This window comes from Bdellovibrio sp. BCCA (assembly GCF_037996825.1).
Classification (GTDB): Bacteria; Bdellovibrionota; Bdellovibrionia; order Bdellovibrionales; family Bdellovibrionaceae; genus Bdellovibrio.
In genome coordinates this window covers 286,112-398,750 of record NZ_JBBNAC010000001.1, presented here as the reverse complement: position 1 = coordinate 398,750, position 112,639 = coordinate 286,112, and the positions used below count along the sequence as shown (strand labels likewise).

Here is a 112,639-nt window from a genome sequence, read left to right as displayed (position 1 = left end):
TTGTCACTTTTTCTGGTTCCGTGATTTTTAAATGCGGTTCTTTTTCACGCAACTTCTCAACCGCTTCCTTAATTGATTTCGCTTCCGGATGTTGCGCTAAAATAAATTCTTCTGTCAGTCCCAATTTCAAAACATTCACCGTGATATTGTGTTCAGCAACTTGTTTTGCCAAAGACTGGGCAAAAGGAACCAAGGCTCCTCGGGCGCCCGCCAAAATAGGATCAGGATAGTTTTCATTCAAAAGATAAAGAATGCGACCGCGCTTGCGATTCTTTAAAAAATTTAAAACCGCATGGGTGAGCATCACAGAGCTTTTAAAGTTGTGCTGAACTTCTTCATCCAAATGGCTTAAAGCCTCGCCGATTTTATAACGATTCGGCTTATTGTAAACTTGCGCGTCGATAAACAAATCTACACTGCCAAAAGACTGCGCCGCAGATCCCACAGCGTCTTTGATATCTTCAGGAGTTTTCATCGGAGATTTAATACTGATCGCACGGCCAAACTTAGGATTTATTTCACGAGAGTCATTGATCTGATTGCAAAAACGTTGGCTTGCAGAATTATCAAAATCCAACAACACACAATCAGAGCCCATTTGCGTGAGTCCCATCATCAGACTTTGTACCGTCGTCGTAAAAGGACCTACAATCAAAGCAGTTCGTTCTCTTAAATTAAATCCGTTTTCCATTTAACTCCAATATTGTGCATCGCAATTCAAATCTGTTGATTAGCCCTCCTTCGGAGGGACACGGCGTTCCTTTTAGATTTTTTCGATGATTATTGCGATACCTTGACCACCGCCAATACAAGCAGAACCTAAAGCGTACTTTGCATTTCTGCGGTGAAGTTCATAAACCAAGTGATTCATGATGCGTGTGCCAGAAGCTCCCAAAGGATGTCCAACAGCAATCGCGCCACCGTTTACGTTTGTTTTTGCTGGATCTAATTTCAATTCTTTTTCTACTGCTAAGTACTGAGCGGCAAAAGCTTCGTTCACTTCCACCAAGTCCATTTGCTCAAGTTTCATATTGGCTCTTTGCAAAGCCAAACGTGCCGCTCCCGCAGGACCAATACCCATGATCGTTGGGTCGCAGCCGACAGAGGCGTAACTTACGATGCGAGCCATTGGTTTCATTCCCAATTCTTTGGCTTTTGATTCACTCATCAAAAGAGAGCAAGCAGCTCCGTCGACAATTCCCGATGCGGACGCCGCAGTCACAAGTCCGTCTTTTTTAAAGAGCGATTTCAATGTCGAAAGTTTTTCTAAAGTCGAATCTGGTTTAGGATGTTCGTCTTTTTCAACAACCACCGCTCCTTTACGACCTTCCACTGTCACTGGAGTTATTTCTTGTGCGAAGTAACCTTTATCGAAAGCCGCTTTGTAACGAGTTTGTGATTGAATCGCATACTTATCACACTGTTCACGAGTGATGCCGTATTTTTCGCCTAAGTTTTCCGCTGTGATAGCCATCGGCATTTTTGCGTAAGCATCCGTCAAAGCAGACGTCATCAAATCTTCCAACTCGAAATTTCCCATGCGCATTCCATCGAAGCGCACTTTGCGAGCGACGTAAGGAATCAAAGACATTTGCTCCACACCACCAGCAAGAACTGCCGAAGCTTCCCCGCATTGGATCATTTGCAAAGCGTTCACCCAAGATTGGAAACCACTTCCGCAAAGTCTGTTCACGGCAAAAGCGCCGACATTCACAGGCACACCTGTTTTTAGTCCAATGTGACGAGGCAAATAAGCGGCGTCGGCACCTGATTGCACCACGTTTCCGAAAATGACGTGATCAATTTTTTCAGGTGAAAGACCGGCTTGTTCCAGAGTGGCCTTGGCGGCAACCACACCCAGATCTGTTGCAGAGACATCCTTAAGAGATCCACCAAATGCTCCAAAGGGAGTTCTTTTTCCAGAGATAAATACGATTTTTTCCATACGTTGAGGTTAACGTATGTCGAGGGATTTTCAATCAATAACAATGTCAGGAATGGTTACCAAGACCAAGCAAGACCGACCATAGAAAGGCCCTGCTCTTTTGTCGCCTTGTGACTGACGACGAGATCCTTATTCGAGAATACTTTTTCTTTTACGAAGATATCCGTTTCGGCTGCCTTGGCGTCATAATTAATCGCCGCTTTCATCCAGCCTGTGTACTCCACTTTTGCCAAAGCTTGGAAAGCCTCGACCTTAAAGGAAAACTTATGACTCACACCTTTGGACGTGCTCGCAGGGACAACAACATCTGTTTTTAGTTTTTCTTGAGCTGTTTCAGCAATGCGACCAATCGTTGTCGCCTTCATCGCCGCTGAATTAAACCAAAGTGAGAAACCTCTATCCGCAATGCGAGTAAGAACGGTGCCTTCACTGTCTCCTTGTTTTAAATCAAGAGGAACGACTTTCGCGACATCGGCTTGAGTGATCTTTGGAGTGACTTTATCTTCAGGAATAATAAGTCTTTTTGTGGACTTCAAATCCACCTTTGCCATGCATGGGCATGTGAAACCTATTAAAAAGAGAAAAGACATGATCAATCTCATACCTATACCCTCTTCAAAGAGCGTTCCATCCAATGGACGCAAAGTCCGCTTAAATTAAAGATAATAAGCAATTAACAATGTATTGCCGTGTTCGAGGTCAAAAAGCGTCTATAGAAACTTCGGCTGACAATATTTTGTGACACGACCTTAGACTGTTTTCAGGGTTTGTTTCAAAACGAATCATCCTAGCATCACCCTTGCACTTTGCAGCGATCGAACAGTCGTGTTGTGAAAAGGTGTTTTAACAGAGCAGTGTGATTCCGAGAACTTAGGATCACTCAAGCGATGAGGAGTGCCTCAAAATGACACGCAAAAAAAGTTACTTGGCGAAAAGTTAAACAAATGGAGACCCTATGAACTTCAAGAACGTTAAGCGAAGTACAATGATCTTTGCCTTGGCAGCAAGTTTCATCCTTCCGCACTCCCCTCATATGGTATGGGCGAAGACAGGAACGGCTTCTTTTCCACTGGATTTATTTCCTGAGGATAACAGCGATGACGATACGGGTTTAAGCCCCACAAATCCAACGATGCCATCGACAGGGTCTTCAAACAATAACAACAATAATAATACGCGCCCGAACAATGGCAACAACGGTTCGACTCGATCCACATCTACTGCTCCGGCAACTCGCCCTCAAGCGGGAACGAAGATGAACGCAGCAAGAGTTCCTGAAGCTTATAGCTGTCCTCTTTTTGACAACCGCCCTCATTCAGAATTGATTGCGGCGATTGATGCTTTAAATAAAGAAGTGAAGGCGTCTCCGGAGTGTTCAGGAACTCCGTCAGCGAAATCTTTGGAAGACAACGGAAATGCGATCAAGGAAAGCATCGGTGTTTTGCAAAAGATCATGGACACACAAGATCCAAACGCTGTGAACACAAATCAAATCGATCAATCCATGACAGCGGCTTTGCAAGCCGTGGGTAACTTGGGTGACATCGTTAATAACAATTCGTTCCTAAATTCAAAGTGCGGTCGTCAAACTATGTCGACAGGTAAAGTTCTTTTGGCTTTGAATGACGTGATCAACGGTATGGCGCCTTATGCTCTTTTCGCGGTTTCGATGAGTGCGGCTTTGGCTCCAGCTCTTCCGTTTGTTCTTGGTGGTGCGATTGCAACAAGCGGTATTTCTGCCGTTGCGAAAATGATCGATCAAAATACTTTGGACATGACAAATCCTGAACACCGTAAAGCGGTTCTTCAAAATACATGTCAGTTCACGAAAGTGGCTAAGAAAGTGCGCTTCATGCAATTGGCTCAAAGTGGTAAGATCGACAAGATTACACAAGAGCTTGAACAAAGCGTAGATCTTTACAACGCAAAATTCGCAAACCCTTCTCGTGAGTTGTCGGCTCTTTTGAAATACAGAGACACAGCGACAAAAGTTTCTGAAGCGGTTGAGAACCAATTGGCAAGTGACCGTGCGGACCTTGCGACAGTGGAACAACAAATCGGTCAAAACAACGACGACGTGATGGTTTGTACTCTATCTAACGAGCTTGTGAACTGGGCAAGAGACGGCAAAACATTCCCAGCATCAGCTTTCTTGAACCTTCAAGCGGCTACAGCTCAAGGTGACCGCGCGCAAAAACTTCAATCCGTAACAATGGCGACATTGCATGCGACTTCGATGAAGAAAATCGCTGATTACGCGGCGAAATCCTCTGAAGATGAAAACGCTTTGAAACTTTGTGCTCAAGCGGGTCGCTCTTGGTTGTCAGGCGTTCGTCAGTCTATTTCAATGACGGGTGCTGTTGTTAACAAATCAAAATCAGATCTTGAAACAGAACTTTCAAGAAGCGCTGAATACCGTCAATGGAAAATTCAATTCAACCGTATTGAAGTTGAGAAAGTAACCATCAAACGTGTTGAAAAAGCGATGCAAGAACTTGCAAAGGATAATTCAATTATCGACCGCTCTGAACTTGCGCAACGTATGGTCAACTTGAAATCCGGTCTTTTCGGTTCTCGCAGTGCTTGGTCTTGGGGCACTCCACCAGTGTTGGCGTGGATCAACCACACAAAATCAATGCATGACCAAGCTGTTTCAGCTTTCATCACTGGCATGAGAGAAGTGCGCAACGACTCTTACAGTTTGACAGATGCAGGCCGTGGAAAACACATCAAATACACTGTCGGTGGAACTCCATACACGGATCCAAAAGCGCAAGTTGAAGCCAATAAAATTTCTCAAGTTCTTGGTAACATCAACTTGACAGAGCTTCCAGTTGGCTCACGCGAGCAAGAGCTTGTTTGTCAAAAACTTGAATCTGCTTGGTTGGATTGGTCTGCAGCGATTGATCACTTGGGCGCAGTTCAATTCTTCTGTGACATGATTGACCCTGTATTGGATGTAAAAATGGATTCTTCAGTTGTCATTGCTTGCCGTGGTTACGGCCAATTGAACGGAACGACTTACAGAGAATCTATCGTAAACCAGGCCAAAGCCACTTTGGTAAGAAAAGGCTATCAAGCTGACGCAACTCTTGTGAGCAAAAAGCTCAAAGAATTGCAATGTCCAATGCCTGCTGTTTCTGTGATGAATCAGTAATATCCAGAACTTCAAATTTTGAATAAAAAAGGCTCTCATCCGAGAGCCTTTTTTATTTTTAGGGCATGATCGTCACCATCTCAGAATTCACCTGCGCCACATCGATAATATCAGCACGCGAAAGGCCCGACTGGGAGGTTCGTATCACCACCTGCACCCCTGCCGTCACATAGTCCCGCAAATCGACTCGGGATACCGCAGAATTCACATTAAGAATAAACGGCTTGGCCGCCGCGATCGCCAGCAAATCTGCTTTTGAAAGTCCCGACGTCGCCGTCATGACAACCAACTGCACATTCGCTTGCGCCAACGCGATCAAATTATCGCGAGTCAGACGACCGCTATCGACATAAAGCACATAGCTTCCGGAAGACGCCAAATCCATCAAATCCAGCTGTGAATAAGTGGTTTTGCTTAAAGAAATACCGACTTGAATATTCGGACTTCGAAGCAGATCCATCGTTTCTGTTTTTCCGACGATACCCACCTGGTTCTGACAATAAGTCACTCGGGAAAGCAAAGAGATGGCTTTTAAATCGGTCACCGTCATAACGGTGCCGCTATTTTCGCGCAAACACTCTGAAAACTGTGGAGGTAAAGCGGCGTTTGCCGACACAATCACAAATAGAAAACTCAAAAGAAAAATCAAAGTTTTCATTGGAACCTCGAATATACTTTATTGTACTCCCAATAAAGCGACAGAGGTTCTGGTATTTAACAAAGAACTTTATTCATCGAGGATATAGTTGATAGGATCAACAGCCGTTCCATTAATACGAACTTCATAGTGAAGATGCGGACCCGTCGAACGACCTGTATTTCCGACAGCCCCCACAACATCCCACTTATTCACTCGCTGACCGACTTGCACATAAATTTGTGACAAGTGACCAAAACGAGTCGTCACACCATAACCATAGTCAATCGTGATCAGTTTTCCATAAGACTCATCGTAACTTGCAAACACGACAACCCCATCAGCTGGCGCATACACTGGAGATCCGGGAGCCGCGGCGATATCAAGACCGGCATGCAGTGCTGTTTTTCCCGAGAATGGAGAAACACGATATCCAAAACGAGACGTAATCCAACCTTTTGCCGGTTTCATGTTAGGAGTCGAGTTCAACAAACTTTGACGTTCTGATAAACTCTCCCACAAGTCGATCACACTTTGCTCTTTAAGCTGAGTCTCTTTGACGGCCTTATCAATACGCACCACCAAAGAGGCATAATCTTTATCCGCGTTTTCGTTAGCCAATTCACCGACTTGATCATTAAGAGGTTTTTTATTCGCAAAAACCTGATCCTGAGCCGCCAGTTCTTCATTTTCCTGACGTTGTTCCATCGGTTCATACTCTTCAACTTGTTGTCCTGCCGCTGGTTTGGGTCCCATCGTCAGTTTCGTGATACGGTCTTCCGCATCGACGTTCGTGATCAATTTCAATTTTGTCGTGAATGTTTTTACGCGCTCCAAAGAATTTTCCAAGGCACTCACTTTACTTTCAACGACTTGGAATTGTTTGATGAGTTGCGCATTTTCCGCTTTGAGACGTTTATTTTCCATGGCTTGCAAAAGCAAACCGAAATAATCCACAAGACCCGCGGCAAAAATAATGATGATAACAGCAGAAATAAAAGAGATGGCTTTAAGCCAGGCAGCCGAGAGCACAATCTTACGGGTTTTTCCCGTCTGATTGCTCACAATAAACAGCGTCACCTTCTTTTTATCCAACTCCGAGACTCCTCAACATAAAACTAAAAAAATTCTATTCATGAAAATGCAGTAGCATGACTGTAACGTTGTCGTCGCCGCCATTGGCTAGAGCTTGTTCTACACACGCTTTAACTATTTTGTCAGGTGTATTTTGATTCAAAATTTCAGAAATTCTTTTATCGTCAACCAAACCTGAAAGTCCGTCTGAACACATCAAGAACATTTCCCCAGGGAAAATCTCTCTTTCGATGATATCTGGATAGACATCGCGCTCATATCCCACACTGCGTGTGATGACGTTTCGTCCCACGAATTGGCGCACTTGTTCTTCGCTCATCACGCCCGCGCGCAGTTGTTCATTCAATAACGAATGATCTTCAGTGATCTGCCAAAGATGGGGACGCTTAAATAAATAACAACGAGAATCCCCGACATTTCCCACATACAAATGCTTGCCGCGAATGTACGACATCACCATCGTCGTTCCCATGCCCGCAAGCTCAGGACGTTCATTCGCCGCTTTATCGAAAATTCTTTTCGACGCTTCTTCGTAGGCGAGCAAAATCATTTCGCGCGGAGATTTTTTTACGGCATCCGGCTGAAGCATGATTTCTTCCACCGTCTCCACAGCCATACTGGAAGCGACTTCGCCGCCTGAATGACCGCCCATTCCATCTGCCACGATAAAGAGCCCCAGCTCTCTATTGATAAGACAAGAATCCTGATTTGAATCGCGTCGTAGCCCTTTATCTGTCAGATACCAAGAGTCAAATTTCATAGATGTTTCATTTTCACCCAAAGGCGACAAAGGAGTCAAAGTCTGGTCCTGGACTTGGGTCGCATTCTTCGCGTCTGGTTCACCATCAGCTTAATTTAAAGTGTCATACTACCGATAGAAAGGGGTGAGGTCGTATGATGAAGTCACCGTCTTTCAGAATGTATGTGCTACTTTCGATAGTCTTCCACATCTTGGTGGTTGGGACACTGCTTGTAGTGGACCGACTCTCTCCTGAAGCTCCGAAAAAGACTGAAACAGTGAGCATCAATTTTCTGAGCCCGGAAGACCTGCAAAAAATGGCGCAAGTGGAAGAGTTAGCTAAGAAAAAAGCACTTCTTCCTGCCAATCAAATCGTAGAACAAAACGAGACTTCAACCAACGAAGAGGCTCCGGAAAACGCACGCTTTTTGAGCGCCAAAAACCAAAAAGTGCAAAAGCAAACGGTCGCCAAAGTTCATGGCCAATTTCAAAACGTGAAGAAGGCAGCTCCAGAAAAAACTGGACCTAAAGGCGATGGCAAACATAAGAATGTCGTCAAAGAAGAAGAATCTAAAAAGCACATCGCCAAAGATCTTTTCAAAGGTTTTGATGCCAGCGAAGCGTTGGAAAGACAAAAAGTCGCCGACAAACAGGCCGGTCTAGGCGAAGGTCGAGGCAACGGTGATCAAAACACCGGTACGGGTGCCGAGACAAGCCAAACGAATGACTATATCAAAGACGTCGAAGCAGGCCTTGAAACGGTTTTGAACACGCGTGAATTTAAATATTATTCTTACTACAACCGCATTCGCCGCCAACTTTCTCAACACTGGGAAGGCCGCGTGCGCGAAAAACTTTCGAAGCTCTTTAAAGAAGGCCGCGCTCCTGCAGCAACAAATCAGGATCGCATCACGAAATTGATGATCGTATTAAATGACAAAGGCACTCTTGTGCGCGTGCAAGTCTTAAGTGACTCGGGCGTGCGCGATTTAGATGATGCCGCCATCGAAGCCTTCCGCGCAGCTGCTCCCTTCCCGAATCCTCCCAAAGGAATCATCGAGGGTGACGGCACTGTAAAAATCCGCTGGGATTTTGTTCTCGAAACTTAATCTACATTCTGCGCAATGACTACCTGGATCTCCTCTGTTGAAATCAACTCAGCAAGGAGATTCCATGGAAGTAAACGAAATTCATCGTGGCCGTTTGATTGATCATATTCAACTTGTCGTACGTGACCTTGAAGCCAGTAAAAAATTTTATTTTTCTGTTTTTGAAGCTTTGCAAGTTCCTTTAGGCGGTCAAGGCGAAGATTATTTCTGGATTGACGAACTCTTTATTTCCTCCAAAGAAAGCCGAGCATCGGCAGGCGCTCTGACCGGCCGCACTCATTTGGCTTTTCAAGCCAAAGATGAAAATATGGTGAAGGCTTTTTATGAAGCTGCGTTAAAAGCCGGCGGAAAAGACAATGGCGCTCCTGGCAATCGACCTTATCATCCTGGCTACTATGCCGCTTTTGTGATTGATCCCGATGGCAACAATATTGAAGCTGTCTTTCACGGGCCTGCAAAACGCTCTGCCGACTCCGTAAAACTCACTTGGTAGAAGAGATTTCGACGCAAAAAGTGAAGGCACAAGCCTTCACTTTAATTCCAATTTTCAATTTTTAAATAAAGCGCAAGATCTCGCTGAGAGATTTCATCATTTTGCTATAGCCCTGGCGCTTATCTACAAAGCCCACAAATTCAAACTTCTGCACAAAGGGACGATCTACTTCGGACTCTTTGTGAGCCGAGTAAATCACGACAGGAATTTGTGAACGCAGTTTTCTAACTTTTCTATCCACCAGAAGACGATCAATCAGTTCCAGTGTTTCTTTGCCACCCATGTCTGGCATACGCCAATCCAGCACGACCAAGTCGAATTCACGATTCATCAATAGCGGAACCGCATCCTGACCGTCATAGGCCACCGTAATATCACAATTGTAGTGATCTAAAATGTGTGACATCAAAATGACGGAGTCCGAGCTATCATCAATCACCAAAACTTTCAGGCGTCTTTTTTCAAGCATGGGTTTGATTGACTTGATATCGGCAACCTTCACGTCCCTGCGATTATCAGTTATTTCCATCTCCATGGCTTCTCCTTTTCAAAATTCTGCCCTCAGTGTAGAGAATGTAGATGAAAGAAAATTCTAGATTTACATTAATGACAGGAGTTTAATGTTTTCAGGCACACCCCTGCGTTATTTCAGCTCATCTCGCTTCTATTGAGTAATAAATCCGATCCAAAGTAGAGACACAAGACTGTCTATTCACAGTCTCTATTAAAATTAGTTTGCAGCCGTTTGCGACCACCCTAAAATTGATAGGGAGACTATGATGAAAAATCAAACCGAACTTTCTGTAAAAGAAAATCCGCGTTTCACCTCTCCCCTCTTCAACCAACGCATTTTAGTCATTGATGACTCCGAAGATACGTTGGCTTTACTTCAACATCGTTTAAAAAAATTCGGAGCTCAGGTCACGAGCTGCCTTGATCCCAAAGAGGCTTTAAAGACAGCCCAAGAAAAAGATTTTGATGTGATTATTTCTGATATAGGAATGCCTGATCTTAATGGTTACGATTTGATGAAAATTTATCGTGCTTGGGAAAAGCGTCACGATAAAAATAAAACACCGGCTATCGCTCTTACCGCTTACACCACGGAAGAAGATGCCCGCAAAGCACTTGAAGCGGGTTTTCAAGTGCACATGACAAAACCCATGAATATAAAAGTTTTAGAAAAAGAAATTGAAACGCTGATTGGCGAAGGCAAGTAATTAACGAAGTGTTCCCCAGAACTCGCGGATATTGTTCTTTACGGTCTTATCTGACTTTTTAGAAAGGCGGAAAACGAGACCCACAGGTTTTGCGTTTACAAATCCCAAAACAACTCTTCGTTCAGGAATTTTTCCGGCTTTATCCGGATCATCCACTTGTGCTTCGCACGTTTTTCCAGTGTGGGACGTGAAAATCTCTGCCTCATGATATTTTAACGAGCTCTCTTTGAGAGGACCAAAGATGCGTGCCAAAAGCTTTTCGCAAAGCTCTTTATCCATCGACAAGTTCTCAATGCCTTTAAAAGTATAAAGATCCACTGTGCGCAGGTCTTTGGAGCTTTCTCCAGTGCGCGTGATAATACCGGCAAAATCATCCACCTTGCCGATGTCCAACATCGTTTGATCGCTTTTAGATAAAAAATCAATGGCCTCTTTGGATTTAATCGGAGAAGGCGTTGGCGTTTTCTCTGGCTTCTCGGCCATAGAGGAAGACAACATTGCAAAGCTGCCGATCATGAAGAATGAAATCACTTTTTTCATAGCCTACCTATTTAACGCCTGAAGCATCACCAGCTGTTTTTGTCGAGCCGCCCTGAGCTTTTCTGATTTTTTGTACGATCCCCGCGAATTCAGCATCGCTGGATTTTTTAAATGTCTGTCCTTGAATGGAAACGGAACGACTTCCCTTAACTTCGGCACTATAAGTTTTGCCGTTTTCTAAAGTGACTTTGAAGTTGCTGCCATCAAAACAAACTTTTTTAAGATATCCGTCATCGGTATAAATATCGCCGGGCTTCCAGATGTAGCCCTCCATTTTTAGCTTTGATCCTACCGTACGAATTTTAAGTCCTGCCGTCACAAACATCGTGTCGGCAGTCAGCATCACCGGAAGCTGTTGGACGATCGCAGGAAAGTCGCTTTTTTTAGCTTCAAAATCTGTCGCCGACGTGACGCACGTCTCGGCCGCGACACTCATTTGTGAAAACAAAGAGGTCAGAAAAAAGCCGAACGTCAAAAGATGATACCTAAGTTTCATGTGCATCCTTTTGTTTTGATTTATCACTCTTATGGTATCGGCTTTCCGAGCGAAATTCTGAATTGCAAATAAGGTAGGAACCCTACTTATGAGTTCGCCAAGGCATCTCGGATTGAGACAAAGGTCTTGTAGCACCGATCTGACCGCCTTGCTTTCCTAAGACGGTTTTTCATTCTAAAGGGACCTAATTTTTAACTTATTTACCTAGGGGCTCTGCGGTATCTGGCCTCTAAGTCTAAAATAGAGCCAGAACTCTTGCTGCGGGGCTTAAAGCCATGGACTCCTCCTCGGTACAGTGCTAGTTTGCCAGACGCTAGAAAAGTACAAAATCCGAAGGAGAATCACTTGGATAACTCTACTCTAAAAAACGTCAAACCTGAGGTTCTAGATTCTATCGCAAGACGTGCGCATTACTTGGCCACGCAGATGATCTGGCAGGCCAATCATCGTCCGGATAAAGAAAAAGGCGACCCAAAAATTGGTGGTCACCCGGCAGCTTCCGCAAGTTCATTGCACATTATGGGTGCTCTTCACTTGCTCGTAAAATCTGGATTCGATCATATCGCGAATAAGCCCCATGCTTCTCCGACAGATCACTCTTACAATTACCTTCTTGATCTTCTTTTGAAGAACGATTTGTCAAAGTTGACTCAAGAACAAGCCGACCAAGCGATGAACGGTCTTCGTAAATTCACTGACGGCAGTGAATTCGTATTCCAATCTTACCACTCTGCTTACGATCCTGATCAACACAACTTCTTCCCTTCTGGAACTGTGGGTATTCCACCTGTAGAGGCGGGTTACTTGGCATTGGCTTACCGCTACGCTCGTGAACACGGTTATGAAGTTCCAGATGCTCACTTCTGGGCTGTTTGCGGGGACTCTGAGTTCCGTGAAGGTTCCATGTATGAAGCCGTTCCTGACTTTGCGGAGCGTGAGTTGGGTTCTTTGACTTGGATCTTGGACTACAACCGTCAATCCTTGGACGGTCACCGTATCACGAACAAAGAAATCATGAACGGAACTGATGCGGACCGTGTTGAACGCACCATGGCTGCCAACGGTTGGGAAGTCATCCAAGTTCGTCACGGTTCTAAACGCCAAGCTTTGTTCAAAAAGAAAGACGGCGACACTTTCAAAAACTTCCTAGAAAAAGAATTGGAAGATTACGAGCTTCAAGCGCTTCTTCTTGTTCAAGATATGAAGGCTTTGAAAAAAGGCATCGCAAAAGAACATCCAAACATGAAGAAGTTCTTGGATAGCATCTCTGACGAAGAGTTGTTCGATGCGATCCGCGACTTCGGTGGTCACGACATGGTGGCTTTGGCTGAAGCGATGGAGAAATCAAAAAAATCCACTCGTAAACCAACAATCATCATCGCCCACACTTTGAAAGGTTGGGGGCTGAAAGCAGCGGCTCAACCGGGCAACCACTCTTCTCTGCCACAAGAAGAGGAAGTGATCGCACTTAAAGAAAAGCAAGGCATTAAAGGCGAAAAGCTTTATGAACGTTTTGCTGCAAACTCTGTTGAAGGCAAATTCTTGGCTTCTCGCGGAGAAAAACTTTACTCTGAAATCAAAGCGCAACACGCTTTGAAAGCAAAGAACCAAGATTTCTTCTTGAAGAAATTAACTGAGTTCGGTGACATCCCTCAATCTTTGGACATCAACACAAAAATGACTAGCTACCCTCACACGCAGTGGATGCTAGGTCAGTTGACAGCGAAGTTGACTCGTATCGCGAATACACCGCTTGATGAGTCTCAACTTTCTGAAAAACAAAAGCCTCTTACGGCTCTTGAAAAACCATTCAAGCTTCCGGGAGAGTTGTTCATCTCTATGGCTCCGGATGTAGGAACTTCTACGAACTTGAACCCTGCGATGGACGGTAAGATCTTCGGTGCTCCGGTTGTTCAAGATTTGGAAACTGAATTGGGCGTTAAAGACCATAAACTTCCTGACCTTGTTCCCGGCGAAGAAGTTTCAGACCGCTTCTTGCGTTTTGAAATTGCTGAAGGAAACGTGATGTCTTGCGTGGGCGCATTCGGAAAAATGCGCGACTTCTTGGGAATTCCAATCATTCCTTTGATGACGGTTTATGACTTCTTTATCAAACGTGCTTTGGACCAATACTTCTACAACTTGTATTGGAAAAGCTCGTTCATCTGCGTGGGAACTCCATCAGGTGTGACTTTGTCTCCGGAAGGTGCGCAACACGGTTGGAAATCTGACATCCAAATTCCAAATCAAATCACTTGGGAACCATTCTTCTGCCAAGAACTTGATTGGATTATTTGCGACACAATCAAACGTCACGTTTTGAACGACAATGCAGGCCGTACGGGTACATTGTTGAGACTTGTGACTCGTGGTGCGGAACAAAAAGACATGCTTCACTACTTGAAAAAACAAGCTCGCTTCAAAGCAGGTCTTGAGGGTTCTTTGGCTCGCGCTGAATTTCCAGTAGCTGGTGCTTTCAATGAAGAAGAAGTGACTTCACAAGACGAAGCACAAATCATGTCAGCTATTCGTGAAGATGTTCTCAAAGGCGCTTACTACTTGATCGACTACCGCGGTTACGCAGGTTACGAGCCAGGTGATAACGTTGTGAATATCTTCGCGATGGGTTCTCTGGTTACTGAGGGAATCAAAGCGTCTGAAGCGTTGCTAGCTCGTGGCATTTACGCCAACGTGATCGTAGTCACGTCTTCAGATCTTTTGGTCGGCATCCAAGCTCACGAAACTGACTATGACTATTTGAAAAACGGTTTGGGTGTGAACTCGAACTTGTACCTAAGAAAAGCCGACGACGTTACGACAGGTGACTTGATCACGGTTGCTGGTAAACGCATCCCTGCGGTCAGCGTTGCTGACGGTGAAGCTGGTTTGCTTGACAATATCGGTTCTATTATCGGTGTTCGTCAGGAAGCTTTGGCAGTTCGTAAGCACTCGAAGTGCGGTCGCCCTTCTGAAATCTACGCTTATCACAGCATCGACGCGGAAGCCGTTGTTGAAGCTTGCGGTAAAGTGTTGGCTGAAACGGCATTAGAAAAAGTCATTGTGTCTGAAAACGCTCTTGGCGAAGCTCATCAAGCTGAAACACGCCAGGGACACTGGACAGACTTGTGGCCTTCCAAAACTCCGGTGCAAAAGCACTAATGCGCCAGACTAAATGAACTATAAAGAAATCGCGAAACAAGAGCTCCCCTTTGATGGGGAGTTCTTTTTATCAAGAAACAAAAAGTACGAAGAGCTGGTTTTCTTCGTTCACTTTTACGAAGGCAGCAAGAAACAGCTCCTTCGTCACATCAAGCTTGTTAATTCACTCGGCTTTGATGCTTTCGCCTTCCATCTTCAAGGTGACCACAAAGACTTTCTTAAATTTCGCCTTCCTATCAGCGCTAAAGGCTCTTTTGGAACGAAACACGTTTACGCTGACCAGATTGAAACTTTGCTGAATTTAGTTCCCGGCAACAAAATCATCTTTTCATTTTCCAATCCGACAGCCGCTGCAATTGAAGCAATGGCTCGCCGACATTGTTCAGATACGGTTGCTTTGATTTGCGATAGCGGGCCTACGGCGCGTTTTATTCCTTCGGCTTACAACTTGTATAAGCATGAATACAATCTTCAACCTTTCGCTTTGAGACTCGCTTTAGCACCCGTTTTAAGCTTGGGCTGGAGTCCTTTCTTTCATAAAGATTTAAATAAAGATCTCGCATCTTTTCCGCGTGGTTTTAAAATTCTTTCGATTCGCGGATGGAAAGATCTATTGATTCCGCCTTCACATATTGACGAAGTTTTTGAGCCGCAAACGCAGCTTGATTGGACAAAACTTTCTTTGCCTGAAGCAGGACACCTCACGGGACTTCGTGATTTTAAAGAAGAATATGTACCGGCTGTTGAGAGGTTTCTTAAGGACGTAGCCACGCCCTTATGATTTCTTTTGATGCGAACAATCCCTTTCCTCTTTTAAAACTTGATACTTATTCTTACAAAGAAGCCCAAGATCACGCGATCCTCGTTGATGAGTGGTTGGGTTTTCAGATTGATTCTTGCGAGGAAAAAGTTCGCTCCAAATCTAAAACCCAAGAAAATATTCCGCAACAAAACTGGGAGCATCTTTCCGTTCAAGCGTTCCAAACTCCTTATGTGGAAATTCGCAATATCTTAGATCTTCTTTCGCTGACACCTGGAAAGCATGTTGTGGATCTGGGTTGTGCCTATGGAAGAATGGGCTTTGTTTTAGGCGCACACTACAAAGACATTGGTTTTAGTGGATACGAATTAGAACAAGACCGTGTTCTTGAAGCGCAACGAGTGCTTTCACACTTCTCTTATCCTGAAATAAATTTTTATACAGCGGATCTTTCAGCGAGCGAGTTTGTTCTACCTGAAGCCGACGTGTATTTTATTTTTGACTATGGCAACGAAAGCGCCGTTAAAAAAACGCTTGTTGATCTTCAAAAAATCGCGCAAAAGAGATCCATTGAAGTCATCGCTCGCGGACGCTTAAGCCGCTTCCTGGTTCATAAGGAGCACCCATGGCTTTCGGAGGTTGAAACTCCCCGCCATTATCCGCATTTTTCTATTTACCGGTCATAATTGTTCGCTATAGACCCTGTAAAAATTTCAAAAATGTTCTCCGAGAGACCGCAAAGCACCTCAAAGTGAAGTAATTTCATTTACCTACAGCATCGTCCCCCATATAAGCATTTCGTTCTCTCACCGACTTAATTTTTCGGAGGTTTTATGAAGCCGTTCGCTATGGGTCTTTTGGGGTTATTGATTTCCGTGTGCTCCTTCGCACAAACACCAGGTCCTCTTTCTCTTTCAACAACAATTTCTTGTGACCAAGTGGCAGGCGATCTTTGGTATGAAATTGGTCTTGTACCGTTCACAAGCAAAGATGGTTATCTGATCGCGATCGTGCTTCATGATGAAAAAAAACAGACGTCTCGCTTGGTGATGGAAACTTCTGTGTATGAAACCAAAAACAATGAAAGTTTGGTGTTTGAGAATGCCAACGGCAGTTTGCGTTTGGTTGTAGATTATAAAGGTCCTTATCTTGATAAGGGAATGCTCTCCATTCTTAAAGACGGCCAAAACGTTATGCACGAACTTGATTGCTATAAAAATGGTCGCATCACTTACGATCGTATCTCTAAACCACAACCACGCATTTCTGTAGGTAGCTAAAATGAACATGCCCGTCGACACTGCTTATTCGGATCTTTTGGAAATGCAAGACGCCCGAGCTTTTTTGAAAAGAGCTTTGGAAGTTCGTTATCGCAAAAAAGGGAAAATCAATCTTGCGGATTTCTCTCGCCGCGCTGGTTTTTCTTCTCGCAGCTTTCTTTCAGAATACCTCGCTGGAAAAAAAGGACTTTCTCGTGAAAGCGTAGGTCAGCTTAAAACAGCTTTGAAACTTCCAAAACCTTATCTGGATTTGTTTTCCTTGCTTGTTGGCAAAGACCAGCCAGAGCTTCTTTCAAGAAAATTGACTTTGGAAGATATCGACAAACAAGTCGGCTCTATCAAAGTTTCTGTGGCTCGCCAGACTGAGGCGTTGTCACAAATCAAAGATCCCAGTCGTTTGATTTCAAAGCCCACTTTGTTCCGCGTATTTGCGGCTTTAGGAACTGAGGAAGAGGGCGCAAGTCTTCATGAAATTGCAACGCGTGCAAATATGCCACTTGAAAACGTGCATGAGTCTTTGCAATTCTTATTGAACGAGGGCGCGATCACGACACAAAACGGTCGTTATTATGTACGCTCTAGCCAAATTGATTTCTTAAAGCTTTCGGACTCTGCAAGCCTTGCGGATTTAACAAGAACACTGTGTTCACAAATCCGTACGGACGCCAATGAAATTGCCGCAGATTCGAAAAATTATCTTTTCTATACGGCGTTTTCTTTGCAATCCCACCAATTGCCGGAGTTCAAAGAAAAACTGCGCGATGCCATTTTCGGGGTTCTTGACCAATATCAAGACGACCGTGGTGACTGCGTGCACGAAGTGTTCTTGTGCTCTCGCACTTAATTTTATTGTTATCGTGTAACTAGACTTAAATTTTTTAAACACTACGCTCTTGATCCATCATGGAGGAGCGTATGAAGTCAGTTGCCATTGCGTTGTTTGTCAGTGTCCTGTCTGTTGCCTCATCTTCATTGGCGGCACGGGGCTACTATCTGTACGAAGCCAATTTCAATCACATGGGAAAATCTTATTTAGATCGTCTGGAGTCTATGCCGACAGATCAGCTTTCTTCTTTGTCGCCTGAAAAACGCAATATTTGCATTCAAAGATATAAGGGCATTCTTGAAGACGGTGTTTTAGATATTCGCATCGCTTTGGGATACTTTGATTGGACGACAGGAAGCAATGTCTATGCGGACGGTCGCAGTTTCGGCGTCAGCCCTTCGATGGACATCGGTGCTTTTTATGCGATCAAAAGTTTGCTCTTATCTTCTTGTGAAGGACGCGTGCGCCTTTGTGGGTTTAGTCAAGATCCCAAAAACAACTATCGCTTTTTAAAAACGGTGCAAATTCAGGGGAATAAATACACCGCACGTGTTGAAGTTCAGTTTGCTTCCGCGACGGAATATTTAAGTCAGAATCTGGGTGATTATCGTGAACAACAAAGACAGCGAACCCAATACATGGATAATTATTTTGCGCATGCCTTGCAGGAAGCCGATGCGGTTTTTTATTTCGGACATTCTCGCAATGGCGGAGGACCTGATTTCGCTCCGCCTATTTTTATTCCTGGTCGCAATAAAGTGAACTATGACGGTTACTATGAAGTGCAAAGACCGGGACTTAAAAAAATGCTCGCAGCTTTGAATGCGAGTGATAAAAAAACGGCGGTTCTGGGTTTGATGTCGTGTGCGTCTCGCGATCATTTCTTGCGCAAAGTGCGTGCGGCGGCTCCACAGACAGGAGTAATCACTTCGATGGATGTTCTTAATGTCGATGAAGTCTACACCGCCATGCTTGGTGGAATAGATGCTTTATTAAGAGGACAGTGCCAACAAAGTTTTTATCAGCAATTGCGTATGACTTCTAACAATCAAAAATACATCACAATGGACGGAATGTTCGAATAAGAATAAATTGATTATGGAGGTGCTTATGGTCAGCTTAGAACAGCTTCCTCATCCTGACTTCCTTCCGTATCCAAGTCATTACACCTCGGCGTTTTTCCAATCTAAGGAAGACGCCGAAAAAGCAATCGCAGAGTTGGAATCACTTGGATTCAACGATGATGAGTTCAACGTCTTTGAAGGTGAAAGTGGCGTTCAAGCCGTCGACATTGATGGTGATCACCACAATGTGATCGAAAAATATATGCGTAAGTTTATCAAGATGTCAGACTCTGCCGAATGGCGTTTTTTAAGTGAAGCGGATTATGAGCTTAAAAATGGTCATCTTCTGGTTTGTGTTCCGACGTTGAGTGATCAGAAAAAACAGGAAGTAATCAGTGCTTTTAAAAAGGCCGATGCCTATGACATCCGGTATTTTACTCCTTTGTATGTAGAAGAAATTGAATAGCGGCAAAGAATAAACAAACAAACGAATTTCTTTTTAGGTAAGATTAACTATTGATTTTATTTGTGAATTTGTTGAACTAAAACCTTGGTCTATATTTCTCACGGGCTCTTTGACTTACATATAATTTACATAGTAATTTATATGTAAATGGAGAGCCTATGAGCACCCTCGCCCTTCCCGAATTAGCAAATATCCCTTTCGTGTCTGCGGAGCACTTGCAACCTCCTGCAGGTTTGGCCACTGGAGTTTCCGTTCTGGATGATTTCCTTTTATGGAAAGGAATTCCGCAAGGAGATTTAAGTCTCTTTCAAGGAATTCCCGGAACGGGAGCTACTTCTTTATGGGTGCGCATTGTGCAAAACGTGCATGCGCAAAACAAGTGGGCCGCGTGGATCAATGGCGACACGCAACTTTTCCCGGCGCACTTGTCTCACCATAAGTTGAATTTAAAAAAACTTCTGGTGGTGAAAGAGCCTAAAGAAAATGAACAGCTCTTTTGGCTTTTGCAGGAACTTATCACAAGTTCGCTTTTTGAAGTGATTGGCTGCAATCTCAAAGACATCTTTTTAAAGAATCATCAATTGCAGAAATTAAAACGTCTTTGTCGTCTGCACAAAGTGGCTTTGGTGTTTATCAATCAAAAGCCGACCAAGTTCATCAACCCGCTTTTTAGTTTCATGGTTTTGTTTCAACGCGACTTTATCACGATTCAAAGAGCCCTTCACCGTCCGACACCATTTAATATTGCCGGGAGTATGATCCATGCGAACTTTATGCATCAATTTAAAAACACCGCAAGAAAGCTCCTCAGCTGAAGCTTTTTTGATTTTAAGTCCGCGCGTGCAGTTTCGTTTTCCGCACTACGTTTTTGTAGAGATGGAATCGACCTCGCACTTTTTCGGTGGAGACAATGGCTGCTTGGCGAAAGCTTTGGAAATCGCGGCGAAGTTTTCTTCGGATGCTTCCGCAGCTATTGCTGACACGCCATCGGTAGCGCAAGTCTTTGCGCGCTGGCGTCCATCGTATGTAGCTCCGCGCGGGAAAGAGCAAGAAGGGTTTCGTGGTTTGGGACTGGATGCTCTCAAAGATCTTGAAGGGCTTCAGCCTTGGCCGCAGAAAAAACCTATCGAGCATATGATTTCGTTCTTTCACACTTTGGGTGTGCATGGTTTGGAAGATGTTTTGAATTTTCGTTCCAATTCACTTCGTGAAAGATGGGGGGATTTCGGTGTTTTACTTTGGAATCGTTTGCACTCTCAAGACGCTCAGGTCATTTCACCTCTTGTTCCTCGCGACCCTCTTGTGGGCTATGGTTACTTTGACGATCCCATAGCTGCTGTTCCTTTATTGATGGCACGGTTGAAACCGCATCTGGACATTTTGTTTGCGCGTTTGGCGGGACTTTCTCGTTACGCTCAAAAACTCGATGTGATTTTGCACTGTGAGTATTCGGATAAAAGATATTCTTTCAGTATTGAACCCGTAAGTCCCACACGCGATCAGGAACTTTTTGAAGATCTGCTAGAGAAAAAACTTTCGCAACTGGTTTTAGAAAATCCGGTCAGGGAGTTTGAAGTTTCACTTTTTGACGTTCCTGAAAAAATTCAGCAACTGGATTTTTTTGAACCACGCGACAACACCGAAGATCGCTGGCGCCGTTTGATCAGTTTTGCCAAGCAATCGCAGTGTGAAATGGGTTTCCTGCAAATGGAAGCCAGTCATTTTCCTGAACAGAGTTTCAGTCTGGTGACAGATTGGCCGGAAGATTTTAGAGCTCACGACTTGGTCGAGCGCCAAGATGAGGCTTTGCAAATTAAATCGGTTTACGCCAAAGGGCTTTCTGCAAGTCCCCGTCCTTCGTTGTTATTAGAAAAACCGCAACCTTTAAATGCTTTTGAAGTTCAGAAACTGCGTTTTGTGTCGACACTTCCCAGCGAGAGAATTGAATCCTCGTGGTGGCAAATTTCTGTTCAAGAATTAAAACATCGAGATTACTTCTTTGCGCTCTCTCAACATGGTCAGCTTCTGTGGGTTTTCAAAGATCGCATAAATTCACAGGTGTACTTACATGGCTATTTTGATTAGTGGAAATCACAAGATAAAACTTCCTTCTCTTCCTCAGAATTCTTCGAAAGCAACACTCCCCATTAAAAAGGCCCAATGCTTTGTGGAGTTGATGGGGCGAAGTAATTTTTCTTTTCTGCAAGGGGCTTCCTCCCCTGAAGAAATGGTGCAAACGGCCATTGAGCATGGTTATGACGGGTTAGGCATTTGTGATCTCAATGGTCTTTATGGAGTGGCCCGCGGATTTCAAACGATGCAGTCGCCGTCTCTTTTTACGGCTTCGATGAAAGCCAAAGAAGGTTTTAAATATCTCATTGGTTCTGAACTGACTTTAACGGATGAAACCACCGTCACTTTGATCCCAATCAATAAACAAGGCTACTCACATCTGTGCGAGCTTTTGACATTGGGAAAAAGACAAGCGGCCAAAGGTTTTTCAAAACTCAGTCTGGAACAAATAGAAAAATACAATCAAGGATTGTTGTGTCTGGCACTTCCACCCTGGACTGATAAACGCTATGAACGCTTAGAAAAGATTTTTAATGATCGACTGTATTTGCCGGTGTGGCGCGATCTGACGTGGGAGTCTCACGAATTCTGCAAACATGCTTTTGAGTTGGAAGAAAAATATCAAGCACGCCTTTTTGTCACGCAACGCCCTTTTATGCACGTGCCAGAAAGAAAAGAACTCTTTGATGTGTTAACTTGCATTTTGCATCACACAACATTGCAAGAAGCTAAGAATAAACTAATTCAAAATGCGGAACGTTGTTTGAAGAGTCTCGAAGATCTTTCTTTCTTATGGCAAGACCGTTTGGACCTTGTGGAAAAAACTGTGGAGATCGCCGCACGTGTGACGTTTTCGTTAGATGAAATTCGTTACCGCTATCCCAATTCGAATCTTCCCGCGGGACTCACACCCAGTGAGCATTTGAGGGATTTAGCTTGGCAAGGTGCTAAATGGCGCTACCCCGAGGGTGTTCCCGATAAAATCAGAAAAATGATCGATTATGAACTCGAACTTATTAAAGAGCTTGAGTACGAAGATTATTTTCTGACTCTCAAAGAGATCTGCGATTTTGCCGCGAGTAAAAATATTTTGTATCAAGGACGTGGCTCTGCTGCGAATTCGGTCGTCTGTTATTGTATTGGCTTAACGTCTGTTGATCCCACAAAAGTGGATTTGCTTTTTGAAAGATTTATTTCGCGTGAGCGCCGTGAGCCACCGGATATTGATATCGACTTTGAACACAATCGTCGTGAAGAAGTCATTCAGCATATTTACGAAAAGTACAACGAACGTCATGCCGCCATGGTGTGCACCGTAGTTCGTTATCGTTCACGCATGGCAATTCGCGAGACAGCGAAAGTTTTTGGCATTCCTCTTGCGAAAATCAACGAGATGATTAAATTCATGGGCCGCGATGGCTTCAGCCGTTTGCTGGAGCCAGACTCTGCGGATCGCTTTGGTCTGCCTCACGATCAATGGAAAATGTTTTTGCATTTAGCTCATCAACTGCGCGGCTTTCCCCGTCACTTAGGAATTCACACAGGCGGTTTTTTAATCACGCAGGATCCGATCACCGAAATGGTGCCGGTTGAAAAAGCGACGATGAATGGCCGCTATGTGATTCAGTGGAATAAAGACGATGTGGCTTTATTAAAACTGATGAAGATTGACGTCTTAAGTCTGGGAATGCTGACATGTTTGCGTAAGTGTTTTGATCTTTTGCGGGAGCATAAAGGATTGAACTTTAACCTTGCAACACTGCCCCCTGAAGATGAATCGACTTATGAGATGATCGGCAAAGCAGACACCGTGGGTGTTTTCCAAATCGAATCACGCGCGCAGATGCAAACACTGCCACGAATGAAACCCAAAAACTTTTATGATCTTGTTGTTGAGGTCGCGCTTGTTCGTCCTGGTCCTTTACAAGGGGGCATGGTTCATCCTTACTTGCGCCGTCGCCAAGGTTTAGAAAAAGTCACCTATGCGCATGAACTCTTAAGACCTATCTTGGAAAAAACCCATGGCGTTCCTATTTTCCAAGAGCAAGTCATGAAGATGGTGATTGCGGCGGCTGATTTTTCACCGGGTGAAGCTGATGAGCTTCGTCGAATTATGTCTTCAGCGTGGAGAAAGCAATCCACCATGGATGGAATTAAAAAACGCATTTTGGATGGCTTTGCCAGACACGGCATTACTTATGAATACGGTGAACAGATTTATAAAACCATCGAAGGTTTTGCAAATTACGGATTCCCTGAAAGCCATGCCGCGAGTTTCGCGCTTTTGACCTATGCAAGCTGTTACATTAAAAATAAACATCCCGATGTTTTTGCCTGCGGGCTTTTAAACAGTCAGCCGATGGGGTTTTATGCTCCTCGCACGCTGGTTGCCGAAGCTCAGCGCCATGGTGTGGAAGTTCGTCCTTTATGTATTCAAAACTCGCAATACGATTACACTTTAGAAGATAAAGGCAACAAGGAACATGCTCTGCGTGTGGGACTTCGTTCTTTGTATGGAATTCCCGAAGCCTTGATCCGTCGAATTGAAGAATCACGCCAGAATCACGGGTCTTTTCTGAATGTCGCTGACTTCATTCAACGCACAGAGCTTCCGCGCAGTGCTTTGATTAAAATAGCGGCTTCAGGAGCTTTTGATTGTTTTAACACCAATGTGCGTGAACTGATCTGGGAGTTAGAAAGTTTAAGTCTGGATCAAGAGAGTTTTCTTTGGGGACATCCTAAAGAACAGTTTGATTTAGAAAATGAAGAAGACAATGACTCAGACCTTTTGCCTTTTGAATCCAATTGGGACCGTTTACGTCGGGAATACGATAGCAAAGGTTTTTCCGTGGACTCCCATCCGCTTTCAGTTCTGCGTTCTTATTTAAAAAACAAAAGTCAGGAGTTTATTTCCAAGCGCTATGTGCCGTTTTTTAATTCCGGCGATTTACCGCGCATGAAAAACAAAACCAAGGTGCGCTTGGCAGGTCTGGTTTCTGTGACTCAAAGACCGCCGACAGCCAAGGGAATGTGTTTTATTACTTTGGAAGATGAGTTTGGATTTATGAATATTGTCATTCATCCTGACGTCTATCAAAAAGACCGTTTGGCGATTTATGGAAAGTCTTTACTGGAAATTCAAGGTCAGGTGGAAAAAGTAGGAGAGTTGATCAATATTCGCGCCGCCCGCGTTCTGCCCTTGATTTAAAAGTGACGGCCAAAGCTTTTTTTGCTAATTTTCTAAGAAATGATTCGTGAAGCGCTCGTTTTTTTACTTACTCCGACAACTCCGCTGGCAAAGAAATATGGATTTCTTTATTCGTCCATCGCACTTCAGCACCGCTTTGAAAGATGTAAAAAAGCCTGGCTTCCGCATCTGAAAAACTGTCAGGACCTTTTTTTAGAAACTGTTCAGGATCTTCCACGAAAAAAATCAGTGGTGGTTTTGGGAAGTGCCCACTTGCACGAAATCCCCTTACACCTGTTATCGGAGCATTTTGAAGACATCACTTTGGTGGATGTCGTTCATCCTTTGAAACATCACCGTTTAGCCAAACGCAATTCCCATCTCAAACTTGTGACCGAGGATCTTTCCAAAAGTTTGGAAAAATTGGACAAGATCAATAATCTTGAAGAACTGCACCAGCTTCTTCAACAGCTTCAAGATCAAAATTTATTTTATTTCGAAGCGGATTTGGTGATTTCAGGCAATCTTCTTTCACAATTGGCTTTGCTTCCAATAGAAGCCGTGGAAAGAAAAATCAAAAGATCTTTGTCTTTGGAAGAAAAGGATCAGATCTGCACTGCCTTTGCGGAATTGCACCTTAAAAACTTAAAAAACTGCAAAGGACGCAAGCTGGTCTATGCAGACCGAAAAGTGATTTACCGCGACACCAAAGGCGAAGTCATCTATACGGGTGAGTATCCTGTTTCTTTCGAAGGCTTCACAAAGCTCAAAGAATGGATATGGCAATTGGCTCCTTTGAAAGAAGCTTCCAAAGACTATTCCATTGAAATGAAAATTGAAGCTTATAAAAAAGATTGAGCATTACACTTCTATTTTCTTTTAGACAGATAGCTGGCATTTTTATGATCATCCTGTAAAATAAAACCATGAAGTTTTTTGCGGCGTCTTTGAGTGTCCTGTTTGTGTTTTTTTGCTCTTCTACATGGGCAACCATGAAGTTTATTTATCATGCACCAGAGTCCAGTTCTGACTCCCGCTACGACTTTCATTGGAAAGTGTTACGCGAAATTCTTGAAACAACATCTGCAAAATACGGCCCCTACGAGATGCATGCCTCTGTCTTTATGACCGAAGACCGGCAGATTTCGGAAATTCAAAAGAAACATGCGTCGCTAACTGTCATGATCCGCGAAACAGATCAGCAGATGGAAAAAATTCTGATTCCCGTCCGCATTCCTATCGATCGAAACCTTTTGGGATATCGGGTTTTTCTTATCAAAGACTCTTTTCAAAAACATTTTGATAAATGGAATTCACTGGAAGATTTAAAACAGGTTCCCCTTGGACAGGGACAAGGCTGGGGCGACATCAAGATTCTTGAAAAAGCCGGTTTTAAAGTTCTTACGGAAATTTACTATGACGATCTTTTCAAACATCTTAGTACCGGCCGCTATCTGGCCTTCCCTCGTGGTATCTCAGAAGTCCACAAAGAACTCGAGACATTTCAAAAACTGTATCCGCATCTTACCATTGAAAAAAAATTTTTAATTTATTATCCGCTGCCGACATATTTCTGGTTTCAAAATTCTGCGGAGGGTAAAGTCACGGCTCGTCGCGTGGAAGAAGGATTTCGAATTCTTCTAAAAAACGGTGAATACCAGAAAATTTTCGACAACTACTACGCCGCAAATCTTGCAAAACTAAAATTGAAAAAACGCCAGCTTATTAAATTAGAAAATCCGTATCTGCCTGCGACCGTCCCATTCAAAGAAAAAGAACTGTGGTACGATCCATTCAAAGATTAATTATTTTTTGATCGCGACAAAAAGTCCTTCATAACTTGGTACGATGGCCGCTTCAAAAAGCGCCGGATCTGAAAGACGTTCGTTGAATTCTTGCATGATCTTTATTTGTTTTTCTGAAAAACGCTGCAGGGCCGTATCTCCCCAAACAGAACCGCTTAAGAAAATATTATCGGCCAGAATCAAACCGCCCGGGCGCAAATTGCTTTCAGCCCAGGACAAATAATCAAAATAAGCAGCCTTGTTGCCATCAATGAAAACACCATCAAAGGGCCCTTGCGTAGAAAGCTTTGTCAGCTCTTCACGGGCATCACCTAAAACCAAATGAATTTTCTTTTTCGTCTGATCTAGTTTATTAAATACTTGCGAAGCCATATCGCCGTGCTTCGGCTCTTTTTCCAAGGTCCAAAGCTCGCCCCCTTCGGGAAGGGCTTCAAAAAGGTACTGCGCAGATAAGCCTGTGAGCGTTCCGATCTCCACAAACTTCTTTGCACCATGCAAACGCACCAGAGTTTTGATCAGTTGCGCCTCTGCCGGAGAAATACTAATGCGGGCCAAGCCCAACTCTTCCGCGAATTTTCGCGATTGCTGTTTGCATTCATTCTCTTCAAGAAGAAGAGAACCCATATAGACTTCTCTGTTTGTTAGCACTGTTTCACGCATGATTCATGGTCTCATAGTTTTCCATTGAAGTTAACAGGAAGTTAATTTGATGCTGCTTTCCCTTCACAGTTTAATTTTGTCTAACAGCTTAAACTCCGTTTCTGAGGAGGCTTTTATGAAATTCACAACCGTTCTGATTTTGACATTGGCTCTTGGTGCTTGTGCTTCCAAAGAAATCAAGAGGGAGTACGTCACTTCTGCGAAACCACAGCAGCCAGCTCCACGCACTCGCACCACTCCGTTGTCGGGCGCTTCTTCGGATTTACGCAAGAACACGAAGTTCATCACTCTTTCACAGAACATTCGTTTTAACGTCGCAAGTACAGAGCTGTCTCCGTCAAGCCGCAGAGCTTTAGATGAAATTGCCAATGAAATCAAAAAAACAGAAGACTCCTTTGGACGAATTCGCATTGAAGGTCTCACAGACCCCACAGGAGATGCGGAACGCAATCAGCAGCTCTCTCAAAGGCGCGCCGACACTGTTCGCAATTACCTGATCTCGCGCGGAGTTTCGGAAGAAAAACTGGAGGCCGTCGGCAAAGGCCCTGTGAACAACAACACCATGGCCTCCGCCGCACAGAATGCCCGTGATCGTCGTGTTGACTTTGAGATTATCGAATAAAATGAAAAATTTTACGAAGTCCATCCAAGTTTTAATCGAGCTCGTCACACGTGAACCACAAATGGAATCTGCATGGTTGACGGCCTTGGCACACTTAGAACATCTGGCGGCAGAACAGATTTTGGGAAATATCACAAAGTCCACGCCGCAAGAACACATTAGCGAAATTAAAACTCACGCCGCTGATGAGTCCCGCCATCGCGACACCATTTTAAAAATCCGTCCTTTTCAGGAAGCCATCAACGAAGATTATTTAAATCTTAGTCAGCGCCTGTGTGCAATCGCCGAATCTTTTATCAAAGGTTATTTCGCTACAACTATTTTAACAACGGCGCGATCCCGTTTTGTCGCTTACGTTCACGGTGCCATCATCATTGAACAGTTTCCATTTCAAATTTATTCCGCTTACATCCAAGGAACTAAAGACATCCAGATCCGCGAAGCCATGCAGAGTATATTGGATGACGAAGTCGGACACATTCAACTCGGAAAAAAGTTTTGGCAACAACTCCCCCAAAACGGGCGACTGTCTTTAAGTGAACTTCAGATCATCGAAAAAGAAATGTGTCAGATCATGGTTGAGCGCATGACCGAAATCGTCTCGCGCTTTCAAAATCGGGATGCTTTCTTTTTACCTTCAAGCAAAGCCAGTACTCGTCTGGCATGGATGTTAGGAGAGCGTCCCTGGGCCACCTGCGCATGGATTCATGTTTTAGGAAAAAGTGAAGAGATCGCGTCTCGGCACATGCAGCGTATTTTTAAAATCCGCAACCTGCCTTTACCTCAAGAAATGCCAGCGCACGTTGAAGACGAACTACGCCATGCAAAACTTCTACAACGAAGTGTCCTCTTACAACGTCGTTCTTGGTTGGCTAAATGTCCTTACAAAGAAGCCGAGCTGGCGATGGGACATTTGCTGGAAAAGTACTTGGTTCTTTTCTTTAGCTCCATCATGAAGAGATTCAAAGATCCCCACAGTATTTATCTTTACGGAGCTTGGGGGCTTGAGATGAGAGTCTTTAAACACTACACGGAAATCATGAAATGGACTGACGACGTCGGCGTAGCCCACACAATTTCAGGAATCTTGATCGACGAAACGGAGCATACGCACATGGTTCATACGTCCTTGATCGAAAGAAATATTCTGAATCCTGAAGCGCTCAAATGGGTCCGTCAACTAGAAGAAGATCTGTTTGAAAGCGCCTGCAAAGAAGCGTTGGATCTTATTTTTCAATTAGATGAAAAACCTGATTTTGCTCCACCTTATCGACACACCTTCCACTCGGTTCCGCAAATGTTATCTGTAAACACAGAATCCGCCACACTGGAGTTGAATTGATGATTGCTTTTATTTTTCCCGGACTTAATGCCTTACTTAGAAAGGTAGATCGAAATCGTTTTACTCACCTTCCTGAAGTGCAAGAACACTTCGCAAGAGCTGAAAAAGTGATCGCCGAACGCTTCGGCCAACACATCAGCTTCAAAGAATTTCTCAATCTTCCTGCCGAAGAAATCTATGCATTAAAAAATATCAGTCTTGCCGCCGTCGCTATTTGTTGCATTCAAGTCGGCGTGGCCCTTCGCTTAAGAAAACAAATCGGCGATCCGCATTGGGTGATGGGTTGCTCATTGGGTGATTTAGCACGCGCCGTATTTGCAGAGTGCTACAGCTTTGAAGACGCGGTCTACAATCACATCTGGTTCACACAAAAAATCGATGGCATTGATAAGATCGGACGAAATATCGGAGTGCTTGCGCCGCGAGGGCAAAACTTTACCGCCGCCGACTATCAATGGTTTGAAGAAATCTGTGTCGACGTATCTTGCCTGACTCCCCGCTTTTTGAATATTGGCGGCCGCTACAAAGACCTTTTAAAAGTCGAAGAACGAGCGAAAGAAAAAGATTGGAACGTTATTGATATTCTCAACTATCCCGTCCATTCGCGCTACATTCTGCCTTACGTGCAGGCCGTCGCCAGCGAATTTGCAACGGTGCACACTGACACTCCCCGCGTGCCGGTTTTTTCAAGCGTGAGCGCGCAAGCCCTGGAAGACCCTGATGTGATTAAAGCGGAGTTCTTACTTTGCATCACTCAAGCCGTTCAGTGGTCCAAAGCGATTCAATGCCTTGTAAAAGAAAAAGGTGTCACTCGGTTTATCAATATAGGCCCTTGCAAAAGTCTCACAGGTCTTATGAAAGACATCCCTGTGACAGTCGAGACCTACGAAGCCTCGGACCTGCTCTTGCAATCGGTCGATTTAGAGATTGTCCAATAAAATGAAAAACGGCAAGATGGGGGCCTATGAACCCACTTCTTGTTTTCGATCTCGATGGCACTTTGATTGATTCGGCTCCGGATATCGTTGTGGCGGTGAACCGTACTCTGAAAAATCACGGCAAAAAAATTCTGAGCGACGAAATTATTATTTCTCATATTGGTGAAGGTCTTAAAAAACTCATCGCCGATCTTTTTATGGGAGACAACCTCGAGCCTGCGCAAATCACCGAACTTGAAATGGAGTTTCTTCGTATTTATGAGTCTGAGATGTTCAATCGGACTCAGATTTTTCCCGGTGTCGAAGACTTCCTGGGAAGTTACCAGGGCCCGATGGCCATTATTACCAACAAAAATGAAAGACCCGCTAAAGCGATTCTCAAACATCTTGGCTTGGATCGCTTCCCTTGGATGAATGTCTTTGGCGCCGACACCTTGGAAGAGCGCAAACCCAGTCCCTTGCCTCTACAAACGATGATGAAGCTTGTGGGGCATACTCCCGAGAATACTTTTATGATTGGCGACGGAGTTCCTGACGTTCTTTCAGCTCTGCGCGCGGATGTTCCGTCAATTGCGATTGAATTCGGATACACTTCCATGGAACTTCTTCAAAAATATGAGCCACGAGGAGTTTTGAGTCACTATCGAGAGCTTCCTGAACTCCTTCAGAAACTCTCTCAGAAAAGATGACGCATATTCGCTAGAAAAAAGGACCTGCTCCCCTTTTGTGGACTTGCCTCAGGGCGGCGTGAACTATATAAGATGGGGTTTCAAATGGGGGTGATCTCCGGTGAGCGATCTTCTTTTAGAGGTTCAAAATCTTAAAACGGGCTTTAAAACCGACGACGGCGCTTTTACGGCTGTTGACGACGTAAGCTTCTCTGTTAAAAAAGGCCAAACTCTTGGAATCGTTGGAGAATCTGGTTGCGGCAAATCCGTAACGTCTCTTTCGGTGATGCGTTTGATCCAAAAGCCTGGGAATATCCAATCCGGCAAGGTTCTCTTCAAAGGCAAAGACCTTCTCCAACTGTCCGATGATAAAATGAGAGAAATTCGCGGTAACGAAATCGCGATGATTTTCCAAGAGCCAATGACTTCTTTGAATCCGGTTTACACCATCGGTGATCAGATCGAAGAAGCTATTTTGCTTCACCAAAAAGATCTTAACAAACAGCAAGCTCGCGAGCGCGCGATTGAAATGCTTCGCAAAGTAGGTATCCCTGCTCCTGAAAAGCGTTTCCACGAATATCCGCACCAACTTTCGGGCGGCATGAGACAGCGTGTGATGATCGCAATGGCGATCAGCTGCAATCCGGAACTTTTGATTGCCGATGAGCCCACAACAGCTTTGGACGTAACAATCCAAGCGCAGATTTTGGATTTGATGCGCAAGTTGCAAAAAGACTTCGGCGCGGGAATGATTTTGATTACGCATGACCTTGGCGTCGTCGCAGAGATGTGCCAGGAAGTTGCCGTGATGTATGCGGGCCGTATTGTTGAGTTCGGAACTGTAGAAGATATTTTCTATCGTCCAAAACATCCGTACACAAAAGGTCTTTTGGATTCTATTCCACACTTTGAAACAGGTCACAAGCTTGAAGAGCTTAAAACTATCAAAGGCATGGTTCCAAGTCTGTACAACCTTCCTAAAGGTTGCCGATTTGCCGATCGTTGCCCTTATGCTCAAGACGACTGCCGTGCTGCTTACCCGAACCTTGAAAATCTTCGCGGTCTTCACAAAGTGGCTTGCTATCACCCGTTGAGTGAAGAGGTACAAAAATAATGAGCACTCCTCTTTTGAAAGTCGAAAACGTTACGAAGAGCTTTCCTATTTACGGTGGAGTTTTCAGCCGTGAAGTGGCTGCTGTTAAGGCAGTTCAAGGTGTGTCTTTCGAATTGAACAAAGGTGAAACTTTGGGCCTTGTGGGTGAGTCCGGTTGCGGTAAATCCACTTTAGGTCGTTGCTTGATTCGTCTTCACGATACGACTTCCGGAAATATTATTTACAACGGCAAAGACATCACGCACATCCAAGGCGAAGAGCTTCGTGACATGCGTAAAAAAATGCAAATCATCTTCCAAGATCCGTTTGCCTCTTTGAATCCGCGCATGACTATCGGTTCAATTCTTGAAGAGCCTCTTATCATTCACAATCTTCATCGCTCGGCGAAAGATCGCCAAGATCGTATTCATGAATTGATCGACCTTGTGGGACTTCGCCGTGAACACTTGAATCGTTATCCGCATGAGTTTTCAGGTGGCCAACGTCAACGTGTAGGTATCGCGCGCGCTTTGGCCGTGAACCCAGAGTTGATTGTATGTGACGAACCTGTTTCTGCTTTGGACGTTTCTATCCAAGCTCAGGTTATTAATTTGTTGATGGAGCTCCAACAAAAGTTGGGTCTGACTTACATCTTTATCGCCCATGACTTAAAAGTCGTTGAACACGTTTCAACTAAAGTGGCGGTGATGTACTTGGGTAAAATCGTTGAGATGGCGGAGGCGGAAGAGCTTTACCGCAATCCGAAACATCCCTATACGAAAGCCCTGATGTCGGCGATCCCAGTTCCAGATCCTCGCCGTAAAGACGAGCGTATCATTTTGACTGGCGACGTTCCTTCACCAATCAATCCTCCGACAGGTTGCCACTTCCACCCTCGTTGCCCTATGGCGATTGAAGAGTGCAAGACGATCGTCCCGCCTTTGGAAGAAAAATCCAAAGACCACATCGCAGCCTGCATTCGAGTGTAAAGAAGTTACCTCTTTTTTCCGATAACTCCCCTAAGACATGTGTTGCTTGGGGAGTCTATGAAAACACAGGGAAAAGTTTGGATTATCTACGATGCTGAGACAAAAACGCAGACGAAACCTATGTCTGTCGTTCAAGCTCAGGTCGCCTTGCTTTCTCTGGCTGATAAAAATCCCGGGAAATACTTTCTTTGGACTCCGGGTTGGGAAGAATGGGTTTGCGTTCGCGAATTCCTGGAATCCGATCAAAAATATTTCGTGATGGCTCAACCGCCAAAACCGATGGAGCCAAGCGGTCTTCCTCAAGACACTTTGACAGCGACACAAAATGCTCCTGCAACTAACAATCCGGACAGTCCTTACACGCAAGTCGTTGTGGGCGATGCACCGATCAAACATCAAGAAATCGGTGGTTATCATGTGAAGGATTTTAACGGCGACGAGCTGGATCTTTCGAAAATCAAAAAAGTAAAACCGGAAGCCACGAAGAAAAAATCATCTGAGGCTGCTCCGAAAGAAGAACCAAGTGGAGCCGACCGTCGCCGCGATCCACGTCACAACTTCAAAATTGAAGTCGTTCTGGTTTCTAAGATTCGTTCTTTCCGCACGCATTCAAAAAATATTTCTTTAAGCGGAACCATGCTTGAAGACGAAATCCCTCGAGACTTTTTAAACAAGCCTTTTGACTTGATCATCGTGAATCCTTTTGAAGCCGATCCATCGAAAGCGCGTCTGCTTTTCAGAGCGAAGATCGTCGGCGACATGACCGATCCGCGCCGCCTGATGTTCATCGAGCAAGACGTTGCCATGACTCTACGTCTAGACGCACTTTTGAAAGCGTACGTCGCTTACCAAGATCAAGTGCGCCGAAGCGCCGGCTAGTCTTAGTCTAGATTTCCAAACTGTAAATCAAGAATCCTTAACATCGCTCCGATATCTTATTTTGAAGCACGTTAAGGAGAAAACAATATGAGTACAGCGAAGTACTTCGTTCTCTTAGGATCTCTCACAGCATTTATTTCTGCATGTCAGCCGCCCGTTCCTGAAGAAGACACTGTGTCCTCTCAATCCACACGCTACCTTTACGTAGCTTCGGGACTTTGCTACTCCGGCACAGGGAACACAACTTACACTTCTTCCACAGCATCCAACGTGATCTTTAAGGTCAACCTTGAGACCGGTGCTTACGAAGGCCGTGTCGCTGATTTTACAAAGGCCACAGAGGCGACAGGCACAACTCCGGTGAGCATTTCTAATTATGACGACACACATATGATGGTCCTGTTAGAGCACACAGGACAAAGACGAATTGAACTTATCGAGAAAAAACTCGATGGAGCAAGAACGACTTTCTATAACAACACCTCAACAACAGCTCCGATTGGTGCGCTTCAGTCAGCTGCGAAATTTGTGATGAGTGTTGCTGACGGATTTCTTATCAGTCGCACAACGGCGATTGAAAAACTGGATGCAGGTAAAGGTCGCCAAGCAGGCACTGGAACAAATGCCTGGGTGCAAAGCCCTGGTGGAGCTTGTTCAGCGTCGGCTGTGAATATCACTTCTCTTCTCACTTATCCGACGACAACAAATACGGCTGGATACAATATCGTCTATACACATTCACAAAATGCATCTTCAGCAACCAACAACCGCCTTGGCGTGATCAATGGTGCGACAGGATGGAATGGCACTTCAGGATGCCTTGATGATCAATCCACAGTGGGTGCAACGGCTTATCCGACGGCTTCTGCTTATATGAGTGCGTTTAAACGTATGGTGGTCTCTTACGCTGGAACCAATGCGGCTTTGCAAAACTCTTTGTATTCTTATGCTATCGACGATGCTGCGACTTCCAATATCATCAGCGATCCCGTGAATGGTTTTGAAAATCCTAGCGTCATCTACGGCGCCTCTGCGATGACTTACGATGAAGCTAAAGGATATCTGTATGTCGCCACTGGCAGCACTGTTTCTACGAATCTGACGACAGGAAACGCGCCCTATAACATTGAAAAGTTCAGCTACAATCCAACAACAAAAGTTTTCACAAGAGTCGGCAGTACGACCTTTTATTCTGGAAACTATGAAACTCGTTGTATCTCTTCAATGTTTGTCGGGAATTAATTGCTTCCGGTGAAATTTAAAGACCACCTAGTGAGCGTTCCTGTATGGGTGGCCGTACCGTCGATGACTTTCACAGTCCAATTGCCTTGAGAATTCTCTCGATAAAAGGCATTCGTTAAGAAAACTTCGCCCTGATAATTCGCAACATTGCGAAGGGCATTGTTCATGTTAATCACAATACTTTTTGTACCGCTTGGTGACGTCAGTTCCAGCGCCAGATTTGCAATATTTGTGTGTGTCACCCACACGCGAAGCTGCACAGATTCAATTTTGATATTCGTATTTACAAACATGGTGTCTGAAGCACCTGTGGCACTGTTATCCGGAATACCTAGGTTCAACCCGCTTCGATCATCCACCCAGTTTGTTTCAACGTAAGCGTTAAACGGAGATGTATAAGACCTCGCCATCGCCACAGCGGCATCCACATTCACTCGGCCAAAACCATACCAGTTGTGAAATTTAAAACCGGCTCCGTTTTGCACCCAGACTTGTTCCCACACAGCGCCAGACGGAATGGGCTCTGACGGCTTGGGATGAGCAATAGAACCTGACGTCGTGTAATGAACTGGAACCGCCGTTTTTGCCAAAATATATTTTACATCACGCCAGCTTAAGTTTGGATTGGCTTGTAGCAAAAGAGCAATAGAGCCACTCAACACTGGTGCTGCTGCGGAAGTTCCGTTGAATGTCGCCGTGTAATTGCAATTGGTGTTTCCCAACCCTCCACGTTCAAACTCTAACTTTCCTGAAATCGTTGAAGTTGAAAAACCTTTTGTACATCCCATGCGATCCGTTGTGATCATCGCAGGCGAGTCGTCGCCAAATTCTCCGCCGAAAGAAGAAATCCACACGTTAGATCCTGGCGAAGAGTAACTTGCAGCATAACCAGATGCATTCAACGCCGCCGTTAAAATTGTATAAGGCGTGCTATTGTCCGAATCGAAATTGGCGTTCCCCGTGCAGTATTCAGACGTCGAACCTTTGCAATAAACCATAAAGTCATTGCCCGCAGACTTAACATAGATCGCCCCTTTTCCAGAACGACCACTCAAAGCTCCCGAACGCATTTGTGACTGAAATGACGCCACTGGAGTGATCAAACTGTTTTGTGCCGATCCCCAGCTCATACTGAAAATATCAAAAGCTCCACCGGCTTGGTCCACCAAGGTGGGTTCTGTTTGGGTTACTGCAGAGGACAAGAAATTTGCGGAAACCAAAGACGCTTCAAACGCAACACCTTTACTACCTTTGCCATTCGCGGCCGCCGCTGCAGCAAGACCCGCCACCGCCGTCCCATGGTTGTCATCAGTGGCTTTCGGTGGAGAAGAACTCGCAAGATACGGAGAGCTCTTTGTATAATCTTTCGAAACACCCGTATAAAGATAATTCGCTTTCAAATCTTCATGCGTGTCTTCTACGCCATCATCAGAAATTAAAATCTTAATTCCTTTACCGCTGATACCACTGAGCCACGTTTGTAGAAGGTTTAAATCATTTCCTGATTCACCTGAATCCGCTGAAAAAACTTTCTGGGCGGTGTTGCTGATATGCCAAGCCATATCTAAAAACGGATCGGCCGTCTTAGGATCGCCTGAAACTTTAAATCCGTTTTCCGCACAGTTCGTGAAGAAGACCCCTGTGGTGAGACTCACCACAAACAACACACATAAAGCTTGAGCCTTTTTACTAATTCTTCTCATACTGACGACTCAACACTTCCATTTTAACTTCCTCAACAGAGGCCTCACCTTTGAGAGCGTCTTGAAAAGACTGCAAATCAAAAGGCTCCTGAGAAGACGTCACGAAATATGTACGAATATTGGGAAACGAATTTAAAACTTTTAAGCCCGATGCTTGAGTTAAAATATCCGGTGAAACACCTTCTTTAAGAGTGACGGTGAAGACTCCTGTCACGACACCCACTTCATCCAAGCGGGAATCCATCACAACCAAAGGATGTGCTGATGAGAAATTTTTGAAATCGTTAACTGCAGCTTCTTCTTCCACGAGATAATAACCGTTCACCTCACCGAGGATATTTCCTTGAGGCTTTCTACCCGCCGATTTTGAAACTGCACTCACGCCATTCCAAAGCTTCCAGCGTGAATCTGCAAACAAACCGACTTCTTCAAGATTTGCATTTTTCGTATTGATGGTTTTAGCACCGCGAATGGATTTAAGATCACGGATCTTTTCACGCGCTGGCATCCCCTGAGGTTGTTCTGAAGAAGCCACTTCCGTGACTTGCGTTGTTGCTGCCGGGGAATTTTCAGGGGCCGGAGTTTTAGAAGATTGCGCTTCTTCCTGATTTTCAGAAACTGCATGGAACTCTGGTGTCTCGCCTTTGTTAGAAAGGACAAGAGCAAAAACAGCTCCTAAAAGAACTAAGAATAAAACGACCAGTGTTCGACGTGCCATGAGCCTTCTATTTTAACCAGTAAAACACCCTCCTGCTCACTATTTTCTTTGTAAATTATTGGGAAAGTATGGAAGTACTTTTGAATCTCATTATGGAACAATACCTTTGTCCATAAGACTTCCTACAAAAAAGCCTTCGCGAAATCACGAAGGCTTTTGAGTCTTTATTAAATGGAGACCTAATTATTCGTTCAACTTTAAAAGTGTGTGAACTGTCTTCTTAAGCTTTTCAACGTCGAAAGGTTTTTTGATATAGTCATCGGCCCCAATCTCGAACGCCTTTTTCATGTCGTCTTCGGATGCTTTTCCAGAAACGAAAACCAACGGAATTTTCTTAAGGTCTTTGTGATCTTTTAAAAGCTGCGCAAGTTCAAAACCGTTCACCCAAGGAAGGCCAACGTCCATCAAAATAAGATCCACCGGATGATCATCCAAAGCTGTTGAAAGTTCCGTGCCGTCTGCTGCGAGCTTCGTCACATAACCTTCGCTTTCAAGGATTCTCTTCATCGCCAAACGCATTGTCTCGTCATCTTCAATGACCAGAATAACTTTGGGATCGAGTTTCTTTTTTGCTTCACGAAAAGAATCTAAAGAGACCACGTCTTGGCTCGCGATGCGCGCCTTCGTCATCTTTTCGATCTTCTCGATTAAATCCTTGGTGTTGATCTTTTTATCCTTCATACGTTCCTTAGTGAGAAGCTTGAGCCTCAAGCCATCTTTCAGCATCAATGGCTGCCATGCAACCTGTACCCGCCGCTGTGATCGCTTGACGATATACATGATCTTGCACGTCTCCCGCCGCAAAGACACCTGGAATATTAGTATAAGTGGTATTTGGTTGAGTTACCAAATAGCCTGTCTCATTCATATCCAACATTCCTTTAAACAGGTCCGTATTAGGCTTATGTCCAATGGCTAGGAATAAGCCCGTGATGGGAAGTTCTTTGACAGCTCCAGTGACCGTGCTTTTGATTTTGGCACCTGTCATGCTCTTACCGTCACCCAAAACTTCAGCCACTTCGGTATTCCACAAGATTTCAATTTTTGGATTTTTCATCACACGCTCTGCCATGATTTTAGAAGCGCGGAAATGGTCGCGTCTGTGCAGCAAGTAAACTTTCGAAGCAAAACGAGTCAGGAATTGAGCTTCTTCCATCGCTGTATCACCGCCACCGACAACGCCGATTTCTTGATTGCGGAAGAAAGCGCCATCACAAGTCGCACACGCAGAAACACCGCGGTTCGCGTATTGTTTCTCAGAAGGAAGACCCAAGTATTTTGCACTCGCACCTGTTGAAATGATCACGGCTTTGGCCAAATGCAATTTGTCGCCCACCCAAATTTTGAAAGGACGTTGAGAGAAATCCACTTTCGTCACGTTGCGAGTGAGGAAGCGGGTTCCAAATCTCTCGGCTTGTTTTCTCATCACAGTGATCAAATCAGGTCCTGTGATTCCGTGTTCAAAGCCAGGGAAGTTTTCAACTTCTGTTGTGGTCATCAACTGACCGCCGGCTTCTTCACCTTCGATCATGAGCGGCTCAAGGTTCGCGCGAGAAGTGTAAACTGCAGATGTCAGACCTGCAGGGCCAGAACCGATGATGATAACGTTTTCTACTTTTTGATCTTGTGTCATAGATTTCCTCACAAAATAGGCAATATTTACGCCCCTAGGCTATCAACAAACAAAGTTGTTTTCATTAGTTCTTTGCACGTTTTGGACTGCGTCAGCTACAATGAGCCATGCCTTTTATTTCGTTTAAAAAGAATCGACCACCCTATGAGGTTTCCCACGGTGCAAACCTGATGAAGTCTCTGCTTGATGCAGGCCTTCCTGTTGCTTCAAGCTGTGACGGCGATGGCGTTTGCGCTAAATGCAAAATCATCATCGTAGAGGGTGGAGAAAACTTATCGGGAGAGAACGAGACGGAAGTTTTCCTCAAGGAAACCAATAATATTCCATCGGGCATGCGCATTAGTTGCCAAACCGAAGTCTTTGGCGATGTCACGGTGGATGCGACTTACTGGTAGATCAAAGACCACGGCCCTTAAAAGGAATTCCTGGCGATGTCGGGTCTTCTTCGGGGCGATCCCAACCCACTGGAGTTGAGATGCGTGGTGGGCACTTTCCTTTTCCTAACTGAATAAAAGAAAGACCTCGATGTCCTCCCATAGGACTTTCGCTCGTACATAAAGTTGTGGAGCCTCGTAATACTGTTAAGGATTCATTCGGTGCAATAAATTCGGGGTTGTCTCGTCCCGGTGGAATCGCCGCAGAAGCACCGAAACTCAGAATGAAAATAAAGAGAAAGGTTTTCATATTCACCTCCCGATGTCGCTTATTATAAACCCGTTGCTTGTTTTTCTTACGGCTGCAATTTAACGCTGGACCTTGTCCCGGAATCCTTAAGAACAGGACCAAAAATGCCGAAGAGAAAGTGAAATATTTGGTATGACCACACTCGGAACGTATGACAAGGATGGTTCGCCGTGGCTGGCTATTATCTTACGACGGGAAAATTAAAACTGGGTCCTCTCTCTGAAAAGGACATTCTTTCTGGAGTTCGCTCTGGAAAAATCAGTTTGTTCGACATGATTCTTAACAATCAAACGAATGAATGGATGATGCTTATTCAACATCCGGATTTTTCAGATTTAGAAGGCCCTTCTGAAGCACAAAACAACAAAGAACAAGAAGGCCACTTCGCGGTGGGCTTGATCTCGGATGATTTGAGTGAAGAAACTCAAGCGTCTTCCTTCGTGACTCCAGAGAATTTTCCGATTCTCACACCCGTTTATTGGTATGAAAAAGAACGCTCCAGTCAGCGTTTGAAATACTTGGAAGTGTTGTCTTTGATTCACTCGCAAAAACTGACAGAGCAAAGTCTTCTTTCAAAAACACCGCACGGTCCTTGGCAAAAAATCATCGATTGGGAAGAGTTTTCTCCGAAGTCTTTAGAGAATTACAAAAAGATTTCAGATGAAAAACTTCCTGATGTCCATATTCGCAGAAAATCACCGCGCTTTGCTTGCGGAAAAGTTTTTGTCTCCATTGGGAAAAACGGCGGTTTCCAGGTTTTCTGCCCGGACATTTCAAGAACCGGCATGGCATTCATTGTTCGCTCTGCCAAATGTGATTTAAATGAAAATCTGCATTTAAAATTCCAGGAAACTCTCACGGATAATAAATCCGATGCCCGCGGCATTGTGGTTTCCGTGCGTAAAGTAAAACTCCCCGGCTCGGACAGCATTTACATCCGCTACGGTGTTCGTTTCACTCATTTGTCAGAATCTGGAAGAAAATTTATCGAGGAAATGGCAAAGCAGACCGCTTTGCCATAATAGAATTACACTTTTTGCAAACGGACCATGTTGATCTTAATGCCTTCGCGCATAAAGATCTTTTCGAAAGCCGTTTCAAAGTTTTGTGCTTTCATTTCTGAATTGTGCAAATCCTGCGTCTCAAAAATAATTTTGTACTTGGATTCGCGGATTTCATCCATCGCCCACAAGAAATAATCCAAAGAATCTGTCTTGAAGTTGATAAAAGAACCTGGCTTTTGCAAGCGATGCAAAACATCTAAATTCTGCTTACACACGAAACGATTTTTAGGTTTCTTCGGCGACGTCCATGGATCCGGGAAATGAATGTAAACGTTGTCGATTTCACCTTCGTTAAAAAGCTCGTCGATGTTGAAAGCGTGAAAACGCGCAATCGCGGCGTTCTTGCAGCCTGCCGTTACAGCACGACGGATTGTTTGAATCAAAGGCTTGTACTTAAGCTCCAATCCCACAAGCAAACGATTTGCATGAGTTTGTGCGTGATGCGCAAAATAAGTTCCGTTGCCCGTTCCCACTTCCACATCCATCGGCAAAGCGCTATCTGCTTTAAAAACATCTGAACGCCATTTGCCTTTGTTGTTGGGAGCACGAAGCTCATCGAATGCAACGTGAGAATACTCACCGTTCAATGCCAACGTGTAAGCATTTTGTTTAGGTAGGTCTTTCGTAATATTAATTCTTCTGCGAGGAACCGGACTTGTCATAGGCCACCTGATTAGTCGGGTGCGGCCCGCCGGTCAAGCTTTTCACCGTGAAAGGATGACCTTCCTTAAAGGGCTGCAAACGGATAGGGCAATTTTCGACGTCACAAGCTGAACAGTAGGATTTTTTACAGGGGTCGAGATGAAAAGCCAACTCTCCATCAAAATCATAGTCGGCAACCACTCGGTTTTCAAACGCATGAGTCACTTCGTGAGCATGAGTTACATCCCAATATTCAGGCACCACCATGTGCGCATCCACATGATGAAAACGACCCGAACGAATTGTTCTTAGGTGATGAATGTCAATGATGCCCGGTACGCGATTCTTTCTTAAAGCTTCCGCCAAATTTTCTAAGATATCCTCATCTTGTTCATCCATTAAGATTCCCAAAGACGAACGAACGATGGTGTATCCTGAATACGCCAACTGAAGACCGACAAGAATCGCCACCACGGGATCGAGCCACTGAAGCCCTGTGAGCATCACAAGTCCCAAGCCCACCATGACTCCTGCTGTGGTGAGAACGTCAGAAATAACATGCGCACCGCTAGCTCTTAATGCTTCAGAGTGATGAGTCTTACCTACACGTTTGAGATACAATCCTAAAGCCAGATTGACCAAAGCCGCTCCCCCAACAATCAACAAACCCATTTCCAGTTGCTGAGTAGGCTCGTGATTGATTAAAGCTTTGACCGCCTCGCCAATAATCATGATGGCCGCGAAGAAAATCATCCCGCCTTCAAATGCGGAAGAAAATGATTCTGCTTTTCCGTGTCCATAAGGATGTTCGTGATCGGCAGGTTGAGATGCAAAACGAATGACAAACAAAGCCACCAAAGAAGCGATCACATTCACGATACTTTCAAGCGCATCGGAAAGGACTGCGGTTGATCCTGTGATTTTATAGGCTCCCAGCTTCAAACCAAAAATAGTGAAACTTGCCAGCGCTGAAATCCACGCGGCACGATTGCGAATGGTATCTGAAGATGTCACGTAGTTTGCCATATAAAGGGTTTTCGACGATCACCCTCGGTTCGTCAATAATTAACCTGCTGCTTTTCGGCGTTTTTGCTGAGCTGACTTCAAATCAACAACAGGAGCGACTTCGGGTTTATAGTACGCAACCTGATTACGGCCACCGCGTTTTGCTTCGTAAAGTGCATGGTCCGCACGGCGCACAAGTTCGCGGGCACTGATATTCTCGCCCGGAATTGTGATCGCGAATCCCACAGAGGCTGTCAGCTTGATCGAATCATCGCCATTTTTGAAAGTCGTTTTTTGGATGTTTTCACGCAGACGTTCACAGAAGTACGTTGCACCTTCGTGATTCGTTTCCGTCAAAACCACCAAGAATTCATCTCCACCATAGCGTGCTGGAATATCGACGTTGCGCGTGTTCGCACGAATGATTTTTCCCACTTCCGAAAGCACGTAACTTCCAAAAAGATGATCATGCCCGTCATTCACGGTTTTAAAATAGTCCATGTCCATCATCACGACGCAAACGTCACGATGGAATCGACGTCCACGTTCCATCTCAAAGTCCAGACGTTGATACAATGAGCGCATGTTATAAAGACCTGTGAGGTCATCGGTATCCACGAGCTCTTTTAATTTTTCATTGGCAAAAAGAAGTTGTTCGTGCAAATCGCGGATGCGCAATTGCGTACGGATGCGTGCTAATAATTCAAGAGGAACAAAAGGTTTTACGATGTAGTCGTCAGCTCCGGCATCCAGGGCTTCAATAATCGCCTCGGTGCTGGAGTTTTCTGACACGAAGACGCAAGACACGTGAGAAAGACGCTCACGCACGGCTCTGAGAACTTTAAGTCCAGCCATCGACGGCGCCATCCAATCCAAAATAACGACATGAGGAATCCATGACTCGATCAACTTGTGGGCTTCGGTATCCGAAGTGACCCCACGAGCATCATAGCCTTCCCATCTTAGAGGTTCTAAAAGAATCTCTAAGCTGTCTTTATCGTCGTCGATTACTAGAATACGGCGACTCTTGGGTTGTTTCATACCATCAAAACTCATACTACATACCAGTGTAACTTCAGCTCTTCTCTTCGGTTAATTTGCTCTAATTGTTTAGGGCCTTTTCTAATCTATCGACGAGTCTGGTCTTCGACCTAAGGCCTGGGACCGCTTTGAGGGCTGGGAAATACAGTTCTGTCGCTTCGGACAGTCCTCGCTCGTTTCGACTTTGGTTGACATGACTTAGACCTTGGGCTCGCTGCGGAACTCGCGTCAGAACTGTATTTCCCAACCCTCAATGCGACACAGTTTGGTCGAACAAAACGTTTAGATTAGAGACTTCCTTAAAAATTTGAAAACCACCGGCGGAAGGCTTTCGTGGGTGCCTCCTAGCTAAAGGAGTTTTTGGTGGGAAATTTTTAGGAGAATATTTGTGTGCGTTAGTATTGTTTGAGCGCTAATAAATTGCACTTGTATTGCTTTTTCGATATTCAAGTAGGAAGTGTTTTTCTTGTTTTAGTAAGGATGAATTTATGAGTTTGAACTTCACCGAGATTGAAGCGAAATGGCAGCAGAAGTGGGAAGAGAAAAAGGCGTTTCATGCTGAGACGAATAGTTCTAAGCCGAAGTATTATGCTCTCGACATGTTTCCGTATCCTTCTGGTTCGGGACTTCATATTGGGCATATGGCTTCTTACACTCCCGGCGATATTGTTTCTCGCTACAAGCGTGCGAAGGGGTTCAATGTTCTTCATCCGATGGGATATGATGCTTTTGGTTTGCCTGCAGAGCAGTATGCGATTCAAACAGGCATTCATCCTGCGATCACGACTCAAAAAGCTATTGAGAGTTTCCGTAAAACTTTAAAATCTTTTGGTTTTAGTTTCGACTGGAGTCGTGAGATCTCTACTTGTGAACCTAGCTACTACAAGTGGACTCAATTTATTTTCTTAAAACTTTATGAACAGGGCCTTGCTTATCAAAAAGAAGTTCCTGTGAACTGGTGCCCAGCTTTGAAAACGGTTTTGGCGAACGATGAAGTCATCGACGGAAAATCAGAGCGTGGTGGTCATCCCGTTATTCGTGTTCCGATGAAACAGTGGATGCTTAAGATCACAGACTATGCTGAGCGCTTGTTGAATGATCTTGATAAAGTCGACTGGCCAGAAAGAACAAAAGAAGCGCAACGCAACTGGATTGGAAAAAGCGAAGGCGCACGTGTGACATTCAAGTTGGATAGTCACCCTGAAACTTTTGGGGTCTTCACTACTCGTCCTGATACATTGTTTGGTGTCACTTTCATGGTGATGGCTCCTGAGCATGAGCTTGTGAAAAAAATCACAACGAAAGAACAGCACCGCAATGTCGAAGAGTACGTAACAGCGACTTCTCGTAAATCAGAAGTGGAACGTAAAGCGACGACTGAAAAAACAGGTGTTTTCACAGGCGCGCACGCCATTCATCCAATCACGGGCGATAAAATTCCTATTTGGATTGCGGACTATGTTTTGATGGATTATGGAACTGGTGCGATCATGGCGGTTCCTGGTCACGATGCTCGTGATCATGAATTTGCAACGAAATTCCATCTTCCGATCAAACGTGTTTTGGAAGGTGGCGACACTCTTCCGTTTGAAGGAGAAGGCACTTTAGTTAATTCTGATTTCTTAAACGGTCTTTCTAAGTCTGATGCGATCAAAAAAATGCTTTCTCATTTGGAAAGCCACAAGTTGGGCGTGCGCGAAGTTCAGTACAAGTTGCGTGACTGGTTGTTCAGCCGTCAACGTTACTGGGGCGAACCGTTCCCGATTGTTCACTACGCTGATGGCTCGCGCGGAGTCCCTGTGAATGAGCTTCCGGTGATTTTACCTGAAGTCGCAGACTATGAACCTTCTGACTCTGGAGAAGCTCCTTTGGCTCGCAATGCCGAATGGGTTCAGTACAAAAACGGCGGTCGTCGCGAGACAGACACGATGCCGGGTGCGGCGGGCTCTTCCTGGTACTTCTTGCGTTACATTGACCCTCAAAACGACAAAGCTCCGTTCAGTCCTGACGCTGAAAAATACTGGATGCCTGTGGATCTTTACGTTGGTGGACCGGAGCACACCGTAGGGCATTTACTTTACTCTCGCTTCTGGATGAAGGTTCTTTTTGACTGCGGCCTTGTGACTCACGATGAGCCTTTCCAAAAGTTGCTTCACCAAGGAATGATCTTGGGACCAGATGGTGAAAAAATGTCGAAATCTCGTGGAAACGTGATTTCTCCGGAAGACATTGCGAAAACTCATGGTGCCGATGCGATGAGAACCTTTATCAGCTTCATGGGTCCGGTGGACAAGGACAAACCTTGGGCTCCGACGGGCATTGATGGCGTGAAGCGTTTCTTGGACCGCATTTCTCGCCTTGTGGTGAACGACGACGGTCAAACGATCGCAACGAAAGACGCGGCTCCGGCAGAGGTTCAGAAATTAGTTCATAAAACGATTAAAAAAGTCACAGAAGACATCGAGACGATGAGCTTTAACACAGCGATCAGCGCGATGATGATCCTTGTAAACGAGCTTTACAAGGCAGAATGCCGCTCGGAAATGGCCTTAAAACCACTCGTTCAGATTTTGGCTCCTTTTGCTCCGCACTTGGCGGAAGAATTGTGGGAAAAAATGGGCGGAGAGGGACTTTGCTCTTTGGCTCCATGGCCAAAATATGATAGTACCCTCGTCGCTGATGACACTGTAACTATCGGCGTGCAAGTGAATGGAAAAATGCGCGGCACGATCGAGATTAGCCCGACAGCTTCCGAAGACGAAGCGTTGGCGGCGGCGAAAGCCGTTTCTGCAGTTTCCTCAGTTTTGGCTGGAAAAAATCCCGACAAGGTGATTTATAAGGCTGGCAGAATTTTGAATTTGATCGTTAAATAATTTTGGGTTCTTTACCGAAAAGGACCCCAACAAATAACATGGGGTCCTTTCAAGGCCCCTAACTGCGAGGGCCAAAAGAGATGTCTAATTGGAGTCCTGAGAAAAGCGCTGAGCTTTATGGGATCAACAACTGGGGCAACGGTTATTTCAGAATCAACGGAGCAGGTAATGTTTCCGTTACTCCAATGGGAGCAAACGGTCCGTCAGTGGACTTGTTTGATTTAACCCAAGATCTTTTGGACCGCGGTATTCGCGTTCCAATCATGATTCGCTTTCCTGACATCATCAAAGCTCGTGTTGAGCTTTTGAATAACTGCTTTCAAAAAGCTTTCGCAGATCACGGCTACAAAGGTGGCTACCGTGGCGTTTACCCGATCAAGGTGAACCAACAGCGCCACCTTGTTCAAGAGCTTGTGAAATACGGCAAAGGCTTCCACATGGGCCTTGAAGCCGGTTCCAAACCAGAGCTTCTTGTGGTTCTTGCTTTGATGAACACGGAAAACGCGTTGATCATCTGCAACGGCTTTAAAGATGCTGAATACATCGAAACAGCGATCCTTTCTCAAAAATTGGGAAGAAACACGATCATCGTTGTCGACCGTAAAGAAGAATTGAAAATGATCGTCGACGTAGCGAAGAAATTCAACGCTCGTCCAAAAATCGGTTTCCGCGCAAAATTGAACACTCAAGGTGCAGGTAAATGGGTTGATTCTTCCGGCGCTCGCTCGAAGTTCGGCTTAACAGCAACAGAGATCGTTGAAGGCGTTGAGTTCTTGAAAAAAGAAGGCATGCTTGATTGCCTTGAACTTCTTCATTACCACATCGGCTCTCAAGTTCCACAAATTCAATCAATCAAGTCTTCTTTGAAAGAAGGCGCTCGTTTCTATACGGAACTTCACAAAATGGGTGCAGGCCTTAAGTACATCGACGTGGGCGGCGGCCTCGGTGTTGACTACGACGGCTCAGGCCACTCTGACAGCTCTATCAACTACTCTGAACAGGAGTACGCGAACGACATCGTGTCTGTTTTGCAAACTCTTTGTGATGAAAAAGGCATTCCTCATCCAAACATCGTGACAGAGTCTGGCCGCTTCTTGGTGGCGCATCACTCTGTTTTGATCTTTAACGTGATGGGTATCAACGACCTTCACCGTCATGAACCGCCTCGTCCTGCTGCGAAGACAGATCCTTCGATCATGCAAGACATGCAGTACATTTTTGAAAAAGTGAACAAAGACAATATCAACGAATGTTTCAATGACCTTGAACAAGCAAAACAAGAGACGTTGCAACTTTTCACGTACGGCGTTTTGAGTCTTGAACAACGTGCATGGTGTGAAAGCATGTACTTCGCTATCGCCACAAAAATGGTGAAACTAGCGAAAACTGTTCCAGACACAGAAGACATCATCACAGCGCTTTCTAAAGAGCTTTGCGATACTTATTTCTCAAACTTCTCTGTGTTCCAATCTGTTCCTGACTCTTGGGCCGTAGGACAACTTTTCCCAGTGGTTCCAATTCACCGCCTTGGTGAAGAACCAGGCCGTGAAGCGACGTTGGCAGATTTGACTTGCGACTCTGACGGTGTGATTGAAAAATTCATCGACACAGAATCTGGCGAACCAAAAGAAACAATTCGCTTGCACAAGTTCACAGACGGTCAACAGTACTATCTTGGCGTGTTCCTCACAGGCGCATACCAAGAGATCCTAGGCGACCTTCACAACTTGTTCGGCGATACAGACGCAGTTCACATTTCATTGAACGGCGTTGGATACACAATCGACCACTACGTTCCAGGCGACACCGTAACGGAAGTTCTTTCTTACGTTCAATACGGCCGCTCTGAAATGGTAGACAGCGTTCGTCAAGCCACAGAAGAATCAATCCAAAAAGGTTCGATCACAAAACAAGAAGCAAAGCTCCTAATCAAGCACTACGAGGAAGGCCTCTCCGGCTACACATACCTCGAAGAAGCCGAATAGGTACCTGCTTCCCTCCGTGTCGATTTAGTACATGAGTTAACCAAGCCCGCAGCCACACTCTGCGGGCTTTTTTTTATTCTGTGATCCTGCGGATTTTTACCATCTAACTTTTCTTCTATATTCTAAGAATTAAGACCTTCAAGAGTCTGTGAGATAAGCCATCTCAAATATACTCTCTTTAAGCATGGCATTTGGTTCGCAATACGGAAATGTCATCCGATAAACGGAAGGAGAAAATTATGAAAGCTACAAACCTTAAAAAAACACTTATTGCCGTGATTGTTTTGGCCACGGCCCCATATGCCAACGCAGCGGCCTTAAATAATGCGGAAATTTCATCTGTTCGAAGCGTTTTACGCGCATTGAACATCGATGAATCTCAACTTACTAATGAAGACATTGAAGTTCTTAGAAATCAAGGCGGCAATATCCGTAGCTACGAAAAATCAAAATCAAATCTCTTACAAAAGGCTTCAGATGGCGAAATCTATCGAACCTGTGGACAAGGTTCTCATGGTGGCGACGGCGATCCCGTATAATTAAAAAAAGGACGACCTCCATGAAAGATATTATTTGTAAAGCCGTGAATTTTAAAGATTATCAAAACTCAAAATCACAGACTCTCATTGACATGATCTTTCAAGATCTCCTGACATTACTAAGATTTGTTCACAAAGCGCAAAAAGGAGGGCTTCTTAACGAACCCTTCTTTTTTACCAATCAAATAAATTATCTAGATTCCATTTGGCACCATTTCATTCTCCATACAAAATTGTATCATGATTTTTGCAGCAGCGAGTTTGGTGAATACTTGCATCACCATCCTGAAGCACTCAACGTAGAATCCAATGAAAACAATATTTCAATGGAAGAAGTGCTAAAACAGCAAATGACGTTGTTAGAAAATCACTTAGGACCCGAATTCGTTAACAGAATATTTTTTATTTATCCCGAATTATTAAAATGAGGATCACTATGCTACCGAAAGAACTAGAAAACGGATTTGTTATTCGAGAAGTTACACAGCAAGAGCTATCGACGATCCTAAGATTGAATTTTGACCGCATTTTTAAGAATCGCTCCAATGAATTATTCAGCAGTTCAATCCCCGATGACATTAATTTGAAAATAAAAGAACGGGCCAACAAGGACAATCGATTTCGACTTCGTTTAGTCTTATTTCAAGGACAAGAAGTCGTCGGTTGGCATTTCGGTTATGCCGTCGACGCTGAAACTTACTATATGCAAAATTCAGCCATCCTCGAATCTTTCCGCGGCCAAGGACTCTATGGACGCCTATTAGAAACAGTACTTGAAAGAATATCTGAAGAAGGATTTCAAGTTGTGACAAGTTCGCATCATCCCAACAATGCCGCCGTCCTGATTCCCAAACTGAAAGCGGGTTTCATAATAAACTCAGTGCAGTTCCATGAAAAATTTCGTTTTTTAGTAGATCTTAAATATTTTTTTTGCCCCAATAGACGCAAAGCTTTTGGGAAAAATATAGGTCTGGATCTATAAGCAAAGGTACCTGCTTCCCTCCGTATCGAATAAGGACGCTTGGTTTTAAAAACGATTCACTTCCAAATGATGAATAAAAGTTCCACTCTTTCTTTTCGGAAGTCCGAATTGAGGTTTTTGGAGACCCTTTTTGATCTCTTCCCAATCGTTGTCCTTAGGCTTTGTATTTAACCATTCCAAAGTTGCGCTCGGGGTTTCTTCTAAAAGGAGATCGCGCACAAGAGGGATCACTCCTCTCCTCATTCCCAGTCGAATTTGCAGAGTACTAAAGGAGTATTCCTCCACGCGCTTGCAAAGACCTGCCTCTACGGGATTCCGATATAAATATTTATAAACATGTTCAAGGTAGTTCGACTTACCAATCACTGAACGAAAATATCTCGATCCATAGGTTTGATTGATTCTTCCAGCTCCGCGAGAAATCACACGGGACGTTTCCCTCATAAAATAGTTCATGGCCTCGGACATATTATTCTCGGGAAATCGAACAATGAGGTGAAAGTGATTACTCATTAATACAAAGGCATGAATTTCTACTTTGTAGGCACAATGGATAAAATAAAGATAGTTGGACATGACGGTCCAGACTTCCTCTATCGGAAGATCGAACCATTCTTTATTATGGCAGCGAGCGGTGATGTGATACGGAAATTCGGGTGTATAAATTTGCTTCTGTCTTGGCATATGGTTGGCCAATAAGCAAAAAGGCTCCCGTTGAGAGGAGCCTTTTAATTTCTATTTGAATTCTTATCTGTCCGAAGTCAGACCATGTACCTAAATCGACACGAAGGGAAGCAGGTACCTACATCTTTGCGTCGAAGGCGTCGCGGACGGCGAGACCGATGTTGATCAAAACTGTTAGTGTTAGGACGATAGCGACCATTGGTCCCCATACTAGCCACTCGGCGATTGTGAACCATTTTTGGGCTTGAGCCATGAGTTCACCCCAACTTGGTGTTGGTGGAACAAGTCCTAGTCCCAAGTAATCCAGGAAAGAAAGTGTATTCACGCCGCCTGCGATAAAGAACGGAGCAAATGTCACGATCGGAGTCAGACCATTTGGAAGAATGTGTTTTCCGATAATGCGTTTGTGATCAGCACCGATGGCTTTTGCTGCTTCAACGTACTCACGCTTTCTTAAAGAAAGGAACTGCGCACGCATGTAAGCAGAAATACCTGTCCATCCGAAGAAAGACACAAGAAGAATCAGAATCGGTAAGCTTGGCGTAAAGATCGAGATGATCGTGATTAACACGAACAAGATCGGCACACTCTCCACGACTTCAACGACACGTTGGCCAACCAAGTCGACCTTCCCGCCCTTGTAACCCATCAACGCACCCAAGGTGATACCCAAAGCATAAGTCACAATCCAGCTTCCCAATGCGAAGAGCATTGTGTAGCGGAAACCGTAAAGAAGACGAGTCATCACGTCACGGCCACTTTCGTCTGTACCGATCCAATTTACTTTCGTTGGAGGAGACGGATAAGTGTCGACGGATTTATTGCTCTCGTAAGGGTCCCACTGGATAACCGGCCACACAGCCCAGTCACCCTCACCCATCTCAAGCTGACGGTAATCCATGACGTAGATATCTTCACGGCCGAAGGCTGTCGGATGGTAGTCTACGAAAAGTGGGAAATACAATTTCCCGTGATAGCTCATGATATGAGGACGGTTGTTTGCCCATAGCTCCGCAGTGAAGCTAAAGAAGAACATCGTCAACAAAACCCAAACAGAGATGACGGCCACACGGTCGCGCTTAAAGCGTTTATATCTTTTAAGCGTAAGCTCATTCTTAATAAGATATTTTTGAATTGGATCCATCATTTGAAGTCAATCCTTGGGTCGATAAGAACATAGATGATGTCGCTAAATACGCGGCCAAGCATCAAGAGCAACGAAGAAATAAACGTAATTCCCATGATCACGTTGTAGTCACGAGAAAGAACTGATTGATAACCAAGAAGGCCGATACCGTCCAAGTTGAACATCTGCTCGATGATCAAAGAACCTGCAAGGAAAGCCCCGAAGAAACCACCCAAGCCTGTTGCAATCGGAATCAAAGCATTACGGAGAGCATGCTTAAAGATAACAACCTTTTCAGACAAACCCTTAGCGCGAGCCGTACGAACAAAGTCTGATTTCACGACGTCGAGCATCGAGTTTCGCATCAAGATAGAAAGTTCGGTGAAACCACCGATCATATAACAAATCAAAGGAAGAACAAAGTGATGAGCGCGATCTAAAATCTTGCCCATCGTCGTCAACGACTCGTAGTCGTCTGACTGGAAGCCCCCAATAGGGAACATATTTAATTTACCCGCAAACACAACGATCAAGAAGATACCCAATACCAGCGGAGGAATGGAGTAAGTGAGATTGAGCAGGATCGTGGTCACACGGTCAAAGGAAGCTCCGGCTTTAATCGCCTTCCGCACCCCTAAAGGAATACACACAATATATGTCAGAATCAAAGAAGCGATACCGAAGGACAAAGAAACAGGAAGTTTACTTTTGATAACGTCGATAACAGGCTCTTGATAAGTGAAGCTTTCGCCGAAATCCAAACGCGCTAGGTTTTTTACCCAAATGATGTAGCGTTCGTGCAACGGCTTATCAAAGCCATATTGTTTTTTGAGGGCTTCGATAACCTCCTCATTCACCGACGTATCACCACGAGTGTTGATACCACCGCCACCACCGCCGCCTCCGCCACCGGCAGATCCGAAACGGATCGCTTGCAGCTTCTGCTCAATGGGACTTCCCGGAGCCAAGTTAATCAGCACAAAGGTCAAAACGGTGATCCCGAAGAACGTCGGGATCATCAAAAGCAATCGGCGAATCAGGTAAACGATCAAAGCCCTACTCCAAACAGAAAAAAACTTAAAGATAGCTACGCTGTATTTTTAATTTTAACAAGGCGCTAGGAGGAAGGCGTACATTGTACGCCGACGAACGAAGCAACGCAGGTAAAATTAAAAAGACTGCGTGGCGAAAGCTCTTATTGAGCTTTCAACCACCAGTAGTCTCTACCAATTTCGTACTTAAATGTCTCGGCTGGCATGCCCATACGAGAAGAATTTGCATAAAATGCATACTTGTCGTTGAAAAGGAACGCGTAAGGAGCGTCTTCAGCGATCTTCGCGTAAACCTTTTTAAGTGCAGCAACACGTTTTGCTTTATTCGGCTCAACGCGAGCTTCGTCGATCAATTTATCAACTTCAGGGTTTTTGTAAGCGATGAAGTTAGATCCACCAACTACAGCACTTGCAGAGTGCCAGATTTGTTTTGGATCTGGATCTACAGAACCGCCACCCCAAGCCATTGTCACAGCGTCGAAGTTACCTTCGTCAACAAGCTTCAAGAATGAGTTCCACTCAAGATATTTCAACTCCATATCGATGCCGGCTTTTTTCAAGTCTTCACGATACATAGTGTAGTATTTTTCAACGTCTTTAGACGGATAGATCAATGTGAATTTGAATTCAGTTTTCTTACCGTTAACAGTTTTTTCTAAAACACCGTTTTTATCAGTGTCTGTCCAACCAGCTTTAGCCAAAAGTTCTTGAGCTTTTTTCGGATTGAACTCAATCGCTTTGTTGCCTGGGTTGTATTCAGAGCGCAAGTAGATCGCGCCGTTTGCCAAATCAGACATACCGTAACGGAACTTTTTGTTCATCTCTTCACGGTTCAAAAGGTGTGCAAGAGCGACACGCACGTTTCTGTCTTGGAACAATTCTTTGCGGAAGTTCCAACCGATGAAACCGTAAGATTTAGGAGCGCTGTTTTCAACTTTGTGCTTAAGGATCGTTTTACCCCAAGGAGCGCCTTCTGTTTTCTTCATGAACGCTTCAACACGCATATCAAGGTAATCCAACTCACCTTTTTTCGCGCGCTCAAGCTCTACGTTTTCATCTTTGTAGAAACGAAGAGTGATTGTGTCGAAGTTGTACATGCCTTTGAAAGCCGCGTCGTTGTTGCCGTACCATTTGTCGAACTTTTTAAGAGTGATCAATTGGCCACGGTCAAATTTAGAAAGAACGTAAGGACCCGCGCAGATAAGTTGGCGGTTCATTTTCTTAGACTTCTCAACATCGCTGTAAACTTTTTTTGGAATTACAGTCAAAGTCGCCGCAGATTCGAAGTTGTTGAAATAAAGATCTTTCGCAGTGAAACGAACCGTCTTTGGATCCAGAACTTCTACTTTTGCGATACCTTCAAAGTAAGGACGCAAGTGAGCTGCTTCATACTTTGGTTCAAAGATCGCGTCGAAAGAGAATTTCACGTCGTCAGCCGTTACAGGCGTGCCGTCGTGGAAAACTGCGTCTTTGCGGATGTGGAATGTGAATACTTTGTTATCTTTGGAGATATCCCATTTTTCTGCCAAACGAGGTTTCCACTCGTAAGTCTCAGCATCGCGAGTTGCCAAGCCGTCACATACGTAATTTTGCACGTTACGGGAGTAAACGTCTGTCGCAGTGATAGGATGTACTGTTGGAGGTTCTCCCCCAAGGTTGAAGACGAAATTTCCGCCTTTAGGAGCGTTCGCATTTGGTGCTGCTGCTAAAGCGGGTGCTGTCAAAGCTGAGCTCAGAAGTAGAGCTAGGAGACCCTTCATATTCATTGTGTTTCCTCCAAAGAATTTCGTAGGGAATTTCAATAGTTCCCAAAGTGCGCTTAAAATGGGTTATGCGAGAAAAATAATCAAGTTATTGCTCGATTGACGCCATGCTTAAATGTTATATAAGTTAGTCTTTCTAAGGAGAAAATAAATGTCTGAAAAGACGGTAAAATTCGATCCAACTACGACCATTTCTGCTGAGTTCGGCATCTTTGGAATCCCTATGACGGAGGAAGAATCCAAAGTCGTTTTGGTTCCGGTTCCCTGGGAGGTTACGACTTCCTACGGTGAAGGCGCTTCTCGCGGCCCTCAAATCATCCGCCAAGCCAGTGAACAGATTGACCTTTTTGACATCGAAGTCGGCAAGGCTTACGAAGTCGGCTACCACATGCGCGACTTCCCGGAAGATCTTTGTAAAATGAACGACAAGTTCAAGGCCGTGGCGCAAGAGCTTATCGAAATGCGAACAAACCTCAGCGAAGATGAAGCCAAAATGAACTCTCTCGCAGCGCAAGTGAACACGGCTTGCGAAGAGATGACTCAATGGGTTTATGACCAGTGCTCTGACGTTTTGAAAAAGGGAAAGCTTTTGGGTCTTGTCGGCGGAGACCACTCAACTCCTTTGGGAGCGATCCGTGCGGTGAGTGACAAGTTTAAAGGCGACTTTGGCGTGCTCCATATCGATGCCCATGCAGATTTACGCAAAGCCTACCAAGGTTTCAAACAATCTCACGCATCGATCATGTACAACGTGATGACAGATGCGAAGAAACCAAAAAAACTAGTACAAATCGGTATTCGTGATTTCTGCGAAGAAGAATATGACTTCAGCAATTCTCGCGAAGACATCAAAACATTCTATGACTTGGATTTAAAGCGTCGTCTTTTGAAAGGCGAAACTTGGGAACAAGTTTGTAAGGACATCATCAAAGAACTTCCGCAAAACGTTTATATCTCTTTTGATATCGACGGTCTTGATCCTGCGTTCTGCCCTCACACAGGAACTCCAGTTCCAGGTGGCTTGAGTGTCGATCAAGTGTTCTTCTTGTTCCGCGAAGTTCATGCTTCGGGTCGCAAGATCATCGCTTTTGACTTGAATGAAGTTTCTACTGGCGGCCTTGAAGAGCACGAAGTGGAGTGGGACGGCAACGTCGGCGCCCGCATTCTTTATAAAATGTGCGGCTGGTTGGTGAAGAGCAATGCTTAAAGTTTACGAATACGCGAAATGTTCCACATGTGTGAAGGCTTTGAAAATCTTAGATGCTAAGAAAGTGAAATACGACAAACTTCCTATTGTCGATAAAGCTCCTTCACAAAAAGAACTTAAAGAAATGCTTGCCGCTTTGAAAGAACGCGGCGGCGGCATTCGCAATCTCTTTAATACGTCAGGCCTTGTCTATAAAGAAATGAAGCTGAGCGAAAAGCTTCCGTCTATGACTGAAGCTGAAGCGATCAAACTTCTTTCTGAAAACGGCAAGTTGGTGAAAAGACCGTTCGTCATCGGTGACGATATTCATCTTGTCGGGTTTAAAGAAGACGAATGGAAAAAAGTTTTCTAGGATTCTTTTTGAGACGAAAATAAAAAAGGCACTTCCTCAGAAGGTATTTCATACTTTTTTGAAATACCAAATTTATGCCAAAAACCTGGGTTGTCTCAGAATGAGATTTAAGTTTTCGGATGATGACGATGACGACGGTCCACTTTAAGAGCATCCGTTTTATTCATTTTGTAAACGAAGTAAGCTCCCGCAAGAACAATCGCCATAGTTAAAATAACAATCCAGAGGCTGATCATAAAATCTCCCTTCAAAAATATTTTACTCGAAGAGAGCGGCAGAGACCAAGACCCTAAGGTCCTGACTCTGCCAAAGGACATATTAATAACAAAGAGTCGCGCCCGTTTCAGGACTGCAACCAGGCCAGAAAGTTTTTTTGCAAATCATATTTTGCGGAGTTTTCCACTTTCCTTTAGCCATGCACGATTGCCAATAAGCACTGCTCACATCAGATGCCTGGGCATCAAAATCAGCAACTACGGCTTTCATTAAATCGCGCGCTTGCGCCTGTGACATATCTAATTTTTGCGCCATTAACGCTAAAGAGTCTGGATCTGGAAGACTTCTTTTGCTGATCGCTTTGATGTCTTTCTGATTCAAACCAATGCGAGTAAAGGCATTCAAGCCCTCTGTTGATACTTTCGCAAAAGCATCTTGAATTTGCTCTGCAGCTTGCAGGCTTATTTGATGTCTTTGAGCGAATGCCACAGCTTCTGGATTTGTTCCCAAATCAATTTGCGTGTTGGCTTCATAACAGCGATATCTTCCGCATTCACGATAACGTGGAGGACGACGATCATGATGGTGACCATGGCCATGGTCGCCGGCACCAATGCCAATGCCGATGGCAACGCCGATAGCTCCTGCTGCAATATCCGAAGAATCACAGCCTGTATTACAAAACAAAGTGGTGATGAGAAGCCCTGATAGAATAATCTTCTTCATAGTGGTCCTTTCTTTTAAAGCGATGTCTCTTTGGCACCGCCCATTGAGCAGTCCGACAAGGAAGCAACGAAAGTGCCAAAACAAAGCGCACCACTAAAAGGTTTTCGAAAAAATAATTGAGACAGCAGAAGTACTTTAGATTGCGAATCTTAATTGCGATGAGTCAATGCGTGGGGATTCTTTCTTCTGTGATCCCAAACGAACTCCAAGCCCCACAAGTCGCACCGGAACTCCACGACGATTCCACGCGTTCTCAAGCAAGCGCTCAAAATCTTCGATGACAGGAACTTCATGAAAAACTTCTTCGCATGTTGTCTGTTTAAAATCGAAGAACTTTAATTTCACGACAATACCTTTGATGCGATCTTGATACTCCCCTTTTTCAAGACGATAGAGGAAGTCTTCATAAATCGGCGGAAGAGTCTTAAGACAATCTTCCAAAGTTTGCAGATCTTTATTGAAGGTCTCTTCCACCGTGAGAGATTTTCTTTCCCACTCGGTGATCACTTCACGGTGATCTTCACCGCGAGCAAAGTCATAAAGTTCTTGGGCGCGAGAACCGAACCAAGTCTGAAGCTCTAAGACCGTATACTTCTGAATGTCACCACAAGTGTAAAGACCCAGATCGTGCATCTTTTGCGCGGTTACTTTGCCAACGCCAAAGATTTTTTCAACCGGAAGGTCTTTCACAAAAGCTGAAACATCTTGCGGACGGATCACGAATTGACCGTTGGGTTTTTTCCAATCGCTGGCGATCTTTGCGAGGAACTTATTTGGAGCTACACCAGCTGAGGCCGTGAGATTGAGTTCTGTGTAAATCAAACGACGGATTTCTTGGGCAATCAGCGTGGCACTGCCACCAAATTGAGTGCACTCAGTGACATCTAAATACGCTTCATCCAACGACAACGGTTCAATTTTGTTTGTGAATCTTTGAAGAATTTCACGGACTTTGCGACTCTCAGCTTTGTACAAGTCAAAATGCGGAGGAACTAAAATCAACTGCGGGCACAAACGCACAGCTTGCGAAGAAGGCATGGCCGAGCGCACACCAAATTTGCGTGCCTCGTAGCTTGCGGTCGTAAGAACACTGCGAGTGTTTGGAGGTCCACCGATTCCTAAAGGCTTCCCTTTGAGTTCTGGGCGGTATTTCACCTCCACGGCCGCGTAAAAGCAGTCCATGTCGACATGAATGATCTTCTTCATTTACACATTATTTACATATCTAAATTATGAAATCAAGTAGGATCTGCTTCCATGTCGGCAGGAGTCGGGGCCGTATCAGGAAGGCCTTTTACAGGTACAAACTTCGCCGCAATCATTGCATGAGCTTTTTCGGCAATCACACCACGGTCATCTTCGACTGTTGTGTGGATTTGTTCTAAAAACTCAATTTCCGCCGTGACAGATTTCAAGGTCATGGTCTTCCACATTGAAGTGACAAAAGGAATGTCACCGTACCAACAAACATGGTCGCGCCACTTGAGCGAAAATTCTTCGCCATTGATTTCACGGAAGTTAATGACGACAGGCTGAATCGGCACGCCCGCTTGTGCGGCCGCCATCATCAAAGTCTTTTTAAATGGCAAAACTTTTTCACCGTTTGTAGACGTTGCTTCTGGATACAAGACGACTCTGAAACCATTTTTCAGAGAGGAAACTATGGATTTCATTTCATCTAAAATTTTCGTGCGGCTACGTCGCTCAACATAAATGCAGCCACCCATTTCCGTAAGAAGTCCTAAAAACGGAGTTTCGCGCATTTCATTTGAAGTCACAAAGAGCATGGGGAAACACGTCGCCAATGAAAGAATATCTACAAAACCCATGTGATTGCTGACGACTAAAAATTTCTGATCATCAGAAGGCTTGTTAACGACGTTGAGTTTTAAGCCCAATCCTTTGATCATCAAACCACAGAAAAACTGTGTGTTGCGAGAAAAGCGACGAAGACGTTTTTCAGGATCGCGAATCGTCCAATGGCAAACAAAAGACCACATAAGAAAACTGAGGATCACAAGAACGAATAAAATAAATCTGTAGACTCCGCGAAGTCCGGCTTGAATTTCTTCCACAGACTTCATTTAAATCCGCTTGGGCTAAAATCGTCAAGGGTCTTGCGGACAACTCTGGGCGCACAAAATAAGATTCTTAGGTCTTCCTCATTTGCAAGGCGTTTTAAGGAGTTTCCTACGTTCGCCCAGAACGCAGAAGTGAGTTTACTTTGCCAACCCCAATCCTTAATTGCAGTCGACTTCTGCGATATTAAGGTAAAGATTGCGCGCAAAGGCTCTGGCTTTTCCTTCGCCCATCAATGTTGCGGCTAAATTCCCGCGAAGGATGGCAGAGCCTCCACACTCGGTTTCAACCATGGCCTCTTGTTGACCCAAAGATTTATTTACTTTGGAAGCTTGGTCGATGGCCTCGACTTCCAAGATTTGTTTTACGCCTTGGCTGCCCGCTTTAAAAATTTCCAAATCAATGCGTGCTTTTGTTTGCGCAGGATAAGCGCGAAGACTTGCTAATTGATGACTGTCAGAAACTACAATTTTCTTCCCGACTGATGCCTTAAGAGGAAGAGCAAAAGTACACGTGCCTCTCGCGATACGCTTGTCTTCTTCTTTTTTCAGATACAATCCAGTGGGAATGACAAAACGCCCTTCGCTCACTTCCGTGACATCATGAGTTCCAACTTGGTTTTCGCAGGCATTTCCCGCGATTTCGACAGTTCCTAAATTCAAAGCTTTAGCTTGAACAACAAAGAGAAAACCAGTTGCTAGAATCAAAGCGCCTTTACTCATAAATCCCCCTTTGTGATGGCTGGAGCTTTTTGCTACCAGATTTTCCACCCTGAATAGCTCTATTCAAAGAGAATGCCAGAGTCAAAGATGCACCGATGAGACTGTCATTTAACCGGTCGTCAACATACCACTCGCGATACCCGTAACAGTTTCTCGCAAAAGAAGAATGTCTTTGTCTTGCAGCGCCAAAAGCTGCAGGACATTCAAAGGATGAATCAACGGAGAACGCAGTGAAATACTGGTTTCTAACCAAGGGCGATACCACAAAAGACTTTTCTCTCCGGTGATTTCGTGAACGGCTTTCTTACAAGCCGCAAACTCTTTTTCAAAGCGTGCGACAAATGAATCGGCCACTTCTTTAGGAAGACGCGAAGAATGCAGATACATCGCAAAAATATCCAACTCGATTTTTTCTAAAGTAAATCCCAAAACTTTAATATAGGACCTAAAAAGAGAACTTTGCGCAAAAGCTTTTTGATATCGAGATTTTTCTTCTGATGAAAGTGTTTGCCAAAAACTCCCGACACCCCACCAACTCGGGAACAGCGCTCGTGTCTGGGTCCAGCAAAGCACCCACGGAATCGCCCGGAGATTTGTTAAATCAACGGCACCTTGGCGTTTCGACGGACGCGAACCCATTCGCAAGTCTTTCATAAACGAATACGGCGTCGCCCACTCGATTAGTTCTAAAAAGTGCGGGGCTTTCAAAATCTCACGATATTCATTCTGCACAAAATCAGAAAGCCTTTGCAGGTCTTTTTCCACGGATTCTTTGGCTGGGACTTTCTTTCTTCCCTGATCACGAGCCGCCGCAAATCTTTCAAGCTGCCTTAAAAGAATTTCTGGCGACGTGTAGTTGCGATAAATCATTTCTCCCTGAACGGTGGCTTTCACGGTTGCTAACGCTGACTCAGGCCACCACTCAGTTTGCTCTTGAACCGAACCGCCTCCCCGCTCCACGCTTCCCCCAGAACCGTGGAAGAAAATGGGAACGAGACCGTGTTTTTTGATAGCCGCTTCCAAACGCTCCAGGGCAGAGTGAATTAAAAAACGCGATGGGAAAGAACCGTTTTCTTTCGCAGAATCCGAGTATCCCACCATCACTTCCAATTTTTTGGACCAATACTTTTGAATAAGCTGACGACGCTGGGGACTTTTCAAAAATTCTTCGATGATAGAGACGCCAGATTCTAAAGCATTAGCACTTTCAAAAAGAGGGACTATGGGCAAACGCGCCTTTCCCAAAAATCTTTCAGCAAGCGAAATTCCGGCAATAATATCTTGAGCGGACTCGGTATGACTTAGAACAAATCCACGCACATAAAACCGGGGATCATGTTGAGGTGAGATCTGCGCCAAGGCCTTAAGCATTCTCGAAATAGCATATTTACGAGGGCTTCCCTTTAAAGATTCATGCACCAAAGAGCTGTCTTCACGAAGCTCCAAAGGAACCACAAGGCCCGGGAAAATCTTCATTAATTCGCGAATTTCAAAAAGGCTTGGGGATTCTACAGTAAAGATACTTTTATAAGTCTTCGCGGTCTGATCCAGAATCTGTTTTAGCGCGTGGACTCGATGAGAGTCTCCCGTGCGAATTTTTTGAATTTTCGTCAGATGCGATCTGATTTTTTTTGATTGCAGAATAAGGGCCTGAACTTTCTTTTTGTCCCAAGAATGTGCAAGTGGCTCTAGGTCAGCAAAATAGTTTCGCAGTTTTTCGTGAATCCATTCCAGCAAAAATCCTCGCGCCATCTGCAAACTTCCGAGCATCGTCTTTTCATCGACACCGGGATGACCGTCTTTATCTCCACCGACCCAGGTACGAATATAAAATGGCAGCTTTAGTTTTCTTTGTTGAATGAACACATCCAAAATATCTTTTTGCAAAGCCAAGGAGTAAATATACTCGGCCTCATCCATCACCGAGGGCTTTCTTTGTTTGGACATGGGAATGCGCCACACCCATTTAATTAAGACGTGCAGGTCCTGTAAATCTTGGTCTTCAGAGTGATCTAAATGTTTTTCTAAAAGCGTTTGAATCTTTTTAAAATAATAAATGATGTCGGGATTACGGGATTCTGTCGGATGAGCCGTCAAAACATGAATGATACGACCGTATCTGTGTGACTCCAAAGTTTCTTTTTTAAATTCTTCTTTAAGACGAAAAGTGCGATAAGCGGCCTCGCAGGCATTGATAAGTTCCAACATCAGTGAAAACGAATGAGCGATGTCATAACGCTCTTTAGACGACAAAGACGCTAAATCTTTTTTCAGTTTCAGAAGACCTTGCAGGCTTTGACCATTATCAGATTTGACATAGCGACGGATGTTTTCAATTCTTTGAAAACCTTTGGTGCCCAGCTCGGACTCAATCACGCGTCCTAACTCACTGACCGACCAATCGACAAGACTTGTAAGTTCTTTGGGAAGTGTTTGTGTCATATCTTCACTATGAAATAAGTCCTAACCACTAGCAACTGTCGGCTTAAGAATTGAGATCTTTTGTTCTTTCTTAAAAAAGTCTCGCCATGGATCTTTCTTACGTTTACTTAAATGTTCATAAGTTCTTTTTAAAGTGAACACGTCAGGTCCCTCAATATCTAGAAGCTCTTCCCAGGACAAAGGCATGGCCACACTGCTCATTGGACGCGCCCTTAACACATACGGCACAACAGCCGTGGCACCGCGTCCGTTTCTCAGGTAATCAATAAAGATTCTTTTGCTTCGTTTTTGTTTCGACATGACGACGGTGTATTCGTCGGGATGACGCGAGACCAGTTCTTCGCCTACCGTTCTGGTGAAACTTTTGATCTGCTCCCAAGAGTAAAGTGGCGCAATCGGCACCTGAACATGCAGACCTTTACCTCCGGAAATCTTCACGAAACTTTTTAAATCAATACCATCAAAAATTTCACGAAGTTTGAAAGCAGCTTCAATAACATGATCCCACTCAACTCCGGGTCCGGGATCTAAATCCATCACTATCTGATCAGGATATTCGATATTGCCACTATGGCATCCCCACGCGTGCATTTCAAATGCACCCATTTGAGTCAACGACAACAGTCCCTCTTTGGAATCAATCGTGAGGTAATCCTTAGAACCGCTTTTTTCCCTGATGGTCACCGGTGTGATGTCAGGAGGAATTTCGCCTGATATGTGTTTTTGAAAAAAACATTTTTTTGATGTTCCTTCCGGGCATCTTAAAAGAGCTAAAGGACGATCTGCAATATGAGGAAGAATTAGCGAAGCAATATCCTGATAATACCGCGCGACCTCAAGCTTAGTTATACCTTCTTTTTTAAAAAGGACTTTATCCGGATTTGAAATCGCTCTGAGAGGCTCAAGATTTTTTGCAGGTTTAAATCCTTTTTTTGGTTTCTCAACCTCTGCGATTTCCTCAAGCGGTTTTGCTTTTTCTATTTTCACTTCTTTTGCGGGCTTGTCTTCACGCAATCCATGAAAAACGGCCGTTCGCAAGATGTCGTCATTTGTCCAATTGGCAAAAGCGACATCAGCGACAAGTTCGGGCTTCACCCAATGCAGGCCCTTCCCTTTCGGAGCATTCAAAGAAAAAGGAGATTTGGAGGTTTCAAGGCGTTTTAATTTTTTTAAAACATCCGTAGCTGATTTTTCGGTGAATCCTGTTCCCGTTTTGCCAGCGTACTTGAGCTTGCCACCTTCATAGACTCCTAAAAGTAACGCTCCGAAGCTCGCTCTGGCTCCTTTTCCTTCAGCGTAGCCGCCAACGACAAACTCTTGCTGCATTTTGCATTTTGTTTTAATCCAAGATCCACTCCGACCAGAAGAATATAAACTTTCACTGTTTTTCGAAATGATTCCCTCTAGTTTGTAAGCACAGGCCGTTTCCAAAAATGCTTTCGCATGACCTTCGATATGATCACTATAGCGAATCAAAGGGTGTTTTAAAGAGTGCACCAATTTTTCAAGACGGTGTTTTCGTTCTCGCAGTGGAAATTCCCGACAGTCTTCGCCATTTAAAAATAAAAGATCAAAAGCATAATAGACTAACCGTCCCTGGTTTTTTTCTTTCAAAGCATTTTGTAATTTTTGAAAATCAGTTCGTCCTTCGGCATCAACCCACACGACCTCTCCGTCAACAATGGCGTTCTGTACTGGTAATTGCGCAATGGCTTCGGCGACGTAAGGATATTTGTTTGTCCAATCAAGTCCGCTGCGCGTATAAAGATTTACTTTTCCTTTTTCGATATGCGCTTGCGTGCGGTAGCCGTCATACTTTGTTTCGTGTAGCCACTTTTCCCCTTCCGGTGGTTCCTTGGCGAGTTCTGCGAGTTCCGGCGAGATGAATTGCGGGATTTTTTTTACGGACTTTTTTTTTAATTCTTCTCCGGTCGATGCGTATTCATCGGTTCGTTTAATTAACAGCCACTGAGCTTTGCTTCCCGAACCACGTTGGGTTTTGACCAAGATCCAATGACCGTGAAGCCTTTTGCCTTTGAGTTTAAATTCAAGATGCCCTTTTTTAAATCCTTCTCGAGCATTGCCGATCGGTTCCCACGTTCCGGTATCCCAAATATAAACTCGGCCTGCGCCGTATTGATCTTTAGGAATAACGCCTTCAAATGTTCCATAGGACAGTGGATGATCTTCTGTTTCGACAGCAAGGCGCTTCGTTTTAGGGTCCATCGACGGACCTTTCGGCACGGCCCAACTTTTTAAAACTCCGCCCCATTCCAAACGAAAATCATAATGTAAATGCGAAGCATGATGTTCTTGCACCACAAACATCAGCGGAGCCTCTTTCCCCTTTTTCTTTTTCGGAGAAGAGCGAGGCTCCGGTGTTTTCGTGAAGTCGCGTTTCTTAATGTACTCTCGAAGAGGCATGACTTACTCTCCTTCCACCAGCGGCCTTACGAGCCGCTGCAGGGGCACCACGGGTTTTCTTCGTTTGACGGGCTTCAAGGCTTTTACGCAAAAGAGGCAACAGATCGACCACATTGGAAGATTCCTGAATGCGTTCCTCTTTGACAGGTTCTTCGATGTATTTACCGCGACCTTGTTTCACCTTGGCTTCAATACGTTTCATGATGTCGTCGTAGTAAGTATCTTTATATTTGTCGGGCCGCCACTTCGCAGTCATGCCTTTGATAAGGTCTTCAGCCATTTTAAGTTCACGAGGGGAAAATTTAACAGCCTTGTTTACTTCCCTTAAATAATCTACTTCATCGATTTGTTTTACCGCGTGGGAAAAACGCAGAATTTCTAAAATCAAATAGTCACCCCGAGGCATTACCGCAGCCAGGTGTTGTTTCGTGCGAATCACGATTTTCGCAATAGCGACTTTGCGGGTATGTTCAAGCGCTTCCCGTAAAAGGAAATATCCTTTTTCAGCACCTTTTTGAGGGGCAATGTAGTAGGGCTTTTCAAAAAGCATCGTATCAATATCATCCAAAAGAACGAAGTCTTCGATTTCGATTGTTTTTGTCGCCTTCACGTTGGCTCGATCAAAATCCGCATCGTTCATGATCACGTATTGGCCTGACTTATATTCATAGCCTTTAACGATGCGATCGTAAGGAACTTCTTTCCCGGTTTTAGCATTGATTCTTTGATACTTGATGTGCGAAAGATCTTTTTCATCAAGCAGTGAAAAATGCAGATCTCGATCTTGTTGAGCGCTCTGCAAAGTCACGGGTATGTTTAAAAGTCCGAAGCTGATAGTGCCCTTCCAAATATTTGAACGCATATCCCCTCCTACCCTGAGGAAAGGGTAGTCGGGAATATGGAGGGACACCAAATGAAGACGGACATTCTGATAAAACTCAGCTCACTCCGTCGTGTGAGAAATCAAAAACTATACTTCCGTCGAATCTAATTTAAACTTTTTCCAAAGAGTGCGGTTTAAATCTTCGCGCTGAAGAATCGTGAGGAAGTCGATGCATTGGAATTCTTGATCCCACGCCGGTTCCCCGCCGATAGAAGCTCCGATTTTAAGATAAGCACGGCAAAGAGGTGGAAGAAGTTCTTCGGCTTGCGCTTTCTGAGTCTCCGTGAGAGGGCCGCGAACTTCATCCAAAAAGTAATTCAACATCGGCATCGTAAACTTTAAAGTCGGACGAGTGCGGAATCCCGTGAGGATTCGACCTTCTTCTTCAAAGTAACGAGTCAGAAGAGCCGCATCACGCGGGTCATCTGTTTTCACAGTGGCACAACCAAAAAGCACTTTTGCTTCGGAAGCTGCCATGTATTCTGCAATGCCTCGCCACAGTAGAGAAATCAAAACACCACGGCGGAAGTCTTTATGAATGCAGGCGCGTCCCAATTCCAATTTTACGCCGGGGTACTGCATGACATTAGCCATCATAAATTCTTTGGCCGAATAAAAATTTTGAGTGAACAAAGAACAATTCAGACGGTATGTACCGACGATACGGTTGCTGCGTTTGTCCTTAATAATAAGGTGATCACAATCAAAGTCGAATTCATCGACATCAATTCCGCGAGGAGCTTTTTTCCCCATCATCTCTTTATGGAAAACCTCATAGCGCAAAGCCAGCGCCTCTTTAAGTTCTTCCACATCCGTGACCGTTTTCATTTCAAACGGACCGACCTCAGAGCGAATTTCAATCTTCGCTCTGAACTTGTGAATGCGATTGAGTCGCAACTGATAAAAGGATTGAAGGTTCAAAGATACTTTTTCAAAACTGGCGTATGCTAGCGTGTTGATCATAAGGCCCCTCCCCTTGTGGTCAACATCAGTGTAGCGATCTTTGAAAACGGAAATTGTCAGAAGTTTCTTAAGATTGTGTTCGAAATGAGTTTAGAGAATCAAAGACGCCGCTTTGTTCAAACGATCAAACAAGGATTCCCAACGCTCTCCGGATTGATGAGCTTCACGGTAAAATAGAATGCAGTCTGGACCTTGGGCTGCCACTTCACGCAGTTTTCCGTAAAACTCCCGCGTTGCTAAGACCGGGTCCTCAGAAAGTTTTAAAACCGCGTGAGTGTGAATACCACCTTCAGGTTTGATGATCTTAATACTTTCAATTTCATCAGGAAGTTCACCAAGCTTGGTATTTACTTCCCTAAGAACACTCTCGGGAGTTCTGGTGATGTCATTGCAAACTATCAGCGGAACCGGAGGCATATAATGATGTTTCATATGTCCCGGAGATTCACGCTTGTCGATCTGCTCGATAAATTCGAAAGTAAAACCTTTTTCAGTCAAAACGCGTGCGATATCGGATTTTAAAATATGACCGCGGCGAAGGATCGATAGCTCTACCTTATCAGGACGGTGACGAACCAACAAAACCGTGGATTCGATGCCGATTTGACAGTCTCCTCCGTCGACGACAAAGACATTTTCATTTTTAAACTCAACACGAACGTGGCCTGCCGAAGTCGGTGACGTTCTTCCAAATTTATTCGCACTGGGAGCCGCCAAAGGCATGCCCACTTGGCGCAAAAGTTCCAACGCCAATGGATGGTTTGGCATACGAATCCCGACAGATTCCAAACCTGACGTGATCATCAAATTCACTGAAGGGTCGCGCGGCAAAATCATTGTTAAAGGCCCCGGCCAAAAAGCTTCAGCCAAAGCTTCGGAAGCAGGTCCCCAATAAGCCGTTACTTTTTTAGCTTGCTCAATGGAAGCGACATGCACAATCAAGGGATCAAAAAAAGGGCGCTCTTTTGTCGTAAAAATCTTTTCGATGGCAGAGGGAATATCAATGCGCGCAGCAAGGCCGTAAACAGTCTCAGTGGGAAGACCGATAACTCCCCCCTCATCCAAGATATTTTTTGCTTTTGCCAAGGCCTCATTAGGCGACATCATACTTTTTCCCTGCGTCGAATCTCTTACTTTTACAATAAGACTGTCCACAAGGAAAGAAATCAAGGCGTCAGAGTAAACTATTTTCCCCAAATGCTTCCAAAACGGTTGCCACTGAAAGCCCATGGTACAAAAAAGCGAGGATATTCCACCTCTTTTGTCGAAGCGTAGCAACCGGAACTCACTTGATTGTAAACACCGAAGGCATCGATAAACACCCACTCGTCGGGAGTTTGCGGGTTCGGCACCGTGAGCATAAAATGCAAGTGGTTGTTGGCTCTGATTTTATCAAAAGGAGTTCCGTCATTATTAAGTCCGTTACCAGCGCCACCCGCTCCGGTATTTCCGGATTTTCCAATGTATTGCCCCATCCTCACCCAGTCACCGACGTTCACGGCAATGGTGTCTGATTCCTGACCCCAAAAAAGTTTTAAAGGAGTGTACTTGGCATAACGAGCATACTTCGCCCAATTATCATTGGCGTTTTTATCCGGTGGCACCATCGCACGCGCCGATTTTACATCGTGAGAAAATCCATCGCGCAGATGCATGTAGATCGTGCGGTACTTCGTGCCATCGTGAGCTGTGTGTTCAAGGATCACCGTGTTACCAAACCAATCATCCCAAAGTTTCGTAACCACTCTTCCCGGAGCCGCCGCCAAAACATCAAAGGAAACATCTTTTCCCAACTGAACGGTGTCTCTCCACGAATCAAGACCGGAATGTTCACCGCCATTGTTGTAGTGCCATCCCTGTCCCAGTGAAGCCTCAGCTCCATCATAGGGAAGAAGAAAAACCATGCGGGGAATTTGCTGCTTTGCCCAGGTTCGAGCGGCTTCCTCAGAACCAAAAACCGGTTTTGTGCCTTTGTAGTTGATATTTTTTTTCGCATAGCCGTCGTAAATCGTGTAGTAACAACAATTCGAAGCCACAATAGCTTCGACACACAAAGCATTGGGACGAAGATAGTTTTGTTCATTGTGCGACTGTGAATGCACCTTCAGAGCATACGGCGAATGATCTTCCAGAATTTTATCAGGTCCTGAATAAATTCGAACTTCTTGAGACGCTGTCTTATTAAAAGCCCAAGTTCCGGTCGCTAAAAACAAAACCATGCCCGTTAACACTCGATAAAAGTGCATAACTCCCCCTAGGAAATTTACGATAGAGGGAGTCTTTTCATGTGACTAGATTGTTTTAATTGCTTTTCACCAAGGTACTATCGTTCCTCACGCAAAATGCTGAGTGCGCTTTCCCTCACAATATCCAAGCTTGCCAAGAAAGAGATCAAAAGACTTAATCCCGTAATTAAGACAACGGACACAAGCGGCTGCACCCATGAAAGCGTGAAATCACTTTCAAAAATAAACATGTTCAGTGAAAAACTGACGACAATGCTTAAAAGCGAACCCGTGAGAGCCGCGAGAAAAGACAAGAATGAAAACTCGGCCAAAATAAAACTCGCCACTTCACCCCAGGAGGCTCCCAGGATTTTTAACATATTTAGTTCCCAACGACGCAGTTTGATCTGACTGCGCACAATCGAGAATAAAACGATGTAGCCAGTCAGCAAAGCCAAAGCCGCCATAAGCTCCAGCGACCAGCTCATTCTTTCACCCATATTAAGAACGTCATCCACCGTCCGCACAACATCGACGACTGACACGTTGGAAAATTCTTTGGCGATTTCGTTTTGCAAAAGAGTGCGCTTTTCCTCTTTCAAAGATGGAATTGCCGCGATAAATGTTTTCGGAGCTTCATTTAGAACTCCGTTTTGCACAAGAATAAAGAAATTCGGCTGAAAGCTTGTCCATTTCACTTTGCGAAGATTGATGATCTCGCCTTCAACTTCCACGCCTTGAACGTCAAAAACAAGAACATCACCGATTTTAAATCCCATGCGCTCAGCAAAGCGGACTTCGACTGAAAGTTCCGCACGTTTTTGTTTTGCAGGATTAAAATCGCCGGAAAAAGGGCGACCATCCACAATATTTTCTGTTCCCGATAAATCCTGACGATAGGAAAGATTCACACCGCGATTTCTAAATCGGGCATCACGTTCTTCTTCACGTGTTTTAAAGCCTTGAGTCTCAAGTTTGCGTTCATAATCCTGACCATTCACCTTTAAAATGCGCGCGCGAACAAGCGGGGAAAGGCCCAGAGGTTTAACATTATTTTCTGCTAAGATTTTTTCAACACCGGGAAGTTGCTCATCTTGAATATCAAACATGAAAAGAGATGGAATCTTAGAGCGGCCTTCGACCTGAAACTCGGCTTGAAGCGAATTTTTTAATTGCGGCAAGATATTGATTAACAATGCGCCAAGGCCCAAAGCCACAAAGATCGCAAGACTTGCTCCCGCTCTGCGGGAAAGACTTAAGAAACTGAATTTAAGAAACCAACGGCGGAATCCCGTAATAAAGCCCGCAAGCTTCACCGTCAGATAACCAATCATAAGCAGTGCTGCAATAACTGCAACCATGGCTCCGACGAAGATGCTACCGATTTTCCAAGAGTGCGCCTGATAAACAGAAAGAAAGTAAAACAAAACGAGTGAAGGTAAAAATGGCCATAAGCGACGAGGGCCTTCACCGACAGAAAATTTTTCTTCGCTAAATAATTTCGCCGCCTTTAAGTCAAAGATCTTAACCAAGAAAGGAAGACTGACAACAAAGCTTCCAAAGACCGCCATAAAAAGACAAACCAAGAACGCTTCTAAATTCACATGAGGTTGCAAGTTAAACGGTGTAAAGCTTGCCAGAAGTTTGCTTAAAAGTGGCAAAACTAAATTACTGAATATCAAAGTAGGAATTGTGGCAATCAACCCCAACAAAGAAGCTTGCACAATATAGACGCCGACCGCCTGACTGCTTTGCAATCCCAATGTTCTTAGAATGGCGATTTCCTTCATGCGTGTTGAAAGAAACAGACGGTAGATATAAGCAGCTCCCAAGGCTGACATAAATAATGCAATGATCGATACCAGTCCCAGGTAGTCTGAAAGATAACCTAATTGGCGGCCTGAATCTTCCCCAGCCGAAGAAGGAGTTGCCACATTGATGGCGGGATCTTGCAAAGCTTTATAAAGATTATCCTGAACAACATCCTCTTGCACATTTGCAGGAAATTTAAAAAGATGCGCTAATGAAAACGTACTTCCATACTGCATGAGTCCTGATTGCGGAAGTAAATCACGGTTGATAAAAATCCGCGGCGCAATGCTCATCGCTCTAAAAGTTTGTGTGGCGTCTTTTTCAATCAAATCAGAAATTTTTAAGTCCAAATTTCCAACTTTAACTTCGTCGCCCACATCCAGACCCAATTGCGATTTTAGTTCCGGATAGATCCAAACCTTGGGCGCACTTAAAATTTCTTTTTCAGCACCACTGTTGATGACTTTTCCAGATTGCAGAACCAACTCACCATAAAAAGGATAAGACTTATCAATGGCTTTTACTAAAACAAGGCGAGACCCTTTCGCCGAACTGAGCATCGCAAAGAATTCATAGATCTTGGACTCTTCCGTTCCCGGCGGCAAAGCCGCTTGCATTTTCTTTTGTTCGTCTTCCGTGAGTTCACGGCGGGAAGCCACCGCCATATCGGCAGACAAAATGGATTTTGCATTGGCTTTGATTTGTGATTCAAGGGCGGTATTAAACGCCTGTAACGATACAAATCCTGTTAAACCTAAGCTTAAATTAAAAATAAAAAAGAGACCAAATCGCCAGCTTCGCAAAAGCTCACGAACTGCCAGACGCAAAAGCATTAGACTTCCCTCAGGTGACCTTCTTCAAGGCGCAAGATGCGTTCACATTTTTTTGCTAAGACTTCACTGTGAGTTACAAGAATGGTTGTGATCTTATGCTTGCGAACAATATCAAAGAAGACATCCATCACCTTATCACCCGTCTGCGTATCTAAATTTCCGCTGGGCTCATCGGCTAACAAAATTTTAGGTTTTACTACCAACGCTCTGGCAATCGCGACACGTTGACATTCTCCTCCACTGAGTTGGCTTGGGAAATGGTTCAAACGGTGTCCTAATCCTAGTTCTTTCAATGCTTCTTCAGCACGCTCGCGCGGATTTTCAAGTTTTAAGATCTCAAGGGCGAGCATCACGTTTTCTAAAGCTGTGAGGTGAGCAATCAAATGGTACTGCTGAAAAACGATGGCGATATTTTGCGCGCGAAACAAAGTCATCTCTTGCTCCGAGAGCGGCAACAAATTGACTTTATCCACAAGAATTTTTCCACCGTCTGCCCGCTCAAGGCCTGCCAGCAAGGAAAGCAGCGTGGATTTACCACTGCCGGATTGACCTACGATCGACACGACTTGTCCTGGCTCAATCGTCACATCCAAACTTTTTAGAACTTGGATTTCAGTTTCGCCCTGACGAAAACTTTTACGAACGCTGCTTAAAACTAAACTCACAACTCCCCCTTTAAAACTTGGAAGATGTTGTCAGCAATAATTTTATGTCCCTCTTCGTTAGGATGAATGCCGTCAGCTAAATTATATTTAGGATTTCCACCGACCTTATCTAAAACGAATGGAATGAAAGTGAGCTTGTACTTCTTCGACAAAGACTCGTACATCTTTTTAAATTTTCCGGTGTATGCAGCACCATAATTCGGAGGCATATAGAGGCCACCCAAAATCACACGCACATTTTGCTTTTGCGAATACTCAATGGCTTCCGCCAAATGCTTTTCACTGTCTTCAATCTTAAGACCACGAAGTCCGTCGTTCGCGCCTAGAACAAGCAGAACAGCATCAGGCTTGGACTTATACAACCACTTCATACGTGTCACCGCCGAAGCCGTCGTAGAACCACTCACGCCCGAATTAATAACCGTCCATTCTTTTTTACCCGCTTCATGTAGTTTTTTTTCAAGCACAGCAGGATAAGCCGCTTCTTTAGCAACACCGAACCCTTCCGTGAGTGAATCACCAAGCACGATTAACTTTTTCTGCGCAAAAGAAAATGAACAAGAAAAGATGATGAGAAGAGAAAATAAAAAAGGTCTCATAGTATGACTATGAGACCTTTGAAGATTCGTTATTACAAGTCTGACTTCGTCAAAAGAACTTCAGACTGCAAACAAACTAGTTGCGAGGACCGCGTGGACCACGGTCGCCACCGCCGAAACCGCCACGACGAGGACCGCCGTCACGACCGCCACCGAAACCACCGCGACGAGGGCCACCCTCACGAGGAGCTTGTGGGCGAGCTTCAGATACGTTGATAGCGCGACCGTTTAGTTCGTAACCGTTTGCTTTTTCGATTGCTTGATCAGCAGCAGAGTCATCAGCCATTTCAACAAAGCCGAAACCTTTAGAACGGCCTGTTTCTCTGTCCATGATAACTTTTGCAGAATCAACCGCTCCGAATTGAGCGAAGTGTTGGTGAAGAGCCTCATCGTCAACTGAGTAAGGCAAGTTTCCTACGTATAATTTTTTAGCCACAAAGACCTCCTGTGGATTTTTTTTAACCCGAGGAAGCCTTCGAACCACTAAAAATCGAGAACACTCACACGGGGAACTTTAACTGAGATCTAGGCTAGCACAGCCCAAAAAACGTGCAAGCCCAATTTTACGAACGCATATTATTATATTGTAAGGGAATCGGAAAATTACCACCGCGTACTAGGCTGATACATTCCTGCAATTCATCAATACTTTTTGACGAAACTTTGATCTTGTCGTCCGCAACCGCAGGCTGCACTTTCAGCTTAGAATCCTTAATCAATTTAATAACATCTTTAGCAATTTCGCGGTCAATACCTTGAACCAATGTGACCTTTCGGCGCAGCATACGACCACCGGCTTCTTCAATTTTTTCAAACTTAATAGCCTTAATATCGATGCCGCGACGGTGCAACTTTGTCTGCAAGATACTGCCCATGGCCTCAACTTTATATTCGTCCTCAGCGAGCAAAGTGATTTCTTTTTTGTCCCACTGAATCTCAGCCTTACTGCCTTTAAAATCGTAACGCCCCTCAACCTCTTTACGAGCTTGGTTAATAGCATTATCTACTTCTTGAGTATCGATTTCAGAAACAATATCAAACGAAGGCATTGCTCAACTCCGAAAATTAATGACCGGCATTACCATGCAAGCCGTGTGGGTGCCCATGGAGTACTTCTTCAGTCGTCGCTTCACGAACTAAAACCATCTCGATGTCGAATTCAAGATCTTGTCCAGCAAGAGGATGATTTCCATCAAGAGTCACATGAGTCTCTGTGATTTTAGAAACGCGTACGATGTGTGCACCACTGCCCAATTCCAAACGAAGGTGCGCGCCCACTTCCAATTGCGGAAGATGTGCGAGTTCTTCTTTTGGAACGTCCATGAACATATTGTCTTTCATTTCACCGTAAGCATCTTTTGCAGCAAGCTTCACGATTTTTTTATCGCCTTCTTTAAGGTCTTTGATTTCTTCTTCAAGTTTAGGAATGATTTGTCCAGCACCTTCCAAAAATGGAAGTGGTTGTCCGCGCTCAGAAGCATCCAAAACATTTCCATCAGGTCCTTTTAAAACATAGTTAAATGCCAATACTCTTCTCATTTTGATGCTCCTTTTCAATATAGAGGCGGTTTTCCCACTATTACATTTCTTATGCAATCTAAAACGCCTAGTTCTTCTGAATATTTAACGAGGGGGCTTGAAATGAAACACCGACCTTAGCTACAATTAAATAAGTACCTGAGGGGGGAAAGCATGATGCACGTATCCTCACTGAGGTCTTTATTGCTCAACTCGAGTTATGAACCCATGCGGGTTGTAAGTTGGCAAAAGGCCTTGGTTTTGTGGTTTCAGGGTAAGGTAGAGATACTGGAATATCACTCTGCGTTTGCCCGATCTGTTCAACGAAGGTTTCAACTGCCCAGTGTCTTGCGGCTGAAAAGTTATGTACGGCCCCGGACCTCTAACGCAGTTCGGTTTTGTCGAGAAAACGTCTACATCCGAGATAATTACACCTGCCAATATTGCGCAACAAAACTACCCGCCAAACAGCTCACTCTTGATCACGTCGTTCCTGCTTCTCAGAACGGCCCAAAAAACTGGACCAATGTCGTTTCTGCCTGCAGAGACTGTAATCAGAAAAAAGCCAATCGCACTCCGCGATCCGCAAATATGCCTTTACTCACAGAGCCGCGCGCACCAAACTGGTTACCAACACTACAACTTGAAATTAGCGAAGACCATGTGCCCCCTGACTGGGCCCCCTACCTAAGGTTGAACACAGGGTAAATTTTAGAGAATGAGTTTGCAGTACGACATCAGAGAAATAACCACCGCCGAAACTCTGCCTTTACGCCAAAGGGTTTTAAAACCTTTCTTGCACCCCGATGAATGTATCAATGTCGGGGATGATTTACCGACCACTTACCATTTCGGTCTTTTTCACGCAGACAAACTTGTTTCTGTGGCGACTTTTCTTCTAGAGTCACATCCCGATTTTTCTGCGGGCTTCCCGTATCGTTTGCGTGGAATGGCGACTGACGACAAATATCAAGGCCAGGGCTTTGGCCAAAAACTTTTGCGCTATGGAGTCGAACATCTTCGTTCAAAACGCTGCGATCTTTTATGGTTCAATGCTCGCATCAAAGCGTTTCCATTCTATGAAAAACTCGGATTTTACTATCACGGACCTCTGTTTGAAATGAAAGACATCGGTCCCCATAAAGTCATGTACAAGCCTCTGATTCCTCGATAACCTTCATACATGAATACGGATGTTCATAATCAACTGACCTCGGCGCTTACGACAATCATCAGTGAAACGAATGGAATTTCGCTCTCTGACACTATTGATCTCTTAATCTCTTCAGATTTAAAACAACGTCATCCTGACGCGTTTAAACAAGTCGAAGAGTTTCGTGAATTGCTCAATCGTTTTCAAATCAATCAAGTCACAATCAGTGCTTTGTTAAAACACCCTGTGTCTGCGGCACTTGCAGAGTTCTTTAAACATTTTCCGTTAAAGTACAATGAAGAGCACATCCATTTAACAGGCGCGATCACGGCCGAGTTTATCTATCCTCGTTTGAAAAAACTTTTAGAAGGTCCGCACAAAGATATTTACGAAGAAAAAATTCGCGAAGTGTATGGTGACAAGGCTTTGCCGATTCGCTCTGTCGAAGATGTGGACCGCTTGATTCGCCTGCAAGAAAACGAAGGCTTTTCCCGTTATCTTAAAATTTTGTACCTTCCAAAATTGATTTTTATTTCCAGAGAAGCTCACGAAGAAGCGGCCTATCATATGGCGCAAGAGCTTTATCACAAATACAATGTCGGTCGCATTCGTTTGAAATTTTCTTTGTCACGTTCGACTTCCAGTTCTTCAGAGCAAATTCCCGGCATTGATGACGTGACTTCCGAAGATGTTGTGTTAGGCCTTTACGACGGCTTTAGAAAATTTCAAGAACAGCATCCGCATTTTGATTTTATTCTTTCCCCGTCTTTCCGTAAGGAAGCCAATCACTTTGACGCCGAAAAGTATGCAAACCGCCAAGCTCACTTCATGGAGCAGATCAACGAGATCGTGCACATGTTGGACAAATACCCTTTCCTTGTTCGTCACATGACGGATGTGGATACGGTGGGAGATGAACGCGAACTTTACCGCAAAGAGCATTTCAATGAAATGCAAGCAGGTTTCCGCAAACTTCAATACCGTGGCTTTAAAATTCGTTCGCATCACGGTGAAACTTGGTACACCTTGAAAAAAGGCATCCAGGCTGTCGATAATGCCATGAACATTTGGCACATCGACACTTTAGAGCATGGAATCAGCTTGGGTATTAATCCCAATAAATACTTCCACCGTATTTATCAAGACCTTCACGCGAAAAACCAAAAAGGCCAACCGATCACTGACAAAGATCCTCTGCACAGAGAGCTCGTGGAATTGGATTGGGGATTTAACCGCAGTGTTCTTGATAAAGTTCTTCAAGGGGCACCGTTAACTCCTGCTGAAGATATTTTATTTGTGAAAGCAAAGTTTCACACGGCTCGTGAAGTGGAGCATTATCAGCACGATGTTTTAAATCGTATGATTCAAAAAGGTGTGACTTTAGTGTCGCTGCCTTCTTCGAACAATAAACTCACTGGAAAATTTGAAGACTACAAAGATCATCCGTTTTCGTGGTGGGAAAAAAAAGGCGTGCAGCTCGGAGTTGGAACCGACAACTACGTCACGCTGAATACGAATTTTATTTATGAGATGTTGATCTTGCTTTATACAGATGCTGTAAACCTTAAGATCACAAAACTACTAATGGTAACAACGGGAGAAACCCGTCGCCCATACATCAGCCACCTTTTGTGGACGATGAGAAAAAAACTGAGAAAGAACATCTAGTGACCACAGCTACAAAAAAATCGACGAAGCCTTCTTGGATGCAAACTCTTCGCGCCGTGACTCGCCCTAAAGTCGCCATCATGCTGGCTTTGGGATTTTCCTCAGGTCTTCCCTTTATGCTTGTCGGAAACACTTTGGGATTCTGGTTGCGTGAAAGCGGAATCACGCTGGCAACCATCGGATTTCTCTCGTGGGTGGGTTTGGCTTACTCACTGAAATTTTTGTGGGCTCCTTTGATTGATAAAGCCGATGCTCCACTGATTGGAAAATGGCTGGGACGTCGTCGCGGTTGGATGGTGGTTTCGCAAATTCTTGTCGCTTTGGGACTTTTAGGAATGGCGATGGTAAAACCAGAAGGCGGCTTGTGGCTTTTCACGGGACTTGCCGCTTTAGCCGCTTTTGCTTCTGCGACTCAAGACATTGTTGTGGATGCATGGAGGATTGAAGTTTCCGATGCCAGCGAAGACATGGCTCTTTTATCTTCCGCATATCAATTAGGTTACCGTGCTTCTTTGCTTTTAACGGATGCATTGATTTTAATTATCGCAGCCTCTGTCGGCTGGGCACTTTCGTACACCGTAATGGGTGCGTTGATGGCCATCGGACTTATTGCCACATTCCTTGCTGTTGAACCCGGGCGCAATATCACAGGTCACGAAACAGGAACCATGTGGAATCTGCGCGGGATCTTTGATGCTGTCTGTGGACCTTTCATTGCGTTCTTCAAACAACACGGAAAAAAAGCATTATTGATTCTTGCCGCTGTCAGTTTGTATCGCCTTTCCGATTTTATGATGGGACCGATGGCAAATCCTTTTTATGCTGATATCGGAATCACAAAAGAGACTGTGGGAGCTGTGCGCGGATCGATTGGATTGATTGCTTCCGTGATCGGCGTTGCCGCTGGAGGACTCTCTGCGGTTCGTTTTGGATTTATCACAACGTTGTTAGTAGGTGCAGTGATTGGACCTGCTTCTAATTTAGGGTTTTCTCTTTTAGCGATGGTGGGACCTAGCAATGAAGTCTTCACAGCGGCGATGGTGATTGATAACTTTGCTTCTGGTTTTGCAGGAACGGCCCTTGTCGGTTATATGTCGAGCCTCACAACTTTTGGATACACCGCGACTCAGTATGCGCTCCTAAGTTCTTTCTATGCTTTACTCGGAAAAGTTCTTAAAGGCTTTTCGGGCGTCATGGTGCAGACTTTTTCTGAAGGCCGCTCACTCATGCAAGGTTACGCTTTGTTTTTCCTAAGCACAGCTCTTGTGGGAATACCGGCCTTGTTATTGTGTATCCTGCTTGTTCGAAGTAACAAAACTCCTGTCGCTAAATAGCAACAATGTGTAAAACTTGTTAGAGTTCCTGCTTTAGGAAGATTGATTTTCTTCCTAAAGTATCGGTGCTAGTATGGCCTCATCGCAAACGAGGTTCGTATGGCTAGTAAAAAAGTCGTCATCGTCGGTGGTGGATTTGCGGGACTCAAAGCGGCTCGCGCTCTAGGCAACAAAGACGATGTCTCTGTCACTCTGATTGACCGTCGCAACTATCATCTTTTCCAACCTTTGCTTTATCAAGTGGCCACAGCAGGACTTTCCCCTGCAGAAATCTCAGGACCCATTCGCGGAATTTTATCTAAGTACAAAAACATTTCCGTCTATTTGGACAACGTAAAGTCCGTGGACCTTGCCAATAAAAAAATCGAAGTTTCAGATCGCAATATTGATTATGATTATTTGATTTTAGCGTGTGGAGCAAAACACAGTTACTTTGCTCATCCTGAATGGGAAGAAAATGCACCGGGCTTAAAAACGTTAGAGCAAGCTACAGAAATTCGTCGCCGACTTTTGATTGCTTTTGAAATGGCAGAAAAAGAAAGCAATCCTGAAAAACAAAAGCAGCATCTGACTTTTGTGATCGTAGGTGCAGGTCCCACCGGAGTAGAACTTGCCGGCGCTATTGCCGAAATCAGTCGTCACACTTTGACTCTGGATTTCCGCCACATCGATCCTTCACAAACACGTGTTCTTTTGATTGAAGCAGGCTCACGCATTCTCGCCTCTTTTGATCCTGAGCTTTCCAGAAAAGCCGCTCGTGATTTAGAAGATCTCGGCGTGCAGATTTGGACAAACACCCGAGTGACTGACATCAAAGAAAACTCTGTCGTTCTTGGTGATGAAGTTATTAAAGCCTCAACAATTTTTTGGGCGGCGGGAGTTCAACCTTCCAGTTTAAATAAAACTCTAGGCGTTCCGTTGGACCGCGCGGGACGTGTGCTTATCGAAAAAGATTTAAGCCTTAAAGATCATCCGGAAGTTTTTGTCTTAGGCGATCAAGCTTGTTATTTAACCGACGACGGAAAATCCTTACCAGGTCTTGCTTCAGTAGCCATGCAACAAGGTGAGCACGCTGCTCGTGAAATTTTACACGAAATTGCCGGAAAGCCGCGGACCACATTTCACTATATAGATAAAGGCCAAATGGCGACAATCGGTCGCAAGAAAGCCATTGCACAGATTCGCAATTTGAAATTCAGCGGATTTTTCGCATGGATTTTATGGTTATTTATCCACGTCTACTATTTGATTGGATTTAAAAATAAATTCTTCGTTATCTGGCAATGGGCGTATGCTTATTTTACATTCAAGCGTGGTGCTCGTTTGATTGTTGATAAAGAGTGGCGTTCCCAAAAAATGAAGACACCTGTTTCGTAACACTGGATCTATTCAAGCCCAGAGGCCGCTCTTAGCCTTTGGGTATGTACTTAACAAATTTTTACTCCATACAACCGCCCTATCTTAGAAACCAAACTGAAGGTCTGAAGTGGCTTGCCGCCGCCTACAAGATCGCTCAGAAGGATCAAGCGTACACAGAAGATGACTATTCCAAACTTCTGAACAGAGTCGCTTGTCCTGAATCACAAATTGGGACCAGAAAATTTTTTCTTCCCGATTCTCAGCATGCTGAGTGGGAAAAACAAATTATCTATCCCATCAAGGACAGCCCTCGCGGTGCTACAATGCAAAAGCGCCAGGAGTTCTTTCATAAAACAGTGGGAGAGATCTTTAACAAGATTTACGAAACTCGACCTTATCCCGATGACATCATCCATGTCAGTTGCACGGGTTATATCTCCCCGAGTGCGGCGCAAATGGTGGCCGTGCGCGCTCCGAAAAACGTAACGGTGACTCACTCCTACCATATGGGCTGCTATGGCGCTTTCCCTGCTTTGCGAATGGCTTCGGGATTTTTAAGCAGCACTGAAGTGCTCGGCAATAAAAACTCCGTGGATCTAGTTCACACGGAACTTTGCAGTCTGCATTTAAATCCACAAGATCCAACTTTGGAACAAATGGTGATCCAAAGTCTTTTTGCCGATGGAGCCATCGCTTATTCGATGACAACAAAAAAACCAGATCAAGGCTTTCGCATTCTTTCATTGTACGAAGAGCTCGTGCCTGACACCGCCGGAGCCATGGAGTGGATGGTTTCTGATTACGGCATGAAGATGTCTCTCTCAAAAGATGTCCCTACGCTTGTCGGAAAAAAAATCCGTGAGTTCACGTCACGATGGTTGGAATCACGTGGTGAAAATACCACCGCTCTTGCAAAGAAAGCGCTTTTCGCGGTTCATCCAGGTGGTCCAAAAATTATCGATCAAGTTGCAAAACAACTGGAACTTTCCGACGAGCAAGTGAAAGCCAGCCGTGAAATTCTAAAAGACCGAGGCAATATGTCATCAGCAACACTTCCCCATCTGTGGGAGCGATTGATTGACGATAAAAACATTCCGTCGGGAACTCCCATCATCAGCTATGCGTTCGGTCCCGGCCTTACAATTTGTGCAAGTTTAATGGAGAAACTATGAGCATGTTTTTAATAGTGTCTGCATTGCAAGGTGCTGCCATTTTACTCGACGAGTTTTTATTTCATCGCAAACGAGGTCTTCCGAAGTGGGAGATGATCAGTCATCCCATCGACACTTTGACAGTGATCGCGTGTTTATTATTTTTAGCCTTTGTCGAGCGCACCCCCACGACCGAAAAAATATATTACGTGATGGCCGGGATTTCGTGCATTCTCGTGACAAAGGACGAATGGGTTCACAGAAAATTCTGTCAGGCCGAAGAAATGTGGTTGCACGCGGTTTTATTTATGATGCATCCGTTAGTTCTCTTCACCGCTATGGCTGAATGGGAAGACAGCAGAGCCGCCTTTTTGGCTCTCGCTGGAGGAGTTGGCGTGTTCTTGCTCTACCAACTCCTCTACTGGCCTTTTCTTCAAGCGCGCGCTCGGAAGGTGAAACAAAAAGAACTCTATGCTAAGGTAAAGCAAGACGAACTTTATGAATACTTTAGTGAGTAAAAAGGAGCTGGGAATTTATTTTCCCAGTCCTATTTGTTTCATATAAGTTTGGTTGTCCCAAAACAAATACTCCTCATCCATCGTCCCATTATTCCAGTGACCAATCGTCGCCATCGGAATTTTAAAAGACTTGTTGGTTGGCTGAATCGTTTTGCCATCGGGAGTCTTCATGGGTTTTGTAAACGTGCCTTCCATGATTCCATAGACAGCAGTCCACTCCCCTTGACCAATGCGGATCGGATGCTCTTTGATGCGCGTATCAGGAGCGTAAGTGAACATGTACTTCAGATCCTCGATATGCTTTTCAATTCCCTTTGTCGTATGACCGTCAGGCCAGTGCACAAGAATATCTTTGCTATGACTTTTGCTGAGCTGATCCCATTTCTGATTTGAAAAAACATTGAAATCCAAATCATCAAAAGTGGCCAAATGCTCTTCGACTTTCTTTTGCAGCTTTTCGAAATCTTCCTGTTTGGTGCTTTTCGCAAACGCGAGACTCGACGTGGTCGCAAGGACGGCAAGGCCGAGTAAAAATCCCTTTCCCATAAGATCCCCTTTTCCGTAAGTAGTTAGAGTTGCTCTGGTTAAAGGATAAGAGCTTTTACAAAAGCTCCCCATATGATTGATAGCAGGCGGATTCGGCCTTGCTTTGCCACAATGCAATATGCTATCTTGGCTTTTCTTAAAAAGAGTTCCAGTTGCGGACAGATGGCCGAGTGGTTGAAGGCGCTCGCCTGGAACGCGAGTATACGTCAAAAGCGTATCAAGAGTTCGAATCTCTTTCTGTCCGCCATATTCCTGCTTCTCCAAATAACTCTTTATCAGATCCCAGTTGTACGGTCCTCCATAAACTGAAAATCACATCTGGAGGAGCTTTAAAATGAACCTTTTGTTTTATTGTTTTGCACATCTTATACCTCCTGAGATTTCTATTCCGGTCGATAAATATTCATCATAGCGCCAGTCGCAAAAACTTTCGTCTCAACCAGCTTCAAATACAAAGGCTTTTCCAACTTTTGAAATAACCCAAACCCGCGTCCCGTTGCCACAGGATGCGTAGCAAGCCAGAACTCATCAACAAGTCCGGTCTGCACCAAATTTTGTGTGAACTCAACACCACCATGTGCGATCAAGTCTTTATCTATTTGCTTCTTAAGATCTGCAAGGCCCTGAGCCAAATTCCCGATCACCTTTGCATCGGTCCAACCCTTCGCACTCGTAACTTGAGAAGGATCAAAACCTTTTTTTGAAAAAACAATTTTAGGAATTTCATTCATATGGTTCGCAAGCGGCCCGCTCGCCGTAGGCCAAAAGGAAGAGAGCTGAGTAAAAGCTTTTCGTCCCATGAGATGAGCCCCTGCATTTCCAATCTTACCCGCCAACCAAGCTGCTCCTTCAGGGCTTCTTGATTTAGAAAAATCCACCTTTTCTTCGGATGACTCAATAAATCCGTCGATCGAAACAGAAATTCTCAAAATTAATTTTCCCATCGGACCTCCACACGCTGTACGATTTGTGTATCATATCTTTTTAGATGACGTGGGCAAGGGGGATCACTTGATATACTGGTTTGGGCAGACTTTAGAAAATTACTACGGTCCTTTTCGACTTTTGACATCCCACTTATTTCTTGGCGGACTTAGCACCATTCTCTGTTTTGCTCTGACCCTTTATCTTCTTCCTCGATTGATGGGTTTACTTCCTACAGACCGTGGTCGTGCGTACGCCATTCAAAGTGGTGCTTCAAAAGGCAAACCCACTGGCGCCGGAGTTATCTTCGTTTCGATTTTCACTGTTATTCAACTGATCTTGCTTCCTCCGTCTTTGCAAGCGTGGGGAATTTTGTTAGTCACTTTCTTAGAGATGTTGTCTGGCTACTTTGACGATAAGTCCGTCGACTCTTGGGGAGAATACCGAAAAGCATTATTAGACGCTGTCCTGGCGATCGGTGCCGCCGCTCTACTTTGCGAAATGCAAGACGTGCAAATGTGGCTGCCGTTCACTACGACAACATTTATGATTCCTCCGGTCGTCTTTATTCCGCTGGGAGCAATTCTTATTTGGACTTCTATTAACTGCACGAACTGCAGTGACGGAGTCGACGGTCTTTCGGGAACTTTATCCGTTCTTGCTTTTGCAACCCTGGGGGCTCTTTTGTATTTCGTGATCGGTCATAAAGATATCGCGACTTACTTACGTCTTCCGCATTCTCAAGACGGCGCTGTTTGGGGTATCATGGCTTTTTCGATGGTTGGATGTATCCTTGGTTATCTTTGGTATAATGCGAATCCCTCCATCCTGCTCATGGGAGATGCTGGCTCACGAGCTTTAGGCTTTTTGTTGGGGTTTTTCGTTATTAAGTCTGGCAATCCACTTACAATTTTTATTGTCTCGGCGGTTTTACTGGTGAATGGCGGAACGGGCTTAGTAAAAGTCGCATTGCTGAGATTTTTAAAGCTTTCATTGTTTCGAACGATTCGTTTTCCGCTGCACGATCACGTTCGACATAACAAAGGATGGTCCAATACCCAAGTGCTTGTGCGATTTACATTGATTCAAGCGATGATTGTGATTGTCCTTCTTGTCAGCCTGTTGAAGGTTCGCTAAGGCAAGTTCACTTTTCTTAAGCATTTGAAATATGACGGCGCTTTCTAGAAAAGATAAAATCGCAATAATCACATTACATTGGGAGAAACCATGAGAAAATTAATCGTTATTTCATTCCTCACTCTCGATGGAGTCATGCAAGCCCCAGGTGGTAAAGACGAAGATACCAGCGGCGGTTTTAAATATGGTGGATGGCAAGTGCCGTTCTGGGGTGACGAAGATGACGACGGTTTACCTCAGGATATTGGCAAAGCGGGTGCGCTGCTAATAGGTCGCAAAACATATGATATCTTTGCTGGCTATTGGCCGACGACGGGTAAAGACCTTCAATGGATTGGTCCCTTTATGAATAACACGACGAAATACGTCGCCTCTAAAACTTTGAAGAAGACGGAATGGCAAAATTCAATTTTGCTAACGGGCGACACAGCAGAGGCTGTTGCTAAACTTAAACAAGAACCTGGGAATGATATTTATATGTTTGGCAGTGGTGATTTGTGCCAAACACTCATGCGACATCAATTGATCGACGAATATTTTTTAAAGATTTACCCAATTACACTCGGCGAAGGCAAACGTCTTTTCCTTCCCGCCGGTCCCAAACAAGATTTAGAGCTTTTAAAATCTAAAACATCAAAAATGGGCGTCTTCACAGCTACGTACAAAGTAAAGAAGTAAATCTGGAGGAAACATGCCTAACAAATTCAAAGTGGGCGATCATGTCACGTGGAATTCAGAAGCAGGAAAAGTGAGTGGAAAAATCATCGCTGTCCACTCTAAGGATTTTAAATACAAGGGCTACAAACACCACGCTTCAAAAGAAGATCCTCAGTACGAAATCAAAAGCGATAAGTCAGATCACGTCGCCGCTCACAAAGGCAGTGCCTTAAAAAAGGTCGTCAACAAGCGAAAGCAGTAAGCCTGCCGTTTTTCACGGTGGGCCATTCAACTCGCACTATTGAGGAATTTGTAGAGCTACTTCGCGCAGGCGATGTGGAACTAGTCATTGATGTTCGCAGAGTTCCAAGATCGCGTACCAATCCTCAATACAACAAAGACGCCCTTCCGAAAAATTTAAAACCGTATAAAATCAGTTATCATCATATCGCAGAACTGGGTGGTCTGCGCAGCAAACCCAAAGACATATCACCAGAAGTAAATGGCTTTTGGGAGAATAGTAATTTCCATAATTACGCAGACTATGCTCTTTCGGATGATTTTCAAAATGGTTTTGCAAAACTTATTGAACTCGGACGAAAAAAACGCTGCGTGATTATGTGTTCCGAAGCTGTGTGGTGGCGTTGTCATCGCCGAATTATCTCTGACTATCTTTTGGCACACAGAGAAACAGTTTTTCATCTTATGGGAAAGGATCGCGTGGACGTCGCCAAACTTACCGAAGGCGCTCGTGTGAAATCACGCAAGAAGGTCACCTATCCCCTTAAGTAAAAAATTTTTATTTTTCTAAGAGAGATTTAAGTCGCAACAAATCTTTTTCAACCGTTGCCGCGTCTTTTGCGAAATCTGCGTCCGACATCTGAGGCATGCGAAAAAGCGTAAAGATCACCTCGCTGCCGTCTCCATTTCGAACCACTCTTAAAGGATTGTGAAACACTTCGCCCGTCGGTAGAGTCACGTCGTGATCAATAACTCCGAAGTGGTTCTGCTCTGCAAACTTCACTTTGACTTTTCCCATCGGAGAATCCGCGATCCACTCATCACCGAACTTTTGCATTGATGACCGGCTCAACCCTTCCGCCCACTGAGGTAAATTAGAGGGGTTTGCTGCAAATTCATAAACTTCATTCATCGGACGCTGAATTGAAACGCTGATTTGTCTTGCGGGAAAAGTCATATATATATCCTTTTCTTTAAGGCATTTACTTCACAGACTTTACCAGTATTTCTCCGCAGGACGAACTTCAATCGCTCCGCCAAGACGGGCTGCAGGAATTTTTGCAGCCAAAGCCACTGCGGCTTCCATGTTCTCAGCTTCAAAAACGCAATAACCGCCAATTCCTTCGGGAAGATAAGTTCCGTTTTTCACTTCCACTTTATCGTCGTGAACTTGAACGGTCTTTGCAACATTTGGCAATCCTAAGGGAAGTCCCGCTGTGAGACCCGCTGTTTTATTGAACTCTGCGTAGTCCGCATAAATTCTTTTTTGCTCTTCTGCAGAAAGGGCATTCCAGCGCTCCGATCCTGGAAGAGGTGTGGTTCCTTGATAAATTAAAAGTACGAATTGCATAAGGCCTCCTAAAATTGATTAGTTATTTCAGCGATTTATGACATAATTCAAAATATCCAAATATTCCTGTCACATTTCATATCGCTTATTCGTCATGCCTATGACGGATCGAAAAAGAGGAACGTGACAAAGAAAGTTCGAGAAACTGAAGATGGATAAAAAAGAGTGGCTGGCCAAAAATTTTGAAGAACGTCGAAGTCATTTAAAGGCCGTGGCTTATCGAATGTTAGGTTCTACGGGTGAAGCCGAAGATGCCGTTCAAGAAACATGGACACGACTTCAATCAGAGTCCGACGTAATTGATAATCTCAATGGATGGCTCACGACTGTTGTTGCAAGAGTTTGTCTTGATATGCTTCGCTCTAAAAAATCCAAACGTGAAGAACCGCTCGACGATGAAATTTCGGAACTCCCAAGCGATGGCTCTGAAAATCCCGAAACTAATTTCATTCTTGCAGATGCTGTCGGTCCCGCGCTTTTATTGGTTTTAGATACGTTAACGCCTGCTGAAAGAATCGCTTTCGTGCTTCACGATCTTTTTGATCTATCGTTTGAAGAAATTGCTCCGATCATTGATCGTACTGAAGAGAACGCAAGACAACTTGCCAGTCGCGCAAGAAAAAGAATTCGTGGCGCGAAAAATTCCAAAGAAGATTCCAACCGTCAAAAAGAAATCGTCAGTGCATTTTTGGCGGCTTCACGAGAAGGCAATTTGAATGCACTGATCAAGCTTCTTCATCCTGATGCAACTCTGCGAGCTGATGAAACAGCCGTCAAAGTGGCTGAAGCCAACAAAGCAAAAGGCGCTCCGCAATTTAAAAAAGAAATTAAAGGCGCTCATAATGTGGCCGACACAATGAATGGCAAGGCTGCGGCAGCTCAATTGGCTCTTATTAACGGGTTGACGGGTGCAACGTGGGCTCCGGGCGGAAAACCTGTTGTGGCTTTCCGTTTTTCTGTCGTGGATGACAAAATTGCAGATATTGAAATCGTTATGGATCCAAAAAACTTAAGTGCAACAACAATTGAAATCATCGAATCAAATAGCGGGAGATAATCAATGAATATTTTCTTATGGATTCTTCAGGTTCTTTTAGCTCTACATACAGCCGTTGGTGCTGTGTGGAAGTTTTCGCATTCTGCAGAACAAACAATGCCGTCCCTAAAAGCAATTCCCTCTGGAGTTTGGATGGGAATGGCCATTCTTGAACTTATTTGCAGCGTGCTTTTAATTCTTCCTGTCTTAAATAAGTCGTGGGGAATTTCAGCTTCTGTGGGTGCAATCATCATCGCAGCCGAAATGCTTCTCTTCTGCGGGTTGCACCTTGCTTCCGACGAAGGAAATTTTGGTCCAATGGTTTACTGGCTTGTCGTTGTAGCCATCTGCGCGTTCATCGCCTATGGCCGACTTGTTTTAAAACCGTTCTAATTATTTAGTAGCTTTGGCTTTGGATTTTTTTGTGGAATTCAGAGTCACGGCTTCTTTAATAAGAGCCTTCAAGGCTTTTTCATTGATCTTGTCACTCTCTTTAAAATTAATTGCGCGTCTTGTATTACCTTCAAGACTTGAGTTGAAAAGTCCCGAAGGATCTTTCAAAGAAGCGCCTTTGGCAAAAGTCATCTTCACGACACTCTTATAGGTTTCACCAGTGCAGATGATCCCATTGTATTCCCACACGGGAACCCCTCTCCACTTCCACTCTTCAACAATATCCGGCTCAGCCGCTTTAACGATTTTGCGGATTTGACTCAGCATTTTACCGCGCCAGTCACCAAGTTCTTTGATTCTTGCGTCGATCATTTTTGCAGGAGAAAGGTCTTTAGATGAGTCAGTTTTTTTCATAAGTTAGCTCCACAGATGACTTTAACAATACCCTTTGTTCGCTACAAAGTTGAATTGTTTTCAGCGCTCCGCAGAACCCTATTTCATTAAAATGGCGCCTAGGGTATAAGGATCACGAATTTGATGTTGGATCTGGATGTCTTGCCGTTTCTTTCCCGGCCAGATCCGCAAAAATCAAAGGATGAAAGAAACCTCATTAACGGCATTTGCCAGGAGGTTTCTGTGTCTTACAAACAATCCACTCTCACAATTTTTTTACTAGCGATCTCGTTTTCGCATTCGGCTTTTGCTGCGGAAACAATTGTTGTTTCACGCAAGACGGGCACTTTTGCTCAAGGTGAAATACAGGCGTCGTTTACTGTTGAATGGCGCCCACCTGCTTGCGATCCAGATACATCTTATGACTGCGGCGCCGACACGGTCGATGAAATTCCAGGACATCAATGTCGATTCCGTGTCGTTTTCCCGCTCTTAGCACCAAATGCTTTAAATTATTCTGATTATGGATTAGGTCTATCAGCTCACCTTCCCAGAGACCCCGGAGTTTACGATGCAACTCCAGCTATTTGCGCTGATGCTTTAAATCAATGGAAACAATCTCTACCGAGCGACGGACTTATCCACTATGAAATCACGACTGTCGATGCTCAATCTTATTTCTGGAAATATCCAAATGGTGTGATGGACAGCTCAACGGCGGTTTGCATGAAAGCCGATGATTACTACGAGATTTTGAATCTGCATGGTATCGGAGAACAAAACGCACAGCGAACGAAAACTATCGTAACGAAAGTTGACGATTCTTCCTGTGCGCAGATCGTAAAGTAACAAGACTTAAGGAAGGAGAGGAAAGTTCTCCTTCCTTTTTTAATTCCAGTTATCAATCTTCACATCAATAGGTGAAGGCTGACCTTTGCCTTTTTCAATGAGGTCCTTAAGGCTCATCATAAAGATCGCCCACTTTGTACTACAGTGACCCATGAACTCGACTTCTTCTTTCCAATTACGGTGACCGAAAAGAACGATGGCGTATTCACCTTCTTGGGAAAGATCAAACGTAATGTCTGTGCCGATCCACTCCGCCGGACCTTCTGTACAACGCCACTGCACTGTACGATCTTGAGACTGTTTCATCACTTTCATACGCATAGAGCCCTTCACTTCCCCTGAAGGAGTTTTGAAGACAAAGACGATTTCTTTACCTTCTTCTGCAGCTCCAGAAACTTCGCGTGTCCACCAATTGGAAAGACCTTCTAATGTCGTCAATGCTTTATAAACATCGTGAACCTGCGCCTTAATACCGACTCTATGAATAATATTTGCCATAGATAACTCCTTCATATTTTGAAGGTAAGATATTTTACTTGCTTTTTGCAAGTGAATTTCCTAAACTAGTCTCAACATGGTAAAAAAGAAACAATTGCGCTCTCACTGTCCGATCAACTTTGGACTGGAAGCCTTTGGTGACAAGTGGACTCTTCTTATTCTTAGAGACATCGTCTTTCGAGGAAAAAGAACTTATGGCGAATTTCTTAAATCCGAAGAGGGATTTGCCACGAATATTCTTGCCTCTCGCTTAGAGCAGCTTCTGGAAAACGGCATTCTAAAAAAAGAACCCAGTGCAGAAGATGCCAGAAAAGATTCCTATTCCCTAACGGAAAAAGGTTTGGACTTAATTCCACTGTTATTTGAAATGGTTTTATGGAGTGCCAAGTATGATCGACGTTCCGAAGCTCACCGTATTCCGAAACTGGTAGAGCTTATCAAAAAAAACAATCGAAAAATTAGCTCTGAGGTCCGCGAAAAAGTCCTTCGTGGCGAAGCCATTGTGAAAGACTACTTAGAAAAATAAAAAGGCACAGAAACCCGTGCCTTCTTCATTTCATTTGCTTAAAACTATTTACGCTTAAACAACTGTTTTACGGTTGCAGAGTAAGGTTGAGCAAAGAACGCGAGATAAATCAGCAAAAGTCCGATGACAAGAGCCAAGGGAACTCCACTTGGTGCCATGAATGAGTGAACAAGGAAAATGTTCAACACAATCGGCGCAAGAACCACGAGGGCCAACGGCACAAACCAACCTATTAAAAGAAGAAGACCACAAATACTTTCTGTAAGCTTCAAAAGTACGAAGAAGTAACCGGAAGCAGCGAGACCTGTATTGAAAGTCATAAGACGCTCTGGAAGATCTGGTGGAGGTGGGATCAAATTAAAAAGTCCCGCTAGGCCGAATACAAAAAAGATCAGACCCAAAAGAATACGTGCAATCAGTGGCAGTTTGGCTTTCATGATGAAAAGTCTCCTTTTCTATATCTCACGATAATTTTAGGACGTCGGCAACAAAACTCTTACAGTCGTACCGTGATCAATGCTCGAATCGATAGAAATCTGCCCATGGATCTTTTCGATAAACCCTAAAGTGAAGTTCATACCCAAGCCAAAACCCTCCTCACCGATTTGCTTTTGGCGGCCCCGGTTGAGAATTTGGTTTACTGTTTCTGCCGTCATACCCCTTCCTTTATCGGCAATCAGGATCTCTACGAAGTTCTCTCTGGCGAACAATGAAACTTCAATGAGTGACTGTGACGGGCTGTAACGGATGGCATTGGATAAAAGGTTTCTAAAGATAGATTCGATCGCAAAGCGAGAACACTTAACACTGAGACCTTTCGTAGGAATTGTTTTTTGCAATTGTATATTTTTTTGCAAGGTCTGCGGCGACAATTGCGACCAAGCCGCATCCAAACAAGCTTCAAGATCTTGCGTCTCAAGATGGTCTTCGTCTTGAGTCCAAGCCAGAATATTTCTTAAAAGCAAAACAGCTCCATAGTTTGCCTGCTGAATTGTTTCCAACTTCGAAACCAAGTCCTGCTGCTGTTTTTCTTCCGCAAGCTCACGAGTGTTACGCAAAAGAATATTGACCGAGGATAAGGCTCCCGTCATGTCGTGAGAAAGAACGGCCTGGATGCGACGGTTGAAATCCGTCATTCGCAGAATCTCGGTGTTGAGTTCGCGCAAGATCGCGTTACTTTCTTCCAAATCTCGATACAGTTCCATGATTCGATCCACGTCATTTAAGACGTAAACCGAAGCTTTATGTTCTCCGGTGGAATCTTTAATGCCGTGATAGAAAATCTGATAAGTTTTATCGGAAATCTCTACCGTATCAGGATTTTCCATGATTTTTTCGAGAGTTTTATAATTTCGGGCCGGCTTGCCAAGATCTCGATTATGTAAATTCAAAAGCTGGTAAGCCGCGTGATTCAAATCCCAAAGCTCCCCTCGCGCGGTCAAAGTGATCACGGGACTGGGTAGATCTTTAAACACACGTTCTTGCGCCAAAGTCTTGATGTCTAAGAATTCCAAACGAGTCACAACAAAATAGAACATGAAAGCCATTGGCCATGCATATGCCGAACTTAATTGCATCATGAACATGTCTTTGATGATGTAGCGAGCGTAAATCTCTTTGCTAATATGAAACAATCCGCCCAGGGCAAAAAGAATGGCGTATCTTCGCATCACACCTTTCTTCTGAAAGATTGTGAGAAAATAAAAAATATAGATTCCTGCCAAACAGAAGATGGAATACTTCAGGAAAATAAACATAATCGGACCGAAGCTGTAACGGAGAAAACCGAAGTTTCCAGGCATTTCGGCAAAATTATAAAGTATTAGGTTCCCTGCAAACGGAAGATTTAGCAGAGCTGCAATCGAAAAAACGATGGTAAGAACAGGAATGACATAAAGAAGAAATGTCCATTTTTTCCACCTCTCCCAGTGTTCCCGATAAAAGACAACCCATGCCATCAAAAACCAATTCGGCGGCACAATTGCCACCAAGACAGGGCGAAGTTTCGTTAAAAATGCTCGCGTCTCGAAATCATCAACAACGAAGATAAGTAAAAGCAAGAACATCCAAAGGACGTAGATAACCTGATTGACCAAAAGAACTCGATGCAAAAAAGATCGTCTATAGGGCCAGATCTTTACAGCCAGGACGGCACAGAGAACTAATGTCAGGATGATTGAACAATATGTCACAAGAAACATGAAAATATTTTTACATGTTTCCCAACTTCATTCAAACTTTCCCTAGAGAGGGACTTATGCGGGCAAGAATAAAAAAACTAGACGGACACCATTTCCAATTTGACGTTCGAGGAATGCACGGAGACATCGATGTGACTCCGCCAGAGGTGAAGGCCCAAGGTCCGTCACCCAAAGAACTTATTCTTTCAGCTCTCTGCGGTTGCACCGGCACCGACGTCATCGACTTATTGGCAAAGTTCCAAGTGACTTATGACAGTCTTGAGTTGGAAGCAAAAGCTCCTTTGACCGACAAACATCCCAAAGTCTTTTCACGTATTGATTTGAGCTATTTTGTAAACGGAGCCTCTGTAGATCCCGCCAAGGTCATTGAAGCGGCCAAGCGTTCAACTCATCAGTACAGCGGAACCGCAGCCATGCTTTCCAAAGCTTGCCCAATCTATTACACCGTTCACGTTAACAACGAAAAAGTGGCCGAAGATCAGGTTCATTTTGAATAGTTAACTTTCAACGAAAGCCTTTAGACGATGAAGAGATTCATCCCATTGGCTTGAGATCAAATTCAAATATTCTTGCATATCGCGAAGCGGACGAGCGTCCAGTTCAAAAAGAGTTTCTCGTCCTAAACGGGTGCTTTTCACAAGTCCCACATCCTGAAGAACACGCAAGTGCTTCGTGACAGCCTGCCGAGTGATTTTTGAATTCTCCGCAAGGTCTGAAATCGAATGCGATTCACCGTCGATGAGTTTTTTCACCAGATAAAGGCGCGTTTCGTCTCCTAAAGCCGCAAAAACTTCAGCAGCGCTATGATTTCTGCGCAAGATAAGCCTCAATATTTTTCATTTGCTCAGCCCATCCGCCGTCGTTCATTCTGAACGCCAACGCACGTCGATCTGCAGGTATTTTTTCAAAACCAGACTCTGTCACCGTCAGCAGCGTTCCGCGGGCAGTTTTTTCCAGATGAAATTCCACAAGAGTCGGAGTTTCTTTTGAATAATCAATGTCCGACTCTACAGCGTAAGGATGCCAAGTGAAGGAAAAATATCTTTCTGGCTCCACTTTTTGGATGATGACTTCCCACTTTAGATGATCATAACCCGGATACAAGATGCGCCCCACGGCCGGTTTGCCAGCTACAAAAGGAGTTTCAATTTTTACGCGAAACCATTCACCAAATTCACGGTGATCCGTAAGAGCTTTCCAAACTCGGGCAACAGGAGCTTTGAGTTCAATCTTTTTTTCAATACGATTTTCCATTACGCAACCTCCTGGATGCATAATAACTTGTAACTATAAATATGCAACATTTAAGTTGCATATAGACCTTTTATTGCAAAAACACAAACAACCGAAAATCGAAATGATATATAAATATTTAATAAAATTAGTACGTTACGAGTAAATAAAGAAGACCTTGCGTCATGCCCAATTAAGGACATATAATATCCTTAATTAACAGAAAGAGGTCTGCCGTGAGCATTCGTTTAAACTATCCACAGTTGTCTTCAGAAGCATATCAAAGCTTACTTGCACTCAGTGAAACGCAAAAAAATTATTCCATTGATCGCAGTTTGATTGAGCTAGTGAAAATTCGCGTCTCTCAACTCAATGGTTGTTTGTTCTGCTTAGATCTTCACATCAAAGAGGCCCGCACTTTAGGTGAACGGGAACTGCGCATCCATCATTTGTCGATATGGCATGAATCCAATTTGTTTACCGAGAAAGAGAAAGCCGCATTGGAGTGGGCTGAATTACTGACTCGCTTTAACTCCAAAGGTGTTGAAGATGCGGAGTTCGACAAAGCTCGCACTTTCTTCTCTGAAAAAGAACTTTCTGATTTGACCTTTGCAATCGGTATTATAAACATGTGGAATCGCTTCGGCGTGGCCTTCAGAAACAAACCCGGCTCCCTAGATAAAATTTTCGGAGTGGATAAAATAGGATTGGTATAATGGTACTTCGCAATCAGGTCGAATGGGCTCTTCATTGTTGCAGTGTGCTAACGGGACTTCCTCCGGATCAGTACATTTCAACCAAAGACCTGGCGGAGTTTCATGGAGTTCCGAAGGAATATCTTTCCAAAGCTCTGCAATCTTTGGCGCAAGCGGGCCTTGTGCAAACAACACTCGGCCCGACAGGTGGTTATCGACTTGCAAAACATCCCAAAGATATTTCTTTTTTAGATATCGTAGAGGCCGTTGAAGGCCGACGTCGGACTTTTAATTGCATGGAGATTCGTAAAAATAATCCCTGCTTAAAAAAGTCCGACAAAATTTCAGGTGTCTGCGTGGTCGCGCAAGCCATGAACCGCGCTGACGATGCCTGGAGAAAAGAGCTTCAGTCTATCACTCTGGAAATACTTGCCAAAGAAGTGACTGAAACCGTGCCTCAAGAAATTCTTCAGCGCAGTGCCGAGTGGCTGTCTTCGCGACGTTAAATAAAAATTCCGCCTGAAGCTTCGATTCTCTGAGCTGTCATCCATCTGGTTTCATCAGACAAAAGGTGCGCCACCAAAGGGCCAATATCTTCTGCCACGCCAACTCGTCCCAATGGAGTCTGCGAAGCTAAAAAGTTGTTGATGTTTTTGTCGTCTCTGACTTTTCCATTTCCAAAATCAGTCGCGATAGGTCCTGGAGCGATGACATTAACCGTAATACCGCGAGTTCCTAATTCTTTTGCCATATATCGAGTTAAAACTTCGATAGCACCCTTCATGGCGCCGTAAGCGGCGTACCCTGGCAAAGCAAAGCGCGCTAAGCCGGAGGAAAAGTTAATAATTCTTCCTCCGTCGTTCATAAGAGGTAAAAGTTTTTGCGTCAGAAAGAATGGTCCTTTCAAATGAATATTCATCAGTTCATCAAATTGTTCTTCCGTGGTTTCTGCAAACGATGCATTGATACCAATGCCCGCGTTATTTACCAGATAATCAAAATTTTTTGCGCTCCAGTGAGTCAGCAAAACTTCTTGAATGGATTTTGCAAAACCTGTGAAGGTGGAACTCTTTGAAACATCTAACTGCAAAGCAACGGCTTTGCGGCCCAGCTTCTTGATCTCGGCCACTACTTCTTCGGCCTCCTTCTTTTTACTGTTATAAGTAAGAATAACGTCTACACCTCTTTGAGCGAGCGCCAAAGCCGCACTTCTCCCCAAACCTCGACTTGCCCCTGTAACCAATGCGATTTTCATAAAGATCTCCTTTTGTTCATTCACTGTTACGAGTTTATTTTAGCTATTCCGAAAAGTTTGATAAATATGGATTTTTTGACTACACTGTTCATTAAATCTGAACAATCCCAGAGGAAGTCTTATGGACCGATTCAATAGCATGCAAATTTTCGTTCGCGTGGCTGAGCTAGAAAGCTTTACGAAAGCAGCTGAAAGCCTGAGCGTACCAAAAGCCACCGTTTCAACGAACATCCAGCAGTTGGAATCCTCTTTAGGCGTGCGGCTCTTGCATCGAACGACACGAAAAGTTCAAATGACTCAAGATGGATTAAGCTTTTATGAGCGCTGCAAAGATCTTTTGGCCGATGTGGAAGAAACCGAGTCCATGTTTCGCAAAAACTCAGGCAGTGTAACCGGAAGAATTCGCGTAGATATGGGAGTCGGAATCGCAAGGAGTCTTGTTCTGCCTCGAATGCCGGAATTTATGGATAAGTATCCAAATGTCGAGATCGAATTTAGCTGTTCTGACAGAAGAGTAGACCTTATCCGTGAAGGCTTTGACTGTGTCATTCGCGTTGGTCATCTCAATGACTCCGGTTTGATCGCAAGGCCTCTTGGAAAACTTACTCTTATCAACTGTGCAAGTCCCACCTATTTGGAAAAAAATGGACGACCCAAAAAACTTGAAGATTTAACGAACCACAAACTGATCCATTATGTTCCGATTCTGGGTTCAAAACCTGATGGATTTGAGTATTTTGATGGCGAAAAATATCGAACTATAAAAATGAAAGGCTCCGTTGCCGTTAACAATACTGATGCTTACACGTCGGCCTGCCTGGCAGGCATGGGAATCATTCAGGTGCCGGTGGTTGGCGTAAAATCTTTACTCAAAGAGGAAAAACTCATCGAGGTTCTTCCTAAGTTGCGCGCGGAACCAATGCCCGTGTCTCTGGTCTATCCTCACCGTCGAAATCTTGCCAAACGTGTGCAACTCTTTATGGATTGGGTGCAAGGCTTGATGAACGATTACGTCGATTAGCACAATCCGCTTTTGCATTTTTTCATTTTTCTTACTTAGCTCTTCTTTTTCTAAAAGACAGATTTAATCTTTTTTTAAAACAAATTTTTTTGAAAGGATGAAGTATGAAAATCATTTTCTTTGCAACTGTATTGGCAGTTTCTCTTAGCGGTTCATTTGCTCACGCGGCGGGAGATAAAAGCTCAAAAACAAAAATGGGAAAAATGGAGAAGATGGAGTGGACGACCACTCAACGTGAAAATATGGCGAAGATGCACGAAAATATGGCGACGTGTCTGCGCTCCAATAAAGCTGTCAATGATTGTCGGGCTGAAATGAAAACGTCATGCAAGGACATGGGAAAAGAAGGTTGTCCAATGATGATGCACGATAAAATGATGCATGAGGAATAAGAAAATCAAACCGCGTCGGACGCTTTCATCCGCGCGGTTCTTTTGAAAATCTATTTACCAACAACGGAAGCCAAAGCCGCTTCGTAGTTTGGTTCATTTACGATTTCAGACACTTGTTCACAGTATAGAACCTTGTTGTCTTCAGAAAGTGTTACAACCGCTCTGGAAAGAAGACCCGCCAAAGGAGAATCCTCGATCTGCAAACCCCAGTCTTTACCGAAAGAGCTTCTGAAAGAAGAAATCGTCTCGCAGTTTTTGATACCTTCAGCACCGCAGAAGCGAGCTTGCGCAAATGGAAGATCTGCAGAGATATTCAAAACAACAGTGTTGTTAAGCTTTGCCGCTTCTTGATTGAATTTTCTTACTGAGGCTGCACAAGTTCCTGTATCAACGCTTGGAAAAATATTAAGAACTTTTTTCTTTCCCGCGTAAGAAGACAATGTCACTTCAGACAAATCGTTTTTCACGAGTTTAAAATCTTTTGCTGCAGATCCTTTTTCAGGAAGTTGACCCGATGTATTGACTGCATTTCCTTTAAGTGTGATTTTCGCCATTGCAAACTCCTTTAGAGATGGATCAACAATACCTGTTCTTGGTTTACTTGCAAATTGAAAGATTCTGGCTCCAACTCACAATGGATTTATACGAAGTTTTATCGCCCGCACGCAGTACAGACCAATAACGCGCCCCACCTCTCCAAGCATCACTCACTTTACCTGCGATACGCCCATCGCGACCGACCCAACGGTCTAAGATACGAACACCACAGCTTAAATTTTTTAATGGATCATGAAGGTCTTGCGCTGTTTTAAATCCGCAACCATAGGCATTGCCGCTTTCAATTGAGATTTGCAAAAGGCCTCGACTGACAACGCGTTTGCCGCTGCTGTCTGTGAATGATTCTGTGTACGAAGAATTGGTGTTGAAATTACTCTCAAAACGAACCATCGAAGAAATCAAAAACGTCCAGTACTGTTTGCGTTGAGCATAAGAGAGATTTTTGTATTTCGGACAAAACAAACTCGCATCTGCTGGAATAACGTCTAATAAATTTTGTCCAAGCTTATCCAACTCGCGATCAACGTGAGCCGTCCACTCTTTTCCTTTGGATGTTTTGCTCTCCCAGAGGGGGATCACTTCACGTAGAGGGTCTACAGATGTCGATGGTGGCTGAGGAGTTTCCGTCGAAGAATTTGAAGACGAATCCGAAGTCGTCGGTGGTCTTTGCGCCATCGAGCACGCTGTGTTTGTGATTAGTAAACTAGCCATTAAAATTGTGATTTTGTATGTGGTGTTTTTCATAAGTACCGCATCGGCAGAAAATCACCGTGCTTTACTGTTGAAAAAACTGTCGAAATTTTAGCCCTCTTTCATTCGAGAAATTGAATATTTTCTGTTCGCAAAGCCAACGATCCCGACGAGAGTCCAAAATAGTTGTTGACACTGTCTATTAATGTATCTATAAAAGTTACATTAATTCAAACCGCACGCGCGTGAGGTCCTTCTTGAATTCCACTAAACATAGCAATTTTTCTTTGATCCTAGTTCTAGGAGCACTCACAGCTCTAAGTCCTTTTTCTATCGACATGTATCTGCCGGCATTCCCGAAGATGGCAGAGAGCCTGCATACGAGCGTTGCTGAAGTGTCTTTATCTCTTTCAAGTTATTTCGTAGGTCTTGCTGTCGGTCAACTTTTCTACGGACCCCTGCTAGATCGATTCGGTCGTAAAAAGCCTTTGTATATTGGTCTTCTCGTTTATATTTTAGCGACCATCGGCTGCTTAACTTCTCATTCCGTCGATACACTTGTTGCCTTCCGTTTCATTCAAGCACTTGGTGGTTGCGCTGCGAATGTCGCGGCAATGGCTATGGTGCGCGATTTCTTTTCGCCCAAAGAAAGTGCGAAAGTTTTTTCTTTGCTTATGCTGATTCTGGGCGTTTCCCCGCTTCTGGCTCCGACAGCCGGTGGTTATCTTGCAACGGCGTTTGGATGGCAGTCTGTTTTTGTCGTACTCACTGTGATTGGCGTTTTAATGTTAGGCATTTCGATTTTCTATTTGCCGCACGGATACGAGCCTGACAAATCTCATTCGTTGCATCCGGGACTCATTTTAAAAAATTATCTTTCAATCATCAAAGATCCACAGTTTTACACATACTCAGTAGCAGGGGCTTTAGCGTTCTCCGGGCTTTTCGTTTATCTTGCAGCCTCCCCAACAATTTTTATGGAGATCTTTAAAGTCAGCGAGCAAGTTTACGGATGGATCTTTGCTTTATTAGCTGCGGGATTTATCGGAGCCAGCCAGTTTAACATCGTTTTGCTGCGCAAATTCAGCAATGAAAAAGTTCTGCTAGCGGCTTTGGGCGGACTCACTCTGATGGGTTTTGCGTTTTTCGCTGGAGCTTTAAGTGGATGGTATGGAATTGCGGGCACTATTGGAATTTTATTCTGCTATCTTTCTTGCGCAGGCCTTGCAAATCCCAACGCCGCGGCTTTAGCTTTGGCACCTTTTGCGAAAAACGCAGGAAGCGCCTCTGCTCTTGTCGGATTTTTACAGATGGGAATCGGAGCTTTGGCTTCTGTCAGCGTTGGAATTTTAAAGGCTCAACAGCTTTTACCAATTGCAGCGATTTTCACAGTGTCTTCACTTTTAGCTCTAGGAACACTTGTATGGGGAACAAGAAAAATTTCCCACAAAGTAGAAGTGGGCCCCGAAGACACCGGAATCATGGCGCATTAATCATTCGTTATGAAAGATGATGTCTTCTTCTTCAGGATGTCTATCAAACCAGCTTTCAGCGTAAGAGCAGCTTGCAATCACTTTTACGTGCTCCTCCTTGGCTTTGCGTAAAGCTTCGCGCATCAGCTGATCTGCAACATTTTTTCCGCGAGCCGGTGGCGGAACCTCGACTCCAAGAATATCCATGGAGTTCTGTGGACCGCGACGATAAAGAAGAACGGCTTCACCGCCTTCCACTTGGGCGCTAAACTTTTTGTCCTGGATTCTTTGTATTTCCATAAGAACAACTCCTCTTTTGTACTTCCATTCTCTGCTCCCTTGGATAAAAAAGCAAAACTCCAACCCTTGCCTCCTGGCAAAAGACCTTCGGCCGAAATATTATTTGACTGGGCTTTAAACTTGCCACATAACCCATGCCTGAAAGCTAGGGGTGCTATCAAGAAATTGATGGCTGAGAAACACCCTTTGAACCTGAAAGAGATAATGCTCGCGCAGGGAAGCAAGTAATGGTGTTGCCATGACTTTCTCCTGCCATAGGAGAACCCATGGGAAAAAAATTATTGCTTGTTCTTTTGCTCCACACTTCGTTTGCAAGTGCACAATCGGAAATTTCAACGATCCGAATTACAGAATCCACTGATCTTGTCTCGCTGGACGTTTCTGGATTTAATGACACTCCCGAAAAAGAACTTCCTCTTTCATCCATTTCTATTTCTTCAAAGGAAATGGCAGACAACGGCTTTCACCGTCTTTCTGATGTCACATTGATAGACGCTTCAACCACAGATAGCTACAATGCCACGGGATACTGGGATTACCTTTCCGTGCGCGGCTTCACTCTTGAAAATCGTTATAATTTTTTAAGAGAAGGCCTTCCTATCAGTGCGGAAACGTCGATCGGTCTTGATAACAAAGAACGCATTGAAATTTTAAAAGGGCTTAGTGGCATTCAGGCCGGCGCTGCTTCACCAGGAGGAATGGTGAACTATATCGTAAAACGACCCACGGAAAAACCTCTACGAATTCTAAACACTGAAGTCAGTGAACGAGGAAATTTGTTAACGGCTGCTGATCTCGGCGGACGAAGTGAAAATAAAAAATTTGGCTATCGGGTCAACCTTGCACACGAAAATCTAGAACCACAGCTCAAGAAAACTTCTGGTCAACGAACTCTTGTGGCTTTAGCGGGCGATTGGCGTTTGGATAATAACAATCTTATTGAAGCAGAAATCGAATGGTCAGAAAGATCGCAACCAAGCCAAGCCGGATTCAGTCTCTTAGGAAATAAACTTCCCGATCCGGCAGATCCAACTTTGAATTTAAATAATCAACCCTGGACTGAACCTGTGGAGTTTAAGGGCCTCACCGGCACGATGAAATTTACCAAAAATCTGTCAGCCCCGTGGAGTTGGACTGTGATCGCGGGTGCTCAAGATCTTTCCACCAGTGACCGCTTGGCTTACCCTTTCGGATGTAGCGCTGAGAATAACTATGATCGCTATTGCTCTGATGGAACGTATGACCTTTATGATTATCGCAGTGAAAATGAAAGCCGCAAAACTTATGCAGCAAAAACCGCTCTCCAAGGCAGTGTCGTAACGGGTGCCTTTCAACATCAAATTTCCGTCGGAATAGTGGGCAGCTCTATGCGAGAGCACTTTCAAAAACAAGCTTACAATTATGCAGGCACGGGCAATGTCCAAGGCACCGGCATCGGCACAGCGAATCCGGTTTTGAATGACGAAAACACCAATCGAGATACTTCCAATTATGAACTCTTTTTGTCCGATACCTCTCAGTGGGGCAAATGGAAAAGTTGGTTGGGCCTTCGTTATACAAACTTAAACCGCGGAAGCTTCCGTACGGATGGATCACGCGCTCTTTCTTACACACAAAATTTTGCCACGCCATGGGTAGCTCTTTCTTATGATTTTGAAAATGTTTTAACCTATGCAAGTTATGGTCAGGGACTGGAGTCTTATGTCACTCCCAACAAAGACGGTTATGACCACCGTGGAGAATTTGTTCCCGATGTAGTTAGCAAGCAAATCGAAGTGGGACTTCGTGGAGGCAAAGAGCTCAACTGGAATGTCGCCGCTTTCCAAATCACACGTCCTCAAGTCATTGATCAGAAACCCAGCTATCAAGTTGACGGCGAAGCTGAGCACAAAGGCTTTGAAGCACAAATTTCTTCACAGTGGGAACGATGGGATATAAATACCTCCTTAATGAAACTCGAGGCCATTCGCAAAGATAGTGTTCTTGATAAAAATCTCAACGGAAAAAAGCCCGTCAACGTCCCAGAGCAAACAGCTCGCCTGCAGTTAGGTTATAAAGTTCTTGAAATCAAAGGTCTTTCTTTAAACACACGCCTATCTCACGAAGGAGAGCGTGCCGTACTTGCTGACAATAGCATCATGCTTCCAGCGTGGACTCGTTGGGATCTGGGAGCTTCTTACGCTCACACTTGGGATGATATGAAAATGCTGTGGCGGCTGTCGGTGGATAATATCACTGATCAACGTTACTGGAAAGAATCGCCAACTCAGTACGGACATATTTATCTGTATCCCGGAGAAGCTCGTAACATTTATCTCAGTATGAGTGCATCACTCTAAAGGATTTTTCGCGATATCCGGGGGCCAGCGAGACAAATTGTAAGGGCGAAGCTTCGGTCCCAGCCAGTTTAAAACCTGATAGCTAACGAAATAACCCCACAAACAATCTCGCAAGGTTTGCTTCAAAATTCTTGGCAGCAGTTGTCCTGCTGTCACATCACCAACGCCAACACGAAATCCGACAAGAACGTAATTGGCAATGGAGGTCGCAATTAAAAGCGTTCCAAATAAAAAAATTAAATTACGATCAATGGTTTCTTTTCTTTTCCAACCGCCAAGCCAGATAAAAAGGTAATAACCTAAAAGCGGTTTCACGGCATTAGCAAGACCGTGCAAGAAGATGATATCAGGCTCGCGAATGCCTACGATATTTGAAGTCAGAACTTCCGCAAGAAGTTGACCTGGAAAAACTCGTGGTCCCCACAAAAAGTATAATGGCAAACAGACGACGTAAGATCCATAGACGTAGAAAAATCCATCGTAGTAAAAAAAATGGTAGCTCAAAACTTTTGCGACAAACGCCAAAACGAAAGGCGCTACCCAAGTCCACCATGCCATGCTTTTTTAGAACCAACCTTCTTTTTCAAAAGATTTGCGGCACTCTTTGGATTTTACAAAACCAATAAACTGCAAAGCGGCTTCTTTTTGTTTTGTCGACTTAGAAAGGGCCGTTCCACTAGAACGGTAGATTGTCAGATTTTTCTCTGTAGGAATAATCTCTGCGATTTCCAGATTGCGTGTTCCCCAGATATTAAATACAAGCCAAGCATCAATGGACGGATCTTCTTTCCATGTCTTTTCAGCATCGCCGGTATTTTTTGCGGCAAAAACAATATTCGCGCGAAATTTATTTAAAGCTTTGGCACTTTTAAGTCCGCCAACAATATCTTCCCACATGCCCACTTGTCCCGCACCATTGACAACTATGACTTTCAAAGGTTTTTCAACCAGATCCTTGATGCCGCGAATCTTCTTTGGATTTTTAGGGCGAACCAAAATAGCGGAGGGCCTTAAATAGTGAGTCTCTATTGTCTGTGCATCCAGATTAGGAATCTTCTCTGCAAAAGAGTCCATCATATTTTCAGAGCCTGAATAAAACACATCCGCAGTTTCAGCTTGTCCCAACCATTTCTCTAAAGGACCTGATGTCACGTTGACTTTGATTCCTTTTTCTTTTTCAAAAGCGGCGGCACAAGCTTTCATTGCCGGAGCCGGACCGCCAGGACCAAACACTTGAAGAGTTGTTTCTGCTTGAGCAGTGAGTGAAGTCAAAACTGAAAACAAAAGAACTTTAAACATTTTTAAATCCTTTAATGAATCCATCCTAAAAGGATAGCGCCTAAAGTTCCACTTGCAACCACAATCCAAAGGGAAACACCTTGAAGAAAAGGTTTTACACCAACACTGCGGACAGTATCGCGAGTCAGGCTTAACCCAATTAGAAACAAAGTTAACACCAGCATTCTTTTTGCGACTTCATTCACGACATGTCCTACAGGTTGAAGGCTCGGAATCCAAGTTACAAGAGCCGCGGCAATTAAAAAGCCCAAAATGAACCAAGGCTTCTTCCCTTTTTGACGAGGACCTGCATCGTTTTGTTTGGAATAAAGGTAGCCAACAAAAAACGCTACAGGAACGATCCACAAAGCGCGCGCCAGTTTCACTGTTGTGCCAACTTGCAGAGCCTCAGCCCCATACTGCATCGACGCTCCCACTACAGAACTTGTGTCATGAATGGCAAGTGCACTCCACAGACCAAACTGCGTCTGCGACAAATGAAAGAAGTGCCCAAGCGGAGGGAAGATAAACAGCGCCACCGCATTCAACATGAAAACAGTTCCTAACGCCACAGACACTTCATGATGTTTTGCCTTGATAACAGGAGCCACGGCAGCAATGGCACTGCCTCCGCAAATAGCCGTGCCTACGGTAATCAAAACGGAGGTGTCTTTTTCTGTTTTATAGAGTTTTCCTAAAACAACGCCCATACCGAGAGCCAATGAAATGCCCGCAACGGTGTAGCCAACTCCCTGCAAACCCACTTTACCGATGACCTCTAGATTCATCCCGGCCCCCATTCCCATAACAGACAGACCTAAAAGGGAGTGCGTGATTTTACGTGTTTTATCAAGATAAGGGTTTCCGAGCCACAACGCCAGAACAACGCCGGCTAAGAGCGCGACACCGGAAGAAACAAAAGGGGCTAGACACAAAAGAGCGACGGCGGGGATAAGTATTTGAGCGAGCATACAAACCTCTTTACTTGCTTCAATATTCACTCACAATTATCACAAATACTAATATTATTACCTTATATCATATCAGAATTTCTGATATTATTTTTTATCATGAATAACTATGATTTCCGTTTTAATCCTGAGCTTCTTTCCACCTTTCTCGCTGTTGCGGAGGCGGGACGAGTTTCTGCCGCTGCCAAAAGCCTTCATATTTCACAACCGTCCGTGACCTCGCACATTCGTCAGCTTGAGGAAGCTCTGGGCGTTCAGCTTTTTAAGCGCTCTGTAAAGGGTGTGGAATTGACAGCAAAGGGACAAAAGTTTCACGACAAAGCAAAACAAATTTTTTCTCTGATTAACAATGCCGTTCAAGACATTGAAGGCGGACACGAGCCTAAAGGAAAGCTGATGATCGCCGCGAGCACAACAATTGCGGATTATGTTTTGCCTTCTCTGCTTTCTGATTTTAAAAAGCGTTATCCTCTAGTTCAAGTTTCCTTGCGGGTTCAAAACACGGAAGAAGTTTTAGATCTCGTCCGTGAAGAGCATGCTCCCCTGGGTCTGGTGGAAGGACATGCGAGAGCGGCCTCTGTTCACTTGGAACCTTTTCTTGAAGATGAATTGGTTTTAGTCGTTCCTTCAGCGTGGGTACCCAGCATTCGCAAAACGCCAGATATTTTAAATTATCCATTACTGATGCGTGAACCAGGCTCCGGCACGCGCTCTATTATTGAAAGAGAATTTAAAAAAAGAAACATCTCTATTAAGAACTTTAAAGAAGTGGTTGAGATGGGAAGCGCCGGTGCCATTAAATCGGCCGTCGCTGCGGAATTAGGCGTTTCATTTTTATCTCGCATTTCCGTACAAAATGAAATGGCTTTGGGGAAAATCACCACAGTACCATTGCCCGACTTAAAAATGATTCGAATGTTTCGTTGGGCTTTGCCCTCAGGAGGTCTTTCCCCGTCAGCTCAAGAATTTTATCGATTTGCGAGCGGGCTACAAACCCGCTCTTAATTCTTCAATCTCTGATATTTCTTTAGGAACGGACGTTAAAAGTTCTGCTCCTGTAGCTGTCACGACAACGTCATCTTCGATACGCACACCGATACCTAAATACTGCGAAGGCGCTCCGATTCCTTCGCGGAAGTAAAGGCCTGGCTCCACGGTGAAGCACATACCTTCTGCCAGCTTTAAAGCATTTCCCGAATCATCCACATAAGAAGAAGGATCATGAACGTCCAAGCCAATCCAATGAGACGTTGAATGCGGCATAAACTTGCCAAGCTTCTCCTGAATGGTGTCTTTCGCAAATCCAATCTTAAGCAGTCCCTCTGAAAGATGCATTAAAGCAATCTCGTGCAAATTTTTTAAAGTCACTCCAGACTTCACATTTTCCAGAACCGCTTTTTGTGCATCTAAAACGATTTGATAGATCGTCTTTTGCTCAGCGGAAAATTTTTTCCCGACCGGAAGAACACGCGTAATATCGGCGCAATATCCTTGATACTCCCCACCGGCGTCGATCAGAACAATTTCACCTTCGTTAAGAATTCGATCCGTTCCTCTGGCATGCAAGATCGTCGATCTTTCACCGGCGCCAGCGATACTTTCATAAGCTGTCCACGGCATCCCTTGCGCCATGAATTGGGATTCAATCCAGCTTACAACCTCACGTTCGGACTTTCTCACAAAGTTTTGCTTTATCAGCTCTCTGTGCACCAAAGACGATCTGTGACCCGCTTCCTTCATTAGCGAAATCTCGTGGTTGTCTTTAACAAGCCTCATCGTACCAATAAGAGTTCGCGAGTCACAAAGAGCTAACGGTAAATTAGAAACACGACCGCGATGGCGACTCTCATAAGAAATTGTATTCAAAAGAGTCTGATCTATCTTTTGATTGCGTCCTATCGCCAAGGCAACTCTATCGAAATCATTTGCATGGCTGTGAATGATATCCGCAAGTTTATCCACACTTTCAAAGTTCACGTCTTGCAATTTTTCTTTATCCGCGGCTGTTAACGAATGTCCGTCATCCCAAACAGCGGTGGCCTCATTGGCATCCGAAAGAAAATACGTTTTTTTTCCAATAACTAAGAGAACCGCCCCAAGAAGATGAACACCAGTGAGGTAATAAAAGTCCCCCGCCGTCTTATGTCGATACGCTACAGAATGTGATCTCATCGCTTCATCTCCAGAAGAAATCACAAAAAGCGTTCGAGAGTATTTTAAACCTAATTCTTGTCGTCTTTTTTGATAAATCATTGTTTCCATTTCTTGAGTATAGGTATAAGATACAATTTTCTAAATAAAGTATTAAAAAGTACCTTATTTAGGTACTTTTTAAGAACCCCAGGAGACGGCCATGGAACACTCGCAATACCTTTCTGCCATCAAAAAAGCCCTTAAAGCGCGAGGCGTGACTTATCTGGATTTAGCTGAGCAATTGAAAATGACAGAGTCCGGAGTCAAAAAAATGCTCAACGCCAAAGACATTTCTTTTCGTCGGGTCCTACAGATATGCGACTGTCTAGGAATCTTGCCTGGCCAACTTTTTTCTCTGTCAGAAAGAACATCAATTTCAGAAGTCGTTCTAACAACTCAGCAGGAAGAGGCGCTGTTAAAAAACCGCAGCTTGCTTGCCGTCTACTGGCGTATTGTGATTGAAAAGTATGAGCCTCACGAAATCGAAAGTCTTCAACATCTAACAAAAGCCGAGTTAAAAAAGATTTTGGATCGTTTGGTTTCGTTGAATTTACTCATAGCTCGCAAAGGCGTGTACCGCGCAAAGCACGTCGGTAAATTTAAATGGTCTGACAAATCTAAATTAGCTAGCACTCTTAACAAGGAGTGGTCTGAACTGACCTTGCACCGAGCCCTTTCGGGTAAATGCGACAGTTCTTTGCATCGTCTGGTTTCCATGAAGGTCTCTCAAGAATCCTATCAAAATCTTCTTAAAAAACTTTCCAAAGTTTTAGATGAAGCCGTTCAGGATTCTGAAAGTGAAGAGCTCACTTTGAGCAAGCAAGAGCTTAAAAGCTTCACAGCACTTATAGCGGTTACTCCTCAAGGGGTTTTTGACACTATTTAACGACTAAAACAATTTTACCTGTGTGGGCACTGGATTCCATTAACTCGTGAGCCTCACGCGCTTGTTCTAGGGGAAATGTTTTATAAATCACAGGCTTCATGTGACCTTGATTTAAAAGCGGCCAGATATTTTTCTCAAGAGCCTGGGCAATACGCGTTTTTTCTTCCACGGAGCGCGCACGCAACGTGGAACCCGTCAAAGTTAAACGCTTAAACATCATTTTTCTTAAATCCAATTCGACATGAGTTCCTTTTATCGTTGCTATCTGCACCAGTCGGCCCAAGGGCGCGAGAGCTTCAATATTGCGGATAAAATAATCTCCGCCAACCATATCCAGAATCACGTCCACACCGCGGCCCTGAGTCGTTTCTTTAATAGCCGTCACAAAATCTTCTTCTTTATAAAGAATCACTCGGTCAGCACCCAAAGCTTTACAGGGAGCCACAGATTCTTTCTTTCCGACAGTTGTAAAAACTTTTGCTCCCAGGGTGTGCGCCATTTGAATTGCAGTTGTACCTATTCCACCTGACCCGCCATGAACTAAGATGCTTTCACCTTTTTGCAGTCGCCCACTTTCAAAAACATTCGTCCACACGGTAAAAAAAGTTTCCGGCAAGGCAGCTGCGTGAATCATATCGAAATCTTTCGGAATTGGCAGACACTGCCCTTCGGGAGCTGCAACATATTCGGCATATCCTCCTCCTGAGATCAGTGCACACACGCGGTCACCGACTTTCCAACGAGAAACTTGAGATCCACAGGTGACAACTATCCCCGCAACTTCCAATCCTAAAATATCGGAAGCTCCTGGAGGCGGCGGATAAGTTCCCTGACGTTGAGCACAGTCAGGACGATTGATGCCTGCCGCGTGCACTTCAATTAATACGTCATGGGCTGCTGGTTCAGGGCGAGGACGCTCACGAACGTAGAGAACTTCAGGGTCACCAGGATTTTTCATATCAATCACGCGCATAGTTCACCTCATCTGTGAGCATGAGGCGCGCGGAAGTAAGAGTCAAAATGCATAATCTCAGCCCTTATATATTTTTCTAGTCTATAGACCAGCGTCCCGTCGTTAAGTCCTTCAGGCGAAATTCGATAAGAAATGTATGAGATTCTTCATGCATTTCTTTTTTGTTGTTTCATTATTGAGTGCGACAGCTCTGGCTGACGAAAGCTCGGTGTACACGTGTCGCTTTGAAGAAGATCCTCACGGATTTTCTTCAATCCGTATGAAGAAATATTTCGATACGGCTGCCAATATGGAATTGGGAAAAGTCGATTTGATTCAGAATTTTATTGTCACCGAAAGCACTCCAACAAAAGTTTATCAGATTCCGCTTTTAGACAATCAAACCTACGTGCAATTGTGGTATTCACCCACTCTTCGCGTCGACGCGCAACTCTCTTATAGCCAAGGCTCCAGAGAGTTCCACGCGACTTATAATAAAAATTCCGAACGCCGTGGGCTCATTTGCGTTGAATTGCGCGATTAAAGCTCAAACTGTCCAGAAGCTTCCGGCTGATAAACAACTTCCTGCACTTTAAGTTTTTTCGTCGCACCATTAGGCATTTTCCAATTGATAGATTGTCCAGCGCTTAGTCCCAACAAAGCGATACCCACCGGAGCCAGAATAGAAATACGTCCTTCTTCCAGTTTAGCGTCCTGCGGATACACCAATGTCATTTCGCTCTCTGTTCCTGTTGATTCATCTAAAAATTTTACGCGAGAATTCATCGTCACAATGTCGCGGGGGATTTCTTTTTGCGAAATCACATTGGCACGACTCAGCTCTTCTTCTAAAGCTTCTGCCCACTGGCCTTCCACTTGAGAAACTAAAGCAGTTAAACGGTGATAATCTTGATCTGTAATAAAAATGCGATTTTCTGTGGTCATACAATCCTCCTTAAGAGAGATGGTGTGTAATGAGATTTAAAATTTTAGGATGAAAAAAAGAAACTAAGCGGCCGTCAGCAGAAATTTTCTGCTGCAACAAAATCTCAGAATAGGATTTTTAGACGTTGCATGGCGCATAAATGTATTAAACATGAAACTGATGAATTTATCAAGGACCGCCGTGCCAGGCCCATTTAAAGACACTATTTGACCAGATCCTGGACCTTTTTTCCGAGATCTAGAAGGATCTTGCGAACTCGGTCATAGTCTTTGTCCGTGCAGTCCTTAAAACCCGTCAGATGATAAAGTTTTTTAAGCGCTTTGGCTCCCTCGGGAGTTGAAGAGAAAGATTTCAAAGCAGCGATAATCTTCTCTTCCAACTCTTTAGGAAAATCCTTTCTAAAAACCACCGGCTCACTGGGAATAGGATCGGTTGTTTTTAGGATTCGTATTTTTTCAAAAACGTCAGGATACTGGGCTTTAACAAGAAGACGAGCATCTTGAGGCTCACCGTTTTCATCCGGCGTGTGATAAGTGGCCCCTGCATCGACCCGTCCCTGGTAGACCATGGTTACGACGCTGTCATGCTTTCCCGCAAAAATCACTTCACCCAGCTTCACGTTTTCATCCTTAAGCATTTTTGCCGCGAGAATATATCCCGAGGTGGATGCAGGGTCGACAAACGCGAATTTTTTTCCGTTCAGATCTTGCAGGGTTTTAATTTTAGGATTCTTTGTGATGATCTGGCCGCGATATTCAGAAACTCCCAAATTCGCACCCATGAGTCGAGCACGCGCTCCATATTTATCATGAGCGAGGATATAACCAAACGTATTCATAATCGCGCCGTCCACTCGTTGAGACCCCAAGGCCTCAACAACGGCAATGAAACTCACGGGCACTTGCACTTTTACGTACAGACCCGTCTGCTGGAAAATCCACTGTTCTAAAATCTTTCCATTCTCCATCAAGACAGCGCTATCTTGGCCAGGCACAAGAGCGAAATGGATGGGATTTTCTTTGTTTCCGAGTTGCTTTTCTGTAGTGCACGACAACAAGAAACACGAGGACATGATGATGAGTATTTTCTTCACCACAAGACTTTCTCCTGGAATATATGTTCTTGAATTTACTCTCGTTATTAAATGTATGCAATAAACACTCTTCTAAACTAAAATACTTTGTATACGTGAGGGTTTATCGAGCATAAGGAGTCCATGGAAATGCCAAAAGTGAAGGTCGAAATAGATGCTGATTTGCAGGATCTGATTCCACAATTTGTTGAGAATCGAAAAAAAGATATCGAGTCTCTAGAGCAGCTTGTGGAGAAGAATGATCTTGTCGCCATTGCACAGCTTGCTCACAAAATCAAAGGAGCAGCGGCGGGCTATGGTTTTAACGAGTTAAGCAATTTAGCGGCGCAAATGGAAAAAGCGGCGAAAGCGAACGATGCAACTCCACTGAAGGATTTGGTAAAGCAAATGAGAATACACTTTCTGAACGTTGAGATTCATTACGTGTCTATGTAACAGGAGTTTATGACTCATCGGAGCCGCCTTTTCCTTTTTACCGCGTCCCTTGTTTTAGGTACACTGCTGGTGGCGGGAATCGTTGGTTATCAAATGGGTGTTTCTTCATTACTGGAAGGCACCCAAGAAAAATTGATTCAAATCCGGCAGTTTAAAACCAAAGAGCTGCAAAAAGATTTTTCTTATTTAAATGATTCCCTTCTTACGACGGCGGAAAAAAAATCTCTGAGAGAGTTTTTTCAACACTCAGCCCGAGATCAGGAACAAATTCGCGCCTGGCTGCGCAGTCACGGAAGCGAAAGTGCCTGGCGATCCATCATTATTCGCGCCAACAACAATCCCGAAGTTTCTGAACTTTCAAGAGTTCTCGGACAAATGTCTCCTAGTGCAGTTTTTCTTCAAGCTCATTTTATTCAAGAAGCCGTCGCTCAAAATAAAATGCCTCACGAAGTTATTAAATCTTCAAACCGTTCTTTATCTTACTTTAAAAGTCATGAACTTCTTCATCCCTCTATGACGTCACTGTGGAACCGTTTGGAACTCAGTGATGTGATTCTGATAGATCCTCAGGGAAACGTCGTTTATACGGTCAAAAAAGAATTGGATATGGGAGCAAATCTGCTCTCGGGCACTTTTGCAAACTCACGTCTGGCACAAGCATTTCGCTGGTCAATGAATGCTTCACAAGGAGCCACTAAGTTTTTTGATTTTTCTCCGCTGACACATTTTTGGAGTTTGCCCGTCGGATTTCTGGTGACTCCGCTTTTTTCTCAATCCAGTTATATTGGCACTCTGGTGTTTCAAATTCCCATTGAACGTGTCGACGACATTTTGAGCAACCAACACGATTGGGAAAGTTTAGGGTTAAGAAAAACCGGCGAGGTTGTTGCCTTTGGAAGCGACGGATTGATGCGCAACAACGCCCGAGCTTTCTTTGAAAGTCCCGATAAGTTTCTAAGCAGCTACCAAAAGCACGAATCTTCAGTAAACAACGCGGAACTTGTCCGTCGCAGTCACTCCACGGCTTTGAGCATTGGACTTCCCCAAGACGATTTAAAAAATTATTTACAGAATCATGACATCATTGAAACAACAACGGACTATGCTGGGAACAAAGCCGTGCAGTCGGTCGGTAAAGCAGTTCTGCCGGGAAACACCGAATGGATTATTATTGCAAAGGTCAGCGCTCAAGAAGCCTTGGTTCCTTTAACAAATAAGATTCTTCCTTTGGTTCTTTTTATTTTGGTTATTGGTGCGCTGGCCTTGGCGTCAGCATATATTTTCTCACGCCGTATGTTTCAACCCTTGCAGTCTTTAAATCAAGGTCTTCAAAAATTAGCTTCATTGGATTTTTCTGAAAAGCTTCCGGAACAAAGAGGTGAATTCAAAAGTCTGTCGGACCATTTTCACGAAGTTTCCCGTCAACTTTCAGAAATCAAGACACAAAAAGACTTTTTAGAAAACACGGTGCAATCCATTCACGAAGCGTTCTTTGTTGTTGAAATCAGCCACTCCGTCGAAGATAAAGTTCACATTCTGATTCGTGACCTTAATCCTGCGGCCTCCGAGATGTTAGGTCTTGCCGCTGCTTCTCTCAAAGGCACGGATTTGCAGATGTGGATCGATACGGACTACTCACAAATTCTTTCATCGTTAGAACACAGCGAAAGCACGCAAGCCCTTTCGATGGAAGGCACGCTTAAGAAAATTTCTGGAGAAAAAATTCCTCTGGATCTTTCCTGGGCTCTTTTAAAAAATTCCAAGAACTCCCATCCCACTTTAGTTGTCGTGGGACGGGATATTCGCTGGAAAAAAGAGATCGAAAAGGAACTCAAACTCAAAGAGGAACTTTTGAAAGAGTCACAGTCTCTTTCAAAAACCGGCTCCTTCCGTTGGGATATTTCCACGGGAAAATGTCTTTGGTCTGAAGAGGAGTTTCACATATTGGGACTGGATCCGGCCACAACTCTTCCTACCTTTGAGCTGTTTCGGTCGCTGATACTTTCTGAAGACCTTGAGATTTTTGATGACGCCCTTCATGAGGCTCACCAAAATATCCAGCCTTTTAACTTAGATTTCCGTTTAAAAAAGAAAGACACCGGAGACATCATCTGGGTTCGTGCGCAAGGTCGCACCGAATACGACGACTATGGAAATCCATTATTTATGTATGGTACAACTCAAGACATCACAGAACTTCGCCGCGTAGAGCAATCTTTGATTGCTGCTAAAAATGATGCCTTGAAATCCTCACAGGCCAAATCCGAATTTCTTGCGCGTATGAGCCACGAAATCCGTACACCCATGAATGCCATCATGGGGATGGCGGAGCTTTTAAAAGAAACAAAACTA

At 44.3% G+C, this 112,639-nt stretch carries 120 protein-coding genes, 1 tRNA gene and 1 riboswitch (2 of these 122 cut by a window edge); of the genes, 61 read left to right on the top strand and 60 right to left on the bottom strand.

Annotation, left to right across the window (positions count from 1 at the left end; all coding sequences use genetic code 11):
* The 3 genes from AAAA78_RS02030 to AAAA78_RS02020 form a co-directional block, all read right to left on the bottom strand.
* Positions 1-691, bottom strand: partial view of an SDR family oxidoreductase gene (locus AAAA78_RS02030; protein WP_340590060.1) — the 5' portion only. It extends 68 nt beyond the left edge of the window; 691 of the gene's 759 nt are visible here — the first part of the coding sequence; it begins with the start codon at positions 689-691; the stop codon falls past the left edge of the window.
* Positions 692-763: 72 nt separating this feature from the next.
* Entirely contained in the window at positions 764-1,945 is a 1,182-nt protein-coding gene (locus AAAA78_RS02025; protein ID WP_340590059.1) for an acetyl-CoA C-acetyltransferase, read from the bottom strand.
* Positions 1,946-2,001: 56 nt separating this feature from the next.
* Positions 2,002-2,535 (bottom strand): hypothetical protein, encoded by a 534-nt coding sequence (locus tag AAAA78_RS02020; RefSeq protein ID WP_340590058.1) that lies wholly within the window; start codon positions 2,533-2,535, stop codon positions 2,002-2,004.
* A gap of 365 nt (positions 2,536-2,900) precedes the next feature.
* On the opposite strand from AAAA78_RS02020, the gene AAAA78_RS02015 reads away from it, so the two are divergent.
* Complete coding sequence (locus AAAA78_RS02015; RefSeq protein ID WP_340590057.1) at positions 2,901-5,102, top strand: hypothetical protein; 2,202 nt, start codon at positions 2,901-2,903, stop codon at positions 5,100-5,102.
* 58 nt (positions 5,103-5,160) lie between these two features.
* Here AAAA78_RS02015 and AAAA78_RS02010 read toward each other — a convergent pair whose 3' ends face one another.
* From AAAA78_RS02010 to AAAA78_RS02000, 3 genes are all read right to left on the bottom strand, one after another.
* Positions 5,161-5,760: a hypothetical protein gene (locus tag AAAA78_RS02010; RefSeq protein ID WP_340590056.1), complete on the bottom strand. Its 600-nt coding sequence runs from the start codon at positions 5,758-5,760 to the stop codon at positions 5,161-5,163.
* A gap of 69 nt (positions 5,761-5,829) precedes the next feature.
* Positions 5,830-6,834, bottom strand: coding sequence for a M23 family metallopeptidase (locus AAAA78_RS02005; RefSeq protein WP_295900211.1), 1,005 nt, complete (start codon positions 6,832-6,834; stop codon positions 5,830-5,832).
* Positions 6,835-6,868: 34 nt separating this feature from the next.
* Positions 6,869-7,594 carry a Stp1/IreP family PP2C-type Ser/Thr phosphatase gene (locus AAAA78_RS02000; protein WP_340590055.1) on the bottom strand — a complete coding sequence of 242 codons (726 nt, stop codon included), beginning with the start codon at positions 7,592-7,594 and terminating at the stop codon, positions 6,869-6,871.
* Positions 7,595-7,728: 134 nt separating this feature from the next.
* Here AAAA78_RS02000 and AAAA78_RS01995 point away from each other — a divergent pair, with 134 nt between their 5' ends.
* Both AAAA78_RS01995 and AAAA78_RS01990 read left to right on the top strand, forming a co-directional pair.
* Positions 7,729-8,682: an energy transducer TonB family protein gene (locus AAAA78_RS01995; protein ID WP_340590054.1), complete on the top strand. Its 954-nt coding sequence runs from the start codon at positions 7,729-7,731 to the stop codon at positions 8,680-8,682.
* Positions 8,683-8,746: 64 nt separating this feature from the next.
* A complete protein-coding gene (locus AAAA78_RS01990) occupies positions 8,747-9,175 on the top strand; it encodes a VOC family protein (protein WP_340590053.1) in 429 nt (142 codons plus the stop codon).
* Between the two features lie 61 nt (positions 9,176-9,236).
* Here the strand turns inward: AAAA78_RS01990 and AAAA78_RS01985 are convergent, their stop codons facing one another.
* Positions 9,237-9,710, bottom strand: coding sequence for a response regulator (locus tag AAAA78_RS01985; protein ID WP_340590052.1), 474 nt, complete (start codon positions 9,708-9,710; stop codon positions 9,237-9,239).
* Positions 9,711-9,954: 244 nt separating this feature from the next.
* Here AAAA78_RS01985 and AAAA78_RS01980 point away from each other — a divergent pair, with 244 nt between their 5' ends.
* Positions 9,955-10,395: a response regulator gene (locus AAAA78_RS01980; protein WP_295900216.1), complete on the top strand. Its 441-nt coding sequence runs from the start codon at positions 9,955-9,957 to the stop codon at positions 10,393-10,395.
* Here AAAA78_RS01980 and AAAA78_RS01975 read toward each other — a convergent pair whose 3' ends face one another.
* Together AAAA78_RS01975 and AAAA78_RS01970 are read right to left on the bottom strand one after the other, a co-directional pair.
* The gene (locus tag AAAA78_RS01975; RefSeq protein ID WP_340590051.1) at positions 10,396-10,935 is read right to left on the bottom strand and encodes a hypothetical protein; all 540 of its coding nucleotides are present in this window, start codon (positions 10,933-10,935) and stop codon (positions 10,396-10,398) included. It lies immediately after the preceding gene.
* 7 nt (positions 10,936-10,942) lie between these two features.
* Entirely contained in the window at positions 10,943-11,431 is a 489-nt protein-coding gene (locus AAAA78_RS01970) for a hypothetical protein (RefSeq protein ID WP_340590050.1), read from the bottom strand.
* Positions 11,432-11,776: 345 nt separating this feature from the next.
* On the opposite strand from AAAA78_RS01970, the gene AAAA78_RS01965 reads away from it, so the two are divergent.
* The 12 genes from AAAA78_RS01965 to AAAA78_RS01910 all read left to right on the top strand — a co-directional run bounded on the left by AAAA78_RS01965 (position 11,777) and on the right by AAAA78_RS01910 (position 26,051).
* Positions 11,777-14,590 carry a pyruvate dehydrogenase gene (locus AAAA78_RS01965; protein WP_340590049.1) on the top strand — a complete coding sequence of 938 codons (2,814 nt, stop codon included), beginning with the start codon at positions 11,777-11,779 and terminating at the stop codon, positions 14,588-14,590.
* A gap of 13 nt (positions 14,591-14,603) precedes the next feature.
* Positions 14,604-15,371, top strand: coding sequence for a hypothetical protein (locus AAAA78_RS01960; protein ID WP_340590048.1), 768 nt, complete (start codon positions 14,604-14,606; stop codon positions 15,369-15,371).
* Positions 15,368-16,036 carry an SAM-dependent methyltransferase gene (locus AAAA78_RS01955; protein ID WP_340590047.1) on the top strand — a complete coding sequence of 223 codons (669 nt, stop codon included), beginning with the start codon at positions 15,368-15,370 and terminating at the stop codon, positions 16,034-16,036. Before AAAA78_RS01960 ends, AAAA78_RS01955 begins: the two co-directional genes overlap by 4 nt.
* Before the next feature lie 147 nt (positions 16,037-16,183).
* A complete protein-coding gene (locus tag AAAA78_RS01950; RefSeq protein WP_340590046.1) occupies positions 16,184-16,630 on the top strand; it encodes a hypothetical protein in 447 nt (148 codons plus the stop codon).
* A 1-nt stretch (position 16,631) separates the two neighbouring features.
* Positions 16,632-17,474, top strand: coding sequence for a DUF4423 domain-containing protein (locus tag AAAA78_RS01945; protein ID WP_340590045.1), 843 nt, complete (start codon positions 16,632-16,634; stop codon positions 17,472-17,474).
* Between the two features lie 71 nt (positions 17,475-17,545).
* Positions 17,546-18,541: a hypothetical protein gene (locus AAAA78_RS01940; RefSeq protein WP_340590044.1), complete on the top strand. Its 996-nt coding sequence runs from the start codon at positions 17,546-17,548 to the stop codon at positions 18,539-18,541.
* A gap of 25 nt (positions 18,542-18,566) precedes the next feature.
* Positions 18,567-18,986: a hypothetical protein gene (locus AAAA78_RS01935; protein WP_340590043.1), complete on the top strand. Its 420-nt coding sequence runs from the start codon at positions 18,567-18,569 to the stop codon at positions 18,984-18,986.
* Between the two features lie 158 nt (positions 18,987-19,144).
* On the top strand, positions 19,145-19,801 hold the full coding sequence (locus tag AAAA78_RS01930; protein ID WP_340590042.1) for a recA protein: 657 nt from the start codon (positions 19,145-19,147) through the stop codon (positions 19,799-19,801).
* Entirely contained in the window at positions 19,749-21,071 is a 1,323-nt protein-coding gene (locus tag AAAA78_RS01925) for a hypothetical protein (RefSeq protein WP_340590041.1), read from the top strand. Before AAAA78_RS01930 ends, AAAA78_RS01925 begins: the two co-directional genes overlap by 53 nt.
* Positions 21,055-24,267 carry an error-prone DNA polymerase gene (locus tag AAAA78_RS01920; protein WP_340590040.1) on the top strand — a complete coding sequence of 1,071 codons (3,213 nt, stop codon included), beginning with the start codon at positions 21,055-21,057 and terminating at the stop codon, positions 24,265-24,267. The genes AAAA78_RS01925 and AAAA78_RS01920 overlap by 17 nt, the downstream gene beginning before the upstream one ends.
* A gap of 39 nt (positions 24,268-24,306) precedes the next feature.
* Positions 24,307-25,104 (top strand): hypothetical protein, encoded by a 798-nt coding sequence (locus AAAA78_RS01915; protein ID WP_340590039.1) that lies wholly within the window; start codon positions 24,307-24,309, stop codon positions 25,102-25,104.
* Positions 25,105-25,172: 68 nt separating this feature from the next.
* Positions 25,173-26,051, top strand: coding sequence for a hypothetical protein (locus AAAA78_RS01910; protein ID WP_340590038.1), 879 nt, complete (start codon positions 25,173-25,175; stop codon positions 26,049-26,051).
* Here the strand turns inward: AAAA78_RS01910 and AAAA78_RS01905 are convergent, their stop codons facing one another.
* A complete protein-coding gene (locus tag AAAA78_RS01905; RefSeq protein WP_340590037.1) occupies positions 26,052-26,711 on the bottom strand; it encodes an O-methyltransferase in 660 nt (219 codons plus the stop codon).
* A gap of 115 nt (positions 26,712-26,826) precedes the next feature.
* On the opposite strand from AAAA78_RS01905, the gene AAAA78_RS01900 reads away from it, so the two are divergent.
* The 8 genes from AAAA78_RS01900 to AAAA78_RS01865 all read left to right on the top strand — a co-directional run bounded on the left by AAAA78_RS01900 (position 26,827) and on the right by AAAA78_RS01865 (position 34,484).
* Positions 26,827-27,333: an OmpA family protein gene (locus AAAA78_RS01900; protein ID WP_340590036.1), complete on the top strand. Its 507-nt coding sequence runs from the start codon at positions 26,827-26,829 to the stop codon at positions 27,331-27,333.
* Between the two features lies 1 nt (position 27,334).
* Complete coding sequence (locus AAAA78_RS01895; RefSeq protein ID WP_340590035.1) at positions 27,335-28,675, top strand: ferritin-like domain-containing protein; 1,341 nt, start codon at positions 27,335-27,337, stop codon at positions 28,673-28,675.
* A complete protein-coding gene (locus tag AAAA78_RS01890; RefSeq protein ID WP_340590034.1) occupies positions 28,675-29,613 on the top strand; it encodes an ACP S-malonyltransferase in 939 nt (312 codons plus the stop codon). The genes AAAA78_RS01895 and AAAA78_RS01890 overlap by 1 nt, the downstream gene beginning before the upstream one ends.
* A gap of 26 nt (positions 29,614-29,639) precedes the next feature.
* Positions 29,640-30,302, top strand: coding sequence for an HAD family hydrolase (locus AAAA78_RS01885; RefSeq protein ID WP_340590033.1), 663 nt, complete (start codon positions 29,640-29,642; stop codon positions 30,300-30,302).
* Between the two features lie 100 nt (positions 30,303-30,402).
* On the top strand, positions 30,403-31,395 hold the full coding sequence (locus tag AAAA78_RS01880; protein ID WP_340590032.1) for an ABC transporter ATP-binding protein: 993 nt from the start codon (positions 30,403-30,405) through the stop codon (positions 31,393-31,395).
* Positions 31,395-32,363: an ABC transporter ATP-binding protein gene (locus AAAA78_RS01875; RefSeq protein WP_340590031.1), complete on the top strand. Its 969-nt coding sequence runs from the start codon at positions 31,395-31,397 to the stop codon at positions 32,361-32,363. Before AAAA78_RS01880 ends, AAAA78_RS01875 begins: the two co-directional genes overlap by 1 nt.
* A gap of 57 nt (positions 32,364-32,420) precedes the next feature.
* Positions 32,421-33,242: a PilZ domain-containing protein gene (locus AAAA78_RS01870; RefSeq protein ID WP_340590030.1), complete on the top strand. Its 822-nt coding sequence runs from the start codon at positions 32,421-32,423 to the stop codon at positions 33,240-33,242.
* Between the two features lie 87 nt (positions 33,243-33,329).
* Entirely contained in the window at positions 33,330-34,484 is a 1,155-nt protein-coding gene (locus AAAA78_RS01865) for a hypothetical protein (protein WP_340590029.1), read from the top strand.
* Here the strand turns inward: AAAA78_RS01865 and AAAA78_RS01860 are convergent.
* From AAAA78_RS01860 to trxB, 4 genes are all read right to left on the bottom strand, one after another.
* The gene (locus tag AAAA78_RS01860; protein ID WP_340590028.1) at positions 34,481-36,187 is read right to left on the bottom strand and encodes a S8 family peptidase; all 1,707 of its coding nucleotides are present in this window, start codon (positions 36,185-36,187) and stop codon (positions 34,481-34,483) included. The genes AAAA78_RS01865 and AAAA78_RS01860 overlap by 4 nt on opposite strands.
* A complete protein-coding gene (locus tag AAAA78_RS01855; RefSeq protein ID WP_340590027.1) occupies positions 36,174-36,905 on the bottom strand; it encodes a hypothetical protein in 732 nt (243 codons plus the stop codon). Before AAAA78_RS01855 ends, AAAA78_RS01860 begins: the two co-directional genes overlap by 14 nt.
* A 183-nt stretch (positions 36,906-37,088) precedes the next feature.
* Positions 37,089-37,586, bottom strand: coding sequence for a response regulator (locus tag AAAA78_RS01850; protein WP_295900242.1), 498 nt, complete (start codon positions 37,584-37,586; stop codon positions 37,089-37,091).
* 7 nt (positions 37,587-37,593) lie between these two features.
* Positions 37,594-38,538 carry a thioredoxin-disulfide reductase gene (gene trxB, locus AAAA78_RS01845; RefSeq protein ID WP_340590026.1) on the bottom strand — a complete coding sequence of 315 codons (945 nt, stop codon included), beginning with the start codon at positions 38,536-38,538 and terminating at the stop codon, positions 37,594-37,596.
* Positions 38,539-38,645: 107 nt separating this feature from the next.
* Between trxB and AAAA78_RS01840 the strand changes: the two genes are divergently transcribed.
* Positions 38,646-38,933 (top strand): 2Fe-2S iron-sulfur cluster-binding protein, encoded by a 288-nt coding sequence (locus AAAA78_RS01840; protein ID WP_340590025.1) that lies wholly within the window; start codon positions 38,646-38,648, stop codon positions 38,931-38,933.
* A 1-nt stretch (position 38,934) separates the two neighbouring features.
* On the opposite strand, the gene AAAA78_RS01835 is transcribed toward AAAA78_RS01840, so the two are convergent.
* On the bottom strand, positions 38,935-39,222 hold the full coding sequence (locus AAAA78_RS01835) for a hypothetical protein (RefSeq protein WP_340590024.1): 288 nt from the start codon (positions 39,220-39,222) through the stop codon (positions 38,935-38,937).
* Positions 39,223-39,392: 170 nt separating this feature from the next.
* Between AAAA78_RS01835 and AAAA78_RS01830 the strand changes: the two genes are divergently transcribed.
* A complete protein-coding gene (locus AAAA78_RS01830; RefSeq protein WP_340590023.1) occupies positions 39,393-40,244 on the top strand; it encodes a PilZ domain-containing protein in 852 nt (283 codons plus the stop codon).
* Between the two features lie 5 nt (positions 40,245-40,249).
* Here the strand turns inward: AAAA78_RS01830 and trmB are convergent, their stop codons facing one another.
* The 3 genes from trmB to AAAA78_RS01815 are packed head-to-tail and all read right to left on the bottom strand — an operon-like array spanning position 40,250 to position 42,974.
* A complete protein-coding gene (gene trmB / locus AAAA78_RS01825; RefSeq protein WP_340590022.1) occupies positions 40,250-40,948 on the bottom strand; it encodes a tRNA (guanine(46)-N(7))-methyltransferase TrmB in 699 nt (232 codons plus the stop codon).
* On the bottom strand, positions 40,917-41,954 hold the full coding sequence (locus AAAA78_RS01820) for a cation diffusion facilitator family transporter (protein WP_340590021.1): 1,038 nt from the start codon (positions 41,952-41,954) through the stop codon (positions 40,917-40,919). The genes trmB and AAAA78_RS01820 overlap by 32 nt, the downstream gene beginning before the upstream one ends.
* 39 nt (positions 41,955-41,993) lie before the next feature.
* On the bottom strand, positions 41,994-42,974 hold the full coding sequence (locus tag AAAA78_RS01815; RefSeq protein WP_340590020.1) for a GGDEF domain-containing response regulator: 981 nt from the start codon (positions 42,972-42,974) through the stop codon (positions 41,994-41,996).
* 488 nt (positions 42,975-43,462) lie between these two features.
* Between AAAA78_RS01815 and leuS the strand changes: the two genes are divergently transcribed.
* The 5 genes from leuS (at position 43,463) to AAAA78_RS01790 (ending at position 49,353) form a co-directional block, all read left to right on the top strand.
* On the top strand, positions 43,463-45,847 hold the full coding sequence (gene leuS, locus AAAA78_RS01810; protein WP_340590019.1) for a leucine--tRNA ligase: 2,385 nt from the start codon (positions 43,463-43,465) through the stop codon (positions 45,845-45,847).
* A gap of 80 nt (positions 45,848-45,927) precedes the next feature.
* Positions 45,928-47,832, top strand: coding sequence for a biosynthetic arginine decarboxylase (speA, locus tag AAAA78_RS01805; RefSeq protein WP_340590018.1), 1,905 nt, complete (start codon positions 45,928-45,930; stop codon positions 47,830-47,832).
* Between the two features lie 239 nt (positions 47,833-48,071).
* On the top strand, positions 48,072-48,371 hold the full coding sequence (locus tag AAAA78_RS01800; protein ID WP_340590017.1) for a hypothetical protein: 300 nt from the start codon (positions 48,072-48,074) through the stop codon (positions 48,369-48,371).
* Positions 48,372-48,391: 20 nt separating this feature from the next.
* Complete coding sequence (locus AAAA78_RS01795; protein WP_340590016.1) at positions 48,392-48,799, top strand: hypothetical protein; 408 nt, start codon at positions 48,392-48,394, stop codon at positions 48,797-48,799.
* Between the two features lie 8 nt (positions 48,800-48,807).
* The gene (locus tag AAAA78_RS01790) at positions 48,808-49,353 is read left to right on the top strand and encodes a GNAT family N-acetyltransferase (protein WP_340590015.1); all 546 of its coding nucleotides are present in this window, start codon (positions 48,808-48,810) and stop codon (positions 49,351-49,353) included.
* 45 nt (positions 49,354-49,398) lie between these two features.
* Here AAAA78_RS01790 and AAAA78_RS01785 read toward each other — a convergent pair whose 3' ends face one another.
* The 4 genes from AAAA78_RS01785 to AAAA78_RS01770 form a co-directional block, all read right to left on the bottom strand.
* Entirely contained in the window at positions 49,399-50,037 is a 639-nt protein-coding gene (locus AAAA78_RS01785) for a transposase (protein ID WP_340590014.1), read from the bottom strand.
* 118 nt (positions 50,038-50,155) lie between these two features.
* Positions 50,156-51,184: an ABC transporter permease subunit gene (locus tag AAAA78_RS01780; RefSeq protein WP_340590013.1), complete on the bottom strand. Its 1,029-nt coding sequence runs from the start codon at positions 51,182-51,184 to the stop codon at positions 50,156-50,158.
* Complete coding sequence (locus AAAA78_RS01775) at positions 51,181-52,215, bottom strand: ABC transporter permease subunit (protein ID WP_340590012.1); 1,035 nt, start codon at positions 52,213-52,215, stop codon at positions 51,181-51,183. Before AAAA78_RS01775 ends, AAAA78_RS01780 begins: the two co-directional genes overlap by 4 nt.
* Positions 52,216-52,358: 143 nt before the next feature.
* Entirely contained in the window at positions 52,359-53,975 is a 1,617-nt protein-coding gene (locus tag AAAA78_RS01770; RefSeq protein ID WP_340590011.1) for a peptide-binding protein, read from the bottom strand.
* Between the two features lie 154 nt (positions 53,976-54,129).
* Between AAAA78_RS01770 and AAAA78_RS01765 the strand changes: the two genes are divergently transcribed.
* Complete coding sequence (locus AAAA78_RS01765) at positions 54,130-55,185, top strand: agmatinase family protein (protein WP_340590010.1); 1,056 nt, start codon at positions 54,130-54,132, stop codon at positions 55,183-55,185.
* The gene (locus AAAA78_RS01760) at positions 55,178-55,537 is read left to right on the top strand and encodes an arsenate reductase family protein (protein WP_340590009.1); all 360 of its coding nucleotides are present in this window, start codon (positions 55,178-55,180) and stop codon (positions 55,535-55,537) included. Before AAAA78_RS01765 ends, AAAA78_RS01760 begins: the two co-directional genes overlap by 8 nt.
* 107 nt (positions 55,538-55,644) lie before the next feature.
* On the opposite strand, the gene AAAA78_RS01755 is transcribed toward AAAA78_RS01760, so the two are convergent.
* The 17 genes from AAAA78_RS01755 to AAAA78_RS01675 form a co-directional block, all read right to left on the bottom strand.
* Entirely contained in the window at positions 55,645-55,773 is a 129-nt protein-coding gene (locus tag AAAA78_RS01755; RefSeq protein WP_295903056.1) for a hypothetical protein, read from the bottom strand.
* A gap of 82 nt (positions 55,774-55,855) precedes the next feature.
* On the bottom strand, positions 55,856-56,479 hold the full coding sequence (locus tag AAAA78_RS01750; RefSeq protein ID WP_340590008.1) for a hypothetical protein: 624 nt from the start codon (positions 56,477-56,479) through the stop codon (positions 55,856-55,858).
* Positions 56,480-56,614: 135 nt separating this feature from the next.
* Positions 56,615-57,685 carry a DNA polymerase IV gene (gene dinB, locus AAAA78_RS01745; protein ID WP_340590007.1) on the bottom strand — a complete coding sequence of 357 codons (1,071 nt, stop codon included), beginning with the start codon at positions 57,683-57,685 and terminating at the stop codon, positions 56,615-56,617.
* A gap of 32 nt (positions 57,686-57,717) precedes the next feature.
* Positions 57,718-58,563 (bottom strand): lysophospholipid acyltransferase family protein, encoded by an 846-nt coding sequence (locus AAAA78_RS01740; RefSeq protein ID WP_340590006.1) that lies wholly within the window; start codon positions 58,561-58,563, stop codon positions 57,718-57,720.
* Between the two features lie 156 nt (positions 58,564-58,719).
* On the bottom strand, positions 58,720-59,280 hold the full coding sequence (locus tag AAAA78_RS01735; protein ID WP_340590005.1) for a hypothetical protein: 561 nt from the start codon (positions 59,278-59,280) through the stop codon (positions 58,720-58,722).
* A 108-nt stretch (positions 59,281-59,388) separates the two neighbouring features.
* Positions 59,389-61,722: a phosphoenolpyruvate carboxylase gene (locus AAAA78_RS01730; protein WP_340590004.1), complete on the bottom strand. Its 2,334-nt coding sequence runs from the start codon at positions 61,720-61,722 to the stop codon at positions 59,389-59,391.
* 21 nt (positions 61,723-61,743) lie between these two features.
* On the bottom strand, positions 61,744-64,146 hold the full coding sequence (ligD, locus tag AAAA78_RS01725; protein ID WP_340590003.1) for a DNA ligase D: 2,403 nt from the start codon (positions 64,144-64,146) through the stop codon (positions 61,744-61,746).
* Positions 64,124-65,008 (bottom strand): non-homologous end joining protein Ku, encoded by an 885-nt coding sequence (gene ku / locus AAAA78_RS01720; RefSeq protein WP_340590002.1) that lies wholly within the window; start codon positions 65,006-65,008, stop codon positions 64,124-64,126. Before ku ends, ligD begins: the two co-directional genes overlap by 23 nt.
* Positions 65,009-65,116: 108 nt before the next feature.
* Positions 65,117-65,992: a GNAT family N-acetyltransferase gene (locus AAAA78_RS01715; RefSeq protein ID WP_340590001.1), complete on the bottom strand. Its 876-nt coding sequence runs from the start codon at positions 65,990-65,992 to the stop codon at positions 65,117-65,119.
* 90 nt (positions 65,993-66,082) lie between these two features.
* On the bottom strand, positions 66,083-67,099 hold the full coding sequence (locus tag AAAA78_RS01710; protein WP_340590000.1) for an L-threonylcarbamoyladenylate synthase: 1,017 nt from the start codon (positions 67,097-67,099) through the stop codon (positions 66,083-66,085).
* A 77-nt stretch (positions 67,100-67,176) separates the two neighbouring features.
* Complete coding sequence (locus AAAA78_RS01705) at positions 67,177-68,238, bottom strand: M23 family metallopeptidase (RefSeq protein WP_340589999.1); 1,062 nt, start codon at positions 68,236-68,238, stop codon at positions 67,177-67,179.
* 77 nt (positions 68,239-68,315) lie between these two features.
* Positions 68,316-70,862: an ABC transporter permease gene (locus AAAA78_RS01700; RefSeq protein WP_340589998.1), complete on the bottom strand. Its 2,547-nt coding sequence runs from the start codon at positions 70,860-70,862 to the stop codon at positions 68,316-68,318.
* Positions 70,862-71,527 (bottom strand): ABC transporter ATP-binding protein, encoded by a 666-nt coding sequence (locus AAAA78_RS01695; protein ID WP_340589997.1) that lies wholly within the window; start codon positions 71,525-71,527, stop codon positions 70,862-70,864. The genes AAAA78_RS01700 and AAAA78_RS01695 overlap by 1 nt, the downstream gene beginning before the upstream one ends.
* Positions 71,524-72,126 (bottom strand): arylesterase, encoded by a 603-nt coding sequence (locus AAAA78_RS01690; RefSeq protein WP_340589996.1) that lies wholly within the window; start codon positions 72,124-72,126, stop codon positions 71,524-71,526. Before AAAA78_RS01690 ends, AAAA78_RS01695 begins: the two co-directional genes overlap by 4 nt.
* Before the next feature lie 76 nt (positions 72,127-72,202).
* Positions 72,203-72,562: an RNA recognition motif domain-containing protein gene (locus tag AAAA78_RS01685; protein WP_295905682.1), complete on the bottom strand. Its 360-nt coding sequence runs from the start codon at positions 72,560-72,562 to the stop codon at positions 72,203-72,205.
* A 127-nt stretch (positions 72,563-72,689) separates the two neighbouring features.
* Entirely contained in the window at positions 72,690-73,175 is a 486-nt protein-coding gene (locus AAAA78_RS01680; protein WP_295905680.1) for a YajQ family cyclic di-GMP-binding protein, read from the bottom strand.
* 16 nt (positions 73,176-73,191) lie between these two features.
* The gene (locus AAAA78_RS01675; RefSeq protein ID WP_340589995.1) at positions 73,192-73,665 is read right to left on the bottom strand and encodes an FKBP-type peptidyl-prolyl cis-trans isomerase; all 474 of its coding nucleotides are present in this window, start codon (positions 73,663-73,665) and stop codon (positions 73,192-73,194) included.
* 153 nt (positions 73,666-73,818) lie between these two features.
* On the opposite strand from AAAA78_RS01675, the gene AAAA78_RS19670 reads away from it, so the two are divergent.
* From AAAA78_RS19670 to AAAA78_RS01645, 7 genes are all read left to right on the top strand, one after another.
* A complete protein-coding gene (locus tag AAAA78_RS19670) occupies positions 73,819-74,352 on the top strand; it encodes an HNH endonuclease (RefSeq protein ID WP_367276422.1) in 534 nt (177 codons plus the stop codon).
* A gap of 10 nt (positions 74,353-74,362) precedes the next feature.
* Complete coding sequence (locus tag AAAA78_RS01670) at positions 74,363-74,818, top strand: GNAT family N-acetyltransferase (protein WP_340589994.1); 456 nt, start codon at positions 74,363-74,365, stop codon at positions 74,816-74,818.
* Between the two features lie 9 nt (positions 74,819-74,827).
* A complete protein-coding gene (locus AAAA78_RS01665) occupies positions 74,828-76,465 on the top strand; it encodes a hypothetical protein (RefSeq protein WP_340589993.1) in 1,638 nt (545 codons plus the stop codon).
* Positions 76,466-76,503: 38 nt separating this feature from the next.
* A complete protein-coding gene (locus AAAA78_RS01660; RefSeq protein ID WP_445291989.1) occupies positions 76,504-77,799 on the top strand; it encodes an AmpG family muropeptide MFS transporter in 1,296 nt (431 codons plus the stop codon).
* Between the two features lie 99 nt (positions 77,800-77,898).
* Entirely contained in the window at positions 77,899-79,176 is a 1,278-nt protein-coding gene (locus tag AAAA78_RS01655) for an NAD(P)/FAD-dependent oxidoreductase (protein WP_340589991.1), read from the top strand.
* Positions 79,177-79,220: 44 nt separating this feature from the next.
* Entirely contained in the window at positions 79,221-80,330 is a 1,110-nt protein-coding gene (locus AAAA78_RS01650) for a 3-oxoacyl-[acyl-carrier-protein] synthase III C-terminal domain-containing protein (protein WP_340589990.1), read from the top strand.
* Positions 80,327-80,827 carry a hypothetical protein gene (locus AAAA78_RS01645; protein ID WP_340589989.1) on the top strand — a complete coding sequence of 167 codons (501 nt, stop codon included), beginning with the start codon at positions 80,327-80,329 and terminating at the stop codon, positions 80,825-80,827. Before AAAA78_RS01650 ends, AAAA78_RS01645 begins: the two co-directional genes overlap by 4 nt.
* Before the next feature lie 15 nt (positions 80,828-80,842).
* On the opposite strand, the gene AAAA78_RS01640 is transcribed toward AAAA78_RS01645, so the two are convergent.
* Positions 80,843-81,373, bottom strand: coding sequence for an ester cyclase (locus AAAA78_RS01640; RefSeq protein WP_340589988.1), 531 nt, complete (start codon positions 81,371-81,373; stop codon positions 80,843-80,845).
* A gap of 156 nt (positions 81,374-81,529) precedes the next feature.
* On the opposite strand from AAAA78_RS01640, the gene AAAA78_RS01635 reads away from it, so the two are divergent.
* Positions 81,530-81,620 (top strand) — tRNA-Ser (locus AAAA78_RS01635).
* 136 nt (positions 81,621-81,756) lie between these two features.
* On the opposite strand, the gene AAAA78_RS01630 is transcribed toward AAAA78_RS01635, so the two are convergent.
* Positions 81,757-82,317, bottom strand: a complete 561-nt coding sequence (locus tag AAAA78_RS01630) for a dihydrofolate reductase family protein (RefSeq protein WP_340589987.1) — start codon at positions 82,315-82,317, stop codon at positions 81,757-81,759.
* 67 nt (positions 82,318-82,384) lie between these two features.
* On the opposite strand from AAAA78_RS01630, the gene AAAA78_RS01625 reads away from it, so the two are divergent.
* From AAAA78_RS01625 to AAAA78_RS01610, 4 genes are all read left to right on the top strand, one after another.
* Positions 82,385-83,434, top strand: coding sequence for a hypothetical protein (locus AAAA78_RS01625; protein ID WP_340589986.1), 1,050 nt, complete (start codon positions 82,385-82,387; stop codon positions 83,432-83,434).
* Between the two features lie 90 nt (positions 83,435-83,524).
* Entirely contained in the window at positions 83,525-84,112 is a 588-nt protein-coding gene (locus tag AAAA78_RS01620; RefSeq protein ID WP_340589985.1) for a dihydrofolate reductase family protein, read from the top strand.
* A 13-nt stretch (positions 84,113-84,125) separates the two neighbouring features.
* Positions 84,126-84,353, top strand: coding sequence for a hypervirulence associated TUDOR domain-containing protein (locus AAAA78_RS01615; protein ID WP_340589984.1), 228 nt, complete (start codon positions 84,126-84,128; stop codon positions 84,351-84,353).
* A gap of 2 nt (positions 84,354-84,355) precedes the next feature.
* Positions 84,356-84,883, top strand: a complete 528-nt coding sequence (locus AAAA78_RS01610) for a DUF488 domain-containing protein (protein WP_445291988.1) — start codon at positions 84,356-84,358, stop codon at positions 84,881-84,883.
* Between the two features lie 7 nt (positions 84,884-84,890).
* Here the strand turns inward: AAAA78_RS01610 and AAAA78_RS01605 are convergent, their stop codons facing one another.
* Together AAAA78_RS01605 and AAAA78_RS01600 are read right to left on the bottom strand one after the other, a co-directional pair.
* Positions 84,891-85,289, bottom strand: a complete 399-nt coding sequence (locus tag AAAA78_RS01605; protein WP_340589982.1) for a hypothetical protein — start codon at positions 85,287-85,289, stop codon at positions 84,891-84,893.
* Between the two features lie 39 nt (positions 85,290-85,328).
* Positions 85,329-85,682 (bottom strand): YciI family protein, encoded by a 354-nt coding sequence (locus AAAA78_RS01600; RefSeq protein WP_340589981.1) that lies wholly within the window; start codon positions 85,680-85,682, stop codon positions 85,329-85,331.
* A gap of 151 nt (positions 85,683-85,833) precedes the next feature.
* Here AAAA78_RS01600 and AAAA78_RS01595 point away from each other — a divergent pair, with 151 nt between their 5' ends.
* Positions 85,834-86,739 (top strand): sigma-70 family RNA polymerase sigma factor, encoded by a 906-nt coding sequence (locus AAAA78_RS01595; RefSeq protein WP_340589980.1) that lies wholly within the window; start codon positions 85,834-85,836, stop codon positions 86,737-86,739.
* Between the two features lie 3 nt (positions 86,740-86,742).
* Complete coding sequence (locus AAAA78_RS01590) at positions 86,743-87,111, top strand: DoxX family protein (protein ID WP_340589979.1); 369 nt, start codon at positions 86,743-86,745, stop codon at positions 87,109-87,111.
* Here the strand turns inward: AAAA78_RS01590 and AAAA78_RS01585 are convergent, their stop codons facing one another.
* The gene (locus AAAA78_RS01585) at positions 87,112-87,525 is read right to left on the bottom strand and encodes a DUF1801 domain-containing protein (RefSeq protein ID WP_340589978.1); all 414 of its coding nucleotides are present in this window, start codon (positions 87,523-87,525) and stop codon (positions 87,112-87,114) included.
* 222 nt (positions 87,526-87,747) lie between these two features.
* Here AAAA78_RS01585 and AAAA78_RS01580 point away from each other — a divergent pair, with 222 nt between their 5' ends.
* Positions 87,748-88,353, top strand: a complete 606-nt coding sequence (locus AAAA78_RS01580) for a hypothetical protein (protein ID WP_340589977.1) — start codon at positions 87,748-87,750, stop codon at positions 88,351-88,353.
* Between the two features lie 39 nt (positions 88,354-88,392).
* On the opposite strand, the gene AAAA78_RS01575 is transcribed toward AAAA78_RS01580, so the two are convergent.
* Positions 88,393-88,851 carry an SRPBCC family protein gene (locus AAAA78_RS01575; RefSeq protein ID WP_340589976.1) on the bottom strand — a complete coding sequence of 153 codons (459 nt, stop codon included), beginning with the start codon at positions 88,849-88,851 and terminating at the stop codon, positions 88,393-88,395.
* 76 nt (positions 88,852-88,927) lie between these two features.
* Between AAAA78_RS01575 and AAAA78_RS01570 the strand changes: the two genes are divergently transcribed.
* Positions 88,928-89,377, top strand: a complete 450-nt coding sequence (locus AAAA78_RS01570; RefSeq protein WP_340589975.1) for a winged helix-turn-helix transcriptional regulator — start codon at positions 88,928-88,930, stop codon at positions 89,375-89,377.
* Positions 89,378-89,421: 44 nt separating this feature from the next.
* On the opposite strand, the gene AAAA78_RS01565 is transcribed toward AAAA78_RS01570, so the two are convergent.
* Positions 89,422-89,814 carry a DoxX family protein gene (locus tag AAAA78_RS01565; RefSeq protein WP_340589974.1) on the bottom strand — a complete coding sequence of 131 codons (393 nt, stop codon included), beginning with the start codon at positions 89,812-89,814 and terminating at the stop codon, positions 89,422-89,424.
* Positions 89,815-89,850: 36 nt separating this feature from the next.
* Complete coding sequence (locus AAAA78_RS01560) at positions 89,851-91,578, bottom strand: sensor histidine kinase (protein ID WP_340589973.1); 1,728 nt, start codon at positions 91,576-91,578, stop codon at positions 89,851-89,853.
* Between the two features lie 56 nt (positions 91,579-91,634).
* On the opposite strand from AAAA78_RS01560, the gene AAAA78_RS01555 reads away from it, so the two are divergent.
* Positions 91,635-92,075 (top strand): OsmC family protein, encoded by a 441-nt coding sequence (locus tag AAAA78_RS01555; protein ID WP_340589972.1) that lies wholly within the window; start codon positions 91,635-91,637, stop codon positions 92,073-92,075.
* Here the strand turns inward: AAAA78_RS01555 and AAAA78_RS01550 are convergent, their stop codons facing one another.
* Both AAAA78_RS01550 and AAAA78_RS01545 read right to left on the bottom strand, forming a co-directional pair.
* Complete coding sequence (locus AAAA78_RS01550) at positions 92,076-92,396, bottom strand: ArsR/SmtB family transcription factor (RefSeq protein ID WP_340589971.1); 321 nt, start codon at positions 92,394-92,396, stop codon at positions 92,076-92,078. It lies immediately after the preceding gene.
* Positions 92,380-92,832: an SRPBCC family protein gene (locus AAAA78_RS01545; RefSeq protein WP_340589970.1), complete on the bottom strand. Its 453-nt coding sequence runs from the start codon at positions 92,830-92,832 to the stop codon at positions 92,380-92,382. The genes AAAA78_RS01550 and AAAA78_RS01545 overlap by 17 nt, the downstream gene beginning before the upstream one ends.
* Positions 92,833-93,047: 215 nt before the next feature.
* On the opposite strand from AAAA78_RS01545, the gene AAAA78_RS01540 reads away from it, so the two are divergent.
* Both AAAA78_RS01540 and AAAA78_RS01535 read left to right on the top strand, forming a co-directional pair.
* Entirely contained in the window at positions 93,048-93,527 is a 480-nt protein-coding gene (locus AAAA78_RS01540; RefSeq protein WP_295900150.1) for a carboxymuconolactone decarboxylase family protein, read from the top strand.
* Positions 93,527-94,012: an RrF2 family transcriptional regulator gene (locus AAAA78_RS01535; RefSeq protein ID WP_340589969.1), complete on the top strand. Its 486-nt coding sequence runs from the start codon at positions 93,527-93,529 to the stop codon at positions 94,010-94,012. Before AAAA78_RS01540 ends, AAAA78_RS01535 begins: the two co-directional genes overlap by 1 nt.
* On the opposite strand, the gene AAAA78_RS01530 is transcribed toward AAAA78_RS01535, so the two are convergent.
* On the bottom strand, positions 94,009-94,767 hold the full coding sequence (locus tag AAAA78_RS01530) for an SDR family NAD(P)-dependent oxidoreductase (RefSeq protein ID WP_445291987.1): 759 nt from the start codon (positions 94,765-94,767) through the stop codon (positions 94,009-94,011). The two genes, AAAA78_RS01535 and AAAA78_RS01530, sit on opposite strands and share 4 nt — an antisense overlap.
* A 115-nt stretch (positions 94,768-94,882) precedes the next feature.
* On the opposite strand from AAAA78_RS01530, the gene AAAA78_RS01525 reads away from it, so the two are divergent.
* Both AAAA78_RS01525 and AAAA78_RS01520 read left to right on the top strand, forming a co-directional pair.
* On the top strand, positions 94,883-95,782 hold the full coding sequence (locus tag AAAA78_RS01525) for a LysR family transcriptional regulator (protein ID WP_340589967.1): 900 nt from the start codon (positions 94,883-94,885) through the stop codon (positions 95,780-95,782).
* A 104-nt stretch (positions 95,783-95,886) separates the two neighbouring features.
* Positions 95,887-96,174 carry a hypothetical protein gene (locus tag AAAA78_RS01520; RefSeq protein ID WP_340589966.1) on the top strand — a complete coding sequence of 96 codons (288 nt, stop codon included), beginning with the start codon at positions 95,887-95,889 and terminating at the stop codon, positions 96,172-96,174.
* A gap of 50 nt (positions 96,175-96,224) precedes the next feature.
* Here AAAA78_RS01520 and tpx read toward each other — a convergent pair whose 3' ends face one another.
* Both tpx and AAAA78_RS01510 read right to left on the bottom strand, forming a co-directional pair.
* Positions 96,225-96,728 (bottom strand): thiol peroxidase, encoded by a 504-nt coding sequence (gene tpx / locus AAAA78_RS01515; protein ID WP_295900154.1) that lies wholly within the window; start codon positions 96,726-96,728, stop codon positions 96,225-96,227.
* 43 nt (positions 96,729-96,771) lie between these two features.
* On the bottom strand, positions 96,772-97,476 hold the full coding sequence (locus AAAA78_RS01510) for a transglycosylase SLT domain-containing protein (RefSeq protein ID WP_340589965.1): 705 nt from the start codon (positions 97,474-97,476) through the stop codon (positions 96,772-96,774).
* A 203-nt stretch (positions 97,477-97,679) separates the two neighbouring features.
* On the opposite strand from AAAA78_RS01510, the gene AAAA78_RS01505 reads away from it, so the two are divergent.
* Complete coding sequence (locus AAAA78_RS01505) at positions 97,680-98,915, top strand: multidrug effflux MFS transporter (RefSeq protein WP_340589964.1); 1,236 nt, start codon at positions 97,680-97,682, stop codon at positions 98,913-98,915.
* On the opposite strand, the gene AAAA78_RS01500 is transcribed toward AAAA78_RS01505, so the two are convergent.
* Positions 98,916-99,194, bottom strand: coding sequence for a GNAT family N-acetyltransferase (locus AAAA78_RS01500; RefSeq protein ID WP_295900157.1), 279 nt, complete (start codon positions 99,192-99,194; stop codon positions 98,916-98,918).
* Between the two features lie 137 nt (positions 99,195-99,331).
* Positions 99,332-99,430: riboswitch (TPP riboswitch) on the top strand.
* 30 nt (positions 99,431-99,460) lie between these two features.
* On the opposite strand from AAAA78_RS01500, the gene AAAA78_RS01495 reads away from it, so the two are divergent.
* Complete coding sequence (locus AAAA78_RS01495; protein ID WP_340589963.1) at positions 99,461-101,533, top strand: TonB-dependent siderophore receptor; 2,073 nt, start codon at positions 99,461-99,463, stop codon at positions 101,531-101,533.
* Here AAAA78_RS01495 and AAAA78_RS01490 read toward each other — a convergent pair.
* The 3 genes from AAAA78_RS01490 to AAAA78_RS01480 are packed head-to-tail and all read right to left on the bottom strand — an operon-like array spanning position 101,525 to position 103,782.
* A complete protein-coding gene (locus AAAA78_RS01490; RefSeq protein WP_340589962.1) occupies positions 101,525-102,091 on the bottom strand; it encodes a hypothetical protein in 567 nt (188 codons plus the stop codon). The genes AAAA78_RS01495 and AAAA78_RS01490 overlap by 9 nt on opposite strands.
* 6 nt (positions 102,092-102,097) lie before the next feature.
* A complete protein-coding gene (locus AAAA78_RS01485; protein ID WP_340589961.1) occupies positions 102,098-102,856 on the bottom strand; it encodes an extracellular solute-binding protein in 759 nt (252 codons plus the stop codon).
* The gene (locus tag AAAA78_RS01480; protein WP_340589960.1) at positions 102,844-103,782 is read right to left on the bottom strand and encodes a YeiH family protein; all 939 of its coding nucleotides are present in this window, start codon (positions 103,780-103,782) and stop codon (positions 102,844-102,846) included. Before AAAA78_RS01480 ends, AAAA78_RS01485 begins: the two co-directional genes overlap by 13 nt.
* Before the next feature lie 99 nt (positions 103,783-103,881).
* Between AAAA78_RS01480 and AAAA78_RS01475 the strand changes: the two genes are divergently transcribed.
* On the top strand, positions 103,882-104,787 hold the full coding sequence (locus tag AAAA78_RS01475; RefSeq protein ID WP_340589959.1) for a LysR substrate-binding domain-containing protein: 906 nt from the start codon (positions 103,882-103,884) through the stop codon (positions 104,785-104,787).
* On the opposite strand, the gene AAAA78_RS01470 is transcribed toward AAAA78_RS01475, so the two are convergent.
* Complete coding sequence (locus AAAA78_RS01470) at positions 104,770-106,044, bottom strand: aminopeptidase P N-terminal domain-containing protein (protein WP_340589958.1); 1,275 nt, start codon at positions 106,042-106,044, stop codon at positions 104,770-104,772. The genes AAAA78_RS01475 and AAAA78_RS01470 overlap by 18 nt on opposite strands.
* 91 nt (positions 106,045-106,135) lie before the next feature.
* Here AAAA78_RS01470 and AAAA78_RS01465 point away from each other — a divergent pair, with 91 nt between their 5' ends.
* Complete coding sequence (locus AAAA78_RS01465) at positions 106,136-106,861, top strand: helix-turn-helix domain-containing protein (protein ID WP_340589957.1); 726 nt, start codon at positions 106,136-106,138, stop codon at positions 106,859-106,861.
* Here the strand turns inward: AAAA78_RS01465 and AAAA78_RS01460 are convergent.
* Complete coding sequence (locus AAAA78_RS01460) at positions 106,854-107,834, bottom strand: NAD(P)H-quinone oxidoreductase (RefSeq protein ID WP_340589956.1); 981 nt, start codon at positions 107,832-107,834, stop codon at positions 106,854-106,856. The genes AAAA78_RS01465 and AAAA78_RS01460 overlap by 8 nt on opposite strands.
* Positions 107,835-107,970: 136 nt before the next feature.
* On the opposite strand from AAAA78_RS01460, the gene AAAA78_RS01455 reads away from it, so the two are divergent.
* Entirely contained in the window at positions 107,971-108,357 is a 387-nt protein-coding gene (locus AAAA78_RS01455) for a cell wall hydrolase (RefSeq protein WP_340589955.1), read from the top strand.
* Here the strand turns inward: AAAA78_RS01455 and rnk are convergent.
* Together rnk and AAAA78_RS01445 are read right to left on the bottom strand one after the other, a co-directional pair.
* Positions 108,354-108,758 carry a nucleoside diphosphate kinase regulator gene (gene rnk / locus AAAA78_RS01450; protein ID WP_295900168.1) on the bottom strand — a complete coding sequence of 135 codons (405 nt, stop codon included), beginning with the start codon at positions 108,756-108,758 and terminating at the stop codon, positions 108,354-108,356. The genes AAAA78_RS01455 and rnk overlap by 4 nt on opposite strands.
* A gap of 203 nt (positions 108,759-108,961) precedes the next feature.
* A complete protein-coding gene (locus tag AAAA78_RS01445; protein WP_340589954.1) occupies positions 108,962-109,852 on the bottom strand; it encodes a phosphate/phosphite/phosphonate ABC transporter substrate-binding protein in 891 nt (296 codons plus the stop codon).
* A gap of 123 nt (positions 109,853-109,975) precedes the next feature.
* Here AAAA78_RS01445 and AAAA78_RS01440 point away from each other — a divergent pair, with 123 nt between their 5' ends.
* Positions 109,976-110,287 carry an Hpt domain-containing protein gene (locus AAAA78_RS01440; protein ID WP_295900170.1) on the top strand — a complete coding sequence of 104 codons (312 nt, stop codon included), beginning with the start codon at positions 109,976-109,978 and terminating at the stop codon, positions 110,285-110,287.
* Between the two features lie 9 nt (positions 110,288-110,296).
* Positions 110,297-112,639, top strand: the 5' portion of a protein-coding gene (locus tag AAAA78_RS01435) for an ATP-binding protein (RefSeq protein WP_340589953.1). 1,047 nt of this gene lie beyond the right edge of the window; 2,343 of the gene's 3,390 nt are visible here — the first part of the coding sequence; the start codon lies at positions 110,297-110,299; its stop codon lies beyond the right edge, outside the window.

Bases quoted from the DNA above. Each gene is read 5' to 3' on its own strand.
- AAAA78_RS02025 (WP_340590059.1), bottom strand. From the start codon at position 1,945: ATGGAAAAAATCGTATTTATCTCTGGAAAAAGAACTCCCTTTGGAGCA.
- AAAA78_RS02020 (WP_340590058.1), bottom strand. From the start codon at position 2,535: ATGTCTTTTCTCTTTTTAATAGGTTTCACATGCCCATGCATGGCAAAG.
- AAAA78_RS02015 (WP_340590057.1), top strand. From the start codon at position 2,901: ATGAACTTCAAGAACGTTAAGCGAAGTACAATGATCTTTGCCTTGGCA.
- AAAA78_RS02010 (WP_340590056.1), bottom strand. From the start codon at position 5,760: ATGAAAACTTTGATTTTTCTTTTGAGTTTTCTATTTGTGATTGTGTCG.
- AAAA78_RS02000 (WP_340590055.1), bottom strand. From the start codon at position 7,594: ATGAAATTTGACTCTTGGTATCTGACAGATAAAGGGCTACGACGCGAT.
- AAAA78_RS01995 (WP_340590054.1), top strand. From the start codon at position 7,729: ATGATGAAGTCACCGTCTTTCAGAATGTATGTGCTACTTTCGATAGTC.
- AAAA78_RS01990 (WP_340590053.1), top strand. From the start codon at position 8,747: ATGGAAGTAAACGAAATTCATCGTGGCCGTTTGATTGATCATATTCAA.
- AAAA78_RS01985 (WP_340590052.1), bottom strand. From the start codon at position 9,710: ATGGAGATGGAAATAACTGATAATCGCAGGGACGTGAAGGTTGCCGAT.
- AAAA78_RS01980 (WP_295900216.1), top strand. From the start codon at position 9,955: ATGAAAAATCAAACCGAACTTTCTGTAAAAGAAAATCCGCGTTTCACC.
- AAAA78_RS01975 (WP_340590051.1), bottom strand. From the start codon at position 10,935: ATGAAAAAAGTGATTTCATTCTTCATGATCGGCAGCTTTGCAATGTTG.
- AAAA78_RS01970 (WP_340590050.1), bottom strand. From the start codon at position 11,431: ATGAAACTTAGGTATCATCTTTTGACGTTCGGCTTTTTTCTGACCTCT.
- AAAA78_RS01960 (WP_340590048.1), top strand. From the start codon at position 14,604: ATGAACTATAAAGAAATCGCGAAACAAGAGCTCCCCTTTGATGGGGAG.
- AAAA78_RS01955 (WP_340590047.1), top strand. From the start codon at position 15,368: ATGATTTCTTTTGATGCGAACAATCCCTTTCCTCTTTTAAAACTTGAT.
- AAAA78_RS01950 (WP_340590046.1), top strand. From the start codon at position 16,184: ATGAAGCCGTTCGCTATGGGTCTTTTGGGGTTATTGATTTCCGTGTGC.
- AAAA78_RS01945 (WP_340590045.1), top strand. From the start codon at position 16,632: ATGAACATGCCCGTCGACACTGCTTATTCGGATCTTTTGGAAATGCAA.
- AAAA78_RS01940 (WP_340590044.1), top strand. From the start codon at position 17,546: ATGAAGTCAGTTGCCATTGCGTTGTTTGTCAGTGTCCTGTCTGTTGCC.
- AAAA78_RS01935 (WP_340590043.1), top strand. From the start codon at position 18,567: ATGGTCAGCTTAGAACAGCTTCCTCATCCTGACTTCCTTCCGTATCCA.
- AAAA78_RS01930 (WP_340590042.1), top strand. From the start codon at position 19,145: ATGAGCACCCTCGCCCTTCCCGAATTAGCAAATATCCCTTTCGTGTCT.
- AAAA78_RS01925 (WP_340590041.1), top strand. From the start codon at position 19,749: ATGCGAACTTTATGCATCAATTTAAAAACACCGCAAGAAAGCTCCTCA.
- AAAA78_RS01920 (WP_340590040.1), top strand. From the start codon at position 21,055: ATGGCTATTTTGATTAGTGGAAATCACAAGATAAAACTTCCTTCTCTT.
- AAAA78_RS01915 (WP_340590039.1), top strand. From the start codon at position 24,307: ATGATTCGTGAAGCGCTCGTTTTTTTACTTACTCCGACAACTCCGCTG.
- AAAA78_RS01910 (WP_340590038.1), top strand. From the start codon at position 25,173: ATGAAGTTTTTTGCGGCGTCTTTGAGTGTCCTGTTTGTGTTTTTTTGC.
- AAAA78_RS01905 (WP_340590037.1), bottom strand. From the start codon at position 26,711: ATGCGTGAAACAGTGCTAACAAACAGAGAAGTCTATATGGGTTCTCTT.
- AAAA78_RS01900 (WP_340590036.1), top strand. From the start codon at position 26,827: ATGAAATTCACAACCGTTCTGATTTTGACATTGGCTCTTGGTGCTTGT.
- AAAA78_RS01895 (WP_340590035.1), top strand. From the start codon at position 27,335: ATGAAAAATTTTACGAAGTCCATCCAAGTTTTAATCGAGCTCGTCACA.
- AAAA78_RS01890 (WP_340590034.1), top strand. From the start codon at position 28,675: ATGATTGCTTTTATTTTTCCCGGACTTAATGCCTTACTTAGAAAGGTA.
- AAAA78_RS01885 (WP_340590033.1), top strand. From the start codon at position 29,640: ATGAACCCACTTCTTGTTTTCGATCTCGATGGCACTTTGATTGATTCG.
- AAAA78_RS01875 (WP_340590031.1), top strand. From the start codon at position 31,395: ATGAGCACTCCTCTTTTGAAAGTCGAAAACGTTACGAAGAGCTTTCCT.
- AAAA78_RS01870 (WP_340590030.1), top strand. From the start codon at position 32,421: ATGAAAACACAGGGAAAAGTTTGGATTATCTACGATGCTGAGACAAAA.
- AAAA78_RS01865 (WP_340590029.1), top strand. From the start codon at position 33,330: ATGAGTACAGCGAAGTACTTCGTTCTCTTAGGATCTCTCACAGCATTT.
- AAAA78_RS01860 (WP_340590028.1), bottom strand. From the start codon at position 36,187: ATGAGAAGAATTAGTAAAAAGGCTCAAGCTTTATGTGTGTTGTTTGTG.
- AAAA78_RS01855 (WP_340590027.1), bottom strand. From the start codon at position 36,905: ATGGCACGTCGAACACTGGTCGTTTTATTCTTAGTTCTTTTAGGAGCT.
- AAAA78_RS01850 (WP_295900242.1), bottom strand. From the start codon at position 37,586: ATGAAGGATAAAAAGATCAACACCAAGGATTTAATCGAGAAGATCGAA.
- trxB (WP_340590026.1), bottom strand. From the start codon at position 38,538: ATGACACAAGATCAAAAAGTAGAAAACGTTATCATCATCGGTTCTGGC.
- AAAA78_RS01840 (WP_340590025.1), top strand. From the start codon at position 38,646: ATGCCTTTTATTTCGTTTAAAAAGAATCGACCACCCTATGAGGTTTCC.
- AAAA78_RS01835 (WP_340590024.1), bottom strand. From the start codon at position 39,222: ATGAAAACCTTTCTCTTTATTTTCATTCTGAGTTTCGGTGCTTCTGCG.
- trmB (WP_340590022.1), bottom strand. From the start codon at position 40,948: ATGACAAGTCCGGTTCCTCGCAGAAGAATTAATATTACGAAAGACCTA.
- AAAA78_RS01820 (WP_340590021.1), bottom strand. From the start codon at position 41,954: ATGGCAAACTACGTGACATCTTCAGATACCATTCGCAATCGTGCCGCG.
- AAAA78_RS01815 (WP_340590020.1), bottom strand. From the start codon at position 42,974: ATGAAACAACCCAAGAGTCGCCGTATTCTAGTAATCGACGACGATAAA.
- leuS (WP_340590019.1), top strand. From the start codon at position 43,463: ATGAGTTTGAACTTCACCGAGATTGAAGCGAAATGGCAGCAGAAGTGG.
- speA (WP_340590018.1), top strand. From the start codon at position 45,928: ATGTCTAATTGGAGTCCTGAGAAAAGCGCTGAGCTTTATGGGATCAAC.
- AAAA78_RS01800 (WP_340590017.1), top strand. From the start codon at position 48,072: ATGAAAGCTACAAACCTTAAAAAAACACTTATTGCCGTGATTGTTTTG.
- AAAA78_RS01795 (WP_340590016.1), top strand. From the start codon at position 48,392: ATGAAAGATATTATTTGTAAAGCCGTGAATTTTAAAGATTATCAAAAC.
- AAAA78_RS01790 (WP_340590015.1), top strand. From the start codon at position 48,808: ATGCTACCGAAAGAACTAGAAAACGGATTTGTTATTCGAGAAGTTACA.
- AAAA78_RS01785 (WP_340590014.1), bottom strand. From the start codon at position 50,037: ATGCCAAGACAGAAGCAAATTTATACACCCGAATTTCCGTATCACATC.
- AAAA78_RS01780 (WP_340590013.1), bottom strand. From the start codon at position 51,184: ATGATGGATCCAATTCAAAAATATCTTATTAAGAATGAGCTTACGCTT.
- AAAA78_RS01770 (WP_340590011.1), bottom strand. From the start codon at position 53,975: ATGAAGGGTCTCCTAGCTCTACTTCTGAGCTCAGCTTTGACAGCACCC.
- AAAA78_RS01765 (WP_340590010.1), top strand. From the start codon at position 54,130: ATGTCTGAAAAGACGGTAAAATTCGATCCAACTACGACCATTTCTGCT.
- AAAA78_RS01760 (WP_340590009.1), top strand. From the start codon at position 55,178: ATGCTTAAAGTTTACGAATACGCGAAATGTTCCACATGTGTGAAGGCT.
- AAAA78_RS01755 (WP_295903056.1), bottom strand. From the start codon at position 55,773: ATGATCAGCCTCTGGATTGTTATTTTAACTATGGCGATTGTTCTTGCG.
- AAAA78_RS01750 (WP_340590008.1), bottom strand. From the start codon at position 56,479: ATGAAGAAGATTATTCTATCAGGGCTTCTCATCACCACTTTGTTTTGT.
- dinB (WP_340590007.1), bottom strand. From the start codon at position 57,685: ATGAAGAAGATCATTCATGTCGACATGGACTGCTTTTACGCGGCCGTG.
- AAAA78_RS01740 (WP_340590006.1), bottom strand. From the start codon at position 58,563: ATGAAGTCTGTGGAAGAAATTCAAGCCGGACTTCGCGGAGTCTACAGA.
- AAAA78_RS01735 (WP_340590005.1), bottom strand. From the start codon at position 59,280: ATGAGTAAAGGCGCTTTGATTCTAGCAACTGGTTTTCTCTTTGTTGTT.
- AAAA78_RS01730 (WP_340590004.1), bottom strand. From the start codon at position 61,722: ATGACACAAACACTTCCCAAAGAACTTACAAGTCTTGTCGATTGGTCG.
- ligD (WP_340590003.1), bottom strand. From the start codon at position 64,146: ATGCCTCTTCGAGAGTACATTAAGAAACGCGACTTCACGAAAACACCG.
- ku (WP_340590002.1), bottom strand. From the start codon at position 65,008: ATGCGTTCAAATATTTGGAAGGGCACTATCAGCTTCGGACTTTTAAAC.
- AAAA78_RS01715 (WP_340590001.1), bottom strand. From the start codon at position 65,992: ATGATCAACACGCTAGCATACGCCAGTTTTGAAAAAGTATCTTTGAAC.
- AAAA78_RS01710 (WP_340590000.1), bottom strand. From the start codon at position 67,099: ATGATGTCGCCTAATGAGGCCTTGGCAAAAGCAAAAAATATCTTGGAT.
- AAAA78_RS01705 (WP_340589999.1), bottom strand. From the start codon at position 68,238: ATGCACTTTTATCGAGTGTTAACGGGCATGGTTTTGTTTTTAGCGACC.
- AAAA78_RS01700 (WP_340589998.1), bottom strand. From the start codon at position 70,862: ATGCTTTTGCGTCTGGCAGTTCGTGAGCTTTTGCGAAGCTGGCGATTT.
- AAAA78_RS01690 (WP_340589996.1), bottom strand. From the start codon at position 72,126: ATGAGACCTTTTTTATTTTCTCTTCTCATCATCTTTTCTTGTTCATTT.
- AAAA78_RS01680 (WP_295905680.1), bottom strand. From the start codon at position 73,175: ATGCCTTCGTTTGATATTGTTTCTGAAATCGATACTCAAGAAGTAGAT.
- AAAA78_RS01675 (WP_340589995.1), bottom strand. From the start codon at position 73,665: ATGAGAAGAGTATTGGCATTTAACTATGTTTTAAAAGGACCTGATGGA.
- AAAA78_RS19670 (WP_367276422.1), top strand. From the start codon at position 73,819: ATGATGCACGTATCCTCACTGAGGTCTTTATTGCTCAACTCGAGTTAT.
- AAAA78_RS01670 (WP_340589994.1), top strand. From the start codon at position 74,363: ATGAGTTTGCAGTACGACATCAGAGAAATAACCACCGCCGAAACTCTG.
- AAAA78_RS01665 (WP_340589993.1), top strand. From the start codon at position 74,828: ATGAATACGGATGTTCATAATCAACTGACCTCGGCGCTTACGACAATC.
- AAAA78_RS01660 (WP_445291989.1), top strand. From the start codon at position 76,504: ATGCAAACTCTTCGCGCCGTGACTCGCCCTAAAGTCGCCATCATGCTG.
- AAAA78_RS01655 (WP_340589991.1), top strand. From the start codon at position 77,899: ATGGCTAGTAAAAAAGTCGTCATCGTCGGTGGTGGATTTGCGGGACTC.
- AAAA78_RS01650 (WP_340589990.1), top strand. From the start codon at position 79,221: ATGTACTTAACAAATTTTTACTCCATACAACCGCCCTATCTTAGAAAC.
- AAAA78_RS01645 (WP_340589989.1), top strand. From the start codon at position 80,327: ATGAGCATGTTTTTAATAGTGTCTGCATTGCAAGGTGCTGCCATTTTA.
- AAAA78_RS01640 (WP_340589988.1), bottom strand. From the start codon at position 81,373: ATGGGAAAGGGATTTTTACTCGGCCTTGCCGTCCTTGCGACCACGTCG.
- AAAA78_RS01630 (WP_340589987.1), bottom strand. From the start codon at position 82,317: ATGGGAAAATTAATTTTGAGAATTTCTGTTTCGATCGACGGATTTATT.
- AAAA78_RS01620 (WP_340589985.1), top strand. From the start codon at position 83,525: ATGAGAAAATTAATCGTTATTTCATTCCTCACTCTCGATGGAGTCATG.
- AAAA78_RS01615 (WP_340589984.1), top strand. From the start codon at position 84,126: ATGCCTAACAAATTCAAAGTGGGCGATCATGTCACGTGGAATTCAGAA.
- AAAA78_RS01605 (WP_340589982.1), bottom strand. From the start codon at position 85,289: ATGACTTTTCCCGCAAGACAAATCAGCGTTTCAATTCAGCGTCCGATG.
- AAAA78_RS01600 (WP_340589981.1), bottom strand. From the start codon at position 85,682: ATGCAATTCGTACTTTTAATTTATCAAGGAACCACACCTCTTCCAGGA.
- AAAA78_RS01595 (WP_340589980.1), top strand. From the start codon at position 85,834: ATGGATAAAAAAGAGTGGCTGGCCAAAAATTTTGAAGAACGTCGAAGT.
- AAAA78_RS01590 (WP_340589979.1), top strand. From the start codon at position 86,743: ATGAATATTTTCTTATGGATTCTTCAGGTTCTTTTAGCTCTACATACA.
- AAAA78_RS01585 (WP_340589978.1), bottom strand. From the start codon at position 87,525: ATGAAAAAAACTGACTCATCTAAAGACCTTTCTCCTGCAAAAATGATC.
- AAAA78_RS01575 (WP_340589976.1), bottom strand. From the start codon at position 88,851: ATGGCAAATATTATTCATAGAGTCGGTATTAAGGCGCAGGTTCACGAT.
- AAAA78_RS01570 (WP_340589975.1), top strand. From the start codon at position 88,928: ATGGTAAAAAAGAAACAATTGCGCTCTCACTGTCCGATCAACTTTGGA.
- AAAA78_RS01565 (WP_340589974.1), bottom strand. From the start codon at position 89,814: ATGAAAGCCAAACTGCCACTGATTGCACGTATTCTTTTGGGTCTGATC.
- AAAA78_RS01560 (WP_340589973.1), bottom strand. From the start codon at position 91,578: ATGTTTCTTGTGACATATTGTTCAATCATCCTGACATTAGTTCTCTGT.
- AAAA78_RS01555 (WP_340589972.1), top strand. From the start codon at position 91,635: ATGCGGGCAAGAATAAAAAAACTAGACGGACACCATTTCCAATTTGAC.
- AAAA78_RS01545 (WP_340589970.1), bottom strand. From the start codon at position 92,832: ATGGAAAATCGTATTGAAAAAAAGATTGAACTCAAAGCTCCTGTTGCC.
- AAAA78_RS01535 (WP_340589969.1), top strand. From the start codon at position 93,527: ATGGTACTTCGCAATCAGGTCGAATGGGCTCTTCATTGTTGCAGTGTG.
- AAAA78_RS01525 (WP_340589967.1), top strand. From the start codon at position 94,883: ATGGACCGATTCAATAGCATGCAAATTTTCGTTCGCGTGGCTGAGCTA.
- AAAA78_RS01520 (WP_340589966.1), top strand. From the start codon at position 95,887: ATGAAAATCATTTTCTTTGCAACTGTATTGGCAGTTTCTCTTAGCGGT.
- tpx (WP_295900154.1), bottom strand. From the start codon at position 96,728: ATGGCGAAAATCACACTTAAAGGAAATGCAGTCAATACATCGGGTCAA.
- AAAA78_RS01510 (WP_340589965.1), bottom strand. From the start codon at position 97,476: ATGAAAAACACCACATACAAAATCACAATTTTAATGGCTAGTTTACTA.
- AAAA78_RS01500 (WP_295900157.1), bottom strand. From the start codon at position 99,194: ATGGAAATACAAAGAATCCAGGACAAAAAGTTTAGCGCCCAAGTGGAA.
- AAAA78_RS01495 (WP_340589963.1), top strand. From the start codon at position 99,461: ATGGGAAAAAAATTATTGCTTGTTCTTTTGCTCCACACTTCGTTTGCA.
- AAAA78_RS01490 (WP_340589962.1), bottom strand. From the start codon at position 102,091: ATGGCATGGTGGACTTGGGTAGCGCCTTTCGTTTTGGCGTTTGTCGCA.
- AAAA78_RS01485 (WP_340589961.1), bottom strand. From the start codon at position 102,856: ATGGATTCATTAAAGGATTTAAAAATGTTTAAAGTTCTTTTGTTTTCA.
- AAAA78_RS01480 (WP_340589960.1), bottom strand. From the start codon at position 103,782: ATGCTCGCTCAAATACTTATCCCCGCCGTCGCTCTTTTGTGTCTAGCC.
- AAAA78_RS01475 (WP_340589959.1), top strand. From the start codon at position 103,882: ATGAATAACTATGATTTCCGTTTTAATCCTGAGCTTCTTTCCACCTTT.
- AAAA78_RS01470 (WP_340589958.1), bottom strand. From the start codon at position 106,044: ATGGAAACAATGATTTATCAAAAAAGACGACAAGAATTAGGTTTAAAA.
- AAAA78_RS01465 (WP_340589957.1), top strand. From the start codon at position 106,136: ATGGAACACTCGCAATACCTTTCTGCCATCAAAAAAGCCCTTAAAGCG.
- AAAA78_RS01460 (WP_340589956.1), bottom strand. From the start codon at position 107,834: ATGCGCGTGATTGATATGAAAAATCCTGGTGACCCTGAAGTTCTCTAC.
- AAAA78_RS01455 (WP_340589955.1), top strand. From the start codon at position 107,971: ATGAGATTCTTCATGCATTTCTTTTTTGTTGTTTCATTATTGAGTGCG.
- rnk (WP_295900168.1), bottom strand. From the start codon at position 108,758: ATGACCACAGAAAATCGCATTTTTATTACAGATCAAGATTATCACCGT.
- AAAA78_RS01440 (WP_295900170.1), top strand. From the start codon at position 109,976: ATGGAAATGCCAAAAGTGAAGGTCGAAATAGATGCTGATTTGCAGGAT.